This window comes from Streptomyces sp. NPDC050738 (genome assembly GCF_040654175.1).
Classification (GTDB): domain Bacteria; phylum Actinomycetota; class Actinomycetes; order Streptomycetales; family Streptomycetaceae; genus Streptomyces.
Genome location: NZ_JBFAHN010000005.1, coordinates 56,877 through 172,219, shown reverse-complemented (window position 1 = coordinate 172,219; position 115,343 = coordinate 56,877). Strand labels below are relative to the sequence as shown.

106 protein-coding genes and 1 riboswitch (2 of these 107 cut by a window edge) are annotated in these 115,343 nt (G+C 70.0%); of the genes, 80 read left to right on the top strand and 26 right to left on the bottom strand.

Features of this window, described 5'->3' with window-relative positions; all coding sequences use genetic code 11:
* Positions 1-1,788, bottom strand: partial view of an elongation factor G-like protein EF-G2 gene (locus AB0H78_RS15145; RefSeq protein ID WP_363234829.1) — the 5' portion only. 435 nt of this gene lie to the left of the window's left edge; only the first 1,788 of its 2,223 coding nucleotides appear in the window; it begins with the start codon at positions 1,786-1,788; the stop codon falls past the left edge of the window.
* A 247-nt stretch (positions 1,789-2,035) separates the two neighbouring features.
* Between AB0H78_RS15145 and pgsA the strand changes: the two genes are divergently transcribed.
* The 15 genes from pgsA (at position 2,036) to AB0H78_RS15070 (ending at position 17,039) form a co-directional block, all read left to right on the top strand.
* Positions 2,036-2,707 (top strand): phosphatidylinositol phosphate synthase, encoded by a 672-nt coding sequence (gene pgsA / locus AB0H78_RS15140; protein ID WP_363234828.1) that lies wholly within the window; start codon positions 2,036-2,038, stop codon positions 2,705-2,707.
* On the top strand, positions 2,704-3,606 hold the full coding sequence (locus AB0H78_RS15135) for a phosphatidylinositol mannoside acyltransferase (protein ID WP_363234827.1): 903 nt from the start codon (positions 2,704-2,706) through the stop codon (positions 3,604-3,606). Before pgsA ends, AB0H78_RS15135 begins: the two co-directional genes overlap by 4 nt.
* Entirely contained in the window at positions 3,603-4,763 is a 1,161-nt protein-coding gene (locus AB0H78_RS15130) for a glycosyltransferase family 4 protein (protein ID WP_363234826.1), read from the top strand. The genes AB0H78_RS15135 and AB0H78_RS15130 overlap by 4 nt, the downstream gene beginning before the upstream one ends.
* A gap of 68 nt (positions 4,764-4,831) precedes the next feature.
* Positions 4,832-5,377, top strand: coding sequence for a hypothetical protein (locus AB0H78_RS15125; protein WP_363234825.1), 546 nt, complete (start codon positions 4,832-4,834; stop codon positions 5,375-5,377).
* Between the two features lie 119 nt (positions 5,378-5,496).
* Positions 5,497-6,408, top strand: coding sequence for a pyridoxal 5'-phosphate synthase lyase subunit PdxS (gene pdxS, locus AB0H78_RS15120; protein WP_329114440.1), 912 nt, complete (start codon positions 5,497-5,499; stop codon positions 6,406-6,408).
* Positions 6,409-6,414: 6 nt separating this feature from the next.
* Positions 6,415-7,008, top strand: a complete 594-nt coding sequence (pdxT, locus tag AB0H78_RS15115; protein ID WP_363234824.1) for a pyridoxal 5'-phosphate synthase glutaminase subunit PdxT — start codon at positions 6,415-6,417, stop codon at positions 7,006-7,008.
* Between the two features lie 62 nt (positions 7,009-7,070).
* Positions 7,071-7,823, top strand: a complete 753-nt coding sequence (locus AB0H78_RS15110) for a YebC/PmpR family DNA-binding transcriptional regulator (RefSeq protein ID WP_363234823.1) — start codon at positions 7,071-7,073, stop codon at positions 7,821-7,823.
* Between the two features lie 128 nt (positions 7,824-7,951).
* Complete coding sequence (ruvC, locus tag AB0H78_RS15105) at positions 7,952-8,494, top strand: crossover junction endodeoxyribonuclease RuvC (RefSeq protein ID WP_363234822.1); 543 nt, start codon at positions 7,952-7,954, stop codon at positions 8,492-8,494.
* The gene (gene ruvA / locus AB0H78_RS15100) at positions 8,491-9,108 is read left to right on the top strand and encodes a Holliday junction branch migration protein RuvA (protein ID WP_363234821.1); all 618 of its coding nucleotides are present in this window, start codon (positions 8,491-8,493) and stop codon (positions 9,106-9,108) included. Before ruvC ends, ruvA begins: the two co-directional genes overlap by 4 nt.
* Positions 9,109-9,216: 108 nt before the next feature.
* On the top strand, positions 9,217-10,287 hold the full coding sequence (ruvB, locus tag AB0H78_RS15095) for a Holliday junction branch migration DNA helicase RuvB (RefSeq protein ID WP_363234820.1): 1,071 nt from the start codon (positions 9,217-9,219) through the stop codon (positions 10,285-10,287).
* A gap of 164 nt (positions 10,288-10,451) precedes the next feature.
* Positions 10,452-10,904: a preprotein translocase subunit YajC gene (gene yajC, locus AB0H78_RS15090; protein WP_363234819.1), complete on the top strand. Its 453-nt coding sequence runs from the start codon at positions 10,452-10,454 to the stop codon at positions 10,902-10,904.
* Between the two features lie 144 nt (positions 10,905-11,048).
* A complete protein-coding gene (secD, locus tag AB0H78_RS15085) occupies positions 11,049-12,758 on the top strand; it encodes a protein translocase subunit SecD (protein WP_363234818.1) in 1,710 nt (569 codons plus the stop codon).
* A gap of 1 nt (position 12,759) precedes the next feature.
* Entirely contained in the window at positions 12,760-13,866 is a 1,107-nt protein-coding gene (gene secF / locus AB0H78_RS15080) for a protein translocase subunit SecF (protein WP_363234817.1), read from the top strand.
* Positions 13,863-14,402, top strand: a complete 540-nt coding sequence (locus AB0H78_RS15075; RefSeq protein WP_363234816.1) for an adenine phosphoribosyltransferase — start codon at positions 13,863-13,865, stop codon at positions 14,400-14,402. Before secF ends, AB0H78_RS15075 begins: the two co-directional genes overlap by 4 nt.
* 159 nt (positions 14,403-14,561) lie before the next feature.
* Entirely contained in the window at positions 14,562-17,039 is a 2,478-nt protein-coding gene (locus tag AB0H78_RS15070; RefSeq protein WP_363234815.1) for a bifunctional (p)ppGpp synthetase/guanosine-3',5'-bis(diphosphate) 3'-pyrophosphohydrolase, read from the top strand.
* 69 nt (positions 17,040-17,108) lie between these two features.
* On the opposite strand, the gene AB0H78_RS15065 is transcribed toward AB0H78_RS15070, so the two are convergent.
* Both AB0H78_RS15065 and AB0H78_RS15060 read right to left on the bottom strand, forming a co-directional pair.
* Positions 17,109-18,338, bottom strand: coding sequence for a DUF349 domain-containing protein (locus AB0H78_RS15065; RefSeq protein WP_363234814.1), 1,230 nt, complete (start codon positions 18,336-18,338; stop codon positions 17,109-17,111).
* A gap of 151 nt (positions 18,339-18,489) precedes the next feature.
* Positions 18,490-19,260, bottom strand: coding sequence for a peptidylprolyl isomerase (locus AB0H78_RS15060; RefSeq protein WP_363234813.1), 771 nt, complete (start codon positions 19,258-19,260; stop codon positions 18,490-18,492).
* A 141-nt stretch (positions 19,261-19,401) separates the two neighbouring features.
* On the opposite strand from AB0H78_RS15060, the gene AB0H78_RS15055 reads away from it, so the two are divergent.
* Positions 19,402-20,088, top strand: coding sequence for an MBL fold metallo-hydrolase (locus AB0H78_RS15055; RefSeq protein ID WP_363234812.1), 687 nt, complete (start codon positions 19,402-19,404; stop codon positions 20,086-20,088).
* A gap of 10 nt (positions 20,089-20,098) precedes the next feature.
* Positions 20,099-21,361, top strand: coding sequence for a histidine--tRNA ligase (gene hisS, locus AB0H78_RS15050; protein ID WP_363234811.1), 1,263 nt, complete (start codon positions 20,099-20,101; stop codon positions 21,359-21,361).
* A 53-nt stretch (positions 21,362-21,414) separates the two neighbouring features.
* On the opposite strand, the gene AB0H78_RS15045 is transcribed toward hisS, so the two are convergent.
* Genes AB0H78_RS15045 through AB0H78_RS15030 form a run of 4 tightly spaced genes read right to left on the bottom strand, consistent with a single transcriptional unit; the run spans position 21,415 to position 24,927 of the window.
* Positions 21,415-22,035 carry a response regulator transcription factor gene (locus AB0H78_RS15045; protein ID WP_363234810.1) on the bottom strand — a complete coding sequence of 207 codons (621 nt, stop codon included), beginning with the start codon at positions 22,033-22,035 and terminating at the stop codon, positions 21,415-21,417.
* Positions 22,032-23,225, bottom strand: coding sequence for a sensor histidine kinase (locus AB0H78_RS15040; protein WP_363234809.1), 1,194 nt, complete (start codon positions 23,223-23,225; stop codon positions 22,032-22,034). Before AB0H78_RS15040 ends, AB0H78_RS15045 begins: the two co-directional genes overlap by 4 nt.
* On the bottom strand, positions 23,222-24,076 hold the full coding sequence (locus tag AB0H78_RS15035; protein WP_363234808.1) for an ABC transporter permease: 855 nt from the start codon (positions 24,074-24,076) through the stop codon (positions 23,222-23,224). Before AB0H78_RS15035 ends, AB0H78_RS15040 begins: the two co-directional genes overlap by 4 nt.
* Entirely contained in the window at positions 24,073-24,927 is an 855-nt protein-coding gene (locus AB0H78_RS15030) for an ABC transporter ATP-binding protein (protein WP_363234807.1), read from the bottom strand. The genes AB0H78_RS15035 and AB0H78_RS15030 overlap by 4 nt, the downstream gene beginning before the upstream one ends.
* A gap of 137 nt (positions 24,928-25,064) precedes the next feature.
* Here AB0H78_RS15030 and AB0H78_RS15025 point away from each other — a divergent pair, with 137 nt between their 5' ends.
* Genes AB0H78_RS15025 through AB0H78_RS15015 form a run of 3 tightly spaced genes read left to right on the top strand, consistent with a single transcriptional unit; the run spans position 25,065 to position 27,797 of the window.
* Positions 25,065-25,685, top strand: a complete 621-nt coding sequence (locus AB0H78_RS15025) for a vitamin K epoxide reductase family protein (protein ID WP_363234806.1) — start codon at positions 25,065-25,067, stop codon at positions 25,683-25,685.
* A 9-nt stretch (positions 25,686-25,694) separates the two neighbouring features.
* Positions 25,695-27,065: a replication-associated recombination protein A gene (locus AB0H78_RS15020; protein ID WP_363234804.1), complete on the top strand. Its 1,371-nt coding sequence runs from the start codon at positions 25,695-25,697 to the stop codon at positions 27,063-27,065.
* Between the two features lie 24 nt (positions 27,066-27,089).
* Positions 27,090-27,797, top strand: coding sequence for an HNH endonuclease family protein (locus tag AB0H78_RS15015; protein ID WP_363234803.1), 708 nt, complete (start codon positions 27,090-27,092; stop codon positions 27,795-27,797).
* 1 nt (position 27,798) lies between these two features.
* Here AB0H78_RS15015 and AB0H78_RS15010 read toward each other — a convergent pair whose 3' ends face one another.
* On the bottom strand, positions 27,799-28,476 hold the full coding sequence (locus AB0H78_RS15010) for a DUF2470 domain-containing protein (RefSeq protein WP_363234802.1): 678 nt from the start codon (positions 28,474-28,476) through the stop codon (positions 27,799-27,801).
* 189 nt (positions 28,477-28,665) lie between these two features.
* On the opposite strand from AB0H78_RS15010, the gene rpsD reads away from it, so the two are divergent.
* Positions 28,666-29,280, top strand: coding sequence for a 30S ribosomal protein S4 (rpsD, locus tag AB0H78_RS15005; RefSeq protein WP_329114394.1), 615 nt, complete (start codon positions 28,666-28,668; stop codon positions 29,278-29,280).
* Here rpsD and AB0H78_RS15000 read toward each other — a convergent pair.
* On the bottom strand, positions 29,268-31,415 hold the full coding sequence (locus AB0H78_RS15000) for an AAA family ATPase (protein WP_363234801.1): 2,148 nt from the start codon (positions 31,413-31,415) through the stop codon (positions 29,268-29,270). The genes rpsD and AB0H78_RS15000 overlap by 13 nt on opposite strands.
* 147 nt (positions 31,416-31,562) lie before the next feature.
* Between AB0H78_RS15000 and AB0H78_RS14995 the strand changes: the two genes are divergently transcribed.
* From AB0H78_RS14995 to AB0H78_RS14920, 16 genes are all read left to right on the top strand, one after another.
* Positions 31,563-31,991, top strand: a complete 429-nt coding sequence (locus tag AB0H78_RS14995; RefSeq protein WP_363234800.1) for a DUF948 domain-containing protein — start codon at positions 31,563-31,565, stop codon at positions 31,989-31,991.
* Positions 31,992-31,998: 7 nt separating this feature from the next.
* Complete coding sequence (locus tag AB0H78_RS14990) at positions 31,999-32,319, top strand: DUF6167 family protein (RefSeq protein WP_363234799.1); 321 nt, start codon at positions 31,999-32,001, stop codon at positions 32,317-32,319.
* Positions 32,319-34,988 (top strand): alanine--tRNA ligase, encoded by a 2,670-nt coding sequence (gene alaS, locus AB0H78_RS14985; protein WP_363234798.1) that lies wholly within the window; start codon positions 32,319-32,321, stop codon positions 34,986-34,988. Before AB0H78_RS14990 ends, alaS begins: the two co-directional genes overlap by 1 nt.
* Positions 34,988-35,452 (top strand): Holliday junction resolvase RuvX, encoded by a 465-nt coding sequence (gene ruvX, locus AB0H78_RS14980; RefSeq protein WP_363234797.1) that lies wholly within the window; start codon positions 34,988-34,990, stop codon positions 35,450-35,452. Before alaS ends, ruvX begins: the two co-directional genes overlap by 1 nt.
* Positions 35,453-35,553: 101 nt before the next feature.
* Complete coding sequence (mltG, locus tag AB0H78_RS14975) at positions 35,554-37,215, top strand: endolytic transglycosylase MltG (protein ID WP_363234796.1); 1,662 nt, start codon at positions 35,554-35,556, stop codon at positions 37,213-37,215.
* On the top strand, positions 37,208-38,038 hold the full coding sequence (locus tag AB0H78_RS14970) for a shikimate dehydrogenase (RefSeq protein ID WP_363234795.1): 831 nt from the start codon (positions 37,208-37,210) through the stop codon (positions 38,036-38,038). Before mltG ends, AB0H78_RS14970 begins: the two co-directional genes overlap by 8 nt.
* A gap of 128 nt (positions 38,039-38,166) precedes the next feature.
* Positions 38,167-39,351: a chorismate synthase gene (gene aroC / locus AB0H78_RS14965; protein ID WP_363234794.1), complete on the top strand. Its 1,185-nt coding sequence runs from the start codon at positions 38,167-38,169 to the stop codon at positions 39,349-39,351.
* Positions 39,352-39,380: 29 nt separating this feature from the next.
* Positions 39,381-39,863, top strand: a complete 483-nt coding sequence (locus AB0H78_RS14960) for a shikimate kinase (protein ID WP_363235150.1) — start codon at positions 39,381-39,383, stop codon at positions 39,861-39,863.
* The gene (gene aroB / locus AB0H78_RS14955; protein WP_363234793.1) at positions 39,860-40,951 is read left to right on the top strand and encodes a 3-dehydroquinate synthase; all 1,092 of its coding nucleotides are present in this window, start codon (positions 39,860-39,862) and stop codon (positions 40,949-40,951) included. The genes AB0H78_RS14960 and aroB overlap by 4 nt, the downstream gene beginning before the upstream one ends.
* Positions 40,948-41,388, top strand: a complete 441-nt coding sequence (gene aroQ / locus AB0H78_RS14950; protein ID WP_363234792.1) for a type II 3-dehydroquinate dehydratase — start codon at positions 40,948-40,950, stop codon at positions 41,386-41,388. Before aroB ends, aroQ begins: the two co-directional genes overlap by 4 nt.
* A 103-nt stretch (positions 41,389-41,491) precedes the next feature.
* A complete protein-coding gene (locus AB0H78_RS14945; protein ID WP_363234791.1) occupies positions 41,492-42,301 on the top strand; it encodes an AAA family ATPase in 810 nt (269 codons plus the stop codon).
* A gap of 63 nt (positions 42,302-42,364) precedes the next feature.
* Positions 42,365-43,477 carry an aminopeptidase P family protein gene (locus AB0H78_RS14940; protein WP_363234790.1) on the top strand — a complete coding sequence of 371 codons (1,113 nt, stop codon included), beginning with the start codon at positions 42,365-42,367 and terminating at the stop codon, positions 43,475-43,477.
* Positions 43,478-43,526: 49 nt separating this feature from the next.
* Positions 43,527-44,093, top strand: a complete 567-nt coding sequence (efp, locus tag AB0H78_RS14935) for an elongation factor P (protein WP_363234789.1) — start codon at positions 43,527-43,529, stop codon at positions 44,091-44,093.
* A gap of 2 nt (positions 44,094-44,095) precedes the next feature.
* Complete coding sequence (gene nusB / locus AB0H78_RS14930) at positions 44,096-44,527, top strand: transcription antitermination factor NusB (RefSeq protein WP_363234788.1); 432 nt, start codon at positions 44,096-44,098, stop codon at positions 44,525-44,527.
* 97 nt (positions 44,528-44,624) lie between these two features.
* On the top strand, positions 44,625-46,007 hold the full coding sequence (locus AB0H78_RS14925; RefSeq protein ID WP_363234787.1) for an MFS transporter: 1,383 nt from the start codon (positions 44,625-44,627) through the stop codon (positions 46,005-46,007).
* Positions 46,004-47,440 carry an aminotransferase class V-fold PLP-dependent enzyme gene (locus AB0H78_RS14920; RefSeq protein WP_363234786.1) on the top strand — a complete coding sequence of 479 codons (1,437 nt, stop codon included), beginning with the start codon at positions 46,004-46,006 and terminating at the stop codon, positions 47,438-47,440. The genes AB0H78_RS14925 and AB0H78_RS14920 overlap by 4 nt, the downstream gene beginning before the upstream one ends.
* A gap of 78 nt (positions 47,441-47,518) precedes the next feature.
* Here the strand turns inward: AB0H78_RS14920 and bldD are convergent, their stop codons facing one another.
* Positions 47,519-48,016 carry a transcriptional regulator BldD gene (gene bldD / locus AB0H78_RS14915; RefSeq protein ID WP_329114362.1) on the bottom strand — a complete coding sequence of 166 codons (498 nt, stop codon included), beginning with the start codon at positions 48,014-48,016 and terminating at the stop codon, positions 47,519-47,521.
* A gap of 220 nt (positions 48,017-48,236) precedes the next feature.
* Between bldD and pyrR the strand changes: the two genes are divergently transcribed.
* The 14 genes from pyrR to AB0H78_RS14845 all read left to right on the top strand — a co-directional run bounded on the left by pyrR (position 48,237) and on the right by AB0H78_RS14845 (position 64,706).
* The gene (gene pyrR / locus AB0H78_RS14910; RefSeq protein WP_363234785.1) at positions 48,237-48,812 is read left to right on the top strand and encodes a bifunctional pyr operon transcriptional regulator/uracil phosphoribosyltransferase PyrR; all 576 of its coding nucleotides are present in this window, start codon (positions 48,237-48,239) and stop codon (positions 48,810-48,812) included.
* Positions 48,813-48,892: 80 nt separating this feature from the next.
* A complete protein-coding gene (locus tag AB0H78_RS14905; protein ID WP_363234784.1) occupies positions 48,893-49,873 on the top strand; it encodes an aspartate carbamoyltransferase catalytic subunit in 981 nt (326 codons plus the stop codon).
* A complete protein-coding gene (locus AB0H78_RS14900) occupies positions 49,873-51,159 on the top strand; it encodes a dihydroorotase (protein ID WP_363234783.1) in 1,287 nt (428 codons plus the stop codon). Before AB0H78_RS14905 ends, AB0H78_RS14900 begins: the two co-directional genes overlap by 1 nt.
* Positions 51,156-51,734 carry a hypothetical protein gene (locus AB0H78_RS14895; RefSeq protein ID WP_363234782.1) on the top strand — a complete coding sequence of 193 codons (579 nt, stop codon included), beginning with the start codon at positions 51,156-51,158 and terminating at the stop codon, positions 51,732-51,734. The genes AB0H78_RS14900 and AB0H78_RS14895 overlap by 4 nt, the downstream gene beginning before the upstream one ends.
* On the top strand, positions 51,731-52,894 hold the full coding sequence (gene carA, locus AB0H78_RS14890) for a glutamine-hydrolyzing carbamoyl-phosphate synthase small subunit (RefSeq protein WP_363234781.1): 1,164 nt from the start codon (positions 51,731-51,733) through the stop codon (positions 52,892-52,894). The genes AB0H78_RS14895 and carA overlap by 4 nt, the downstream gene beginning before the upstream one ends.
* The gene (carB, locus tag AB0H78_RS14885) at positions 52,887-56,195 is read left to right on the top strand and encodes a carbamoyl-phosphate synthase large subunit (RefSeq protein ID WP_363234780.1); all 3,309 of its coding nucleotides are present in this window, start codon (positions 52,887-52,889) and stop codon (positions 56,193-56,195) included. The genes carA and carB overlap by 8 nt, the downstream gene beginning before the upstream one ends.
* Before the next feature lie 55 nt (positions 56,196-56,250).
* Positions 56,251-57,363 (top strand): quinone-dependent dihydroorotate dehydrogenase, encoded by a 1,113-nt coding sequence (locus AB0H78_RS14880; RefSeq protein ID WP_363234779.1) that lies wholly within the window; start codon positions 56,251-56,253, stop codon positions 57,361-57,363.
* Entirely contained in the window at positions 57,360-58,199 is an 840-nt protein-coding gene (pyrF, locus tag AB0H78_RS14875; protein WP_363234778.1) for an orotidine-5'-phosphate decarboxylase, read from the top strand. The genes AB0H78_RS14880 and pyrF overlap by 4 nt, the downstream gene beginning before the upstream one ends.
* Before the next feature lie 301 nt (positions 58,200-58,500).
* The gene (locus tag AB0H78_RS14870) at positions 58,501-58,824 is read left to right on the top strand and encodes an integration host factor (RefSeq protein WP_363234777.1); all 324 of its coding nucleotides are present in this window, start codon (positions 58,501-58,503) and stop codon (positions 58,822-58,824) included.
* 38 nt (positions 58,825-58,862) lie between these two features.
* Positions 58,863-59,420 (top strand): guanylate kinase, encoded by a 558-nt coding sequence (gene gmk / locus AB0H78_RS14865; protein WP_363234776.1) that lies wholly within the window; start codon positions 58,863-58,865, stop codon positions 59,418-59,420.
* 28 nt (positions 59,421-59,448) lie between these two features.
* Positions 59,449-59,721 (top strand): DNA-directed RNA polymerase subunit omega, encoded by a 273-nt coding sequence (rpoZ, locus tag AB0H78_RS14860; RefSeq protein WP_028814064.1) that lies wholly within the window; start codon positions 59,449-59,451, stop codon positions 59,719-59,721.
* Between the two features lie 84 nt (positions 59,722-59,805).
* Positions 59,806-61,029 (top strand): bifunctional phosphopantothenoylcysteine decarboxylase/phosphopantothenate--cysteine ligase CoaBC, encoded by a 1,224-nt coding sequence (gene coaBC, locus AB0H78_RS14855; protein ID WP_363234775.1) that lies wholly within the window; start codon positions 59,806-59,808, stop codon positions 61,027-61,029.
* 242 nt (positions 61,030-61,271) lie between these two features.
* A complete protein-coding gene (metK, locus tag AB0H78_RS14850; protein WP_363234774.1) occupies positions 61,272-62,480 on the top strand; it encodes a methionine adenosyltransferase in 1,209 nt (402 codons plus the stop codon).
* A 93-nt stretch (positions 62,481-62,573) separates the two neighbouring features.
* Positions 62,574-64,706, top strand: coding sequence for a primosomal protein N' (locus AB0H78_RS14845; protein ID WP_363234773.1), 2,133 nt, complete (start codon positions 62,574-62,576; stop codon positions 64,704-64,706).
* An 82-nt stretch (positions 64,707-64,788) separates the two neighbouring features.
* Here AB0H78_RS14845 and AB0H78_RS14840 read toward each other — a convergent pair whose 3' ends face one another.
* A complete protein-coding gene (locus AB0H78_RS14840) occupies positions 64,789-65,337 on the bottom strand; it encodes a hypothetical protein (RefSeq protein ID WP_363234772.1) in 549 nt (182 codons plus the stop codon).
* Positions 65,338-65,577: 240 nt separating this feature from the next.
* On the opposite strand from AB0H78_RS14840, the gene fmt reads away from it, so the two are divergent.
* Together fmt and AB0H78_RS14830 are read left to right on the top strand one after the other, a co-directional pair.
* Positions 65,578-66,522, top strand: a complete 945-nt coding sequence (gene fmt / locus AB0H78_RS14835) for a methionyl-tRNA formyltransferase (RefSeq protein WP_363234771.1) — start codon at positions 65,578-65,580, stop codon at positions 66,520-66,522.
* 40 nt (positions 66,523-66,562) lie between these two features.
* On the top strand, positions 66,563-68,008 hold the full coding sequence (locus AB0H78_RS14830; RefSeq protein ID WP_363234770.1) for a transcription antitermination factor NusB: 1,446 nt from the start codon (positions 66,563-66,565) through the stop codon (positions 68,006-68,008).
* Here AB0H78_RS14830 and AB0H78_RS14825 read toward each other — a convergent pair.
* Complete coding sequence (locus tag AB0H78_RS14825; protein WP_363234769.1) at positions 67,988-70,153, bottom strand: MMPL family transporter; 2,166 nt, start codon at positions 70,151-70,153, stop codon at positions 67,988-67,990. The two genes, AB0H78_RS14830 and AB0H78_RS14825, sit on opposite strands and share 21 nt — an antisense overlap.
* Positions 70,154-70,298: 145 nt before the next feature.
* Here AB0H78_RS14825 and rpe point away from each other — a divergent pair, with 145 nt between their 5' ends.
* Positions 70,299-70,985 carry a ribulose-phosphate 3-epimerase gene (gene rpe / locus AB0H78_RS14820; protein WP_363234768.1) on the top strand — a complete coding sequence of 229 codons (687 nt, stop codon included), beginning with the start codon at positions 70,299-70,301 and terminating at the stop codon, positions 70,983-70,985.
* Positions 70,986-71,093: 108 nt separating this feature from the next.
* On the top strand, positions 71,094-72,110 hold the full coding sequence (locus AB0H78_RS14815; protein ID WP_363235149.1) for a sugar-binding domain-containing protein: 1,017 nt from the start codon (positions 71,094-71,096) through the stop codon (positions 72,108-72,110).
* 27 nt (positions 72,111-72,137) lie between these two features.
* Here AB0H78_RS14815 and AB0H78_RS14810 read toward each other — a convergent pair whose 3' ends face one another.
* The gene (locus tag AB0H78_RS14810) at positions 72,138-73,196 is read right to left on the bottom strand and encodes a cellulase family glycosylhydrolase (protein WP_363234767.1); all 1,059 of its coding nucleotides are present in this window, start codon (positions 73,194-73,196) and stop codon (positions 72,138-72,140) included.
* A gap of 289 nt (positions 73,197-73,485) precedes the next feature.
* Here AB0H78_RS14810 and AB0H78_RS14805 point away from each other — a divergent pair, with 289 nt between their 5' ends.
* On the top strand, positions 73,486-76,353 hold the full coding sequence (locus AB0H78_RS14805) for a family 43 glycosylhydrolase (protein WP_363234766.1): 2,868 nt from the start codon (positions 73,486-73,488) through the stop codon (positions 76,351-76,353).
* On the opposite strand, the gene AB0H78_RS14800 is transcribed toward AB0H78_RS14805, so the two are convergent.
* From AB0H78_RS14800 to AB0H78_RS14780, 5 genes are all read right to left on the bottom strand, one after another.
* Positions 76,337-77,338: a LacI family DNA-binding transcriptional regulator gene (locus AB0H78_RS14800; protein ID WP_363234764.1), complete on the bottom strand. Its 1,002-nt coding sequence runs from the start codon at positions 77,336-77,338 to the stop codon at positions 76,337-76,339. The genes AB0H78_RS14805 and AB0H78_RS14800 overlap by 17 nt on opposite strands.
* 60 nt (positions 77,339-77,398) lie before the next feature.
* Positions 77,399-78,721, bottom strand: a complete 1,323-nt coding sequence (locus AB0H78_RS14795) for a GH1 family beta-glucosidase (protein ID WP_363234763.1) — start codon at positions 78,719-78,721, stop codon at positions 77,399-77,401.
* Positions 78,718-79,539, bottom strand: coding sequence for a carbohydrate ABC transporter permease (locus AB0H78_RS14790; RefSeq protein WP_363234762.1), 822 nt, complete (start codon positions 79,537-79,539; stop codon positions 78,718-78,720). The genes AB0H78_RS14795 and AB0H78_RS14790 overlap by 4 nt, the downstream gene beginning before the upstream one ends.
* A 2-nt stretch (positions 79,540-79,541) precedes the next feature.
* Positions 79,542-80,507, bottom strand: a complete 966-nt coding sequence (locus tag AB0H78_RS14785; RefSeq protein WP_363234761.1) for a sugar ABC transporter permease — start codon at positions 80,505-80,507, stop codon at positions 79,542-79,544.
* Between the two features lie 94 nt (positions 80,508-80,601).
* Positions 80,602-81,891: an extracellular solute-binding protein gene (locus tag AB0H78_RS14780; RefSeq protein ID WP_363234760.1), complete on the bottom strand. Its 1,290-nt coding sequence runs from the start codon at positions 81,889-81,891 to the stop codon at positions 80,602-80,604.
* A 317-nt stretch (positions 81,892-82,208) separates the two neighbouring features.
* Here AB0H78_RS14780 and AB0H78_RS14775 point away from each other — a divergent pair, with 317 nt between their 5' ends.
* From AB0H78_RS14775 to AB0H78_RS14760, 4 genes are all read left to right on the top strand, one after another.
* Complete coding sequence (locus AB0H78_RS14775) at positions 82,209-84,422, top strand: glycoside hydrolase family 9 protein (protein ID WP_363234759.1); 2,214 nt, start codon at positions 82,209-82,211, stop codon at positions 84,420-84,422.
* 17 nt (positions 84,423-84,439) lie between these two features.
* On the top strand, positions 84,440-85,405 hold the full coding sequence (locus AB0H78_RS14770) for a glycoside hydrolase family 6 protein (RefSeq protein ID WP_363234758.1): 966 nt from the start codon (positions 84,440-84,442) through the stop codon (positions 85,403-85,405).
* Positions 85,406-85,593: 188 nt separating this feature from the next.
* On the top strand, positions 85,594-87,057 hold the full coding sequence (locus tag AB0H78_RS14765; protein ID WP_363235148.1) for a GuaB1 family IMP dehydrogenase-related protein: 1,464 nt from the start codon (positions 85,594-85,596) through the stop codon (positions 87,055-87,057).
* A gap of 215 nt (positions 87,058-87,272) precedes the next feature.
* Positions 87,273-88,118 (top strand): SigB/SigF/SigG family RNA polymerase sigma factor, encoded by an 846-nt coding sequence (locus tag AB0H78_RS14760; RefSeq protein ID WP_363235147.1) that lies wholly within the window; start codon positions 87,273-87,275, stop codon positions 88,116-88,118.
* A 53-nt stretch (positions 88,119-88,171) separates the two neighbouring features.
* Here the strand turns inward: AB0H78_RS14760 and AB0H78_RS14755 are convergent, their stop codons facing one another.
* The gene (locus AB0H78_RS14755) at positions 88,172-88,543 is read right to left on the bottom strand and encodes an ATP-binding protein (protein WP_363234757.1); all 372 of its coding nucleotides are present in this window, start codon (positions 88,541-88,543) and stop codon (positions 88,172-88,174) included.
* 193 nt (positions 88,544-88,736) lie between these two features.
* Here AB0H78_RS14755 and AB0H78_RS14750 point away from each other — a divergent pair, with 193 nt between their 5' ends.
* From AB0H78_RS14750 to AB0H78_RS14735, 4 genes are all read left to right on the top strand, one after another.
* Positions 88,737-89,192 carry an Lrp/AsnC family transcriptional regulator gene (locus AB0H78_RS14750; RefSeq protein ID WP_363234756.1) on the top strand — a complete coding sequence of 152 codons (456 nt, stop codon included), beginning with the start codon at positions 88,737-88,739 and terminating at the stop codon, positions 89,190-89,192.
* A 14-nt stretch (positions 89,193-89,206) separates the two neighbouring features.
* Positions 89,207-89,761, top strand: coding sequence for a sugar O-acetyltransferase (locus AB0H78_RS14745; RefSeq protein WP_363234755.1), 555 nt, complete (start codon positions 89,207-89,209; stop codon positions 89,759-89,761).
* Positions 89,762-89,930: 169 nt separating this feature from the next.
* Positions 89,931-90,728 carry a carbon-nitrogen hydrolase family protein gene (locus AB0H78_RS14740; protein ID WP_363234754.1) on the top strand — a complete coding sequence of 266 codons (798 nt, stop codon included), beginning with the start codon at positions 89,931-89,933 and terminating at the stop codon, positions 90,726-90,728.
* A gap of 57 nt (positions 90,729-90,785) precedes the next feature.
* A complete protein-coding gene (locus AB0H78_RS14735; RefSeq protein ID WP_363234753.1) occupies positions 90,786-92,483 on the top strand; it encodes an NAD(P)/FAD-dependent oxidoreductase in 1,698 nt (565 codons plus the stop codon).
* A 23-nt stretch (positions 92,484-92,506) separates the two neighbouring features.
* On the opposite strand, the gene AB0H78_RS14730 is transcribed toward AB0H78_RS14735, so the two are convergent.
* Both AB0H78_RS14730 and AB0H78_RS14725 read right to left on the bottom strand, forming a co-directional pair.
* Positions 92,507-93,439 (bottom strand): TIGR03619 family F420-dependent LLM class oxidoreductase, encoded by a 933-nt coding sequence (locus tag AB0H78_RS14730; RefSeq protein ID WP_363234752.1) that lies wholly within the window; start codon positions 93,437-93,439, stop codon positions 92,507-92,509.
* 31 nt (positions 93,440-93,470) lie between these two features.
* Positions 93,471-94,178: a DUF5995 family protein gene (locus tag AB0H78_RS14725; RefSeq protein ID WP_363234751.1), complete on the bottom strand. Its 708-nt coding sequence runs from the start codon at positions 94,176-94,178 to the stop codon at positions 93,471-93,473.
* 96 nt (positions 94,179-94,274) lie between these two features.
* On the opposite strand from AB0H78_RS14725, the gene AB0H78_RS14720 reads away from it, so the two are divergent.
* Positions 94,275-95,444: a glycoside hydrolase family 6 protein gene (locus AB0H78_RS14720; RefSeq protein WP_363234750.1), complete on the top strand. Its 1,170-nt coding sequence runs from the start codon at positions 94,275-94,277 to the stop codon at positions 95,442-95,444.
* Here AB0H78_RS14720 and AB0H78_RS14715 read toward each other — a convergent pair.
* The gene (locus AB0H78_RS14715; protein ID WP_363234749.1) at positions 95,423-96,829 is read right to left on the bottom strand and encodes a solute carrier family 23 protein; all 1,407 of its coding nucleotides are present in this window, start codon (positions 96,827-96,829) and stop codon (positions 95,423-95,425) included. The two genes, AB0H78_RS14720 and AB0H78_RS14715, sit on opposite strands and share 22 nt — an antisense overlap.
* Positions 96,830-97,024: 195 nt before the next feature.
* On the opposite strand from AB0H78_RS14715, the gene AB0H78_RS14710 reads away from it, so the two are divergent.
* Positions 97,025-98,314, top strand: a complete 1,290-nt coding sequence (locus AB0H78_RS14710) for an alginate lyase family protein (protein ID WP_363234748.1) — start codon at positions 97,025-97,027, stop codon at positions 98,312-98,314.
* Between the two features lie 76 nt (positions 98,315-98,390).
* Positions 98,391-98,852: a thioesterase family protein gene (locus AB0H78_RS14705; RefSeq protein WP_363234747.1), complete on the top strand. Its 462-nt coding sequence runs from the start codon at positions 98,391-98,393 to the stop codon at positions 98,850-98,852.
* On the opposite strand, the gene AB0H78_RS14700 is transcribed toward AB0H78_RS14705, so the two are convergent.
* The gene (locus AB0H78_RS14700) at positions 98,806-100,035 is read right to left on the bottom strand and encodes an MFS transporter (protein ID WP_363234746.1); all 1,230 of its coding nucleotides are present in this window, start codon (positions 100,033-100,035) and stop codon (positions 98,806-98,808) included. The two genes, AB0H78_RS14705 and AB0H78_RS14700, sit on opposite strands and share 47 nt — an antisense overlap.
* Positions 100,036-100,133: 98 nt before the next feature.
* On the opposite strand from AB0H78_RS14700, the gene AB0H78_RS14695 reads away from it, so the two are divergent.
* The 11 genes from AB0H78_RS14695 to AB0H78_RS14645 all read left to right on the top strand — a co-directional run bounded on the left by AB0H78_RS14695 (position 100,134) and on the right by AB0H78_RS14645 (position 110,121).
* Positions 100,134-101,279 (top strand): ROK family transcriptional regulator, encoded by a 1,146-nt coding sequence (locus tag AB0H78_RS14695; protein ID WP_363234745.1) that lies wholly within the window; start codon positions 100,134-100,136, stop codon positions 101,277-101,279.
* 85 nt (positions 101,280-101,364) lie between these two features.
* Positions 101,365-101,495, top strand: a riboswitch (FMN riboswitch).
* A 173-nt stretch (positions 101,496-101,668) separates the two neighbouring features.
* Positions 101,669-102,757, top strand: a complete 1,089-nt coding sequence (gene ribD, locus AB0H78_RS14690; RefSeq protein WP_363234744.1) for a bifunctional diaminohydroxyphosphoribosylaminopyrimidine deaminase/5-amino-6-(5-phosphoribosylamino)uracil reductase RibD — start codon at positions 101,669-101,671, stop codon at positions 102,755-102,757.
* A gap of 5 nt (positions 102,758-102,762) precedes the next feature.
* Complete coding sequence (locus tag AB0H78_RS14685; protein WP_363234743.1) at positions 102,763-103,377, top strand: riboflavin synthase; 615 nt, start codon at positions 102,763-102,765, stop codon at positions 103,375-103,377.
* Positions 103,374-104,033 carry a nicotinamide mononucleotide transporter family protein gene (locus AB0H78_RS14680; protein WP_363234742.1) on the top strand — a complete coding sequence of 220 codons (660 nt, stop codon included), beginning with the start codon at positions 103,374-103,376 and terminating at the stop codon, positions 104,031-104,033. Before AB0H78_RS14685 ends, AB0H78_RS14680 begins: the two co-directional genes overlap by 4 nt.
* Positions 104,030-105,313, top strand: coding sequence for a bifunctional 3,4-dihydroxy-2-butanone-4-phosphate synthase/GTP cyclohydrolase II (locus tag AB0H78_RS14675; RefSeq protein ID WP_363234741.1), 1,284 nt, complete (start codon positions 104,030-104,032; stop codon positions 105,311-105,313). Before AB0H78_RS14680 ends, AB0H78_RS14675 begins: the two co-directional genes overlap by 4 nt.
* A gap of 28 nt (positions 105,314-105,341) precedes the next feature.
* Positions 105,342-105,827: a 6,7-dimethyl-8-ribityllumazine synthase gene (ribH, locus tag AB0H78_RS14670; RefSeq protein ID WP_363234740.1), complete on the top strand. Its 486-nt coding sequence runs from the start codon at positions 105,342-105,344 to the stop codon at positions 105,825-105,827.
* Between the two features lie 35 nt (positions 105,828-105,862).
* Positions 105,863-106,144: a phosphoribosyl-ATP diphosphatase gene (locus AB0H78_RS14665; protein ID WP_363234739.1), complete on the top strand. Its 282-nt coding sequence runs from the start codon at positions 105,863-105,865 to the stop codon at positions 106,142-106,144.
* Positions 106,145-106,197: 53 nt separating this feature from the next.
* Positions 106,198-107,046 (top strand): ATP phosphoribosyltransferase, encoded by an 849-nt coding sequence (hisG, locus tag AB0H78_RS14660; RefSeq protein WP_363234738.1) that lies wholly within the window; start codon positions 106,198-106,200, stop codon positions 107,044-107,046.
* Between the two features lie 14 nt (positions 107,047-107,060).
* Complete coding sequence (locus AB0H78_RS14655) at positions 107,061-107,513, top strand: PH domain-containing protein (protein ID WP_363234737.1); 453 nt, start codon at positions 107,061-107,063, stop codon at positions 107,511-107,513.
* Between the two features lie 185 nt (positions 107,514-107,698).
* The gene (locus AB0H78_RS14650) at positions 107,699-109,042 is read left to right on the top strand and encodes a hemolysin family protein (protein WP_363234736.1); all 1,344 of its coding nucleotides are present in this window, start codon (positions 107,699-107,701) and stop codon (positions 109,040-109,042) included.
* The gene (locus AB0H78_RS14645; RefSeq protein ID WP_363234735.1) at positions 109,039-110,121 is read left to right on the top strand and encodes a hemolysin family protein; all 1,083 of its coding nucleotides are present in this window, start codon (positions 109,039-109,041) and stop codon (positions 110,119-110,121) included. The genes AB0H78_RS14650 and AB0H78_RS14645 overlap by 4 nt, the downstream gene beginning before the upstream one ends.
* Positions 110,122-110,138: 17 nt before the next feature.
* Here the strand turns inward: AB0H78_RS14645 and AB0H78_RS14640 are convergent, their stop codons facing one another.
* Complete coding sequence (locus AB0H78_RS14640; RefSeq protein ID WP_363234734.1) at positions 110,139-112,025, bottom strand: AAA family ATPase; 1,887 nt, start codon at positions 112,023-112,025, stop codon at positions 110,139-110,141.
* A 391-nt stretch (positions 112,026-112,416) separates the two neighbouring features.
* A complete protein-coding gene (locus tag AB0H78_RS14635) occupies positions 112,417-112,998 on the bottom strand; it encodes a hypothetical protein (protein WP_363234733.1) in 582 nt (193 codons plus the stop codon).
* 174 nt (positions 112,999-113,172) lie between these two features.
* Between AB0H78_RS14635 and AB0H78_RS14630 the strand changes: the two genes are divergently transcribed.
* Positions 113,173-114,540, top strand: a complete 1,368-nt coding sequence (locus AB0H78_RS14630; protein ID WP_363234732.1) for a peptidase C39 family protein — start codon at positions 113,173-113,175, stop codon at positions 114,538-114,540.
* Positions 114,541-114,614: 74 nt separating this feature from the next.
* Positions 114,615-114,752, top strand: a complete 138-nt coding sequence (locus AB0H78_RS14625; RefSeq protein WP_363234731.1) for an SCO1431 family membrane protein — start codon at positions 114,615-114,617, stop codon at positions 114,750-114,752.
* On the opposite strand, the gene AB0H78_RS14620 is transcribed toward AB0H78_RS14625, so the two are convergent.
* Positions 114,730-115,343, bottom strand: partial view of a hypothetical protein gene (locus tag AB0H78_RS14620; RefSeq protein WP_363234730.1) — the 3' portion only. The gene runs 283 nt beyond the window's last position; 614 of the gene's 897 nt are visible here — the last part of the coding sequence; its start codon lies off the right edge, out of view — the gene reads right to left on this strand; it ends in the stop codon at positions 114,730-114,732. The genes AB0H78_RS14625 and AB0H78_RS14620 overlap by 23 nt on opposite strands.

Sequence of the window (115,343 nt, the reverse complement as noted above, 5' to 3'; positions counted from 1 at the left end):
GCGCGCGGCCTGGGCGCGTACCCCTTTCTCGACGGACGGAATGAACTGCCGGGGAACCGAACCGCCCACCACCTTGTCGACGAACTCGATGCCGGTGCCCGGGGGGAGCGGGGCCACCTCGATCTCGCAGATCGCGAACTGGCCGTGGCCGCCGGACTGTTTGACGTGCCGGCCGCGCCCGGTGGACCTGGCCCCGAAGGTCTCCCGCAGCGACACCTTGTGGGGCACGGCGTCGACCTGCACCCCGTAACGGCTGCGCAGCCGCTCCAGCGCCACGTCCTTGTGCGCCTCGCCGAGGCACCAGAGGACCAGTTGCCGGGTGTCCGGGTTCTGTTCGAGCCGCATCGTCGGATCCTCGGCGACCAGCCGGGAAAGGCCCTGCGAGAGCTTGTCCTCGTCCGCCTTGCTGTGCGCCTCGATGGCCAGCGGAAGCAGCGGGTCGGGCATCACCCAGGGCTCCATCAGCACGGGGTCGTCCCGGCCCGAGAGCGTGTCGCCCGTCTCCGCGCGAGTCAGTTTGGCGACGCAGGCGATGTCCCCCGCGATGACCTGCGACATCGTCCGCTGCTGCTTGCCGAAGGGGGAGGAGAGGGCGCCGATCCGCTCGTCGGCGTCGTGGCGGTCATGATTTTCCTGGGCCTGATCCCGGTCCCGCAGCCCGTGCCCGCAGACATGGACCGTCTCGTCCGGGCGCAGAGTGCCGGAGAATACCCGTACCAGCGAGATGCGTCCTACGTAAGGATCCGAAGCGGTCTTGATCACCTCGGCCACCAGCGGCCCGCCCGGATCGCACGTCACCTCGGGGCGTGAGCCGCCCTGGGGGGTGGTGACCCGGGGGGTCTCGCGCTCGGGGGGAGTGGGGAAGCCGCCGGTGATCAGTTCCAGGAGTTCGACCGTGCCGAGGCCCTGGGTGGCGCCTTCGGCTGCCGGGGCCGCGGTGAGGACGGGGTGGAAGGTGCCGCGTGCCACGGCCCGTTCCAGGTCGTCGACGAGCGTCTTGACGTCTATCTCGTCGCCGTCGAGATAGCGGTCCATGAGGGACTCGTCCTCGCTCTCCGCGATGATCCCCTCGATGAGCCGGTTGCGGGCCTCCTCGATCAGCGGTAACTGCTCGTCCCCGGGCGGGACTTCCTTGCGTACGCCCGAGCGGTAGTCGAAGAGCCGCTGGGTCAGCAGCCCGATCAGCCCGGTCACCGGGGCGTGCCCGTCGGGCGTCTGCGGTCCGTACAGCGGCAGATAGAGGGGGAGCACGGCGTCCGGGTCGTCGCCGCCGAAGATCCGGCCACAGAGCCGGGTCATCTCGTCGTAGCCGGTGCGCGCCGTGTCGAGATGGGTCACCACGATCGCCCGCGGCATCCCGACGGCCGCGCACTCGTCCCACACCATGCGGGTCGTCGCGGCGACGCTGTTGGCCTCCTGGGCGGCCGATACGACGAAGAGGGCCGCGTCCGCCGCCCGCAGACCGGCCCTCAGCTCACCGACGAAATCGGCATAGCCGGGTGTGTCCAGGAGATTGATCTTTATCCCGCCCCATTCGACCGGGACGAGCGAGAGCTGTACGGAACGCTGCTGGCGGTGCTCGATCTCGTCGTAGTCGGAGACGGTCTGCCCGTCCTCGACGCGGCCCGCTCTGTTGACCGCTCCGGCGGTCAGCGCGAGGGCCTCGATCAGCGTGGTCTTGCCCGAACCGCTGTGGCCGACCAGCACCACATTCCGTACGGATGCGGGACGGTCGGCCGTAGCTGCCCTGCCGGCGGCTCCGGGGTGTGCGTTTGCCTTGTCGCCCATGATTCTTGCCTCCCGGGTTGTTGCACGGTGAGGAGTCAGGGCGCGGACACAAGGGGGCCGCAGTGCGTGGCGGCACCGGTGACGCCCGCGGTTATCCGAGCTTTCCACTCCGGTCACGCTGCGTCCATACGTCGTACCGAGCCGCGCGGAGGAAGGGTGCCCGGCGGTGGACCCCGGCGGTCCTGGCTACGATGGGCCCGCCGGTGGCCAGCAGGGCCGCGCGGCCATCCGACCCCTCGGGAAGGCCATGCTGAACAAGTACGCGCGTGCATTCTTCACGCGTGTCCTCACGCCGTTCGCCGCATTTCTGCTCCGCCGTGGGGTCAGCCCCGACGCGGTCACGCTCATCGGCACGGCCGGAGTGATGGCAGGTGCGCTGGTCTTCTTCCCCCGTGGAGAGTTCTTCTGGGGCACGATCGTCATCACCCTCTTCGTCTTCTCCGACCTCGTCGACGGCAACATGGCACGCCAGGCCGGGATCTCCAGCCGGTGGGGCGCGTTCCTCGACTCGACCCTCGACCGGGTCGCGGACGGGGCGATCTTCGGCGGATTCGCGCTCTGGTACGCGGGCAACGGCGACAACAACGTGCTGTGCGCCGTCGCGATCTTCTGCCTGGCGAGCGGCCAGGTCGTCTCGTACACCAAGGCGCGCGGAGAATCGATCGGCCTGCCGGTCGCCGTCAACGGCCTGATCGAGCGGGCCGAGCGCCTCGTCATCTCGCTGGTCGCCGCCGGTCTCGCCGGACTGCACGCCTTCGGCGTCCCCGGCATCCAGATCCTGCTGCCGATCGCGCTGTGGATCGTGGCCGTGGGCAGCGCGATCACCCTGGCGCAGCGGGTGGTGACCGTACGCCGGGAGTCCGCCGAGGCCGACGCCGCAGCAGCAGCTGCCGCGGCGCAGGAGAGCGAGACGGCGTGAAGGAGAAGCTGACCGACGCGCTGTACGGACTGGGCTGGGCCGGCGTCAAGAAGCTGCCCGAGCCGGTGGCCGCGGGCCTCGGCCGGCGCATCGCCGATCTGGTCTGGAAGCGGCGCGGCAAGAGCGTGCTGCGGCTGGAGTCGAACCTGGCCCGGGTCGTGCCCGACGCCTCTCCCGCCCGGCTGGCTGAGCTGTCCCAGGCCGGCATGCGCTCGTACATGCGGTACTGGATGGAGTCCTTCCGGCTGCCCGCGTGGAGCGCCGAGCGCGTGAAGAACGGTTTCGCCGTCAAAGGCGCCCACCACCTGACCGACGGCCTCGCCGCCGGTCGCGGTGTGGTCCTCGCCCTGCCGCACATGGGCAACTACGACCTCGCGGGTGCCTGGGTCACCACCAAGCTCGAGGTCCCCTTCACCACGGTCGCCGAGCGGCTCAAGCCCGAGACGCTGTACGACCGCTTCGTCGCGTACCGCGAAGGCCTGGGCATGGAGGTTCTGCCGCACACCGGCGGCTCGGCCTTCGGGACCCTGGCGCGGCGGCTTCGCGCCGGCGGCCTGGTCTGCCTGGTGGCCGACCGCGACCTCTCCGCCTCCGGAGTCGAGGTGAAGTTCTTCGGCGAGGCGACACGGATGCCCGCGGGGCCCGCGATGCTGGCGCAGCAGACGGGGGCGCTGCTTCTTCCCGTAACGCTCTGGTACGACGGCTCGGCCATAATGCAGGGCCGGATCCATCCGCCCCTCGATGTGCCCGAGACAGGTACACGGGCCGAGAAGACGTCTTCGATGACGCAGGCGCTGGCCGATGCCTTCGCCACCGGAATCGCCGAGCACCCGGAGGACTGGCACATGCTGCAGCGCCTCTGGCTCGCCGACCTAGAGCCCCGCCAGGAGTCTCAGTGAAGATCGGCATCGTCTGCCCGTACTCCTGGGACGTCCCCGGTGGAGTCCAGTTCCACATCCGCGACCTCGCCGACCACCTGATCCGGCTCGGCCACCAGGTCTCGGTGCTGGCCCCCGCGGACGACGAGACGCCGCTTCCGCCGTACGTCGTTTCCGCGGGCCGTGCCGTCCCCGTGCCGTACAACGGCTCGGTCGCCCGGCTCAACTTCGGCTTCCTGTCGGCCGCCCGGGTGCGGCGCTGGCTGCACGACGGCACCTTCGACGTGATCCACATCCATGAGCCCGCGTCGCCCTCGCTGGGCCTGCTGACGTGCTGGGCCGCACAGGGCCCGATCGTCGCCACCTTCCACACCTCCAACCCGCGCTCCCGGGCGATGATCGCCGCGTACCCGATCCTGCAGCCCGCGCTGGAGAAGATCAGCGCGCGCATCGCGGTCAGCGAGTACGCGCGCCGCACCCTCGTCGAGCACCTGGGCGGCGACGCGGTGGTCATCCCCAACGGTGTCGACGTCGGCTTTTTTGACAAGGCGGAGCCCAAGTCCGAGTGGCAGGGCGGCACGATCGGTTTCATCGGCCGGATCGACGAGCCCCGCAAGGGACTTCCCGTCCTGATGGCGGCTCTCCCCAAGATCCTCGCCGAATGCCCAGACACCCGTCTCCTCGTCGCCGGCCGCGGTGACGAGGAGGAGGCGGTCGCCTCGCTGCCCAAGGAGATGCGCGAGCGCGTCGAGTTCCTCGGCATGGTGAGCGACGAGGACAAGGCGCGGCTGCTGCGCAGCGTCGACCTCTACGTCGCCCCCAACACCGGCGGCGAGAGCTTCGGGATCATCCTGGTCGAAGCGATGTCCGCGGGCGCCCCGGTGCTCGCCAGCGATCTGGACGCCTTCGCGCAGGTCCTGGACCAAGGAGCCGCGGGCGAGCTCTTCGCCAACGAGGACGCCGACGCGCTGGCGAAGGCGGCGGTACGGCTTCTCGGCGACGAGGAGCGGCGGGCGGAGCTGAGCGAGCGGGGGAGCGCGCATGTACGCCGCTTCGACTGGGCGACCGTCGGCGCGGACATCCTTTCGGTCTACGAGACGGTGACGGACGGCGCGGCATCGGTGGCCACCGACGAACGGGTCAGCCTGCGCGCCCGGTTCGGGCTCGCCAGGGACTGAGGTGCGGGCCGTGCGGTGAGCGCGGTCGCTGCCTGATCGGGGCACGGTGACGGGTAGCCTTGCCGCCCGTGACCGTAACCCTCATCTGGATCGCCGTCGGCCTCGTCGCGATCGCCCTGTACCTGAGCTGGACAGCGGGTCGGCTCGACCGGCTGCACACCCGGATCGACGCCGCCCGCGCCGCACTCGACGCCCAACTCCTGCGCCGCGCCTCGGTCACCCAGGAGCTGGCCACCTCCGGCGTCCTCGACCCCGCCGCGTCGATCGTCCTCTACCAGGCCGCGCACGCCGCCCGGCAGGCCGAGGAGGACCACCGGGAGGTCACCGAGAGCGAGCTCAGCCAGGCGCTGCGGGCCGTCTTCGGCGAGCAGGCGCAGGTCGACGTCGTACGTGAGGCGCCTGGCGGCGAGGAGGCCGCGGACGAACTGGCAGCGGCCGTACGGCGCGTGCCGATGGCCCGCCGCTTCCACAACGACGCGGTACGGGCCGCGCGCGCCCTGCGCGGCCACCGCAAGGTCCGCTGGTTCCGCCTCGCCGGACACGCGCCGTTCCCCCTCGCCTTCGAGATGGACGACGAGCCGCCGGTGGCGCTGGCCGACCGCCCGGGAACGTAACCGAGGACGGAGAGGGACCAAAACGATCCACCGGCTGTCCATTGGCCCTTGCTGTGGACTGGTCGCAGGGCGTTTCCTCGGTGATGCAAGAACCCTCTTCACCGAGTGAGGTCATTTCCGTGAGCACGCTTCCCACCACCCCCCAAACCCCCGCGACCGGCACCGCACGCGTCAAGCGCGGCATGGCCGAGCAGCTCAAGGGCGGCGTGATCATGGACGTGGTCAACGCCGAGCAGGCGAAGATCGCCGAGGACGCGGGCGCCGTGGCCGTCATGGCCCTGGAGCGGGTCCCCGCCGACATCCGCAAGGACGGCGGAGTGGCCCGGATGTCCGACCCGAACATGATCGAAGAGATCATCGAGGCCGTCTCCATCCCCGTCATGGCCAAGTCCCGCATCGGCCACTTCGTCGAGGCCCAGGTCCTGCAGTCGCTCGGCGTGGACTACATCGACGAGTCCGAGGTCCTCACCCCGGCCGACGAGGTCAACCACAGCGACAAGTTCGCCTTCACCACCCCCTTCGTCTGCGGCGCCACCAACCTGGGCGAGGCCCTGCGCCGCATCGCCGAGGGCGCGGCCATGATCCGCTCCAAGGGCGAGGCCGGTACGGGCAACGTCGTCGAGGCCGTCCGGCACCTGCGCCAGATCAAGAACGAGATCGCCCGTCTGCGCGGCTACGACAACAACGAGCTGTACGCGGCCGCCAAGGACCTGCGCGCCCCCTACGAGCTGGTCAAGGAGGTCGCCGAGCTCGGAAAGCTTCCGGTCGTCCTCTTCTCCGCGGGCGGCGTCGCCACCCCCGCCGACGCCGCGCTGATGCGCCAGCTCGGCGCCGAGGGCGTCTTCGTCGGCTCCGGCATCTTCAAGTCGGGCGACCCGGCCAAGCGCGCCGCCGCCATCGTGAAGGCGACCACCTTCTACGACGACCCCAAGATCATCGCGGACGCTTCCCGCAACCTGGGCGAGGCCATGGTCGGCATCAACTGCGACACCCTCCCCGAGGCCGAGCGCTACGCCAACCGCGGCTGGTAGTCCCTCATGACGAACACCCCCGTGATCGGCGTCCTGGCTCTCCAGGGCGACGTACGGGAGCACCTGATCGCCCTGGCCGCGGCGGACACCGTGGCCAGGCCGGTCCGGCGCCCCGAGGAGCTCGCCGAGGTCGACGGTCTGGTCATCCCCGGCGGCGAGTCCACCACGATGTCCAAGCTGGCCGTGCTTTTCGGCATGCTCGGACCGCTGCGTGAGCGGGTACGTGCGGGAATGCCGGTCTACGGCACCTGCGCCGGACTGATCCTGCTCGCCGACAAGATCCTCGACCCGCGCTCGGGCCAGGAGACCATCGGCGGCATCGACATGATCGTCCGCCGCAACGCCTTCGGCCGGCAGAACGAGTCGTTCGAGGCGGCCGTGGCCATCGAGGCGATCGACGGGGGCCCCGTGGAAGGCGTCTTCATCCGCGCCCCGTGGGTCGAGTCGGTCGGCGCCGAAGTGTCCGTGCTCGCCGAGCACGGCGGTCATATCGTGGCAGTACGGCAGAAGAACGCCCTCGCAACGTCGTTCCACCCCGAACTGACCGGCGACCACCGGCTGCACCAGTACTTCGCGGACATGGTGCGCGCCGCCCTGTGACGGAGTCCCGGTAGGATCTCAGGCGTTCGTACAGAAGACGGTTACGCGAAGGAGACAGGCAGATGTCCGGCCACTCTAAATGGGCTACGACGAAGCACAAGAAGGCCGTGGTCGACGCCAAGCGCGGCAAGCTCTTCGCGAAGCTGATCAAGAACATCGAGGTCGCGGCGCGCTCGGGCGGTATCGACCTCGACGGGAACCCGACGCTCGTCGACGCCATCCAGAAGGCGAAGAAGAGCTCGGTCCCGAACAAGAACATCGACTCCGCGGTCAAGCGCGGTGGCGGTCTCGAGGCCGGCGGCGCCGACTACGAGACGATCATGTACGAGGGCTACGGTCCGAACGGTGTCGCGGTGCTCATCGAGTGCCTCACCGACAACCGCAACCGCGCCGCGTCCGACGTCCGGGTCGCGATGACCCGCAACGGCGGCTCGATGGCCGACCCCGGTTCGGTCTCCTACCTCTTCAACCGCAAGGGCGTCGTCATCGTCCCCAAGGGCGAGCTCTCCGAGGACGACGTCCTGGGTGCGGTCCTGGACGCGGGCGCCGAGGAGGTCAACGACCACGGTGAGTCCTTCGAGGTCATCAGCGAGGCCACGGACATGGTCGCGGTCCGCACCGCGCTCCAGGACGCCGGTATCGACTACGACTCGGCCGACGCCAACTTCGTCCCGACCATGCAGGTCGAGCTCGACGAAGAGGGCGCACGCAAGATCTTCAAGCTGATCGACGCGCTCGAGGACAGCGACGACGTACAGAACGTCTTCGCCAACTTCGACGTCTCCGACGAGGTCATGGAGAAGGTCGACGCCTGACGGGCGTTCACGCATCTCACGCTGCGGGCCGACGGGACACACCCTGTCGGCCCGCAGCTTTGTCGTTTTGTCAGAGGTCCCCGATACCCTGCACAAACAGACGATCGAGTGAGGGGCGGGCAAGGCGGATGCGGGTGCTGGGCGTGGACCCGGGACTGACCCGGTGCGGTGTCGGAGTGGTCGAAGGTGTCGCGGGGCGGCCCCTGACGATGCTCGGTGTCGGTGTCGTACGGACCCCGGCGGACGCCGAGTTGGGCCAGCGCCTCGTCGCCATCGAGCGCGGCATCGAGGAGTGGCTGGACACCTACCGGCCCGAAGTCGTGGCTGTGGAGCGGGTGTTCAGCCAGCACAACGTCAGTACGGTGATGGGGACCGCCCAGGCGAGCGCCGTGGCCATGCTCTGCGCGGCCCGCCGAGGGCTCCCTGTCGCCCTGCACACGCCCAGCGAGGTCAAGGCCGCGGTCTCGGGCAGCGGCCGCGCCGACAAGGCGCAGGTGGGCGCGATGGTGACCCGGCTGCTGCGGCTCGACGCCCCGCCGAAACCGGCCGACGCCGCCGACGCGCTCGCGCTCGCCATCTGCCACATCTGGCGCGCTCCCGCCCAGAACCGACTCCAGCAGGCCGTCGCCGCCCACCGCACGGCGCAGGCAACGAAAGGCCGTACCGCATGATCGCCTTCGTCACAGGCCCGGTGGCCGCCCTGGCCCCGACCACCGCCGTCCTGGAGGTGGGCGGAGTCGGGATGGCCGTCCAGTGCACCCCGAACACGCTCTCCACCCTGCGCCTCGGCCAGGAGGCCAAGCTCGCGACCTCCCTGGTCGTACGGGAGGACTCGCTCACCCTGTACGGCTTCGTCGACGACGACGAGCGCCAGACCTTCGAGCTCCTCCAGACCGCCAGCGGCGTCGGCCCGCGCCTCGCCCAGGCGATGCTCGCCGTGCACTCCCCGGACGCGCTGCGCCTGGCGGTCTCCACCGCAGACGAGAAGTCGCTGACCGCGGTCCCCGGCATCGGCAAGAAAGGTGCGCAGAAGCTCCTCCTGGAGCTCAAGGACCGCCTGGGCGCCCCCCTCGGCACGGGCGCCCACCTCGCCGCCCAGCGCACGGCATCGGGACCGGCCCCCTGGAGCGAGCAGTTGCACTCCGCGCTGGTCGGCCTCGGTTACGCACCCCGTGACGCGGAAGAGGCCGTCACCGCCGTCACCCCGCAGGCCGAGGCCACGGCCGAGCCGAACGTGGGCGCGCTCCTCAAGGCAGCCCTGCAGACCCTCAACCGCGCCCGCTGATCGAGAGACCCGCCACATGCTGCATTCCCCCGGGGACGACCCCCGGATCCCCGTCCGGACCAGCAGGTCACGCCAGGCGACGGGATCGCACGCGCGAGGAGGATCTCAGTGAACTGGGACGAGACGACCGGTGCCGAGCCCGACGAACGACTGGTGGATTCCTCGGCCGACGGTGAGGACCAGGCGGTCGAGGCCGCGCTGCGTCCCAAGGACCTCGACGAGTTCGTCGGCCAGGAGAAGGTCAGGCAGCAGCTCGACCTCGTTCTGCGCGCCGCCAGGCAGCGCGGTGCGACCGCCGACCATGTCCTGCTCTCCGGCGCTCCGGGCCTCGGCAAGACCACCCTCTCGATGATCATCGCCGCCGAGATGGGAGCGCCGATCCGCATCACCTCGGGCCCCGCCATCCAGCACGCCGGCGACCTGGCGGCGATCCTCTCCTCCCTCCAGGAGGGCGAGGTCCTCTTCCTGGACGAGATCCACCGGATGTCGCGCCCCGCCGAGGAGATGCTCTACATGGCGATGGAGGACTTCCGGGTCGACGTCATCGTCGGCAAGGGCCCCGGCGCCACCGCCATCCCCCTGGAGCTGCCGCCTTTCACCCTGGTCGGCGCGACCACCAGGGCCGGACTCCTGCCGCCCCCGCTGCGCGACCGCTTCGGCTTCACCGGCCACATGGAGTTCTACGAACCGGCCGAGCTGGAGCGCGTCATCCACCGCTCCGCCCGCCTGCTCGACGTGGAGATCGACACCGAGGGCGCGGCCGAGATCGCGGGCCGCTCCCGCGGCACGCCCCGCATCGCCAACCGCCTGCTGCGCCGCGTCCGCGACTACGCCCAGGTCAAGGGCGACGGCAGCATCACCCGCGAGGTCGCAGGCTCGGCCCTTGCGGTCTACGAGGTCGATGCCCGCGGCCTCGACCGCCTGGACCGGGCCGTCCTGCAGGCCCTGCTCAAGCTCTTCGGCGGAGGCCCGGTGGGCCTTTCCACCCTGGCGGTGGCGGTGGGGGAGGAGCGCGAGACGGTCGAGGAGGTCGCCGAGCCCTTCCTGGTACGGGAGGGGCTGCTGGCGCGCACTCCGCGGGGACGGGTGGCGACGCCCGCTGCCTGGGCCCATCTCGGCCTCGTACCGCCGCAGCAGACCGGGGCAAATAACGGACAAAGCGGTCTGTTCCAGGCGTAACGGCGCGGAGGGTCGCGGGGTCAGGAACGGCAGTGCCATGCTGGGCGTTGTTCCAATGATGCGGACTCGCTTAGACTCCGCCGACGTCGCCCTTCCAGGCCGACGTGCCCACCCCCGTAGATCAGGCCGCTCACCAGCGCGGTCGTGCGAAGGAAGTCCGTCCCGTGAGTCCCATCACTCTCCTCCCCTTCATTGTGCTCATCGGGGCGATGTTCCTGATGACCCGCTCCGCCAAGAAGAAGCAGCAGGCGGCCGCGTCGATGCGCAATGAGATGCAGCCCGGCACCGGCGTCCGCACGATCGGGGGCATGTACGCCACCGTCAAGGAGATCCACGACGAGACGGTGACCCTCGAGGTCGCTCCCGGCGTCCACGCCATCTACGCCAAGAACGCCATCGGCGCCGTCCTCGTGGACGAGGAGTACAACCGCATCGTCCACGGGGAAGAGGAAGCCGCCATCGTGCCGGACGACGCCTCCTCGCTGACCGGGTCCGACGACGCGGCGGACGACGCCAAGATCGACCTGGGCAAGAAGGACGCCGCGGACGACACGGCGGACGAGGCCGAGGCCGCGCCGAAGGACGACAAGACCGACGGCGAGAGCGACGCGAAGTAGTCACGTACGGGGACCGGACCGCGCTCATCGGCGCACCCGGTCCCCGGCTCGTACGACTTCTGCGGGGGCAGGACCCCTCTACACTTCGTGGCCGCTCACAGCGCACACCCGGCGCAGGGCGGTAGGACAGGGAGAATCGACAAGGTGGCAGCACCGAACAAGGGCCGAAGGCCGGCGGGGGCTCAGAGCAAGCCGGGACGTTCCCTGCTCCTGATCCTGATCGCCATGGTCGCGCTGGGCGGAGGGATGTTCCTCGGCGGGCACACCACGCCCCGTCTGGGCATCGACCTGGCCGGTGGCACGAGCATCACGCTCAAGGCCAAGAGCGAGCCGGGCAAGCCGAACGCGGTCAACAAGACCAACATGGACACCGCGGTCAACATCATTGACCGCCGCGTCAACGGCATGGGCGTTTCCGAGGCCGAGGTCCAGACCCAGGGGTCGGACAACATCATCGTGAACATCCCCAAGGGGACGAACTCGGAAGAGGCCAAGGAGCAGGTCGGCACCACCGCCCAGCTCTACTTCCGCCAGGTGCTGACCACGGGTGCCGGATCCCCGACGGCCAACCCGTCCGCAACGCCCTCGCCGAGCGCCACACCGAGCGGCAAGTCCACCGCCAAGACCACGGCTTCGCCGACCCCGACGGGCTCCTCGACGCCTCAGGGCCGTGCGGTCACCGACGGTCTGAAGGCGGACGCCTCTCCCACGCCGACCCCTTCGGCCAGCTCCAGCGCCTCGGCGGCCGAAGCCGCCACGGCTGCCAAGCTGCAGAAGGAGTTCACGGCGCTCGACTGCACCACCAAGGCCGGGCGTACCAACGCCAGTCTCGGTGCCAAGCCCACCGACCCGGTCGTGGCGTGCAGTGAGGACGGTTCCGAGAAGTACATCCTCGGCCCGGCCGAGCTCTCGGGCACCGACGTCAAGAGCGCCCAGGCCGCCATCTCGCAGCAGAACGGTGCATGGGTCGTCAACATGGACTTCACGGGCAAGGGCTCGAAGAAGTTCCAGACGACCACCACCAAGCTCTCCAAGGCGACGGACCCGCAGAACCGGTTCGCGATCGTCCTCGACAACCAGGTCCAGTCCGCCCCGAGTGTCTCCACGACCCTCAGCGGCAGCGCCGAGATCTCCGGCAGCTTCGACCAGAAGTCGGCGCAGAGCCTCGCGAACGTCCTGTCCTACGGTTCGCTTCCGCTCTCCTTCGACATCCAGAGCACCAGCACGGTCTCGGCCGCTCTCGGTGGCGAACAGCTGCAGGCGGGCCTGATCGCCGGTGCGATCGGTCTTGCGCTGGTCATCGTCTACCTGGTCGCGTACTACCGCGGTCTCGCGGCCATCGCGATCCTCAGCCTCGCGGTCTCCGGAATCCTCACGTACGAGATCATGACGCTGCTCGGCCCGGGTATCGGCTTCGCGCTGAACCTGCCCGCGGTCTGCGGTGCGATCGTCGCCATCGGTATCACCGCCGACTCGTTCATCGTCTACTTCGAACGAGTCCGTGACGAGATCCGCCACGGCCGCACGCTCCGCCCGGCCGTCGAGCGTGCCTGGCCCCGTGCCCGGCGCACCATCCTGGTCTCCGACTTCGTGTCGTTCCTCGCCGCCGCGGTGCTCTACATCGTGACGGTCGGCAAGGTGCAGGGCTTCGCGTTCACGCTCGGCCTCACCACCCTGCTCGACGTGGTGGTCGTCTTCCTCTTCACCAAGCCCGTCATGACGCTGATCGCGCGCAAGAAGTTCTTCGCGGACGGTCACCCGTGGTCCGGCCTCGACCCCAAGCGTCTCGGTGCCAAGCCCCCGCTGCGTCGCTCGCGCAACGTCTCCGCTTCCACCGACCCGAAGGAGGCGTGAGATGTCGCGACTCGGCACCATCGGCGCCAAGCTGTACCGCGGCGAGATCGGCTACGACTTCGTCGGCAAGCGGAAGCTCTGGTACGGCATCTCCATCCTGATCACCATCACGGCCATCGTCGGCCTCGCGGTGCGTGGTCTCACCATGGGCATCGAGTTCGAGGGTGGAGCGGTCTTCACCACCGACACGAGGGTCAGCGCCTCCGTCTCGGAGGTGAGGGAGGACGCGGAGAAGGCTTCGGGCCACGACGCGATCGTCCAGCAGCTCGACGGCGGCAAGATGCGCATCCAGGTCGCCGGCATCGACGTCAAGGAGTCGGGCAAGGTCCAGAAGCAGCTGGCCCAGGACCTCGACATCCCGGTAAGCAAGATCAACGCCGATCTCGTCGGCCCCAGCTGGGGCGAGACGGTCGCCAACAAGGCATGGACCGGTCTCGCCGTCTTCATGGTCCTCGTGGTGATCTATCTGGCGATCGCCTTCGAGTGGCGCATGGCCATCGCCGCGCTGATCGCCCTGGTCCACGACCTCACCATCACCGTCGGTGTGTACGCACTGGTCGGTTTCGAGGTCACCCCGGGCACCGTGATCGGTCTGCTGACCATCCTCGGTTACTCCCTCTACGACACTGTCGTCGTCTTCGACAGTCTCAAGGAGGGCGGCAAGGACCTCACCAAGCAGACCCGCTGGACCTACAGCGAGATGGCCAACCGCTCGCTCAACGGCACCCTGGTGCGCTCCATCAACACCACGGTCGTCGCGCTGCTCCCGGTGGCAGGTCTGCTCTTCATCGGTGGCGGTGTCCTCGGCGCCGGCATGATCAACGACATCTCCCTGTCGCTCTTCGTCGGCCTCGCGGCCGGTGCGTACTCCTCGATCTTCATCGCCACTCCGCTGGTCGCCGACCTCAAGGAGCAGGAGCCGGCGATGAAGGCCCTCAAGAAGCGGGTGCTCGCCAAGCGGGCGGCCGCTGCCGCCAAGGGTGAGTCCGTCGAGGACGACAGCGCGCAGGACGTCGGCGACGAGTCGGCCGACGCCGCTCCGGCCGGTGCGGTCGTCGGCGGTCAGCGCCGTCAGCAGCCCGTCCGGGGACGTGGGAAGCGCCGATGACCAGCACCCAGGAGCTCCTGCTCAGCCGCATCCGGGATGTGCAGGACTATCCGAAGCCCGGCGTCGTCTTCAAGGACATCACGCCGCTGCTCGCGGACCCGGAGGCCTTCACGGCCCTCACCGACGCCCTCGCCGACCTGTGCGTCAAGCACGGTGCGACGAAGATCGTCGGGCTCGAGGCGCGCGGGTTCATCCTGGCCGCACCGGTCTCGGTCCGTGCGGGCATCGGTTTCATCCCCGTGCGCAAGGCGGGCAAGCTCCCCGGAGCGACGCTCTCGCAGGCGTACGACCTGGAGTACGGCAGCGCCGAGATCGAGGTGCACGCCGAGGACCTCGGCGCCGACGACCGCGTCATGGTCATCGACGACGTCCTCGCCACCGGCGGCACCGCGGAGGCCTCGCTGGAGCTCATCCGGCGGGCCGGTGCCCAGGTCGCGGGCGTGGCCGTGCTCATGGAGCTCAGCTTCCTCGACGGGCGTGCCCGTCTGGAGCAGGCTCTGCGGGGCGCCCCGCTGGAGGCCCTGATCACGGTCTGATCCGTAGGCGTACGTACGGAGGGCGGGCACCCGGGATCACCTCGGGAGCCCGCCCTCCGTACGTCCGGGTACCGGCCCAGGGCGAGCACACGGCCAGGGGTCGATACCATGGGCTCTTCGGACCTGACCGGGGGACCCGGACCCGCACGAGGAGCGCTCTTGCCAGACGAGGCCCAGCCCGCAGCCGCCGCGCAGCCCGAACCGCCGGAGAAGAAGGCCGCGGCAGCCCCCGCCACGCCCCCCAAGCCGCCCGCGGAGAAGCCCAAGCCCGCGGACGCACCGGTGCGTGCGGGCGGCGCGGCCCCGCTCTCCACCCCGAAGCCCGCCGTCCAGGGTTCGACCGCGCGCTCCGGCGGCTCCTCGAACCGGGTCCGCGCACGCCTCGCCCGGCTCGGCGTCCAGCGCTCCTCCCCGTACAACCCGGTCCTCGAGCCTCTCCTGCGGGCCGTCCGCGGCAATGACCCGAAGATCGAGACGACCACGCTGCGCCAGATCGAGCGCGCGTACCAGGTCGCCGAGCGCTGGCACCGCGGCCAGAAGCGCAAGAGCGGCGACCCCTACATCACCCACCCTCTCGCGGTCACCACGATCCTCGCCGAGCTCGGCATGGACCCGGCGACCCTGATGGCAGGTCTGCTGCACGACACCGTCGAGGACACCGAGTACGGCCTGGACACCCTGCGCCGGGACTTCGGCGACCAGGTCGCGCTGCTCGTCGACGGCGTCACCAAGCTCGACAAGGTCAAGTTCGGCGAGGCCGCGCAGGCCGAGACCGTACGCAAGATGGTCGTCGCGATGGCCAAGGACCCGCGCGTCCTGGTCATCAAGCTCGCCGACCGCCTGCACAACATGCGCACCATGCGGTATCTCAAGCGGGAGAAGCAGGAGAAGAAGGCCCGCGAGACCCTCGAGATCTACGCGCCGCTGGCCCACCGCCTCGGCATGAACACCATCAAGTGGGAGCTGGAGGACCTCGCCTTCGCGATCCTCTACCCCAAGATGTACGACGAGATCGTGCGCCTCGTCGCCGAGCGCGCCCCCAAGCGCGACGAGTACCTCGCCATAGTGACCGACGAGGTGCAGAGCGACCTGCGCGCGGCCCGTATCAAGGCGACCGTCACAGGACGCCCGAAGCACTACTACAGCGTCTACCAGAAGATGATCGTCCGAGGCCGCGACTTCGCCGAGATCTACGACCTGGTGGGCATCCGCGTCCTCGTCGACACCGTCCGCGACTGCTACGCGGCGCTCGGCACCGTCCACGCGCGATGGAATCCGGTTCCCGGCCGGTTCAAGGACTACATCGCGATGCCGAAGTTCAACATGTACCAGTCGCTGCACACGACGGTCATCGGCCCCAACGGCAAGCCCGTCGAGCTGCAGATCCGCACCTTCGACATGCACCGCCGCGCCGAGTACGGCATCGCCGCTCACTGGAAGTACAAGCAGGAAGCCGTCGCCGGCACCTCCAAGGTCCGCACCGACGTCCCCCGGCACAAGGACGACGCGGTCAACGACATGGCGTGGCTGCGCCAGTTGCTGGACTGGCAGAAGGAGACCGAGGACCCCTCGGAGTTCCTGGAGTCGCTCCGCTTCGACCTCTCGCGCAACGAGGTCTTCGTCTTCACGCCCAAGGGCGACGTCATAGCGCTACCGGCCGGATCCACACCGGTCGACTTCGCGTACGCCGTCCACACCGAGGTCGGCCACCGGACCATAGGAGCACGGGTCAACGGTCGGCTCGTACCGCTCGAATCGACCCTGGACAACGGCGACTTGGTGGAGGTCTTCACCTCCAAGGCCGCCGGCGCCGCGCCTTCCCGCGACTGGCTCGGCTTCGTCAAGTCGCCGCGGGCACGGAACAAGATCCGCGCCTGGTTCTCCAAGGAGCGCCGCGACGAGGCGATCGAGCAGGGCAAGGACGCCATCGCGCGCGCCATGCGCAAGCAGAATCTGCCGATCCAGCGGATCCTCACCGGGGACTCGCTCGTCACGCTCGCGCACGAGATGCGCTACCCGGACATCTCCTCGCTGTACGCGGCGATCGGCGAAGGCCATGTCGCCGCCCAGGGCGTCGTACAGAAGCTGGTCCAGGCGCTCGGCGGCGAGGAGGCCGCCAACGAGGACCTCGCCGAGAGCGCGCCGCCCTCGACAGGCCGCTCGCGCCGCTCCAGCGCCGACCCCGGTGTCGTCGTCAAGGGTGTCGACGACGTCTGGGTGAAGCTCGCCCGCTGCTGCACCCCGGTGCCGGGCGACCCCATCATCGGCTTCGTCACCCGCGGCAGCGGTGTCTCGGTGCACCGCGCGGACTGCGTCAATGTGGACTCGCTGTCCCAGCAGCCCGAGCGGATCCTCGAAGTGGAGTGGGCGCCGACCCAGTCCTCGGTCTTCCTGGTCGCCATCCAGGTCGAGGCCCTCGACCGCTCGCGGCTGCTCTCCGACGTGACCCGGATCCTCTCCGACCAGCACGTCAACATCCTGTCCGCGGCCGTCCAGACCTCCCGCGACCGGGTGGCCACCTCGCGCTTCACCTTCGAGATGGGCGACCCCAAGCACCTCGGTCACGTCCTGAAGGCGGTACGGGGCGTGGAGGGTGTCTACGACGTCTACCGGGTGACCTCGGCCAGGCGCCCGTAAGAGCGCAAAAGGCGGCCCCGGTACGGAAGTTGATCCGTACCGGGGCCGCCTCACGCAGTGCCCGGCTGCTCAGCCGCCGAACTCCTCCAGGCCCTTCAGCGCCTGGTCGAGCAGCGCCTGCCGGCCTTCGAGTTCGCGCCCGAGCTTGTCCGCCTTGGCGTTGTTGCCCGCCGTACGCGCCGTGTCGATCTGCGTCCGCAGCTTGTCGACCGCGTCCTGCAGCTGACCCGTCAGACCCGCGGCACGCGCACGCGCCTCCGGGTTCGTACGGCGCCACTCCGACTCCTCGGCCTCCTGCAGCGCACGCTCCACCGTGTGCATCCGCCCCTCGACCTTGGGACGGGCGTCACGCGGTACGTGACCGATGGCCTCCCAGCGCTCGTTGAGCGACCGGAACGCGGCACGGGCCGCCTTGAGATCCGTCACCGGGAGCAGCTTCTCGGCTTCGAGGGTGAGCTCCTCCTTCAGCTTCAGGTTCTCGCCCTGCTCGGCGTCGCGCTCCGAGAAGACCTCGCTGCGCGCGGCGAAGAAGACGTCCTGGGCACCGCGGAAGCGATTCCACAGGTCGTCCTCGGACTCGCGCTGCGCGCGGCCCGCGGCCTTCCACTCCGTCATCAGGTCGCGGTAACGGGCGGCCGTCGTGCCCCAGTCGGTCGAGCCCGAGAGCGACTCGGCCTCGGTGACCAGCTTCTCCTTGGCCTTGCGGGCATCCTCGCGCTGCGCGTCCAGCGACGCGAAGTGCGCCTTGCGGCGCTTGGAGAACGCCGAGCGGGCGTGCGAGAAGCGGTGCCACAGCTCGTCGTCGGACTTCCGGTCGAGCCTCGGGAGGCCCTTCCAGGTGTCCACCAGCGCACGCAGCCGCTCGCCCGCCGACCGCCACTGGTCGCTCTGCGCCAGCTCCTCGGCCTCGACGACCAGCGCCTCCTTGGCGTGCTTCGCCTCGTCGGTCTGCTTGGCCTTCTCGACCTTGCGCTCCTCGCGGCGCGTCTCGACCGTCGCGACCAGCGCATCGAGCCGCACCCGCAGCGCGTCGAGATCGCCGACGGCGTGATGCTCCTCGACCTGCCCGCGCAGATGATCGATGGCGGTCTGGGCGTCCTTCGCCGACAGGTCGGTGGTCTTCACCCGCCGTTCGAGGAGGCCGATCTCGACCTTCAGGCCCTCGTACTTGCGCTCGAAGTAGGCCAGAGCCTCCTCGGGAGAGCCTGCCTGCCACGAGCCGACGACCTTCTCGCCATCGGCAGTTCGCACGTACACGGTGCCTGTCTCGTCGACTCGGCCCCACGGGTCGCTGGTCACAGCGCCTCCATCCACATGATGCCTGCGAGGGCTGTTCGGCCCCCGGGCATCGTCCACAGTTTCTTCGCCGGGCCACATGCGCCCTGCACACCGCCAACATAGGCGAACGGCAGGGCGGCTGTCCGCATCCAGCCCATCCGGATATCCCGAATCAGGACTTGGTGACAGTGGCCTTCGAGATGGTGACCGCTTTCTTCGGCGCACCGTCGGCCGCTCCGCCGGCGACTCCGGCCGCTCCGACCACCTTGACGACCTTCTGGCCGGCTGCGTCGATCGTCGCGAACGGGGTGTACGTCGGGGGCAGCTTGCTGTCCTTGTAGACCAGGAAGAACTGGCTGCCGCCGGTGTGCGCGGCGCTGGTGTTGGCCATCGCCACCGTGCCCGCCGGGTAGGTGACGGTGCCGTCGGCGCCCGCCTTGCCGTACGCGGTCAGGTTCTCGTCGGGGATGGTGTAGCCGGGGCCGCCGCTGCCGGTGCCCGTGGGGTCACCGCACTGCAGTACGTAGATACCGCTCGTGGTCAGACGGTGGCACTTCGTGTTGGTGAAGTAGCCCTTGTCCGCCAGCGACTTGAAGGAGTTGACCGTGTGCGGCGTCTTCTTCGCGTCCATGGTCAGGGCGATGTCGCCCTGGCTCGTCTTGAGCGTGAAGGTGTACTTCGCCGTCTTGTCGATCGCCATCGCGGGCTCTGGCGTAGCGGAGGGCTTCGGCGAAGCCGCGGCGTCCGAGCCCTTCTTCTTGCCGTCGCTGTCGAACGCGCCCGTCGCGAACGCCGTGGCGCCCGCCGCGATCACCACGGCGACGACCGCGGCGATCACCGCGGTGAGCTGACGGGTCTTGCGCTGGGCCGCGGCGCGGCGCTGCTGCTGCCGCTCGAACTTCTCTCGGGCGAGCTGGCGCCGCCGCTGATCGCTGCTGACCACCGGGTGTTCTCCTCGTGCGTCTCGTGAACCGGTCCGGGCTTAAGTTAGCCCGTACCGTATATGGGTTCGCTGTGTGATGAGCAGCGCCGGTAGGCTCTGATCTGCCGCAATCTCCCACCGCGCCGACATTTAAGGACGATCGTGCTCATTGCCGGGTTCCCCGCCGGGGCCTGGGGGACCAATTGTTATCTGGTCGCCCCCGCCGCCGGTGAGGAGTGCGTGATCATCGACCCGGGCCACCAGGCCGCCCAGGGTGTCGAGGACGCGCTGAAGAAGCATCGGCTCAAGCCCGTGGCGGTCGTCCTCACCCATGGCCACATCGACCACGTGGCCTCTGTCGTCCCGGTGTGCGGAGCGCACGACGTACCGGCGTGGATCCACCCTGCCGACCGCTTCATGATGAGCGACCCGGAGAAGGCCCTCGGCCGCTCCATCGGTATGCCGCTGATGGGCGAGCTGACCGTGGGGGAGCCGGACGACGTCAGGGAACTGGCCGACGGTACGGAGCTGCGGCTCGCCGGAATGGAATTCTCCGTCGCGCACGCGCCCGGGCATACCAAGGGGTCGGTGACGTTCAGAATGCCCGAGGCCGCGGACATCCCGCAGATCCTCTTCTCGGGCGACCTGCTCTTCGCCGGCTCCATCGGACGCACCGACTTCCCGGGCGGCTCCCACACCGAGATGCTCGAGTCGCTGGCCCGTGTGTGCCTGCCGCTCGACGACTCGACCGTGGTGCTGCCCGGTCACAACCAGCAGACGACCATCGGCCGAGAGCGCGCCACCAACCCCTACCTGCAGGGACTGGCCGCTCCCCGACGAGGAATGTGACGTTTCTTCCGTGAGTACTTTCCAGGCCCCCAAGGGCACGTACGACCTGCTCCCTCCGGACTCCGCGAAGTTCCTGGCGGTGCGCGAGGCGATTGCCGCACCGCTGAAGAACTCCGGCTACGGCTACATCGAGACCCCCGGCTTCGAGAACGTCGAGCTCTTCGCGCGCGGTGTCGGCGAGTCCACCGACATCGTGTCGAAGGAGATGTACTCCTTCACGACCAAGGGCGGCGACGAGCTGGCCCTTCGCCCCGAGGGCACCGCTTCCGTGCTGCGCGCGGCGCTGGAGGCCAATCTGCACAAGGCAGGGAACCTCCCCGTCAAGCTCTGGTACTCCGGCTCGTACTACCGCTACGAGCGCCCGCAGAAGGGCCGCTACCGTCACTTCTCGCAGGTCGGCGCCGAGGCGATCGGTGCCGAGGACCCGGCGCTGGACGCCGAGCTGATCATCCTGGCCGACCAGGCGTACCGCACGCTCGGGCTGCGCAACTTCCGGATCCTGCTCAACTCGCTGGGCGACAAGGAGTGCCGCCCCGTCTACCGCGAGGCGCTCCAGGGCTTCCTGCGCGACCTCGACCTCGACGAGGAGACCCGTCGCAGGATCGAGATCAACCCGCTGCGGGTGCTCGACGACAAGCGGGCCGACGTACAGAAGCAGCTGGTCGGCGCCCCGGTGCTGCGCGACTATCTGTGCGACGCGTGCAAGGCGTACCACGAGGAGGTGCGCGCGCTGATCACCGCCGCGGGCGTGGCCTTCGAGGACGACGAGAAGCTGGTGCGCGGCCTCGACTACTACACCCGTACGACCTTCGAGTTCGTCCACGACGGGCTCGGCTCGCAGTCCGCGGTGGGCGGCGGCGGCCGCTACGACGGCCTGTCCGAGATGATCGGCGGCCCGGCGCTCCCGTCGGTGGGCTGGGCGCTCGGCGTGGACCGTACGGTCCTGGCGCTGGAGGCTGAGGGCGTGGAGCTCGAACTGCCCTCCCTCACCAGTGTGTTCGCGGTCCCGCTCGGCGAGGAGGCACGCCGGATCCTGTTCGGCGTGGTCACCGAGCTGCGCAAGGCAGGCATCGCCACCGACTTCGCCTTCGGCGGCCGCGGCCTCAAGGGTGCGATGAAGAGCGCCAACCGCTCCGGCGCGCGCTACACCATCGTCGCGGGCGAGCGCGATCTCGCCGAAGGCGTCGTGCAGTTCAAGGACATGGAGTCCGGCGACCAGACCGCCCTCCCGCTGGAGGGCATCGTCGAGGCCGTGCGTACGCGCCTCGGCTGACATGCAGTCCCGGAGTGCCCCTGACGAGTCCGCTCGGCAGGGGCACTTCTGCGTCAGAGCAGACCCTGCCGCATCGCGCTCGTCACCGCCGCCGTCCGGTCGTCGACCCCCAACTTGCCGAAGGCGCGCAGCAGATGGGTCTTCACCGTCGACTCGCCGATGAACAGGCGGCGGCCGATCTCCGCGTTGGTGCACCCCTCCGCGACCAGCTTGAGCACGGCCGTCTCGCGCTCCGACAGACGTACGCGCTCCGGCTTCGTACGCAGCTGGTCGACCAGGCGGGTGGCCACCGAAGGGGCCAGTACGGTCTCGCCGCGGGCCGCAGCCCGTACCGCGTCGGCCAGTTCACCGCGGGCGAGGTCCTTGAGGAGATAGCCCGCCGCGCCGGCCTCCACCGCCCGCAGGATGTCGGTGTCCGTCTCGTACGTGGTCAGGACGATCACCCGGCAGGGGAGTCCGGCCGTGGTCATCCGTCCGATCGACTCGACCCCGCCGCCACCGGGCATGCTCAGATCCATCAGCACGATGTCGGGCAGCAGTTCGGCGGAGAGCGCCTCGGCCTGAGGCCCGCTGGACGCCTCGCCGACGACCTCCAGGTCCGGCTCGGCGGTCAGCATTCCGCGCAGGCCCTCGCGTACGACGGGATGGTCGTCGGCGAGCAGGATGCGGATCAACTGGGGCTCCTCAGGGACACGGTGACGGTGGTGCCCTCGCCCGGACCGCTCCGCACCTGCGCGGTGCCGCCGACCTCGACGGCGCGGGCCCGGAGCCCGCTGAGGCCGTAGCCCTGGTTCGGGACGCGCGGGTCGAAGCCGCGCCCGGTGTCCTTGACCGAGACGGTGAGGGCGAGGTCAGCGTAGGTGAGCGTGATCGCGACGGGGGTGTCGGGGCCCGCGTGCTTGCGGGCGTTGGCGAGGGACTCCTGGCAGGTGCGCAGGGCCACGACCTCCAGTCCTGGCGGCAGCGGCTGTACGGTCCCGGCCACCGTCACCTCGGCGGCCGCGCCCGTCTGCTCCGCATGGCGTGCGGCCAGGCGCCGTACGGCATCGGGCAGCGAGCTGCCGTCCAGGTCCGCGGGGGCGCCACCGGCCACCAGGGCGCGGGCCTCGGCGAGGTTCTGCCGGGTCGTGTCGGCCATCAGCTGCAGGTGGCGGCGGGCGGCAGGCAGATCGTGCTCGACCTCCGCCTCCACCACCTGGATGAGCATGAGGAGGCTGGTGAAGCCCTGGGCGAGGGTGTCGTGGATCTCGCGGGACATCCGTTCGCGCTCGGCGAGCGCGCCGTGCGCACTGGAGAGACGGGCGATCTCCTCGCGTTTGGTGTCCAACTCGGCGATGAGCACGGCCCGTTCCTTGCTCTGCTCGATGACCTTGTTGATCCAGGTGCCGAAGAAGAAGGAGAACGCGAGCGAGGCCACGGCGAAGACGGTGTTGAAGAAGACGACCTGACGGGCCGGATGCCAGACCAGGGCCCAGCCGATCACCGGTGCGAGAACGATCACGGACATGGCGATCAGAGCCCGCCGTACCCGCAGCAGCATGAAGCACTGCGGGGCGAGGGCGAATGTCGCCAGCCGGGTCTCCCCGACGAGCCAGGAGGCGGAGAGGAAGAGCAGGACCGCGCCCGCGAGGTACACGGACCCCCGGTGCTCGTCGTCTCCCTCGGCGCTGATCACGGGCCGGCCGACCATCACGTACCAGGGGATCAACAGCGCCAGCAGCGCCGCGGCCGTGATGCGTACGGGCAGCCCCGGGGTGTCGGTGCCGAGCACGAAGACCACGGTGGCCGCCCAGACCACGGCGAAGTACGCGTCCCACGGCAGGAACGACCGCTCCCACACATGGGACGCGCGGGCCCCGCTCAAGCGTCGCGCCGGTTCTTCCAGCGGAAGGTCAGAAGACACAGCACCAATCCTCCGGCACACCACGCCCCCAGCACCAGGGCGATCTTGCCGTACTCCCAACTCCCCGTCTGCTCAAGGACGGAGGCGGACTGCGGGAGGAAGACCCCGCGGAAGCCCTGGCACATCCACTTCAGCGGGAACAGGGCGCTGATGTCGAGCAGCCAGTCGGGCACCGTGCCGACGGGGATGTAGACACCGGAGATGAACTGCAGGATCAGGAAGGGCAGTACGACGACCGAGCTGGCGCTCTTCCCGGACTTGGGCAGCGAGCTGATCGCGATGCCGAGCAGTGCGCAGGAGGCCAGCCCCAGGGCGAAGATCCAGGCGAAGGTCAGCCAGCTGACGGCGTCCGTCGGAAGATCGAGACCGAACAGCCCCGAGCCGGCGCCCAGCAGGATGAGCGTCTCCACGGTCCCCGTGGCGAGGACCATCCAGACCTTGCCGAGGAAGTACGCGGCCGGAGGCATCGGTGTCCCGCGCAGCCGCCGCAGGACCTTCTCGTCGCGCTCGATGGCGATGGAGATGCCCAGCGACTGGAAACTGGTGGACATGATGCCGGCCGCGAGCATCCCGGCCGCGTACAGCTGCGAGGCGGTGATCCCCGCGCCCTCCACGTCGTCGCTGAAGATCGAGGCGAAGAGCGCCAGGAAGACGACCGGAAAGGCGAAGGTGAAGATCACCTGGTCGCGGAGGCGGAAGAACTGCTTGAGTTCGAGCGCTCCGCGGCTGAGCCCGAGCGACCAGGCTCCGGGAAGAGCGGCGGACGCCTTGCGCGCGGCGGCCGGTGCGGTGGTGGCTGTGGTGGAAGTCATCGGGCGTTCTCCTGTCCGGTGAGGCGCAGATAGACGTCTTCGAGGGTGGGGCGGCTGATCTTCAGGCCGGGAATCTCGCCGTCGTAGCGATGCATGAGCTCGGCGACGGTACGGGTGGGGGTCGCGGTCTGGTCGGAGCGCGGGGTGCCGTCGGGCTCGGTCCACTCCACGGTGGCGCCGTCGCCGTACCGCCCGCGCAGCTCGGCCGGTTCGCCCTCGGCGACGACCTTGCCGGCGGCGATGACCGCGAGCCGGTCGGAGAGTTCCTCGGCTTCCTCGAGGTAGTGCGTGGTGAGGACGATGGTGGTGCCCTCGTCCGCCAACTTCCTGATCAGGTCCCAGAACTGGCGCCGGGCGGCAGGGTCGAAGCCGGTCGTGGGTTCGTCGAGCAGCAGCAGATCGGGTGCGCCGATCACCCCGAGCGCGACATCGAGCCTGCGCCGCTGGCCGCCGGAGAGACCCTTGATCCGCGTCTCCGCCTTGGCATCGAGACCGACCAGGGAGATCACCTCCTCCGCATCACGCGGATTCGGGTAGTACCGGGCGAAATGGGTCACGGTCTCGCGCACCGTCAACTCGGCCGGTGCGGATTCGTCCTGCCATACGATCCCGACACGGGAGCGCCAGGCGCGGTTCGCGGTGGCCGGATCGGCGCCGAGAACGGACACTTCGCCCCCGTCGCGGGAGCGGTGACCCTGCAGAATTTCCACGGTGGTGCTCTTGCCCGCCCCGTTGGGGCCGAGGATCCCGAACACCTCGCCCTGGCGAATGCCCAGGTCCAGTCCGTCCACAGCGGCCACGTCGCCGTACATCTTGCGAAGTCCGCGTACTTCCACCGCGAGTGATGTCATGCCGATGAGTCTTCTGCGGAGCCGGACACGACGGTACGACCGTGCGTACATGCTTATGTCCACCGAACGGTGGACACGGCGCCCGGTACGGCAGAATGACGGTGCCCAGCAGGTCACAGGAGCGACGGATCGGCACTATGACGACGACAGTGGTGGATGAGGTGTCCGGGGACCAGGGACGCAGGACCGGCGGCAGCCGCGCCTTCGCCTGGCTGCTGGTGATCACGGGAGCGGCCGGACTGCTCGCCGCGTGGGTCATCACCCTCGACAAGTTCAAGCTGCTCGAGGACCCGAACTTCACCCCGGGCTGCAGCCTCAACCCGGTGGTCTCCTGCGGCAACATCATGAAGAGCGACCAGGCGTCGGCCTTCGGCTTCCCGAACCCGATGCTGGGTCTCGTCGCGTACGGGATGGTCATCTGCGTCGGGATGAGCCTGCTGGCCGGCGGCCGCTTCGGCCGCTGGTACTGGCTGACCTTCAACGCCGGCTGCCTCTTCGGCGTCGGCTTCGTCACCTGGCTCCAGTACCAGTCGCTCTACAACATCAACTCGCTCTGCCTCTGGTGCTGCCTGGCATGGGTCGCCACGATCACCATGTTCTGGTACGTCACCTCGTACAACGTCCGCAAGGGCCACCTGCCCGCCCCGTCCTGGCTGAAGAGCTTCTTCTCCGAGTTCACCTGGGTCGTGCCGGTGGTGCACGTCGGCATCATCGGGATGCTCATCCTGACCCGCTGGTGGGACTTCTGGACGAGCTAGGGTTCCTGGGTGGAACCCGATCTCTTCACCGCCGCAGCCGAAGAACGCCAGGAGAAGGACCCGTCCAGCAGCCCGCTGGCTGTACGGATGCGCCCGCGCACCCTCGACGAGGTCGTCGGCCAGCAGCATCTGCTGAAGCCGGGCTCACCGCTGCGGCGCCTGGTGGGGGAGGGGAACGGCGGTCCGGCCGGCCCCTCGTCGGTGATCCTCTGGGGGCCGCCCGGCATCGGGAAGACCACCCTCGCCTATGTCGTCAGCCAGGCCACCAAGAAGCGCTTCGTCGAGCTCTCGGCGATCACCGCGGGTGTCAAGGAGGTCAGGGCGGTCATCGACGGCGCCCGCCGGGCCTCGGGCGGTTACGGCAAGGAGACCGTCCTCTTCCTGGACGAGATCCACCGCTTCTCCAAGGCCCAGCAGGACTCGCTGCTTCCCGCGGTCGAGAACCGCTGGGTCACGCTCATCGCGGCGACCACCGAGAACCCGTACTTCTCGATCATCTCCCCGCTCCTCTCGCGCTCCCTGCTGCTCACCCTGGAATCGCTCACCGACGACGACCTGCGCGCCCTGATGCGGCGCGCGCTCACCGAGGAGCGCGGTCTGGGCGGCGCGGTCACGCTGCCCGAGGACGCCGAGGCGCATCTTCTGCGGATCTCGGGCGGAGACGCCCGGCGCGCGCTGACCGCCCTGGAAGCCGCTGCGGGAGCCGCGATCTCCAAGGGCGAGCCCGAGATCACCCTGCAGACGCTGGAGGAGACGGTCGACCGCGCGGCGGTGAAGTACGACCGTGACGGCGACCAGCACTACGACGTGGCGAGCGCCCTCATCAAGTCGATCCGCGGTTCCGACGTCGACGCGGCCCTGCACTATCTGGCGCGGATGATCGAGGCGGGCGAGGACCCCCGCTTCATCGCCAGGCGCCTCATGATCTCCGCCAGCGAGGACATCGGCCTCGCCGACCCGACGGCCCTGCCCCTCGCGGTCGCCGCCGCCCAGGCCGTCGCGATGATCGGCTTCCCCGAGGCCGCGCTCACCCTCTCGCACGCCACCATCGCCCTCGCGCTGGCGCCCAAGTCGAACGCCGCGACGCTGGCGATCTCCGCGGCCCAGGAGGACGTGCGCAAGGGACTGGCCGGCGCCGTCCCGCCGCATCTGCGCGACGGCCACTACAAGGGCGCCGCCAAGCTCGGCCACGCCCAGGGCTACGTCTACCCGCACGACGTCCCCGGCGGGATCGCCGCCCAGCAGTACGCCCCCGACGAGGTCAAGGGCAAGCGCTACTACACGCCCACCCGCTACGGCGCCGAGGCCCGCTACGCCGACGTCGTGGAAAAGGTGCGCGAGCGCCTCGGCGGTGAGAGCTCCGCCGACGGGCGCCACTGATCCACCGGGCCTACGCTCCGGAACATGGCCCCTCGCGCCCTGCTCCCGTACCTGTGCGTGCTCGTCGGCGCCCTGACCGCGACCGGCTGCCAGGCGTCCGGCGACGACCAGCCGGACGCGGCCCTGGTCTCCGCGGTCCCGCTGGTCAGCCCCGGCTTCCCGCCCTCCGCGGCGCAGGCGAAGGCGGGCCTGGGCCGCCTCACGGTCGGCTGGGGCCAGCACTGGGAGACGTACAAGCGCGAGGAGTTCGGCAAGACCTGGTCGGACGAGACGGACGCACCCGGCGGGCGCAACGGCTGCGACACCCGCGACGACGTACTGCGGCGGGATCTGACGGACATGCGGCAGGGCGACCGCAATCCGTGTGTGGTGCTCTCCGGGGTCCTGAACGATCCGTACACGGGCAAGAAGCACCCGTACTCCTACCGCCGCGCCTCGCAGATCCAGACCGACCATGTCGTCGCCCTGGGTGCGGCCTGGCGGGGAGGTGCCTGGTCCTGGACCCCGCAGAAGCGTCTTGAGTACGCCAACGACCTGGACGTCCTTCTCGCGGTCGACAAGCAGGCGAACTACGAGAAGAGCAGCAAGACCGCGGACAAGTGGAAGCCGCGCAAGGAGTACTGGTGCACCTACGCGGAGCGCTATACCGGCATCAAGACCAAGTACAAGCTGACCGTGACGCCGCCGGAGAAGACCGCGCTCCAGGAGATGCTGGCCACCTGCCCCAAGTGACCTACCGGGCCGCCTCGAAGAGCGTGTGCATGGCACGGCGCAGTTCGGTCACGTCCCGTACCGGCTCGGGAAAGTCGAAGCGCGCGTCGAAGCACTCGGCCCCCGTGCAGCGCACCCGCAGCCCGAACCGGTCCAGCGCCAGCGGCACCACGTCCCGCTGCTCGCCCGCCCGCTCCCCGAGCAGCGTGGACAGCGTCCGCAGCTGGTCGCCGTGGGCCGCGTGGAGATGCTGCAGCAGCTCCGTCTCGTGCACGGCCAGCGGATCGGCCGCGGCGTCCTTGAGCTCCTCCGGTTCGACGCCGCCCGCTCCCCAGAGGTCGTCGACGTACGCCTCGGCGGTCTCCAGCCGCAGCATCATCCGGCCGGGCCGGGTCATGCCGGGTACGGAGGTGAGCCAGCCGGAGACCCGTGCGCGGCCGCGGATACGATGGGGGACCGAGACCGGGGCGACGTCCGTGATCTCCAGCACAGCGGTCAGCTCGTCGTCCTGGGCGTGGGTCGCGGCCCGTACGACCGGGGCATCCGCGAGGAATTCGAGGAACAGATCCCCCTCGGGTCCCACCGTCCGGGCCTCCGGAACGGACTGCCAGGGATGGGCCCCTTCGAGGCCTGGTACGAGCAGTACCGCCGAGCAGGTACTCTGTACGAGAGTTCGTGTGCGCTCAGCTGCTGACGGCATCTGAGTGTTTTCAAGCCCGCTGGGACGCGGCTGACCACGATCTGATCGGTCCTCCGTCATATCGACCCCTTCTGAGTGGGTCGATTCTGTCGTGTTGTCCGTGACGTGTGTGGTGTTCCCAGGGCGAGACATGCGATCTCCTTGAGTAAGGTGAGCCTAACCTAACCCAACCATGGAGGTCTGGAGAACGTGCCTAACCAGTCGCGTCCCAAGGTCAAGAAGTCTCGTGCGCTCGGCATCGCCCTGACGCCGAAGGCTGTCAAGTACTTCGAGTCCCGCCCCTACCCGCCGGGCGAGCACGGCCGTGGCCGCAAGCAGAACTCGGACTACAAGGTCCGTCTGCTCGAGAAGCAGCGTCTGCGCGCCCAGTACGACATCAGCGAGCGCCAGATGGCCCGCGCCTACGACCGCGCCAAGAAGGCCGAAGGCAAGACGGGCGAGGCGCTGGTCGTCGAGCTCGAGCGCCGCCTCGACGCGCTGGTCCTGCGTTCGGGCATCGCCCGCACCATCTACCAGGCCCGCCAGATGGTCGTCCACGGCCACATCCAGGTCAACGGTGGCAAGGTCGACAAGCCGTCGTTCCGCGTCCGTCCCGACGACGTCGTGATGGTCCGCGAGCGCAGCCGCGAGAAGGTCCCGTTCCAGGTCGCCCGTGAGGGTGGCTACGACACGGACGGCGAGACCCCGCGCTACCTCCAGGTGAACCTGAAGGCCCTGGCCTTCCGCCTGGACCGCGACCCGAACCGCAAGGAAATCCCGGTCATCTGCGACGAGCAGCTGGTCGTCGAGTACTACGCCCGCTGATCCGGACGTACCTCGCGGTTTTCTGAGGATTGCAGTACCACGTCGGCCCGTCGGCCCCTCGCTCCTTGCGGAGCGGGGACCGGCGGGTCTTCGCGTAGCACGGGACGGTGTACGGCCCGCGAGACCGCCTCGTCGATCTCCAGCAGCGCGCCCTCGCGCCGGACCCTCTCGTACGGACCGTCGCCCAGCTCCTTGCGGGACCGCTCCTCGCACAGCGCGTGCGGCCCGCTGTAGTGCGCCGAACCGAACAGCGGCAGCCCCACCGAGGGCCAGATCCGCTCGGCGGCACCCTGCAGCAGCGCGGCCTCGGCGGGATCGCCCTCCTCCAGGGTCACCAGCGCCAGCATCTCCAGGGCCAGTACCGATCCGAGCAGATCGTGGAAGGCGTGGTTGACGACGAGGCACTCGGTCAGCAGTTTCCTGGCCTGTTCCGTCCGGCCACGCGTCCACTGCGCGTAACCCAGCACGTACAGCGCATAGGCCATCGCCCAGCGCTCCCCGTGGTCCTCGCAGACGGCCACCACGTCCTCGCAGATCAGAGCGGCCTCGGCCAGATCGCCGCGGAAGGCCACCGCCATCGCCAATTCGACCTGCGCCATCAGCACATTGCTGTTGAGCTCGCCGATCTCCGCGTAACTCTCGATCGCCTGCCGCAGCAACTGCTCGGCGCGTTCCACGTCGTCGGTGACCAGGGCCAGGCATCCGGTCCGGTGCAGTGCGTACGCGGCCGCCGTCGCGTCCCCGGACAGCTCGGCCTCCTCGCGGCACTCCTGCAGGGCGGCGACCGCCGCGGCCGCGTCCCCCTGCAGAACGGCCACGTATCCCAGCACCCACAGCGCCTTGAGCCGCGACGTGTCGCGCTCGGCATCCGCCTCCAGCACATGGGCGAGCCAGTGCCGGCCTTCGGAGAGACGGCCGCAGCCGACCCAGTAGAACCAGAGCGTGCCGGCGAGATACTGCGCCAGGTGTGCGTCGCCGGGAAACTCCAGCGAACACTCCATCGCGGTCCGCAGATTGGGAAGTTCGCAGTCGATACGAGCGGCCACCTCGGCCTGGCGCGGACTGAACCAGTCCAGCTCGCACCAGGTGGCGAGCCCCAGATACCAGTCGCGGTGGCGGCGCCGCAGCCGGTCGGTGTCGCCTGTCGCCGTGAGCCACTCCGCCCCGTACTCCCTGACCGTGTCCAGCATCCGGTAGCGGCGTCCCGCCGGACCGTCCTCGGGCACCACCACGGACTGGGCGAGCAGCTCGCCGAGCACGTCGAGGATCTGCTCGGACGGCAGGCCGGAACCGCCGCAGATGTACTCGACCGCCTCCAGGTCGAACTGCCCGCTGAAGACGGAGAGCCGTGCCCACAGCAGCCGTTGCTCGGACGTGCACAGCTCATGGCTCCAGCCGATCGCCGTGCGCAGCGTCTGGTGGCGCGGCAGCGCGCCCCTGCTGCCCCCGGTCAGCAGCCGGAACCGGTCGTCGAGCCGCTGCAGCAGCTGCTCGACGGAGAGTGTCCTGGCCCGCCCTGCGGCCAGTTCCAGCGCGAGCGGAATCCCGTCGAGGCGCCGGCACAGTTCCGTCACGTGACGGAGGTTGCCGCCCGTCAGGCGGAAGGTGGGCTGCCCGACTGCGGCACGGTCGGCGAAGAGGCGTACGGCATCCGAGTCCGCCATCGGCGCCAGCGGGAACGTGCTCTCGCCGTCGACCTGCAGCGGCCGGCGGCCCACGGCGAGCACGTGCAGTCCCGGGGCGCGGCGCAGCAGTTCGCGTACCAACTCGGCGCAGGAGTCCACGAGCTGCTCGAAGCCGTCCAGTACGAGCAGCAGCCGGCGCTCCTCGAGGTGGGCGATCAGCGCGGCCCGCGGTGTCCTGCTGGTGTGGTCGGTCAGGCCCAGCGCCTGGGCCAGGGCGTGTTCGAGGAGATCGGGGTCACGTACGGAGGACAGCTCCGCCAGCCAGACGCCGTCGCAGTACCGTTCCTGCAGGAGAGCCGCGGCGTGCGAGGCGAAGCGGGTCTTGCCGACCCCGCCGACTCCCACCACGGTGACCAGCCGGGCGTCCTGCAACAGGCGCCCCAGCTCGGCCAGTTCGCTGGTCCGCCCCACGAATCGGTTGAGTTCCGCCGGAAGATTGCCATGTCGCATGAGACACGGAGAGTACTGGGAGGTAAGCATTCCGTACAATCGGATGCCGCAAACCGGTCCCCACGCAGGGCGAATCCGGTAGGGGACCCGAGCCCCGGCGCGATAGGCTCGGGAAACCGAAAATCAACGACCAGAGAGCGGTGCGACGTGTCCGGTGGAGAGGTGGCCGGCCTTCTGGTGGCTGTCTTCTGGGCGATCCTGGTCTCCTTCCTCGCCGTGGTGCTGGTGAGGCTGGCCCAGACGCTCAGGGCGACCACCAAACTGGTGGCGGACGTGACCGACCAGGCCGTACCCCTGCTCGCCGACGCATCGGCGGCCGTGCGCTCCGCGCAGACCCAGCTGGACAAGGTCGACGCCATCGCGTCGGACGTCCAGGAGGTCACCTCGAATGCCTCGGCGCTCTCGACCACGGTCGCCTCCACCTTCGGGGGCCCGCTGGTCAAGGTCGCGGCGTTCGGGTACGGAGTACGCCGGGCGCTGGGACGCAGGGATGCCGCGGAGCCGCAGCGTCCGGGTCGCAGCGTGATCGTCGGCCGCACGGTCCCGGCCGCGCGGCGCAAGAAGCGGAAGGGCTGACCTGCTGATGTTCCGCCGTACGTTCTGGTTCGCCACGGGCGCCGCCGCCGGTGTGTGGGCCACCACCAAGGTCAACCGCAAGATCCGGCAGCTGACCCCCGAGAGCCTCGCCGCGCAGGCGGCCAACAAGGCGCTCGACGCGGGCCACCGGCTCAAGGACTTCGCCCTCGACGTCCGCGCGGGGATGGCCCAGCGCGAGGCCGAACTCGGCGAGGCACTGGGCCTGGACGCCCCGCCGGACCCCGAACTCCCCGCGCAGCGGCGACTCGCTGCCATCGAATACACCAAGCACACGCTCAACTCGTACAACCGGAATGAGGACCACTGATGGAGTCGGCTGAAATTCGCCGCCGCTGGCTGAGCTTCTACGAGGAGCGCGGGCACACCGTCGTGCCTTCGGCGTCGCTCATCGCGGACGACCCGACTCTGCTGCTGGTCCCCGCGGGAATGGTCCCCTTCAAGCCGTACTTCCTCGGCGAGGTCAAGCCGCCCGCGCCGCGCGTCACCAGCGTCCAGAAGTGCGTCCGTACGCCGGACATCGAAGAGGTCGGCAAGACCACCCGCCACGGCACGTTCTTCCAGATGTGCGGCAACTTCTCGTTCGGCGACTACTTCAAGGAAGGCGCCATCGAGTACGCCTGGGAGCTGCTGACCAGCTCCGTGGCGGACGGCGGCTTCGGCCTGGAGCCCGAGAAGCTCTGGATCACCGTCTACCTCGACGACGACGAGGCCGAGCAGATCTGGCGCGACAAGATCGGCGTCCCCGCCGAGCGCATCCAGCGCCTGGGCAAGAAGGACAACTTCTGGTCCATGGGCGTCCCCGGACCCTGCGGACCGTGCTCGGAGATCAACTACGACCGCGGCCCCGAGTTCGGTGTCGAGGGCGGCCCGGCCGTCAACGACGAGCGCTACGTGGAGATCTGGAACCTGGTCTTCATGCAGTACGAGCGCGGCGCCGGTGACGGGAAGGAAGACTTCCCGATCCTCGGCGACCTGCCGTCGAAGAACATCGACACGGGTCTGGGCCTCGAGCGTCTCGCCATGATCCTGCAGGGCGTACAGAACATGTACGAGACCGACACCCTGCGCGTCGTCATGGACAAGGCCACCGAGCTGACGGGCATCCAGTACGGCGCCGAGAAGGGCTCCGACGTCTCGCTGCGCGTCGTCGCCGACCACATCCGCACCTCCGCGATGCTCATCGGCGACGGTGTCACCCCGGGCAACGAGGGCCGCGGTTACGTCCTGCGCCGCATCATGCGCCGCGCGATCCGCAACATGCGCCTCATGGGCGCCACGGGTCCCGTCGTCCAGGACCTCGTCGACGTCGTGATCAACACGATGGGACTGCAGTACCCCGAGCTGATCACCGACCGCAAGCGCATCGAGACCGTCGCGCTCGCCGAAGAGGCCGCCTTCCTCAAGGCGCTCAAGGGCGGCACCAACATCCTCGACACCACAGTCACCGAGACCAAGGCCGCGGGCGGCACGGTCCTCGCCGGCGACAAGGCGTTCCTGCTCCATGACACGTGGGGCTTCCCGATCGACCTCACCCTTGAAATGGCCGCCGAGCAGGGCCTGTCCGTGGACCAGGACGGCTTCCGCCGCCTGATGACCGAGCAGCGCGACCGCGCCAAGGCCGACGCCAAGGCCAAGAAGACCGGCCACGCCGACATGTCCGGCTACCGCGAGATCGCGGACGCCGCGGGCGAGACCGACTTCATCGGATACACCAGCACCCAGGGCGAGTCGACGGTCGTCGGCATCCTGGTCGACGGTGTGCCTTCGCCTGCCGCCACCGAGGGCGACGAGGTCGAAATCGTCCTGGATCGCACCCCGTTCTACGCCGAGGGCGGCGGCCAGGTCGGCGACACCGGCCGCATCCGCCTCGACTCGGGCGCGGTCATCGAGGTACGCGACTGCCAGAAGCCCGTCCCGGGCGTCTACGTCCACCGGGGTGTTGTCCAGGTCGGCGAGGTCACGGTCGGCGCTTCCGCCCAGGCCACCATCGACCTCGTACGCCGCCGGGCCATCGCCCGCGCCCACTCCGCCACGCACCTCACCCACCAGGCGCTGCGCGACGCGCTGGGCCCGACGGCCGCCCAGGCCGGTTCGGAGAACCAGCCCGGCCGCTTCCGCTTCGACTTCGGCTCCCCGGCCGCCGTTCCCGGCACGGTCCTCACGGACGTCGAGCAGAAGATCAACGAGGTCCTCAGCCACGAACTCGACGTGCACGCCGAGGTCATGTCGATCGACGAGGCCAAGAAGCAGGGCGCCATCGCGGAGTTCGGCGAGAAGTACGGCGAGCGCGTGCGCGTCGTGACCATCGGCGACTTCTCCAAGGAGCTGTGCGGCGGTACGCACGTGCACAACACCGCCCAGCTGGGCCTGGTGAAGCTGCTCGGCGAGTCGTCGATCGGCAGCGGAGTGCGCCGCATCGAGGCGCTGGTCGGCGTGGACGCGTACAACTTCCTCGCCCGTGAGCACACGGTCGTCGCCCAGCTCCAGGAGCTGGTCAAGGGTCGCCCCGAGGAGCTTCCGGAGAAGATCTCCTCCATGCTCGGCAAGCTCAAGGACGCCGAGAAGGAGATCGAGAAGTTCCGCGCGGAGAAGGTCCTGCAGGCCGCAGCCGGCCTCGCCGCCGGCGCCCAGGACGTACGGGGCGTCGCCCTCGTCACCGGTCAGGTCCCGGACGGCACGGGCGCCGACGACCTGCGCAGGCTGGTCCTCGACGTACGCGGCCGCATCCCGGGCGACCGCCCTGCCGTGGTCGCGCTCTTCACCACCGCCAACGGCCGGCCGCTCACGGTCATCGCCACCAACGAGGCCGCCCGTGAGCGCGGGCTCAAGGCGGGCGACCTGGTCCGTACGGCCGCCAAGAGCCTCGGCGGCGGCGGTGGCGGCAAGCCGGACGTCGCCCAGGGCGGCGGCCAGAACCCCGAGGCCATCGGCGACGCCGTGGCCGCGGTCGAACGCCTGGTCGGAGAGACCGCCTGATGCGACGAGGCCGCCGCCTTGCGATCGACGTCGGGGACGCCCGGATCGGGGTCGCTTCATGCGACCCCGACGGGGTCCTCGCGACGCCGGTGGAGACCGTGCCGGGACGTGATGTCCCGGCGGCCCACCGGCGGTTGAAGGTCCTGGTCGAGGAGTACGAACCGATCGAGATCGTCGTCGGCCTGCCCCGTTCCCTCAACGGAGGAGAGGGTCCGGCCGCGGCCAAGGTCAGGGCTTTCGCCCAGGTCTTCGCCGCAGCGGTCGCGCCGATCCCGGTCAGGCTGGTCGACGAGAGGATGACCACAGTGACGGCCACTCAAGGGCTGCGCGCCTCGGGCGTAAAGTCCAAAAAGGGTCGTTCTGTCATCGACCAGGCGGCGGCAATCGTCATTCTTCAGAACGCTCTTGAGTCCGAACGGGCGTCAGGTAAAGCTCCGGGCGAGGGCGTCGAAGTGGTTGTCTGATCGCGATACGGTAACGTTCCGCGCCATGCGACAGTGTTCGAACAGCTGCCGCACAGTAAACGAGGCGGACGATCCGGCGGCCTCGCGGCTCTAGGGGACCGATGACTGAGTATGGCCGGGGCGCAGGCTCCGAACCGTGGCATCCCGAAGACCCGTTGTACGGGGACCAGGGATGGGGAGGCCAGCAGGCTGCATCCGGTCAGCAGGATCCGTATGGCGGCGGCCAGCAGCAGCACCCGCAGCAGCAGCCGCAGCAGTACGGGAACCAGCAGAACCAGCAGAGTTACGGAAACCAGCAGTACGGCCAGGACCCGTACCAGCAGGACCCGTATGCCCAGCAGCCGCAACACCCCCAGCAGCCCCAGTACAACGGCGGTTGGGACACCGGCCAGCAAGCGGCGATGCCGTACGGCGCCAACCCTGCCGACCCGTACGGCGCCCAGCAGCCTCACTACGGCGGCGAGAACCCGGACTACTACCGGACCCCCGACGCCTACCCGCCGCCGCAGCCCCCCGGCCGCCGCGAGCCGGAGTGGCAGCCGGAGCCGCCCCCCGCCGAGGAGACCCACCCCTTCTTCACCGGCGCGGACAGCGATGCCCGCGACGACAGGGACGACTACGACGAACCGGACGACGGCGGCCGGGGCGGCAGAGGTGACCGCAGGAGCAAGTCCAAGCCCAAGAAGCGCCGCAGCGGCTGTGCCTGCCTGGTCGTCACCGCCGTCCTGGTGGGCGGTGTCGGTGGCGTCGGCTATTTCGGCTACAACTACTGGCAGAGCCACTTCTCCACCGCGCCGGACTATGAGGGCGTGGGCGCCAACCCCGTACAGGTCGAGGTCCCCAAGGGCACGAGCATCGGCGGGATCGGCCGACTGCTCAAGGAGAAGGGCGTCGTCAAGAGCGTCGACGCCTTCGTCTCCGCGGCCAACAAGGACCCCAAGGGCAAGTTCCTCCAGGCCGGCGTCTACTCGCTGAACCAGCAGATGTCCGCGGCGAACGCGGTCAAGGTGATGGTGGACCCGAACAGCCTCAACTACGTCATGGTCTACCCGGGCGAGCGGTCCAAGAAGATCTACTCCCAGATCGACAGCCACCTCGGGCTGAAGGCGGGCACCACCGCGGGCGTGGCCAAGTCCAAGGTCAAGACCCTCGGACTGCCGGACTGGGCCGACGACAACAAGGACATCAAGGACCCGCTGGAAGGATTCCTCTACCCGGCCAGCTATTCGGTGGCCAAGGGGATGAAGCCGGAGGACGTCCTCAAGAACATGGTCTCCCAGGCCAACGAGGCGTACGGGAACGTGGACCTCAAGGCAGCCGCGAACAAGCTCGGTCTGAAGTCCCCCTTGCAGGTCATCACGGTGGCGAGCCTCGCCCAGGCCGAAGGCATCTCGAATGAGGACTTCAAGAAGATGGCGGCCGTCGTCTACAACCGTCTGAAGCCGACGAACATCAAGACCATGCAGAAGCTCCAGTTCGACTCGTCCTTCAATTACCTGAAGAACGAGAGCAACATCGACATCAGCGACAAGGAGATCAACACCAACCCGGACCCGTACAACACGTACGTGCACAAGGGTCTGCCGCCCGGTCCGATCGGGAACCCCGGCAAGGACGCGCTGGCGGCGACGATCAGCCCGGACAGCGGTGCTTGGCTGTACTTCATCTCCATCGACGGCAAGACGACACAGTTCACCAAGACGTACCCGGACTTCCTGAAGCTCAAGGCCCAGTTCGACGCCAGCCGGAAGAACGGTGGCTGACCCCCGTCGGGCGGCGGTGCTCGGATCGCCCATCGTGCATTCGCTCTCGCCGGTGCTGCACCGGGCCGCGTACGCCGATCTGGGGCTCGGCCACTGGTCGTACGACCGCTTCGAGGTGGACGAGGCCGCGCTCCCCGGCTTCATCGAGGGGCTCGACGCGTCCTGGGCAGGACTCTCCCTGACCATGCCGCTCAAGCGCGCGGTCATCCCGCTGTTGGACGAGATCAGCGAGACGGCGTCCTCCGTGGAGGCGGTCAACACGGTGGTCCTCACCGAGGACGGCCGCCGCCTCGGCGACAACACCGACATCCCCGGCATGATCGCCGCCCTGCGCGAGCGCGGGGTGGAGAAGACGGAGTCGGCCGCGATCCTCGGGGCGGGCGCGACCGCGTCGTCCGCGCTGGCCGCGCTTTCCCGTATCTGCACAGGTCCCGTCACCGCGTACGTACGCAGCACCGCCCGGGCCGCCGAGATGCGCGGCTGGGGCGAGCGTCTGGGTGTCGACATCCGTACGGCCGACTGGTCGGAGGCGGCGCAGGCGTTCGCCGAGCCGCTGGTGATCGCGACCACGCCGGCCGGGACCACCGACGCCCTGGCCGATGCGGTGCCGGACACTCCGGGAACACTCTTCGACGTGCTGTACGACCCCTGGCCCACCGCCCTGGCCGCCCGCTGGTCGGCGCGCGGCGGAGCAGTCGTCGGCGGGCTCGATCTGCTGGTGCACCAGGCGGTGCTCCAGGTCGAGCAGATGACCGGAAAGACCCCGGCGCCCCTCGTGGCCATGCGTACGGCGGGCGAGCGCGCACTGCACGCCGCACCCTGATCTGTCCGGGCAGTGGACACCGGACGGAGCCGCCCTCCGCGGCGTGGGAGGATCGGGGGTGGCGAGTCCGGGTCGCGCACCTGGTCGCGCCGTTGCAGTTCGAGGCGTGAGCAACAAGAGGAGCACCGTTGAGCAGGTTGCGCTGGCTGACCGCGGGGGAGTCGCACGGCCCCGCACTGGTGGCGACGCTGGAGGGTCTTCCCGCCGGCATCCCGATCACCACGGACATGGTGGCGGACGCACTTGCCCGGCGGAGGCTCGGTTATGGCCGCGGCGCCCGGATGAAGTTCGAGAAGGACGAGGTCACCTTCCTCGGCGGTGTCCGGCACGGTCTGACCATGGGCGGTCCGGTGGCCGTGATGGTGGGCAACACCGAGTGGCCCAAGTGGGAGAAGGTCATGTCGGCCGACCCGGTCGACCCCGACGAGCTGGCCAAGCTCGCCCGCAACGCCCCGCTGACCCGGCCGCGCCCCGGCCACGCCGACCTGGCGGGCATGCAGAAGTACGACCTCGAAGAGGCCCGGCCGATCCTGGAGCGCGCCAGCGCCCGGGAGACGGCGGCCCGCGTGGCGCTGGGCACGGTGGCGCGCTCGTACCTCAAGGCGACGACCGGGATCGAGATCGTCAGCCACGTCGTCGAGCTGGCCGCGGCCAAGGCTCCCTACGGAGTCCTGCCCGTCCCCGCCGACGAGGCGAAGCTCGACGAGGACCCGGTGCGCTGCCTGGACGCCGACGCGTCGAAGGCGATGATCGCGGAGATCGACCAGGCGCACAAGGACGGCGACACCCTGGGCGGGGTCGTCGAGGTCCTCGCGTACAACGTGCCGGTGGGCCTCGGCTCGCACGTGCACTGGGACCGGCGACTGGATGCCCGTCTTGCCGGTGCCCTCATGGGGATCCAGGCCATCAAGGGCGTCGAGGTCGGCGACGGCTTCGACCTGGCCCGGGTGCCGGGATCGCAGGCGCACGACGAGATCGTGCCGACCGCGGACGGCGTACGCCGCACGACCGGGCGCTCCGGCGGCACGGAAGGCGGCATGTCCACGGGCGAACTGCTGCGCGTACGGGCCGCGATGAAGCCCATCGCGACCGTGCCCCGCGCGCTCGCCACCATCGACACCGCCACCGGCGAGGTCGCGGCCGCCCACCACCAGCGCTCCGACGTGTGCGCGGTGCCGGCCGCCGGGATCGTGGCCGAGGCCATGGTCGCGCTGGTGCTCGCGGACGCGGTCGCGGAGAAGTTCGGCGGCGACAGCGTCGGGGAGACCCGCCGCAATGTCGAGTCGTACCTGAAGAACCTGCGCATCCGGTGAGCGGCCCGCTGGTGGTCCTCGTCGGGCCGATGGGTGTGGGCAAGTCCACCGTCGGCGCACTGCTCGCAGAGCGGCTCGGTGCGGTCTACCGCGACACTGACGCCGACATCGTGGCCGCCCAGGGACGCGAGATCGCCGAGATCTTCGTCGACGAGGGCGAGCCGCGCTTCCGTGAGCTGGAACGCCTCGCGGTGCACGACGCACTCGCCGGGCACGACGGTGTGCTGGCCCTGGGCGGTGGCGCGATCCTCGACGAGAGCACGCGCGCGCTGCTCGCGGGCCACGCGGTCGTCTATCTCTCGATGGACGTCGACGAGGCGGTCAAGCGCACGGGGCTCAACACCGCGCGCCCGCTGCTCGCCGTCAATCCGCGCCGCCAGTGGCGTGAACTGATGGACGCCCGCCGTTCGTTGTACGCCGAAGTCGCCCGCGCTCAGGTCGCCACCGACGACCGCACCCCCGAAGAGGTCGCACAAGCGGTCCTCGACGCCTTGGAGTTGAAGAACGCATGACGCAGGACGCCCCCACCCGGATCCAGGTCGGCGGCTCGGACGGCGACCCGTACGAGGTGCTGGTCGGCAGGCAGCTCCTGGGCGAGCTGCCCGCGCTCATCGGCGAGCAGGTCCAGCGTGTCGCCGTGCTGCACCCCGAGGCGCTCGCCGAGACCGGTGAGGCGCTGCGCCAGGACCTGGCCGACCAGGGGTACGAGGCCATCGCCATCCAGCTGCCCAACGCGGAGGAGGCCAAGACCGTCGAGGTCGCCGCCTACTGCTGGAAGGCGCTGGGGCAGACCGGCTTCACCCGCAGCGACGTCATCGTCGGCGTCGGCGGCGGAGCCACCACCGACGTGGCCGGGTTCGTCGCGGCGACCTGGCTGCGCGGGGTGCGGTGGATCGCCGTACCGACGACCGTGCTCGGCATGGTGGACGCGGCGGTCGGCGGCAAGACCGGCATCAACACCGCCGAGGGCAAGAACCTCGTCGGCGCCTTCCACCCGCCGGCCGGGGTCATCTGCGACCTGGCCGCCCTGGACTCGCTGCCGGTCAACGACTACGTGTCGGGCCTCGCCGAGATCATCAAGGCCGGCTTCATCGCCGACCCGGCGATCCTGGACCTGATCGAGGAGGACCCGGAGGCGGCCCGTACGCCCGCGGGACCGCACACCGCCGAGCTCATCGAGCGGGCGATCCGGGTCAAGGCCGAGGTCGTCTCCAACGACCTCCGCGAGTCCGGGCTGCGCGAGATCCTCAACTACGGTCACACGCTCGCCCACGCGATCGAGAAGAACGAGCGCTACAAGTGGCGGCACGGCGCGGCCGTCTCGATCGGCATGGTCTTCGCCGCCGAACTCGGCCGCCTCGCGGGCCGTCTCGACGACGCGACCGCGGACCGGCACAGCGCCGTACTGAAGTCGGTCGGTCTGCCGCTGACCTACCGCGGCGACCAGTGGGCCAAGCTCCTGGAGAACATGAAGGTCGACAAGAAGTCGCGCGGCAATCTGCTGCGCTTCATCGTCCTGGACGGCCTCGCCAAGCCCACCGTCCTTGAGGGCCCCGACCCGGCGGTCCTGCTCGCGGCGTACGGCGAGGTCTCCGTATGAGCCGCCAGGTCCTCGTGCTCAACGGGCCGAACCTGGGCCGGCTCGGTTCCCGCGAGCCCGATGTGTACGGGGCGACCTCGTACGCCGGACTCGTCGAGGCGTGCCAGTCGCTGGGCAAGGAGCTCGGCCTCGACGTCGAGGTCCGGGAGACCAACGACGAGGGCGAGTTGATCCGCTGGCTCCACGAGGCGGCGGACGGCGCGATTCCGGTCGTCATCAACCCCGGGGCCTTCACGCACTATTCGTACGGAATGAGGGACGCGGCAGCCCAGCGCACCGCCCCTCTCATCGAGGTGCACATCTCCAACCCGTACACCCGCGAGGAATTCCGCCACAACTCGGTGATCGCAGCCGTCGCCAGCGGCACGGTCGCGGGTTTCGGCATCGGTTCCTACCGGCTCGCCCTGCGTGCCATCGCGGACGAACTCGCAAGCTGAAGCGGCACTTTGAGCCCTCCTCGGCCGTTCACAGGATGACGCCCGGGGAGGGTACCGTTCGGTAGCGACGACCAGTCGCAGTGACGAGACGGAGTGGCACCGGATGCAGCACGCATGGGCGCACGGCACCCGTCCCCAAGCTCTCAACTCCGTTCGAGCAGGGGAGGCCCCATTCCCGGGTCCGCCGCCCCCGCAGGGCCCGCCGCCCGCTCCCGGCTGGGCCGGACCGCCGCCACAGCCCGTGCCGCCCGCGGGCCCGCCCACCCTGGACACCACGGGGCACATCCAGCTCCCGCCGGGCGGCCCCGTGCCGCTGCCCGCACCGCCGCCGGCCACCACGCAGGCGGGCACCGGCGCGATCACCCTCGCCGTGCTGCTCATCGGCCCGGCCGGCGCCGGCAAAACCACCGTCGCCCGCCACTGGGCACAGAGCCGGCGCGTCCCCACCGCCCACATCAGCCTCGACGACGTCCGTGAATGGGTCTGCTCCGGCTTCGCCGACCCCCAGTCCGGCTGGAACGACCACTCCGAGGCCCAGTACCGCCTCGCCCGCCGCACCTGCGGCTTCGCCGCCCGCAACTTCCTCGCCAACGGCATCTCCTGCATCCTCGACGACGCCGTCTTCCCCGACCGCCCGGTGGTCGGTCTCGGCGGCTGGAAGCGCCACGTGGGCCCCGGACTGCTGCCCGTGGTGCTGCTGCCCGGCCTGGAGGTCGTACTGGAGCGCAATGCCGCGCGCAGCGGCAACCGCCGTCTCAGCGACGAGGAAGTCGCCCGCATCCACGGCCGGATGGCCGGGTGGTACGGATCGGGACTGCCCATCATCGACAACTCCGGTTACGACGTGGCGACCACCGCCCAGGTCCTGGACGACGTCCTGGCCCGATCCATCGCGAGCCCGCCCAGCTGGTAGCCGGGACCCCCGGTCGGACGCGCTGAACCGGCCGGGTCAGGCCCCCGCTCATACGCTCGGACCATGTCAGAGGTCTTTGGGGTCCGGCGAAATCATCTGCGCGACCGGTGTGCTGCCGCGGGCAGTGAGGCCGCGCTCGTCTCGCGCCCGGCGAATGTGCGTTACCTCGCGGGCGGAGCGCCCCCCGGCGCCGTACTGCTGCTCGGCAGCAACAGCGGCGGCGATGTGCTGCTCTGCCCCGGCACCCCGGCCGGTGACCCGGCTGACGGCCGCCCCGACGAGTCGCTGCGGCTGACCGTCCTGCCCGCCCCCGGGGGCGATCCCGCCGTAGCGGCGGCGGATCTCCTCGCCTCCACCGGGGCAGGCTCCCTCGCCGTGGAAGAGAACCATCTGACGGTGGCCAGACACCGGGCCATGGGTTCGGTGGCGCCCCGGCTGCGCCTCGACGGCCTGGGCGGGGCCGTGGAACAGCAGCGGATCATCAAGGACGAGGACGAGATCGCCTGTCTGCGGATCGCGGCCGAGATCGCCGACCAGGCGCTCGGAGAGCTGCTCGAATCGATTCTGGTCGGCCGGACCGAGCGCCATCTCGCCCTGGAACTGGAGCGCCGGCTGGTCGACCACGGAGCGGACGGGCCCGCCTTCGCGACCTCCGTGGGCACCGGCCCGAATTCCGGCCGCGGCAAGCACCGCCCCTCCGACCGCAGGGTCGAGGAAGGGGATTTCCTTTCCGTGTGCCTCGGTGCGAACTACCGTGGATACCGGTGCGAGGTCGGCCGTACGTTCGTGATCGGCACGACTCCCGCGGACTGGCAGATCGAGCTCTACGACCTGGTTTTCGCCGCTCAGAGGGCCGGCCGGGAGACCCTGGCCCCCGGCGTGGAGTACCGCGAAGTGGACCGCGCCGCCCGTCAGGTGGTGGACGCGGCGGGCCACGCGGAGGCCCTCGCGGAGACCACCGGACACGGTGTCGGGCTCGAAATCGACGAGGACCCGCAGCTGGCACCTGCGGCCATGGGTAAACTGGACGCTTGCGTGCCGGTCACCGTCGAACCGGGGGTCCACCTCCCGGGCCGGGGCGGAGTCCGGATCGATGACACGCTAGTCGTACGCCCCGAGGCGGACGGCGGACCCGAGCTACTCACCATTACGACCAAGGAACTGCTCGCTCTCTAGCGTGCGGACCCTCGGTCCCACACACGCGCAGTCCAGGAGAACCTCAACCGTGGCTTCCACGAACGACCTCAAGAACGGCATGGTGCTCAAGCTCGATGGCGGCCAGCTCTGGTCCGTCGTCGAGTTCCAGCACGTCAAGCCCGGCAAGGGCCCGGCCTTCGTGCGCACCAAGCTCAAGAGCGTGATGTCCGGCAAGGTCGTCGACAAGACGTTCAACGCCGGAACGAAGGTCGAGACGGCCACCATCGACCGCCGCGACATGCAGTTCTCGTACATGGACGGCGAGTACTTCGTCTTCATGGACATGAGCACGTACGACCAGCTCATGGTCGACCGCAAGTCCGTCGGCAGCACCGCCAACTTCCTGATCGAGGGCTTCACCGCCTCCGTCGCCCAGCACGAGGGAGAGGTGCTCTACGTCGAGCTGCCGGCCGCCGTCGAGCTGACGATCCAGCACACCGACCCGGGCGTCCAGGGCGACCGCTCCACCGGTGGCACCAAGCCGGCGACGCTGGAGACCGGCTACGAGATCGGTGTCCCGCTGTTCATCTCGACCGGCGAGAAGATCAAGGTCGACACCCGCACGGGCGATTACCTCGGCCGGGTGAACAGCTAACCGTGGCTGCCCGGAACACGGCGCGCAAGCGCGCCTTCCAGATCCTCTTCGAGGCCGATCAGCGCGGGACGTCCGTGCAGACGGTCCTCGCGGACTGGATCCGTCATTCCCGCAGCGGCGACGACCGTCAGCCGCCGGTCAGCGAGTACACGATGGAGCTCGTCGAGGGGTACGCGCAGTACGCGGACCGCATCGACGACCTCATCTCCACCTACGCGGTGGGCTGGACGCTCGACCGGATGCCGGTCGTCGACCGCAACATCGTGCGCCTCGGTGCGTACGAACTGGTGTGGGTCGACGGGACACCGGACGCCGTGGTGATCGATGAGGCGGTGCAACTCGCCAAGGAGTTCTCCACCGACGAGTCGCCGTCCTTCATCAACGGCCTGCTGGCCCGCTTCAAGGACCTCAAGCCGAGCCTTCGCCGCGACTAGCAGCACGCACAGCACCTTCCGGGCCCGGAGCAGAAGATGAACAATCTTCAGCTCCGGGCCTGGTGCATGTCCGCACAGGTGATCTAGGTTTCGGGCCATGCCCGAACCCGCGCTGGGGGCCAGGGTCCGGATCGGCTACGGGCTGGGCTCGTTCGCCACCGGCACCTTCGGCACCGTCCCCGGCCTCCTGCTGCTGTACTACCTGACCGACATCCTGGGCGTCGCCGCCGGGGTGGCGGGGCTCCTGGTCTTCCTTCCCAAGGCGTGGGACGTCCTGCTCAACCCGTGGATCGGCAGCCTCTCCGACCGCACCGAGCACCGCTGGGGCCCGCGCCGCCCCTGGATGCTGCTGGGCGCGCTCACCATGCCGCTGTGCTTCGCCGCGATGTTCGCCGCCCCGGACGTGGGCACGGGCTGGGCCGCCGCCTATGTGGCGCTGCTCTTCCTGCTGACCGCCACGGCGTACGCCTGCTTCCAGGTGCCCTACCTCGCCCTGCCGGCCGAACTCACCGCCGACCCCGACGAGCGCGCACGCGTCATGTCCTGGCGGGTCGCCTTCCTCGGTACGGCGATCCTCCTGTCCGGGGCCGTCGCACCTCTGCTCGCGGGGGCCACCGACGACGAACTCGGAACGCCCGGCGGATACCGGCTGATGGGCGTGGCGGTCGGGGTCCTGCTCTGCGCGGGGATGCTCGCGGCCTTCGCCGCCACCTCCGGGGCACGCGGCGTGCTCCGTACGACCAGCGAGGGCGGCCTTCTCGCCCAACTGCGGGCCGCCAGGACCAACCGGCCCTTCCTCTGGCTGCTGGCCGCCTTCGTCGTGCAGGCGGCGGCCACCGGGCTGATGCTGGCGGGCACCCAGTACTTCGCCACGTACATCCTGGGCAGGCCGAGTGCGACGACCCTGCTCTTCGCCTGTCTGATCGTGCCCTCGCTGCTCGCGATGCCGGTCTGGCTGGCCGCCGGTCGGCGCACCGGGAAACGTACCGCCGCGATCATCGCCTCCTGCTGCTTCCTGGCGGGCGCGCTGGTCGCGGCGCTGGCCCGGCAGGTGCCGAGTGGTGCGGTGTACGCAGGGGTCGCGCTCGCCGGGATCGGCTACGCCGGCATGCAGATGCTGCCGATGGCCATGCTCGGCGATGCCGTCGCGGCCGATGCCTTCCGCAGCGGGCGGCGCAGGGCCGGGCTCTTCACCGGGCTGTGGACGGCGGGGGAGACGCTCGGACTCGCCGTGGGCCCCGGCCTGTACGGGCTCGTCCTGACCCTCGGCGGATTCGTCTCCTCGGACGCCGCACACCGCGTCGACCAGCCCGACTCGGCGCTCACCGCGATCGTCGTGGGTTTCGGCGCCCTCCCCGCCGCCCTGCTGCTCATCAGCCTGCCCCTGCTCGGCCGCTACCGGCTCAGCGAGAGCGAACTCGTCCGGCTGCGCGACGCCGCCGTACACGAACCTTCCGTACCGACCGTGGAGCAACCGTGAGCACTGACCAGGACATCCTCGAGCGGCTCGGCGCCCTGCGCGCGGCCGACCTGCCCGTCAAGGGCGGGCGCACCATGGCGTACGTCTACGACTCGGGGCTGGAAGGCATCGAGGAGCTCGCGGCGGAGGCGGCAGCCCGGTTCGCGGGCGTCAACGGGCTGGACATGACCGCCTTTCCCAGCGTCGTGGCCCTGGAGAACGACATCGTCGCGAAGGCCTCCCAGCTGCTCGGCGGGACCGAGGACACGGCGGGGACCTTCACCAGTGGAGGCACCGAGAGCTGCCTGCTCGCCGTGTACACGGCCCGCGAACACGCCCGCCGGACACGGGGCGTGCTCGCCCCCGAGATCGTCCTGCCGGACACGGCGCACGCCGCCTTCCACAAGGCGGCCGCGCTCTTCGGACTGAAACCGGTCGTTGTACCCGTCGACCCGGAGACCTACGTGGTGCACGCCGAGGACATCGCGGCTGCCCTCACCGAGAACACCGCACTGGTCGTCGTCTCGGCACCCTCGTACGCCCATGGGGTCATCGATCCGGTGGCCGCGGTGGCCGGGGAGGCGGCCCGGCGCGGGATCCTCTGCCATGTCGACGCATGCATCGGCGGCTGGTACTTGGGCCATCTGCGCCTCTCGGAGGAGGCGCCGCCGCTGCCGGCGTTCGACCTGTCCGTGGCGGGAGTCACCTCGCTCTCCGTGGACCTGCACAAGTACGGGTACGCGGCCAAGGGCGCCTCGGTGCTGCTCTTCAGGGACGCCGAACTGCGCCGCCACGGCTGGTTCGCCCATGCCTCGTGGCCCGGATACCCGGTGGTCAACGCGACCTTGCAGGGCACCAAGTCGGCCGCGCCGCTGGCCGCGGCATGGGCCGTTCTGGAGCGCATCGGCACCGAGGGGTATATCGATCTGTCGATACGGGTCCACCGGGCGGCCGCCGATCTGGCGGAGGGCATCCGGTCCATCGAGGGGCTGCGGATACTCGGCAGGCCCGATTCCTCGCTGATCGCCGTCGCCTCGGACGAGCCAGGCGTCGACCCCTTCGTGGTGGCCGACGAGATGCGCGGGCACGGCTGGTACCTCCAGCCACAGCCGTCCTTCGGCGGGTCCCCGGCGAATCTGCATCTGACCGTGACCGCGGCGGTGGCGGGGGAGGAGACCGTACGGCAGCTGCTCGCTGACCTCGCCACCGCGGTGGCGGCTGCCAGGGCACTCGGCCCGGTCGAAGTCGATCCCGAACTGGTCGCGGCGGCCGGGCTGCTGGATCCGGACACCCTCACCTCGGCGGAGGCGGCCTTCGCGCTGAGCCTCGCGGGGGTCGGAGAGGGCGGCGAGCTGCCTGAGCGGATGGCCCCTGTCCTTGCCGTACTCCAGGTGCTGCCGCCGAAACTGACCGAGCGTCTGCTGCCGGAGCTCATCGGCCGCATCTACACCTGACAACGACCGAGGGCGGACCCGCGACAAGCGGGTCCGCCCTTCGGACGTGACGTTTCTTCCGGAAGATCCGGGGAGGGGTCAGACCTCGTCGTGGACCGCACGACGGGCATCCGCGTCCAGCACGCCCCAGCTGATGAGCTGCTCGGTCAGGACCGAGGGGGACTGGTCGTAGATGACGGCGAGCGTGCGCAGGTCGTCCTGACGGATCGACAGCACCTTGCCGTTGTAGTCGCCGCGCTGGCTCTGGATCGTGGCGGCGTAACGCTGCAGCGGCCCGGCCTTCTCCGGCGGGACGTGCGCGAGGCGCTCAAGATCCAGGACGAGCTTGGGCGGCGGCTCGGCGGCTCCGCCCGGCGTCGTACCCGGAAGCAGTTCCTGCACCGGGACGCCGTAGAAGTCCGCCAGCTCGGCGAGGCGCTGTACGGTCACGGCGCGGTCGCCGCGCTCGTACGAACCGACCACCACGGCCTTCCAGCGACCCTGGGACTTCTCTTCGACACCATGGAGGGAGAGGCCCTGCTGGGTGCGGATGGCGCGGAGCTTGGCCCCGAGCTGTTTTGCGTATTCGCTGGACATAAGGCTCCCCGGACACTGAGTCAATGTGCGGCTCCGCCGCGCGGCTGGTAACTCACTGTGAGGTTACGCAGCGTTACTTGGATGCGTCAAGCCGAATGGTCCGGACCGCCCCCTGCCGGGGCCCGTGAGAAGGGCCGCGCACCCCCTGGTACCGTGGAATACGTAATTTCGACGTCCTTTAAGGTCCGTCCCGTGAGGCGGAGAAGGAGGTCCGTTTCATATGGACGCAAGCACAGCAGGCAACACCGATGCCCGCCCCGTTCTCGAGGGCCCGGACATCGCGCGGGTTCTGACCCGCATCGCGCACGAAATCGTCGAGCGCGCCAAGGGCGCCGAAGACGTCGTGCTCCTCGGCATTCCGACCCGTGGCGTCTTTCTCGCCCGTCGACTGGCCGAAAAGCTCGAAGAGATCACCGGCCGCAAGATCCCGGTCGGCTCCCTCGACATCACCATGTACCGCGACGACCTGCGCATGAAGCCCGCGCGGGCCCTCGGCCGCACCGAGATCCCCGCCGACGGGCTCGAAGGCAGGCTCGTCGTCCTCGTCGACGACGTGCTCTTCTCCGGCCGCACGATCCGCGCCGCTCTGGACGCCCTCGGCGACCTCGGCCGTCCGCGCGCCGTGCAGCTCGCGGTTCTGGTCGACCGGGGCCACCGCGAACTGCCGATCCGCGCCGACTACGTCGGCAAGAACCTCCCCACGTCGCTGCGGGAGACGGTCAAGGTCCAGCTTGCCGAGGAGGACGGTCGCGACACCGTGCTGCTCGGCTCCAAGCAGCAGACCACCGGCGCGTAGCACTTCAGGGACCGCCTTCCCGTGGTCCTTTCGCGCGCTCCCATGCCCGAAATCTCCGCTTTCCCTGGAGCTGCAACAAGATGAAGCGTCACCTCATCTCGGCCGCCGACCTCACCCGCGACGACGCCGTACTCGTCCTCGACACCGCCGAGGAGATGGCCCGGGTCGCCGACCGGCCCATCAAGAAGCTGCCGACACTGCGCGGCCGCACGATCGTCAATCTCTTCTTCGAGGACTCGACCCGCACCCGGATCTCCTTCGAGGCCGCGGCCAAGCGCCTGTCCGCGGACGTCATCAACTTCTCCGCCAAGGGGTCGTCGGTCTCCAAGGGCGAGTCCCTCAAGGACACCGCGCTGACCCTGGAGGCCATGGGCGCCGACGCGGTCGTCATCCGCCACCCCGCCTCCGGAGCGCCCTACCGCCTGGCCAACTCCGGCTGGATCGACTCCACGGTCGTCAACGCCGGCGACGGCACCCACGAGCACCCCACCCAGGCCCTGCTCGACGCCTTCACCCTGCGCCGCCGGCTCGTCGGCCGGGACGCGGGCATGGGCAAGGGTCTGGACGGCCGCCGGGTCACGATCGTCGGCGACGTACTGCACAGCCGCGTCGCCCGCTCCAACGTCCTGCTCCTGCACACCCTGGGCGCCCAGGTCACCCTGGTCGCCCCGCCGACCCTGGTCCCCGTCGGCGTCGAGAGCTGGCCGTGCGAGGTCAGCTACGACCTCGACGCCGTACTGCCGAAGTCCGACGCCGTGATGATGCTGCGCGTCCAGCGCGAGCGGATGAACGCCGCCTTCTTCCCCACCGAGCGCGAGTACTCGCGGCGCTACGGCCTCGACGGCCTGCGGATGGCCAAGATGCCCGCCGACGCGATCGTCATGCACCCGGGGCCGATGGTCCGCGGCATGGAGATCACCGCCGAGGTCGCCGACTCCGACCGCTGCACGGCCATCGAGCAGGTCGCCAACGGCGTCTCGGCCCGCATGGCCGTCCTCTATCTGCTTCTGGGCGGCTCCGAGCCCGCCATCAGCACGACCCGCACCGAGGAGAACAACTGATGAGCAAGATCCTGATCCGTGGCGCGAAGGTCCTCGGCGGCGAGCCGCAGGACGTGCTGATCGACGGCGAGACGATCGAAGCGGTCGGCACCGGGCTCTCGGCGGATGGTGCCCAGGTCGTCGAGGCCGAAGGCAAGGTGCTCCTCCCCGGCCTCGTCGACCTCCACACCCACCTCCGCGAGCCCGGCCGCGAGGACTCCGAGACCGTCCTCACCGGTACGCAGGCGGCCGCGAGCGGCGGCTTCACGGCCGTCTTCGCCATGGCCAACACCTTCCCCGTCGCCGACACCGCCGGCGTCGTCGAGCAGGTCTGGCGTCTCGGCAAGGAGTCCGGCTACTGCGACGTGCAGCCCATCGGCGCCGTCACCGTCGGCCTGGAGGGCAAGAAGCTCTCCGAGCTGGGCGCCATGCACGACTCCGCCGCCCAGGTCACCGTCTTCTCGGACGACGGCAAGTGCGTCGACGACGCGGTGATCATGCGCCGTGCGCTGGAGTACGTGAAGGCCTTCGGCGGCGTCGTCGCCCAGCACGCCCAGGAGCCCCGCCTCACCGAGGGCGCCCAGATGAACGAGGGCGTCGTCTCCGCCGAGCTCGGCCTCGGCGGCTGGCCTGCCGTGGCCGAGGAGTCGGTCATCGCCCGCGACGTCCTGCTCGCCGAGCACGTCGGCTCCCGCGTCCACATCTGCCACCTCTCCACCGCCGGCTCGGTCGAGATCGTCCGCTGGGCCAAGTCGCGTGGCATCGACGTCACCGCCGAGGTCACCCCGCACCACCTGCTGCTGACCGACGAGCTGGTCCGCTCGTACAACCCGGTCTACAAGGTGAACCCGCCGCTGCGCACCGAGACCGACGTCATGGCGCTGCGCGAGGCCCTCGCCGACGGCACGATCGACATCGTCGCCACCGACCACGCCCCGCACCCGCACGAGGACAAGGACTGCGAGTGGGCCGCTGCCGCCATGGGCATGGTGGGGCTGGAGACCGCGCTGTCCGTCGTCCAGCAGACGATGGTGGAGACCGGGCTGCTCGACTGGGCCGGCGTCGCCGAGCGCATGTCGCACAAGCCGGCCCGCATCGGCTCGCTCAGCGGCCATGGACGCCCCGTCTCGGCAGGTGAGCCCGCGAACCTCACCCTCGTCGACACCGCTTACCGTGGAGAGGTGGACCCCGCGGGCTTCGCCTCGCGCAGCCGCAACACCCCCTACGAGGGTCGTGAGCTGCCGGGACGTGTCACACACACCTGGCTCCGGGGCCGCGCGACGGTCGTGGACGGGAAGCTGGCGTGACACCTCTCATCAATCTTGCAGCCGAGCAGAAATCGGCGGACGTGACGGACTGGGCCGGACGTATCGGCTGGGTCGTCGGGCTGCTCCTGTTCGTCGCGCTCGTCTACTGGCTGATGCGCGAAGGCTGGAAGTGGCGCGGCACGCTCCAGGGCGACCTGCCCGAGCTCCCCACCGCGCCGTCCGAGCCCGGTGAGCCGAAACTGGTGATGAGCGGCCGCTACCACGGCTCGACCACCGCCGGTCAGTGGCTCGACCGGATCGTTGCGCGCGGCCTCGGCACGCGCAGCAAGGCCGAGCTGACGCTCACCGACGAAGGCCTGGACGTCGTACGCCCCGGGGCGGCCGACTTCTTCGTCCCCACCGACGCTCTGCGCGAGGCCCGCCTCGACAAGGGCATCGCGGGCAAGGTCCTCGCCGAAGGCGGTCTCCTGATCGTCACCTGGGCCCACGGCGACAAGCTGATCGACTCCGGCTTCCGCTCCGACCGGGCGGCCGAGCACGCCGCCTGGGTCGAGGCCATCAACTCCATGCGCACCACATCCCTGACGACCACGACGGAAGGCATCGCACGATGACGACCTCCACCCGGGGAGCCGCCAAGGCTCCCGCCGTACTCGTCCTGGAGGACGGCCGCAGCTTCCGCGGCCGTGCCTACGGGGCCGTGGGGGAGACCTTCGGCGAAGCGGTCTTCAACACCGGCATGAGCGGTTACCAGGAGACCCTGACCGACCCCTCGTACCACCGCCAGGTCGTCGTGATGACCGCCCCGCACGTCGGCAACACCGGCGTGAACGACGACGACCCCGAGTCGGGCCAGATCTGGGTCGCGGGCTATGTCGTACGGGACCCCGCGCGCGTCGCGTCGAACTGGCGCTCGCAGCGCTCGCTCGACGAGGAGCTCGTCAAGCAGGGCGTCGTCGGGATCTCCGGCATCGACACCCGCGCCCTCACCCGCCACCTGCGTGAGCGCGGCGCCATGCGCGTCGGCATCTTCTCCGGCGAGGCACTGGCCGACGAGGCCACGCTGCTCGCCCGTGTGAAGGAGGCGCCCGAGATGGTCGGCGCCGACCTCTCCACCCAGGTCGCCACCAAGGAGACGTACGTCGTCCCCGCGATCGGGCCCGGCGGCGAAGCCCTGCCCATCGGGAGCGCGCGCTTCACCGTCGCCGCCCTGGACCTGGGCATCAAGGGCATGACCCCGCACCGCATGGCCGAGCGCGGCATCGAGGTGCACGTGCTGCCCGCGACCGCCACGGTCGAGGACGTCTACGCGGTGAACCCCGACGGCTTCTTCCTCTCCAACGGCCCGGGCGACCCGTCCACCGTCGACCTGACCGTCGTCAAGGCCGTGCTGGCGAAGAAGACCCCGCTCTTCGGGATCTGCTTCGGCAACCAGATCCTGGGCCGGGCGCTCGGCTTCGGTACGTACAAGCTCAAGTACGGTCACCGCGGCATCAACCAGCCCGTCCAGGACCGCACCACCGGCAAGGTCGAGATCACCGCGCACAACCACGGCTTCGCCGTCGACGCGCCCCTCGACAAGGTGAGCGAGACCCCCTTCGGCCGCGCCGAGGTCTCCCACGTCTGCCTCAACGACAACGTGGTGGAAGGCCTCCAGCTGCTCGACCAGCCGGCCTTCTCCGTCCAGTACCACCCCGAAGCAGCCGCGGGCCCGCACGACGCCGCGTACCTGTTCGACCGCTTCGTAGAGCTCATGGAGGGCCAGCGTGCCTAAGCGCACCGATATCCAGTCCGTCCTGGTCATCGGATCGGGCCCGATCGTCATCGGCCAGGCCGCGGAGTTCGACTACTCCGGCACCCAGGCCTGCCGCATCCTCAAGGCCGAGGGCCTGCGGGTCATCCTGGTCAACTCCAACCCGGCCACGATCATGACCGACCCGGAGATCGCCGACGCCACGTACGTCGAGCCGATCACCCCCGAGTTCGTCGAGAAGATCATCGCCAAGGAGCGCCCCGACGCGCTCCTGCCCACCCTCGGCGGCCAGACCGCGCTCAACACCGCGATCTCCATGCACGAGCAGGGTGTGCTGGAGAAGTACGGTGTCGAGCTCATCGGCGCCAACGTCGAGGCCATCAACAAGGGCGAGGACCGCGAGCTCTTCAAGGGCGTCGTCGAGGCCGTCAAGGCCAAGATCGGCTACGGCGAGTCCGCCCGCTCGGTCATCTGCCACTCCATGGACGACGTCATCGGCGGCGTGGACACCCTCGGCGGCTACCCCGTCGTCGTCCGCCCCTCCTTCACCATGGGCGGCGCCGGCTCCGGCTTCGCGCACAACGAAGAGGAACTGCGCCGCATCGCCGGACAGGGACTCACGCTCTCGCCGACCACCGAGGTGCTCCTGGAGGAGTCCATCCTCGGCTGGAAGGAGTACGAGCTGGAGCTGATGCGGGACAAGAACGACAACGTGGTTGTCGTCTGCTCCATCGAGAACTTCGACCCCATGGGCGTCCACACCGGCGACTCGATCACCGTCGCCCCGGCGATGACGCTGACCGACCGCGAGTACCAGCGCCTGCGCGACATCGGCATCGCGATCATCCGCGAGGTCGGCGTCGACACCGGCGGCTGCAACATCCAGTTCGCGATCGACCCGACCGACGGCCGGATCATCGTCATCGAGATGAACCCGCGCGTCTCCCGCTCCTCGGCGCTCGCGTCGAAGGCCACGGGCTTCCCGATCGCGAAGATCGCCGCCCGTCTCGCCGTCGGCTACACCCTCGACGAGATCCCCAACGACATCACCGAGAAGACCCCGGCCTCCTTCGAGCCGAGCCTCGACTACGTCGTCGTCAAGGTCCCGCGCTTCGCATTCGAGAAGTTCCCGGCCGCCGACGCGACCCTCACCACCACGATGAAGTCGGTGGGCGAGGCCATGGCGATCGGCCGCAACTTCACCGAGGCGCTGCAGAAGGCGCTGCGCTCGCTGGAGAAGAAGGGCAGCCAGTTCACCTTCGTCGGCGAGCCCGGCGACAAGGCCGCCCTCCTGGAGACCGCGAAGGTCCCCACCGACGGCCGGATCAACACCGTCATGCAGGCCATGCGCGCCGGCGCCACGCCCGAGGAGATCTTCGACGCGACGAAGATCGACCCCTGGTTCGTCGACCAGCTGTTCCTGATCCTGGAGCACGCGGACGAGCTCGCAGCCGCCGAGAAGCTCGACCCCGAGCTCCTTGCCGACGCCAAGCGCCACGGCTTCTCGGACACCCAGATCGCCGAGATCCGCGGGCTGCGCGAGGACGTCGTACGCGAGGTGCGCCACGCCCTCGGTGTGCGCCCGGTCTACAAGACGGTCGACACCTGCGCCGCCGAATTCGCCGCCAAGACCCCGTACTTCTACTCGTCCTACGACGAGGAGAGCGAGGTCGCGCCGCGCGAGAAGCCCGCCGTGATCATCCTGGGCTCCGGTCCCAACCGCATCGGCCAGGGCATCGAGTTCGACTACTCCTGCGTCCACGCCTCCTTCGCGCTCAGCGACGCCGGCTACGAGACCGTGATGGTCAACTGCAACCCGGAGACGGTCTCCACGGACTACGACACCTCCGACCGCCTCTACTTCGAGCCGCTCACCCTCGAAGACGTCCTGGAGATCGTCCACGCCGAGTCCCTCGCGGGCCCGATCGCCGGCGTCATCGTCCAGCTCGGCGGCCAGACCCCCCTCGGTCTCGCCCAGGCGCTCAAGGACAACGGCGTCCCCGTCGTCGGCACCCCGCCGGAGGCCATCCACGCCGCCGAGGACCGAGGAGCGTTCGGCCGGGTCCTCGCCGAGGCCAACCTGCCCGCCCCCAAGCACGGCACCGCGACGACGTTCGCACAGGCGAAGGAGATCGCCGACGAGATCGGCTACCCGGTCCTGGTCCGCCCGTCGTACGTACTCGGCGGCCGCGGCATGGAGATCGTGTACGACGAGACCCGCCTCTCCTCGTACATCGAGGAGTCCACCGAGATCAGCCCGACCCGCCCTGTCCTGGTCGACCGCTTCCTCGACGACGCCATCGAGATCGACGTCGACGCGCTCTACGACGGCACCGAGCTCTACCTCGGCGGCGTCATGGAGCACATCGAGGAAGCCGGCATCCACTCCGGCGACTCCGCCTGCGCCCTGCCCCCGATCACCCTCGGCGGCCACGACATCAAGCGGCTGCGCGCCTCCACCGAGGCCATCGCCAAGGGCGTCGGCGTCCGCGGACTGATCAACATCCAGTTCGCCATGGCCGGGGACATCCTCTACGTCCTCGAGGCCAACCCCCGCGCCTCGCGCACCGTCCCCTTCACCTCGAAGGCCACCGCGGTCCCGCTCGCCAAGGCCGCCGCCCGCATCTCGCTGGGTGCGACCGTCGCCGAGCTGCGCGCCGAGGGCATGCTCCCGGCCAAGGGCGACGGCGGCACGCTGCCGCTGGACGCGCCGATCTCCGTCAAGGAGGCCGTGATGCCCTGGAGCCGCTTCCGCGACATCCACGGGCGCGGCGTCGACACGGTGCTCGGCCCGGAGATGCGCTCGACGGGTGAAGTCATGGGCATCGACTCGGTGTTCGGCACCGCGTACGCCAAGTCGCAGGCCGGCGCGTACGGTCCGCTGCCCACCAAGGGCCGCGCCTTCATCTCGGTCGCCAACCGCGACAAGCGCACGATGATCTTTCCCGCGCGTGAACTCGTCGCCCACGGCTTCGAGTTGCTCGCGACCTCGGGCACGGCGGAGGTGCTGCGCCGCAACGGCATCAACGCCACCGTGGTGCGCAAGCTCAGCGAGGGTGAGGGTCCGAACGGCGAGAAGACCATCGTCCAGCTGATCCACGACGGCGATGTCGACCTGATCGTCAACACCCCCTACGGCACCGGCGGCCGCCTCGACGGCTACGAGATCCGTACGGCAGCCGTCGCCCGCTCCGTCCCCTGCCTCACCACGGTCCAGGCCCTCGCGGCCGCCGTGCAGGGCATCGACGCGCTCAACGGCGGGGACGTCGGCGTGCGTTCCCTGCAAGAACACGCGGAACACCTGATCGCGGCCCGCGACTAGCAGCCCACGAGGGGGACACCGAACCGGTGTCCCCCTCTTTCATGAGGACATCACCATGTACAAGCTGTTCTTCAACCTGGTCTTCAAGAAGATGGACCCCGAGAAGGCCCACTACCTGGCCTTCCGCTGGATCCGCCTCGCGGCCCGCGTCCCCGTCCTGCGTACGTTCGTCGCGGCCGCGCTCGCGCCCCGCCACAAGGAGCTCCGCACGGAGGCCTTCGGCTTGCGCATGCACGGCCCCTTCGGGCTCGCCGCCGGCTTCGACAAGAACGCGGTCGCGATCGATGGCATGACCATGCTCGGCTTCGACCACGTCGAGATCGGCACGGTCACCGCCCAGCCCCAGCCCGGCAACCCCAAGAAGCGCCTGTTCCGCCTCGTGCAGGACCGCGCGCTCATCAACCGCATGGGCTTCAACAACGAGGGCTCCGAGGCCGTGGCGGCCCGTCTGGAGGCCCGCAACCCCGTCTTCCGTACGACGGTCGGCGTCAACATCGGCAAGACCAAGGTCGTACCGGAAGAGGAGGCGGTGGGCGACTACGTCACCTCCACCGAGCGCCTCGCCGCCCACGCCGACTACCTGGTCGTCAACGTCTCCTCGCCGAACACGCCGGGACTGCGCAACCTCCAGGCCACCGAGTCGCTGCGCCCGCTGCTGACGGCCGTACGGGAAGCGGCCGACCGCACCGTCACCTCGCGGCGCGTCCCGCTCCTGGTGAAGATCGCCCCCGATCTCGCCGACGAGGACGTCGACGCGGTGGCCGACCTGGCTGTCGAGCTCGGCCTGGACGGCATCATCGCCACCAACACCACGATCGCCCGCGAGGGCCTCGGCCTGAAGTCCGACCCGGCGATCATCAAGGAGACGGGCGGCCTCTCCGGAGCGCCGCTCAAGGAGCGCTCCCTGGAGGTCCTGCGCCGTCTGCACGTCCGTGTGGGCGACGAGATCACCCTCGTCGGGGTCGGCGGCATCGAGACCGCCGAGGACGCCTGGCAGCGGATCCTGGCTGGTGCCACGCTCGTCCAGGGCTACAGCGCCTTCATCTACGAGGGTCCGTTCTGGGGCCGTGCGATCCACAAGGGTCTCGCGGCCCGCCTCAAGGCAAGTCCGTACGCCACGCTCGCCGAGGCCGTCGGCGCAGCCAACCGGAAGGTGACCCAGTCATGACCCTCGAACCGTTCGGCGCCCGCCTGCGCCACGCCATGGACACCCGTGGACCGCTCTGCGTCGGCATCGACCCGCATGCCTCGCTGCTGTCCGCCTGGGGCCTGAACGACGACATCGCCGGCCTGGAGCGCTTCTCCCGCACGGTCGTCGAGGCGCTGGCCGACCGGGTCGCCGTGCTCAAGCCGCAGTCGGCGTTCTTCGAGCGGTTCGGCTCGCGCGGTGTCGCGGTGCTCGAGAAGACGGTCGAGGAGGCCCGCGCGGCCGGTGCGCTGGTCGTGATGGACGCCAAGCGCGGTGACATCGGCTCCACGATGGGCGCGTACGCGGCGACGTACCTCGACAAGGAGTCCCCGCTCTTCTCGGACGCGGTGACCCTCTCGCCGTACCTCGGCTTCGGTTCGCTGCGTCCGGCTCTGGACGCGGCCAGGATCAGCGGCGCGGGCGTCTTCGTCCTCGCCCTGACCTCCAACCCGGAGGGCGCAGAGGTCCAGCGCGCCACGGCCGCGGACGGCAGGACACTCGCCCAGCTGATGCTGGACCACATGGCCGCGGAGAACGAGGGTGCGACGCCGCTCGGCTCGGTGGGCGCGGTGGTCGGAGCGACGCTCGGCGACGCGGGCGTGGACCTCGCCATGAACGGCCCGCTGCTCGCGCCCGGCATCGGCGCCCAGGGGGCGACCCCGGCGGACCTCCCCGGCGTATTCGGCGCGGCGGTCGGCAATGTCGTCCCGAGCGTCAGCCGGGGTGTGCTGCGACACGGTCCGGACGTGACGGGTCTGCGCGACTCCGCGGCGCGGTTCGCGGACGAGGTGCGTGTGGCGGTCGCCGGGGCGTAAGTGCGGGCCGGGAGCGGATTTCCGGGCCCGGGAGCAGGACTTCGCAGGGGTGCACACGCCGCCTTGACGAATCTTTTTCGTTCCGGAGGCCGAAAACCGGGGTGTTATGCCCGAAATATCCCGTCCCGCCAAGGCTGACCAGGACTTTTCGTCTGTTCTCGCTGACTGGAGCGGCCCAGGCCGCTAGTCTCCGTCGAGAGCGAACGGGCGAGTGCGTTGCTCGTAGCTCACCCCTGGTGTGGGGCGACTAGGTTCCTCACCGGTCCGTATCCGACAGATCGACATCCGAGGTGACGTAGGCGTGGCTCTTCCGCCCCTTACCCCTGAACAGCGCGCAGCCGCGCTCGAAAAGGCCGCCGCGGCTCGCCGGGAGCGGGCCGAGGTCAAGAATCGACTCAAGCACTCCGGCGCTTCCCTCCACGAGGTCATCAAGCAGGGCCAGGAGAACGACGTCATCGGCAAGATGAAGGTCTCCGCCCTCCTTGAGTCCCTGCCCGGCGTGGGCAAGGTCCGCGCCAAGCAGCTCATGGAGCGGCTCGGGATCTCCGAGAGCCGCCGTGTGCGCGGTCTCGGCTCCAATCAGATCGCTTCTTTGGAGCGCGAGTTCGGCGGTGCCGGAGCCTGACGTCCTGGGCACCCCCGGGAAGCTGGAATAATCGCCGCATGAACGAACGTCCGCGGTTGACCGTGCTCTCCGGCCCCTCCGGGGTCGGCAAGAGCACGGTCGTCGCCCATATGCGCAAGGTCCACCCCGAGGTTTGGCTCTCGGTGTCGGCGACGACCCGCAAGCCACGCCCCGGCGAGCGCCACGGCGTCCAGTACTTTTTTGTGGACGACGAGGAGTTCGACAAGCTCGTCGCCAACGGCGAACTGCTGGAGTGGGCCGAGTTCGCGGGCAACCGTTACGGCACCCCGCGTCAGGCAGTCCTCGACCGCCTCGGCGCGGGGGAGCCCGTACTCCTGGAGATCGACCTCCAGGGTGCTCGGCTGGTCCGGGAATCGATGCCCGAGGCTCAGCTGATCTTCCTCGCCCCGCCGAGCTGGGACGAACTGGTCCGCAGGCTCACCGGCCGCGGAACCGAAGCACCCGAGGTCATCGAGCGCCGCCTCGCGGCCGCGAAGGTCGAGCTGGCCGCCGAGGCAGAGTTCGACAAAACCCTGGTCAACACCTCCGTCGAGGACGTGGCTCGCGAGCTGCTAGCCTTGATGAAGGTTCTTTAGACCCTTTAACTCCATCGGAAGGCAGAGAGTGTCCTCTTCCATCTCCACGCCCGAGGGCATCATCAACCCGCCGATTGATGAGCTCCTCGAGGCAACCGACTCCAAGTACAGCCTCGTGATCTACGCCGCCAAGCGCGCGCGTCAGATCAACGCGTACTACTCGCAGCTCGGCGAAGGCCTGCTCGAGTACGTCGGTCCCCTGGTGGACACTCACGTCCACGAGAAGCCCCTCTCGATCGCGCTCCGCGAGATCAACGCGGGTCTGCTGACCTCCGAGGCCATCGAGGGCCCCGCCCAGTAGGCAGTAAGCACCACAGCAGTGTCACCACAGGCCCGGCAGCGCGACTGCCGGGCCTGTGGTGTGTGATGGGTCGTACGGAACCGAGTGCGGGGAGACATCGACGTGGCGGACAAGCCGAAGGTCGTTCTGGGGGTCAGCGGCGGCATCGCCGCCTACAAGGCGTGCGAGGTGCTGCGGCGGCTCACCGAATCCGGTCACGACGTACGGGTCGTGCCGACCGACTCCGCGCTGCACTTCGTCGGCGCCGCGACCTGGTCCGCGCTCTCCGGCCACCCCGTCTCGACCGAGGTGTGGACCGACGTCCACGAGGTCCCGCACGTACGGATCGGCCAGGGCGCCGACCTGGTCCTGGTCGCACCGGCCACCGCCGACATGCTGGCCAAGGCGGCCCACGGGCTCGCCGACGACCTCCTGACCAACACTCTGCTCACCGCGCGCTGTCCGGTGGTGTTCGCACCTGCGATGCACACGGAGATGTGGGAGCACCCCGCGACCCAGGAGAACGTCGCCACGCTGCGCCGCCGCGGCGCCGTCGTCATCGAGCCCGCAGTCGGCCGGCTGACCGGGGTCGACACGGGCAAGGGCCGGCTGCCCGACCCCGGCGAGATCTTCGAGGTGTGCCGACGGGTCCTGGCCCGGGGCGTGGGCGAGAGCGATCTGGCCGGGAAGCACGTCGTGGTCAGCGCGGGCGGCACCCGCGAGCCGCTCGACCCGGTCCGCTACCTGGGGAACCGGTCCTCCGGGAAGCAGGGTTATGCCCTCGCCCGTACGGCTGTCGCCCGCGGCGCCAGGGTGACGCTGATCGAGGCGAACACCGGCCTCACGGATCCGGCGGGCGCCGATGTCGTCCGTGTCGGGACCGCCGTGCAGCTGCGGGAGGCCGTGCTGAAGGCCGCGGCGGACGCCGACGCCGTGGTCATGGCGGCCGCGGTGGCCGACTTCAGGCCGGAGTCGTACGCCACCGGGAAGATCAAGAAGAAGGACGGCCAGGAGGCGCCCACGGTCGCCCTCGTCCGTAATCCGGACATTCTCGCCGAGATTTCGGCCGATCGTGCGCGGCCCGGACAGGTCGTGGTGGGCTTCGCCGCGGAGACCGACGACGTGCTCGCCAACGGGCGCGAGAAGCTGCGGCGCAAGGGCTGCGACCTGCTCGTGGTCAACGAGGTCGGGGAGCGCAAGACCTTCGGGTCCGAGGAGAACGAGGCCGTTGTCCTCGCGGCGGACGGCGCGGAGACCCCGGTTCCGTACGGTCCGAAGGAAGCCCTTGCCGATACCGTCTGGGATCTGGTCGTACCCAGGCTCGAATGAAATCTATGTTTCGCCCCATCGGGCGGGAAAAGTCCGGCAAATCAGGCCTTTAACCCCCTGGTGTCCGGCGATCGTCATACTGCACAATGCAGTGCCGCAGATCACACGACTCCCACGGAGCGAGACGCGTGGTCCAGCGACCGGAAGTGACCGATAAACTGGTCTCGGAATGATGTCGGGCGCAGCCCCCGAACCGTTCCGCCAATGATCAGCCAGCAGCCGCTGCAACCCCAGGGAGCGTTGTGTCCCGTCGCCTGTTCACCTCGGAGTCCGTCACCGAGGGCCACCCCGACAAGATCGCTGACCAGATCAGCGACACCATCCTCGACGCGCTCCTGCGCGAGGACCCCACCTCCCGGGTCGCCGTGGAGACGCTCATCACCACGGGCCAGGTGCACGTGGCCGGTGAGGTCACCACCAAGGCGTACGCGCCGATCGCGCAGCTCGTGCGCGACAAGATCCTCGAGATCGGCTACGACTCTTCGAAGAAGGGCTTCGACGGCGCCTCCTGCGGCGTCTCGGTGTCCATCGGCGCGCAGTCCCCGGACATCGCGCAGGGCGTCGACACGGCGTACGAGAAGCGTGTCGAGGGCGACGAGGACGAGCTCGACAAGCAGGGCGCCGGCGACCAGGGCCTGATGTTCGGCTACGCCTGCGACGAGACCCCCGAGCTGATGCCGCTGCCGATCCACCTGGCGCACAAGCTCTCGCGCCGTCTCTCCGAGGTCCGCAAGAACGGGACGATCCCCTACCTGCGCCCCGACGGCAAGACCCAGGTCACCATCGAGTACGACGGCGACAAGGCCGTCCGCCTCGACACGGTCGTCGTCTCCTCGCAGCACGCTAGCGACATCGACCTGGAGTCGCTGCTCGCCCCCGACATCCGCGAGTTCGTCGTGGAGCACGTCCTCAAGCAGCTCCTCGAGGACGGCATCAAGCTGGAGACCGAGGGCTACCGCCTCCTGGTCAACCCGACCGGCCGCTTCGAGATCGGCGGCCCGATGGGCGACGCCGGCCTCACCGGCCGCAAGATCATCATCGACACGTACGGCGGCATGGCCCGCCACGGCGGCGGTGCCTTCTCGGGCAAGGACCCGTCGAAGGTCGACCGTTCGGCCGCGTACGCGATGCGCTGGGTCGCCAAGAACGTCGTGGCCGCGGGTCTCGCCGCGCGCTGCGAGGTCCAGGTCGCGTACGCGATCGGCAAGGCAGAGCCGGTCGGTCTCTTCATCGAGACCTTCGGCACGGCCACGATCGACACGGACAAGATCGAGCACGCGATCGCCGAGGTCTTCGACCTGCGCCCCGCCGCGATCATCCGTGACCTCGACCTGCTCCGCCCGATCTACGCCCAGACCGCGGCGTACGGCCACTTCGGCCGCGAGCTCCCCGAGTTCACCTGGGAGCGCAAGGACCGCGTGGACGCGCTGCGCAAGGCCGCCGGCCTGTAAGCGTCATCGGTCGTACGCGACGGCCCCGGACCTCATCGGTCCGGGGCCGTCGCGCTGTCCCCGTTGTCGGTGCGGGCTGGTAGGAATGTGGTTGTGAGCAGCGAGAACGAGGAGTCCGGGGGCGGGGCGCCGGAGCAGCTTGCGCTGATTCGGGAGACCGTGCGGAAGGCGAAGGTGCCCAAGGCCAAGCCGCGGACCTGGCGGGGGGCCGCGCTGGCCAAGGAGCTGCCCGTCGCGCGCGTCGTCGTCAACAAGGGTGTGCTGCATCTCGATCAGTTCTTCGACTACGCGGTTCCTGAGGAGCTCGACGAGATCGCCCAGCCGGGTGTGCGCGTGCGGGTGCGGTTCGGGGCGGGGAATCGCAATGTGCGGGAAGGGCGCCGTGAGGGCGGGGGGCTGATCGACGGGTTCATCGTCGAGCGGCGGGCCGAGTCCGACTATGAGGGGGCGCTGGCCGCGCTGGCCGGGGTGGTGTCCGACGAGCCGGTGCTCGGGCCCGAACTGCTGGGGCTGGCGCGGGCCGTTGCGGACCGGTATGCGGGGAGTCTGGCCGATGTGCTGCAGCTGGCCGTGCCGCCGCGCAATGCCCGGGCCGAGGCGAAGCCGTCTCCCGAGCCGTTGCCACCGCCGCAGGCTCCGGGGGCCGGGACGTGGGAGCGGTACGGGAAGGGGCCGGGGTTTCTGGACGCGCTGGCGGGCGGTGGGGCCCCGCGAGCCGTATGGACCGCGCTGCCGGGGCCGCACTGGCCCGAGGAGCTGGCGCGGGCCGTGGCGGCGACGCTGGCTTCCGGGCGCGGGGCGCTGGTCGTGGTGCCCGACGGGCGGAGTGCCGCGCGGGTGGATGCCGCGCTGACCGGGGTGCTGGGGGAGGGGCGGCACGCGGTGCTGACCGCCGAGGCCGGTCCGGAGAAGCGGTACCGGCAGTGGCTCGCCGTGCGGCGGGGGGCCGTTCGGGCCGTGGTGGGGACGCGGGCCGCGATGTTCGCGCCCGTACGCGACCTCGGGCTGGTCGTCATCTGGGAGGACGGGGACTCCAGTCACAGCGAACTGCATGCTCCGTTGCCGCATGCGCGCGAGGTGCTGCTGCTGCGGGCCGCCCACGACAAGTGCGGGTTCCTGCTGGGGAGTACGAGCTGCACGGTGGAGGCCGCGCAGCTGGTGGAGAGCGGGTGGGCCGCGCCGCTCGTCGCCGATCGGGAGCATGTACGGGTCGCGGCGCCCCTGGTGAGGACCGTCGGGGATCTCGAGGTGGCGCGGGACGAGGCCGCACGCGCCGCCCGGCTGCCCAGCCTCGCCTGGGAGACCGTACGGAACGGGCTGAGGACCGGACCCGTGCTGGTGCAGGTGCCGCGGCGGGGGTACGTACCGCGCCTCGCCTGCGAGCGGTGCCGTACCCCGGCGCGCTGTGTGCACTGTGCCGGGCCGCTGGAGGCGCCCGACGAACGGGCGCTGCACTGCGCCTGGTGCGGGCTCGGAGAGGCCGGCTGGCACTGCATCGAGTGCGGGAGCACGCGGCTGCGGGCGCAGATCGTGGGGGCGCGGCGGACCGCCGAGGAGCTGGGGCGGGCCTTTCCCGCAGTACCGGTGCGCACTTCGGGGCGTGACCATGTGCTGGACACCGTGCCGGGGCAGCCCGCGCTGGTCATTTCCACGCCCGGCGCCGAACCGGTCGCCGAAGGCGGGTACGCGGCGGCGCTGCTGCTCGACGGCTGGGCGATGCTCGGGCGGCCCGATCTGCGGGCCGGCGAGGAGGCGCTGCGGCGGTGGATCGACGCCGCTTCGCTCGTACGCGGGCAGGGCGAGGGCGGCACGGTCGTGGTGGTCGCGGAGCCCACACTCAGGCCCGTACAGGCCCTGGTGCGGTGGGATCCCGTCGGGCATGCGGTGCGTGAGCTGGCCGAGCGGGCCGAGCTGAGATTTCCGCCCGTGTCGCGGATGGCGGCGGTCTCGGGGAAGCCGGAAGCGCTGAGCGAGTTTCTCGGTACGGCCGAACTGCCGGGTGACGCCGAGGTGTTGGGGCCCGTTCCGCTGCCGGTCGCCGATCCCGGCAGGCCGCGCAGGCCTGGGGACGCCCCGCTCGGCGAGAGCTGGGAGCGGGTGCTGCTGCGGGTACCGCCCGGCAGCGGGGCGGCGCTGGCCGCTGCGCTCAAGCGTGCGCAGGCGGCCCGGATGACGCGCGGCGTCGATCCGGTACGGATCAGGGTCGACCCTCCGGACATCGGCTGAACGGGGGCAAGGGGCGGGGGCGCGGGCGGACGCACCGCTGCCCCTGACCGTGCGCACACGGCAGGGGCAGCTGGTGGAAAGGTCAGCCGTTGCGCGGACCGGGGAAAGCGCTGGGGCGGACTTCCTCGTGCAGGGACTGGATGCTCGCCGAGGGCTGGGGCGGCATGGAGCGGGCGGCGGGGACGGCGGGCAGTCCCGTACCGAGGGGCGGCATCGTGCGGGTCGGCGCGGAAGGGGTCTCCGCGGTGGCGTGCTCCGGCTCCGGAGCGCCCGGCTGGACACCGGCCCGGCGTGCGCCGTAACGGCGGTGCACCGCCTGCTTGGTGACCCCGAGCGCGGAGCCGACCGCGTCCCACGAGAAGCCCAGCGAGCGGTCGAAGTCCACCGCCGCGGTCACCAGGGTCTCGACGCTGTCCCGCAGTTCCTGGGCGAGACGGACGGTCGGGGCCGGTGCCCGGCCGTAGACGACGAAGCCCGTGGAAGGGCCGGAGCGGCGCGGGCGGTAGACGTTGCCCAGCTGGGCGGTGAGGGTGCGCAGCGCGTCCACCTGCCGGCGGACCCGCTCGATGTCCCGCACCAACAGGTGCAGGCTGGCCCGCGCTTGGGCGTCGTGGGTTGCGTGGTCGGCCATGAACAAGCCTCTCGAACCGGCGTGGAAAGAAGTGGACAAGGAATCGGGCCCCGTCTGCGGCCCGGTTCGGTCAATCTCTTTTGACCAACGCGCTACCGGCTGTTGTGGTCACGCTGCGGGGGCGTATGGGCATATGCGAGGGGCGCGCGGCCGTGCGTACGCCCCCTGCGCCCGGGCCCCATAGACTGGTGCGCTGCTCGCCGTCGTACGCACCGGGCTGACCGGTCTGAGAGGTACTCAGTGAAACTCGTCTTCGCAGGCACCCCCGAGGTCGCCGTTCCCGCCCTGGACGCCCTGATCTCCTCCGGCCGTCATGAGGTGGCCGCCGTCATCACCCGCCCCGACGCCCCCGCGGGGCGCGGCCGCAAGCTGGTGGCCAGCCCCATCGCGCAGCGCGCCGAGGAGGCCGGGATCGAAGTGCTCAAGCCGGCCAGGCCCCGCGACGAGGAGTTCCTGGCGCGGCTGCGCGAGATCGGCCCCGACTGCTGCCCGGTCGTCGCGTACGGCGCCCTGCTGCCCAAGGTCGCCCTGGATATCCCGGCCCGCGGCTGGGTCAATCTGCACTTCTCGCTGCTGCCCGCATGGCGCGGCGCGGCCCCCGTACAGCACGCGATCATCGGCGGGGACGAAGTCACCGGCGCCTCCACCTTCCTGATCGAGGAGGGCCTCGACTCCGGTCCGGTGTACGGCGTGCTCACCGAGGAGGTCCGCCCCACCGACACCAGCGGTGACCTGCTCACCCGTCTCGCCTTCGCGGGCTCGGGCCTGCTCGCCGCCACCATGGACGGCATCGAGGACGGCACGCTGCACGCCGTACCGCAGCCCCACGAAGGCATCTCGCTCGCCCCGAAGCTCACCGTCGAGGACGCCAGGATCGACTGGGCGGCCCCCGCGCTGCGCGTCGACCGGCTGGTGCGCGGTTGCACCCCCGCGCCCGGCGCCTGGACCGTCTTCCGCGGCGAGAGGCTCAAGCTGGTCGCGGCAGCGCCCGCGGCCGACCGCACCGACCTGGCGCCCGGCGAGCTGTCCGCGGCCAAGAACAACGTGTACGTCGGCACCGGCTCGCACGCCGTCGAGCTGCTCTGGGTCCAGCCCCAGGGCAAGAAGCCGATGCGCGCAGCGGACTGGGCGCGCGGGGTGCGGATCGCCCCGGGTGAGCGTGTGGGGCAGTCGGACGTAACCTGAGAGGGTTCGCCCCCGACACCATCAGCGGAGCACCTTTCTCGTGAACGACCAGCCGTCCCGCCGTCCCGCCCAGCAGCCGAAGGGGCACCGCCGTCCCAAGAAGGACCCGGTGCGCATCCTCGCCTTCGAGGCGCTGCGGGCGGTCGACGAGCGTGATGCGTACGCCAACCTCGTCCTGCCCCCGCTGCTGAAGAAGGCGCGCGACAAGGGCGATTTCGATGCGCGGGACGCGGCGCTCGCGACCGAGCTGGTGTACGGGACGCTGCGCCGCCAGGGCACGTACGACGCGATCATCGCGGCCTGCATCGACCGGCCGCTGCGCGAGGTCGACCCGCCGGTGCTCGACGTCCTCACCATGGGCGCCCACCAGCTCCTCGGCACCCGTATCCCCACCCACGCCGCGGTCTCCGCGAGCGTGGAGCTGGCGAGGGTGGTGCTCGGCGACGGGCGCGCCAAGTTCGTCAACGCGGTGCTGCGCAAGGTCTCGGCGGACGACCTCGACGGCTGGCTGGAGCGGGTCGCACCGCCCTACGACGAAGACGCCGAGGGGCATCTCGCGGTCTTCCACTCCCACCCCCGCTGGATCGTCTCCGCCCTCTGGGACTCCCTCGGCGGAGGCCGCGCAGGCATCGAGGACCTCCTGGAGGCCGACAACGAACGTCCCGAGGTGACGCTGGTCGCGCGCCCCGGGCGCTCCACCACGGACGAGCTGCTCGACGTGCTCGGCGAGGAGTCCGGGCTGCCCGGCCGCTGGTCGCCCTATGCCGTACGGATGGCCGAGGGCGGCGAGCCCGGTGCGATCGAGGCGGTGCGCAACGGACACGCCGGTGTCCAGGACGAGGGCAGCCAGCTGGTCGCGATCGCCCTGGCCAACGCGGAGATCGAAGGCCGCGACGAGCGCTGGCTGGACGGCTGCGCCGGCCCCGGCGGCAAGGCCGCGATGCTCGCCGCGCTCGCCGCACAGCGCGGGGCTTCGCTGCTGGCCTCGGAGAAGCAGCCGCACCGGGCGCGCCTAGTCGAGCGTGCCCTGGCGGGCAACCCGGGTCCGTACCAGGTGATCGCGGCCGACGGGACCCGGCCGCCGTGGCTTCCCGGCTCCTTCGACCGGGTGCTGATGGACGTGCCCTGTACGGGACTCGGCGCCCTGCGCCGCCGCCCCGAGGCGCGCTGGCGCCGTCGCCCCGACGACCTGGAGGGCTTCGCACCGCTCCAACGAGGGCTGCTGCGCGAGGCGTTGAGCGCAGTACGCATCGGGGGAGTCGTCGGTTACGCGACCTGCTCGCCGCATCTCGCCGAGACCCGGGTGGTCGTGGAGGACGTGCTCAAGGGGCGCGGCGGCCAGCAGTCGGTCGAGGCCGAGTGGATCGACGTACGGCCGCTGATGCCCGGCGTTCCGGCGCTGGGAGACGGCCCCGACGTACAGATGTGGCCGCATCTGCACGGCACGGACGCGATGTACATGGCGCTACTGCGGCGTACTGCCTGAGCTCGCTTCGACACGGGGCCGCTCCGGTGCCGCGTCCAGTACGGCGGACTCGCGGGCGAGGCGGTGCGGCCACCACACGCGCGGGCCGACGTCCAGGAAGAGCGACGTGACCAGCACGGACCGTACGACGAAGGTGTCGAGCAGCACGCCGAGCCCGACCGCGAAGCCCAGTTCGGCGAAGGCGACCATCGGCAGCGTGCCGAGCACGGCGAAGGTGCCCGCGAGGACCAGACCGGCCGAGGTGATGACCGCGCCGGTCGCCGCGAGGCCGGTCGTCACGCCCCGCCTGGCGCCCTGTCGGCCCGCCTCCTCACGGATACGGGTCGACAGGAAGATGTTGTAGTCGATGCCGAGCGCGACGAGGAAGACGAAGACGAACAGGGGCAGGTCGGTGCCCTCGCCCGCGTAGTCGAAGAGATAGCGGAAGGCCAGCGCGCTGATCCCCAGTGCGGTGGCGAAGGACAGCACCACCGTGGCGATGAGCAGCAGCGGGGCCACCAAGGCGCGCAGCAGTACGCCGAGGATCACCAGCACCACCAGCAGCACCAGCGGGATGATCAGTACGTTGTCGTGACGCGTCGCGGAGTTCATGTCGATCACCGAGGCGGTGGTTCCGCCGACCTCCGCGTCCGCGCCCGGGATCTTGTGCACGGTGGTCCTGAGCCGCTTCACGGTCTGCTGGGCCGCATCGCTGTCGCTCGCCGCGACCGTGGTGGCCTCGAACAGGGCACGCCCGCCCGCCACTTGCTTCGATCCGGGCGGTACGCCGATGGATCCGGGCACCACGCCCGGGTCCGCGGCCACCGCCTTGCGGACCGCGTCGGCCTGGTCCGCGGCCGCGATCACGACGACCGGGTCGCCGCTGCCGGCCGGGAAGTAGCGGGCCTGGACCTGCTGCCCCACGATCGAGTCCGGTGTGCCGGTGAAGGCGTCGGCGTTGCCGATTCCGTCCGCCCGCAGCTGCACCAATCCCACGGAGAGCCCGCCGAGCACCAGGGCCGTCACCACCCACACGGCGCGGGGACGCCGCGCGATGCGGTCTCCCGTACGCGCCCAGAAGCCGCTCACCGTGGGCTCGGGGGAGCCGAAATGCGGCGCCACGGGCCAGAAGATCCACCGGCCGAAGATCACCAGCAGGGCCGGGAACAGCGTCAGCATCGTGAGCAGGGCGACGGCGACACCGATCGCGGCGACCGGGCCGAGGCCACGGGTGGAGTTCATCTCCGCCACCATCAGGACGAGCATGCTCAGTACGACGGTGGCGCCGCTCGCCAGCACGGCGGGACCGGCGCGGTGCAGCGCGAGTGCCATCGCCTCGTGCCGGTCCTCGTGCTTGCGCAGCTCCTCGCGGTAGCGGGCGACGAGCAGCAGCGCGTAGTCCGTGCCCGCGCCGAAGACCAGCACGGTGAGAATGCCCGCGCTCTGGCCGTTCACGGTCAGGCCCGCGTGCCGGGCCAGCAGATAGATCACCGCCTGTGCGACGGAGAGCGCGCCGACCACCGAGAGCACCGGGACGAGCAGCAGCGACGGGCTGCGATAGGTGATCAGCAGCGTGACCACGACCACGCCGAGCGCGGAGAAGAGCAGCGTCGAGTCGATGCCCTCGAAGGCGTCGGAGAAGTCGGCCGAGATCCCGCCGGGGCCGGTGATGTGCACCTGGCGTCCGTCGGCGTCCGATCCGGTGATCTTCCGCATCGAGTCGACGGCCGGGGCGATCCGCTCCCAGCCCTTGTCGCCCATGGAGACCGGGACGAAGATCTGTGCGGCGGTGCCCTTGGAATTGAAGGCGGGCCCCTGCACGTCGCCGCCCAGGATGCCGTGGTCCGTCAGCTTCCTCAGGGCGGCAGCGTCCTCCCCGATGCGGCTGCGGTCGGCCGCGGTCAGCCCGTCGGCGCGTGCGTAGACGACGATCGCGGGGATCGACTGAGGCCTGAACTCCTCGGATGCCGTGAGGACCTGCGTGGACTCCGCACTCCCCGGCAGCCAGGTGCTGGCGTCGTTGTTCTGCGCGCCGGTCAGTTTGGAGGCGAGCGGGAAGGCCGCGAAAATCACCACCAGCCACACCCCGAGCACCAGCCACTTGGTGCGCCTGCCGCACACGAGCCGGGCCACACCGCGTCGTCCGCCGTGCTCCGCGTCGGTCATGACGCCCCCCAAGTGCCTCCGCCGCGGGCTCTCCCGCCCCCGAGGTGCCGGTGAATCGCCAGGATTGCACGGCATGTACTGATCCCGGGAGGGTTTGGTCCGTACCGTGGCAGGCAAGTGGCGCGGGACATGGCAGGCTTGGGGCATGGCCGTGCAGATCAACCCCAGCATCCTGTCCGCCGACTTCTCCCGGCTCGCCGAGGAGGCCAAGGCCGTCGAGGGCGCCGACTGGCTCCACGTCGACGTGATGGACAACCACTTCGTGCCCAATCTGACCCTGGGCGTACCGATCGTGGAATCGCTCAGCCGGGCGACGGACATCCCGCTGGACTGCCATCTGATGATCGAGGACGCCGATCGCTGGGCACCGCAGTACGTCGAAGCGGGTGCGGGTTCCGTCACCTTCCACGCGGAGGCGGCGGCCGCTCCCGTACGGACGGCACGCGAAATCCGTGCCAAGGGTGCCCGCGCCTCCATGGCGCTCAAGCCGGCGACACCCATCGAGCCGTACGAGGACCTGCTCCCCGAGCTCGACATGCTGCTGATCATGACGGTCGAGCCCGGCTTCGGAGGCCAGTCCTTCCTCGACATCATGCTGCCCAAGATCCGCCGCACCCGTGAGCTCATCTCCAAGCACGGTCTGGAGCTGTGGCTGCAGGTCGACGGCGGCGTCTCGGCGTCCACGATCGAACGGTGCGCCGAGGCGGGCGCGGACGTGTTCGTGGCGGGCTCCGCGGTGTACGGGGCGGACGACCCGGCGGCGGCGGTGCGCATGCTCCGCCACCAGGCGCAGGAGACCACCGCAACGGCCGCATGGGCATGCGGCCACTGAACCACCAGCAGGTGAACGAAGCCCTTCCGGGCTGATCAAGATCTGCCGGATCTGACAGGATGACGGATCCGGGACGTGTACAGCAGTGAGGAGAACGCGGTGTCTGCGATGTCGGCGGGACGGTCTGCCCTGCGGATGGGACCCGCGGAGCTGGTTCAGGCGGCGGCCATGGCCCGCCGCTTCTACCTGGAGGGCAAGTCGAAGATCCAGATCGCCGAGGAGTTCGGCGTCAGCCGCTTCAAGGTGGCCCGGGTCCTGGAGACGGCCCTGGAGCGCGATCTCGTACGGATCGAGATCCGCGTCCCCGCCGAACTGGACGCGGAGCGCTCGGACGCCCTGCGCGCCCGCTTCGGACTGCGGCACGCGGTCGTCGTGGAGTCCCCGGCCGACGCCTCGGACGACGCACCCGACCCGGAGAACCTGGGCGAGGTCGCGGCCGACCTTCTCGGCGAGCTGGTGAACGAGGGCGACGTCCTCGGTCTGGCCTGGGGCCGCTCCACCATCCATATGGCGGCAGCCCTCGACCGGCTCGCGCCGTGCACCGTCGTCCAGCTCACCGGGGTGTACGACGCCGGGACCGCCGAGCGCGGCTCGGTCGAGGCCGTGCGGCGTGCCGCCCAGGTCTCCGGCGGCGAGGCCCACCCCATCTACGCCCCGATGCTGCTGCCCGACCCGGCGACCGCCGCGGCCCTGCGCAACCAGACCGGCATCGCCCGCGCCTTCGAGTACTTCGACAAGGTGACCGTCGCGGCCGTCTCCATCGGCTCCTGGGAGCCCGGCATCTCCACCGTCCACGACATGCTCAGCGACGCCGAGCGCGAGCACTACGCCTCGCTGGGTGTCGCCGCCGAGATGTCCGCGCACCTCTTCGACACCGAGGGACGCCGCGTCGGCAGGGACCTCGGAGAGCGCTGCATCACCGTCGAGGCGGACCGGCTGCGCCGGATCCCCGAGGTCGTGGCGATCGCGGGCGGGCTGCGCAAGGCGGCCGCGATCGGTGCCGTACTGAAGTCCGGTCTGGTCACCAGCCTGGTCACGGACACGGCCGCGGCCGACTTCCTGCTCACGGAGACGAGTCCGGGGCCGCGCCCGGCGCTGGACCGGGCCGACCCCGACGGGGAGTGAGCGCCGGCTGACCGGCCCAGGGGCCGGTCAGCGCGTGACGGGCCTGCCGCGTCCCCACGCCCAGGCGAGCCGGTCGGCGCCGGACTGGTTGGTGGTGGCCAGCCAGGGCCGGTCGGGGTCGCCGGTCAGGGTCTGAAGCGAGTAGGTGTCGTCGGTACGCAGGCCGGGCCAGTAGACCGACCCCATCTTCAGTTCGCGGAAGGTGTCCGTGGCGGCCTGGATGTAGTTGACGAAGTTGTCCGAGGCATCCGGCTTGTTGTAGTCCAGGCCCGTGGTCATCGGAGCGCCGAACTCGTCGGCGACGGTGCGGCTCGCGCAGTCGCCGATGCGCCCCTTGATGTCGGCCACCCACTCGTCGTAGGTGGCGTAGTCCTTCCAGAACCCGTAGTCGTGCAGCGAGAGATAGGTGCCCTTCAGGCGCGGGTCGGCGCAGACCGAGGTGACGTGGTCGTTGTATCCGGCGCCGCTGACGAAGACCCGGTCGCGGGGGACCGAGGGGTAGGCGGCCAGCCACTTCGCGGCGGTGTCGGCCCACTCGGTTTCGGTGTAGCCGTGCGGTTCGTTCATCGGCTCGAAGTAGACGCGCTTGTTGTGCTGGTAGGCCTTGATCACGGTGTCCCACATGGGCCAGTAGGTGGCCTCGTCGTCGATGAGGCCGTCCTTGTTCGCGCCCGTGCCCTCCCAGTAGGAGACGATCACCTTGAAGCCCTGGGCCGATGCCGCGTCGATGACTCCGCGGTACGACTTCCAGTAGGCGCCGTTGACCGTGTACGGATTGATCGGCAGCCGCACGGTGTTGGCGCCGAGATTCGCGCGGAACGCGGCGATGACGCGGCTCGCCTTGGCGTAGGTCCGGGCGTAGCTGTCGGACGTCGACAGGCCTGACAGTACGACGGGGTCGTCGGCGTAATTGTCGCGCGGGTCGGCCCAGTTGACGCCCTGGAACGGGGTGGTGTCCTGACGGGGCGCGGCGTGGGCCGGGGCGGCGGCAGCGACGGTGGTGCCGGCGGTCGCGGCCAGTGCCAGTGCCAGGAGGGTGGCGCGCAGGCGGGGGGTGGGACGGGATATGGCAGGGGTGTTGCGCATCGACATGCCCTTTCGGGGATGGGTGGCGGGCGCCGAGGAGTGGAATGTTTACGTAAACATCACGGAGCCGGAATCGTGGCATCCGTTGCACCGGCCGTCAAGGTGTCCCGCACGTAACGCAGTTGACGGTGCGCAGGCCGCCATCTCGGGTCCTGTGTTCGTGGTGTCGAACAGCGTCCGGTTTTTCGGACCTTTTTCTGTCCGGAGTCTTGACCTCACGCTTCCCGGCTTCTTCACTGGCCACCGCCGCCCCCCGAATGTCACCGAGAGAACGTGAGGACCAGAACGTATGCCTCGTGCCACGAGTCCACGCCTGCCGGTTTCTTTGCTGTCGCGACGGAGTCTTCTCGTCGCCGGCGCCCTCGCTCTTGCGGCTCCTGCCGTCTCCGCTCACGCGGCTCCGGCGAAGCCCCGCAAGGGTTCCTACGCGGGCTACTTGTTCGTGTACTTCACCGGTGAGAGTGCCGCGGACGGCGAGCAGATCCATATGGCGCTGAGCCATGGCGACGACCCGCTCCACTTCCGTGAACTCGGCGGCGGAGAGCCGGTCCTGACCTCCGTGCTGGGGGACAAGGGGGTGCGGGACCCCTTCATCATCCGCTCGCCCGAAGGCGACAGGTTCTTTCTGATCGCCACCGATCTCAAGATCTACGGCGGTGCGAGCTGGGACACCGTGCAGCGGCACGGAAGCAGGTCGATCATGGTCTGGGACTCCACGGACCTGGTGAACTGGTCCGCTCAGCGCTCGGTGCGGGTGTCGCCCGAAACCGCCGGCAACACCTGGGCCCCGGAGGCCTATTGGGATCCCGACCTCGGGGCGTACGTGGTGTTCTGGGCATCCAAGCTGTACGACGAGGCCGACACCGATCACGCCGGCGACACGTACAACCGGATGCTGTACGCCACCACCCAGGACTTCGTGACGTTCACGGAGGCGAAGGTGTGGAACGACCCCGGATACTCGGTGATCGACTCCACGGTGATCGACCACGACGGCGTCTACTACCGCTTTACCAAGGACGAGCGCTCGGCGGCCTCCTCGGCCTGCGGCAAGTTCATCCTGCAGGAGAAGTCGGCCGATCTGCTGAACACGTCCTGGGACCAGGTGGCCGAGTGCATCGGCAGCGGAAGCATCTCGGCCGGTGAGGGGCCGCTGGTCTTCAAGTCGAACTCCGAGGACAAGTGGTACCTCTTCGTCGACGAGTACGGCGGGCGTGGCTATCTCCCCTTCGAGTGCACCGACTTGAACGCAGGCGACTGGGCCATGTCCACGGCGTACCGGCTGCCCTCGGCGCCCCGGCACGGCACGGTGCTTCCGGTCACCTCAAGGGAGTACGACCGGATCTTCGCGCAGTGGGGGATACCCCCGGTGCGGTCCGGCAAGGACGGCCTGGTGGCCCGGTGGCCGCTCGACGGCACCGCGGACGACGTGTCGGGCAACGGCCATCACGGCACGGCCGTGGGCGACGCCACGTGGGCGGACGGCGCGCTGGTACTCGGCGGTGCCACCGGTCATGTCTCTCTCCCCGACGACCTGTTGGCCGGGGTGGACCGGGTGACCGTGACCGCCGATGTGTGGGTGGACTCCGATCAGCAGGCGCCGTACTTCCTGTTCGGCTTCGGGAACGTCTCGGGCTCCACCGGCCTCGGCTATCTGTTCGCCACCGGCGGCAGCGAGTCCGGCGGCTTCCGGGCAGCGATCTCCGACGGGAACTGGACCAAGGAGCAGGCGGCCGGGCCCACCGGCGGGCTGCCGCGCGGCCGGTGGAAGAACGTCACGTACACCATCGACGGGGACACCGCGGTGCTCTACCTCGACGGTGCGGAGGTGGCGCGCAACGAGAGTGTGACCCTGATGCCCGGGGACATCAACGGCGGCCGCACCACGGCGAATTACCTCGGGCGTTCGCAGTACGCGGCGGACCACCGCCTCAAGGGGCGGCTGCGAGACGTACGCCTCTACAACAGGGCGCTCACGGAGGCCGAGATCGCCGCGCTGCCGCACAACGCCACCCGTGTCCGCGACGTCCGGCTCGGTGAGCTCAAGGTCCCGGCAGTCGTGTACGCGGACGGCGACACGATCACCCTGCCGGTCCGGCCCGGTACGCAACTGCGCAGGCTGCGACCGGAGTTCGAGCTCGCGCCCGGTTCGACGATCCGGCCACGCAGTGGCACCAAAGTCGATCTGCGGAAGGCGGTGACCTACACCGTCACGTCGGCCGAAGGAGCGACCCGTGCGTGGAAGGTTTCCGCCGCCGAGATGCGCAGTCCGGTCCTCCCCGGCTATCACGCCGACCCCAACATCGTGATGTTCGGCGACACTTACTACATCTATCCGACCACCGACGGCTACGCGGGCTGGGGCGGAACCTCCTTCAGTGTCTGGTCCTCGAAGAATCTCACCGACTGGACCGACCACGGTGTGGTGCTCGACCTGGGCAAGGACGTGAGCTGGACCGACTCCCGGGCCTGGGCGCCCACCATCGCGGAGAAGAACGGCACGTACTACTTCTACTTCTGCGCCGACGCCAAGATCGGGGTGGCCACCGCCCCCTCGCCCACCGGTCCGTTCACCGATTCGGGAGCGGCGCTGATCCCGAAGAACCCCGACGGCACCGGGCAGCCCATCGATCCGGCCGCGTTCACCGACGACGACGGACAGACGTACCTCTACTGGGGCAACGGCTCGGCCTGGGTCGTGCCGCTGGGCGACGACATGGTCTCCTTCGACTCCGGCGCGGTCGAGCGGATCACCGGTCTGACGGACTTCCGTGAAGGCATGTTCATGGTCAAGCGGCAGGGCATCTACCACCTGACGTACTCGATCGACGACACCGGCAGCGAGAACTACCGGGTCGGCTACGCCACCGCGACCAGCCCCCAGGGCCCCTTCACCTACCGAGGCGTGATCCTGGAGAAGGACCCGTCCCAGGGCATCCTCGGCACCGGCCACAACTCGGTCCTGCAGATCCCCGGTACCGACGACTGGTACATCTGCTACCACCGGTTCGCCACGCCGGGCGGCGACGGGACCCACCGCGAGACCACCATCGACAGGCTCGGCTTCGGCGTGGACGGCCTGATCGAGCGGGTCGTCCCGACGCTCGGGAGCGTGGATCCGCGACCGGTCCCGGCCTCCGTTACGCGGACTCCCTGATCACCAGCTCGGTGGGGAGGATGAGCGGCGTCGGCTGCTCGCCGTTGATCAGGCGCACCAGCATGCGGGTCATCTCGCGGCCCAGTGCCTCGATCGGCTGGCGGACGGTGGTGAGGGCCGGCTGGGTGTGCTGGGCGGTGACGATGTCGTTGAAGCCCACCACCGCGATGTCGCCGGGTACCGTACGGCCGCGGTCGCGCAGGACCCGCAGCGCTCCGGCCGCCATGGCGTCGGAGGCGACGAACACCGCGTCCAGGTCCGGGTGTTCGTCCAGCAGCTGCGTCATGGCGGCCGCCCCGCCCGCCTCGGTGAAGTCGCCGTGCGCCACGCGGCGGTCGCTCAGCCCGGCGAGCGCGACGGCCTCGCGGAAACCCAGGTAGCGGGAGACGCCGACGTGCATGTCGAGCGATCCGGTGACGGTGGCGATGCTGCGGCGGCCCGTGGCCAGGAGGTGTTCCACCGCCTGGCGCGCGCCGCCGCGGTTGTCGGCGTCGACGTACCACTGCGGTACACGGTTGAGCGGGCGGCCGCCGTGCACGACGGGGACGCCGCCGTTCTCGGCCACCTTCGACAGGGGGTCGTTCTCGCGCAGCGCGAGCAGCATGACGCCGTCCGCGCCGCGTGACTGCAGGATGCGGGTGAGCCGGGCGCGGCCGCGCTCCGAGGCGGCGAGGACCAGGAGCAGCTCCAGGTCGGTCTCCTCGATGACGGCGTTGACCCCGGAGATCACCTCGGCGAAGAAGAGGTTGGCGAACAGGGCGGGGTCGTCGCTGGAGATGGCGAGGACCACCGCGCCCCGGCGCTGGGAGGCGAGGGAGCGGGCCGCCATGCTCGGTACGTAACCCAGTTCCTCGATCGCGCTCTTGACCGCCTGCCGCGCTTTCTTGCTGACGTGCTCACGGTCGTTGATCACACGCGAGACGGTGCCTCTGGAGACCCCGGCGCGCAGCGCCACCTCGTCGAGTGTGGGCTGCCGGTTGTTCATGGGGGAGCTGCTCCTGTTGATCGTCCGGGGTGGGGGACATCAGAACTCTAGGCCGGTGGTTCACAGACCGCCACGCTCGATGACGGCGGCGTACCAGCGGGCGCTGTCCTTGGGGGTGCGGCGCTGGGTGGGGTAGTCGATGTGCACGATGCCGAAGCGCTGGGAGTATCCGTAGGACCACTCGAAGTTGTCGAGGAGCGACCAGACGAAGTAGCCCTTGAGCGGGACGTCCTGGACGATGGCCCGGGCGCAGGCGCGCAGATGGCCGTCGAGGTAGGCGATACGGGCCGTGTCGTGGACCTCTTCGTCGAAGGCGGCGCCGTTCTCGGTGACGTACAGCGGGACCGCGGGGTAGTCGGCCTTGAGGCGCAACAGCAGGTCGTGCAGGCCGTGTTCGTCGATCTCCCAGCCGATGGCGGTCCTCGGGCGGCCGCCGTCGGCGATGTGGACCGACGGGGAGCCGACGTAGGCCGATGCGGTGGGCTCGGTGCCGCCGGCGACCAGCATCGGCGCGTAGTAGTTGATGCCGAGGAAGTCCAGCGGGGCCGCGATCGTCTTCAGGTCGCCGTCCTGGATGTGGCCGGTGCCGGTGACGTCGCGCAGGTCGTGCAGGACGTCCTTCGGGTACGCGGCGCGCAGGAGCGGGTCGAGGAAGAGACGGTTCTGCATGCCGTCGATGCGACGGGCCGCGTCGAGGTCGGCGGGAGCCTCGGTGCGCGGGGTCACGTGTGTGAGGTTGAGGGTGATGCCCACGCGGGCGTCCGGCATCGCCTCGGCCGCGAGGCCGTGGCCCAGGAGGAGGTGGTGGGCGGCGCGTACGGCGGCTGCGGGCTCGCGGCGGCCGGGGGCGTGACGGCCGGTGGCGTATCCGAGGAAGGCCGAGCACCAGGGCTCGTTGAGGGTGGTCCAGTCCGTGATGCGGTCGCCGAGGGCTTCGTACGCGAGTGAGGCGTACTCGGCGAACCGCTCGGCGGTGTCCCGCTCCGGCCAGCCGCCCTTGTCCTCCAGCGGCTGGGGCAGGTCCCAGTGGTAGAGCGTCGGCCAGGGCTGGATGCCCTGTTCCAGGAGGGTGTCGGTCAGGCGGCGGTAGAAGTCGAGGCCCTTGGGGTTGGCGGGGCCGCGGCCGTCCGGCTGGATGCGGGGCCAGGCGAGCGAGAAGCGGTAGGCACGCAGGCCGAGTCGGGACATCAGCGCGATGTCCTCGGGGTAGCGGTGGTAGTGGTCGGCGGCCACGGCGCCCGTGTCGCCGTTGAGGATCCTGTCCGGCGTTGCCGAGAAGGTGTCCCAGATGGAGGGACCGCGCCCGTCCTCGGTGACCGCGCCCTCGATCTGATAGCTGGAAGTGGCCGCGCCCCAGAGGAAGTCGGGATCGAACGTGGTCATGACTTGACGGCCCCTTCCATGATGCCGCCGATGATCTGCTTCCCGGAGACGAGGAAGACCAGGAGCAGGGGGAGCGTGGCGACGAGGGCTCCGGAGAACATCAGGGTGTAGTCGGTGTAGTACGAGGTGGAGAGCTGGTTGAGGGAGAACTGGACCGTGGGGTTGTCCGACTCGAGCACGGCCAGCGGCCAGAGGAACTCGTTCCAGGTGCCCATGAAGGTGAACAGGCCGAGCACCGCCGCACCCGGCCGCAGGGCCGGCATGACGATCGTCCAGAAGATCCGGAAGGTGTGGCAGCCGTCCACCCGGGCGGCCTCGATGAGCTCGTCGGGGACCGCGCGCTCGGCGTACTGGCGCATCAGGAAGACCCCGAACGCCGAGACGAGGAACGGCACGATGACGGCCTGGAGGCGGTTCTCCCAGCCGAAGTCCACCATGATCATGTAGAGCGGGATGATGCCCATCTGGACCGGGATCATCATGGTGCCGAGGATCGTCATCAGCAGGAAGTTCTTGCCGCGGAAGCGGAGTTTGGCGAAGGCGAAGCCGGCCAGCGAGCTGAAGAAGACCACGGACACGGTGACGGCGAGCGAGGCGATCGCCGAGTTCAGCATGCCCTTGAGGAAGTGGGCGTCCTCGGCGTCGAAGAGCCGCGAGATGTTGTCGAGGAGGTGGCTGCCGGGGAGCAGGGGCGGCGGCCAGTCGCCGACGATGTCGTTGGAGCGGGAGGCGACGACGAAGAGCCAGTACAGGGGGAATGCGGAGAGGGCTATCGCGACGATCAGGGTGAGGTGGACGAGGGGGCTGGTTCTGCGCACGGCTACTTCGCCCTTCGTACGACGAGGAAGTTGATCAGGGTGAGGAGCATGATGACGAGGAAGATCATCCAGGCGACGGCGGATCCGTATCCGTAGTCGAAGTCCCTGAAGGCCTTCTCGAACATGTACATCGACAGCGTCTGGAACTGGCGCAGGGTGCCGCCGGAGATCGCGTAGTTGCCCTGTCCGAAGATGAGCGGCTCGGTGAAGAGCTGCATGCCGGCGATGGTCGACGAGATCACGGTGAAGATCACGGCGGGGCGGATCATGGGAACGGTGATGCTCCACAGTTGGCGCATCCGGCCGGCCCCGTCGATGGCCGCGGCCTCGTACAGCTCCCGTGGGATCGACTGCATCGCGGCCAGGTAGATCAGGGCGTTGTAGCCGGTCCAGCGCCAGTTGACCATGGTCGAAATGGCGAGCCAGGACGACCACTTGTCGGCGCGCCAGTCGATCGGGTGGACGCCCACCAGGCCGAGGAGACCGTTGGCCATGCCGGCGTCACGGTCGTATATCTGGCTGAAGACGATGCCCACGGCGGCGACCGAGGTGACGATCGGCAGGAGCACGCCCATGCGCAGGAAGGTCGTGGCGCGCAGCTTCTGGTTCAGCAGTCCGGCCAGGACGAGGGCGATGAACAGCTGGGGGACGGTGGCGAGCACCAGCATGCCGAGGGTGTTGACGAGGGCGTTCCAGAAATCGGGGTCGCCGAACAGCTCGGTGTAGTTGTCGAAGCCGATGAAGTCGCCCTTGCCGGTCATCGACCAGGAGTGCATCGACACCCAGGCGGTGTAGCCGAGCGGGAAGAGCCCGAAGACGGCGAAGACGACGTAGAACGGCGCGAGGAAGAGGTACGGGGAGCCCTTGGTGTCCAGCCGGGACAGCAGGCGGGCGCGCGGGGCGTCCGGGGAGGGGCCCGCGTCGTGGGCGGCGGCCCCAACAGGGCGTTGCCGCAGGTGAGTTGCCAAGACGAGTCCTTGAGTCCTTCGGAGTGCGGTGTGGTGCGGGCGGCCGTGGGGGCGCGGTGCGTCCCGCTTCCGCGCCCCCGGCCGTCGACGGGGTTTACCTGGCTGCGCGCTTCGCCTCTGCGACGGCCGTGTCCCAGGCGGCGTCGGGCTTGAGCTTCCCCTGCTCGATCGCGGCCAGGGCGTTGGTGACGCGGTCGCCTATCTGGATGTTGTCGGGGCCCAGGTAGACCGGCTGCAGTGCCTTCACGCTCGCGCCGAAGATCTGCCCGACCGGTGCGTTGTTGAAGTACGCGCTGGTGTAGCCCTGTACGGCGGGATCGTCGATCGCCTGGAGCGCGGAGGGGAAGTTGCCCTTGGACTTGAAGGCGGCCGTCTGGCCCTTCGCACTGGTCAGGAAGGCCGCGAGCTCGGCGGCCTCCTTCTGGTGCTTGCTCTGCTTGGGCACGGCGAGGAAGGAGCCGCCGCGTACCGCACCGTTGCCGGGGACCTTGGCGACGTCCCACTTGCCGGCGTTCTCCGGGCCCGCCTGCTTCTCGATGGTGCCGAGCATCCAGGAGGGGCAGGGGATCGTGGCGAACGTTCCCTTCTTGAAGCCGGCGTTCCACTGCGGGCTCCACTGGGCGATGTCGGCGGAGAGCTTGGCGTCGACCATCTCCACGGTCTTGTCCCAGGCCGCCTTGACGCCCGGATTGCTGTCGATCACCAGCTTGTTGTCGGTGTCGTAGTACGTGTGGTCGCCCTGCTGCATCAGGATGTTCTGGTAGATGGATCCTGCGGAGTCGAAGAAGTGGGCGCCGCCGGTGTCGGCGGCGGTGAACTTCTTCCCCGTGGCCAGATAGTCGTCCCAGGTCGGCCAGAGCGCGCCGACCTGTTCGCGGTCGGTGGGCAGTCCGGCCTTCTTGAACAGATCGGTGCGGTAGCACATGCCCTGGGCGCCCACGTCGGTGCCGAGTCCGACGAGCGTCTTGCCGTCACGGGTCAGGGCCTGCTTCCACTTCCAGTCGAGGAAGTCGCCCTTGAGCTTTCCTGCGCCGTGGTCGAGCAGATTGACGAACTGGTCGGGCTTGTCCATGAACTGGGTGAGGATGCCCTCCTCCAGGGCGACCACGTCGCCGGCGCCCCTCCCGGTGGCCATCCACTGCTGGAGCTTGGGGGAGTAGTCGCCGAGTTTGGCGATGTTCTCCTCCTTGATCGTGATGCCGGGGTGGCTCGCCTCGTATTCCTTGTAGAGGTCCTCGTAGCCGAACTGGGCGAACGTCTTGACGACCAGGGTGGTCTTCCCCGAGTCGGAGGCGCTGTCGCCTCCTGAGCCGCAGGCGGCTGTGGCCATGAGTGTGCCGGTGACCGCAGTCGCGAGCAGCACTCGTCCAAGTCGAGCGATCATGCGGGTGCCTCCAGTCTCGCCGGAGAGTTTCCGGGAGCGGTAACAATCGGAATGGCCTCGTCCAAGGCCGTTTTCACACCATTTACCTGGGTTGACGCCACAGTCGTAGCCGGTGAGTGTGTCCGCTCCCTGTAAAAACTGGGAGCGGTAACAGCCCGGAGATTAGAAGGAGTTCGCCGCTCATGGGAAGAGCTGGGGCGGAGAAAGTTTTCATGAGTTGAACGCGTCGAAAGCGTTGACACCTCTGGCGGCCGACGCGAACATCTGGCACTGACGCCGCACCGAGCCGGGATCCCTGCCATCGAGAAGGGCCCGGTATGTCCCTCAGATTCAGACTGGCCGCAGTCTGTCTGCCCCCTGCGCTGATCGTCGCCATGACGGCGACGCCCGCGCATGCCGCGAGCTATGAACGGGTGCTCAACGGCACGTTCGACAGCGTGAAGACTCCCTGGTGGAGCAGCGGGAACACGCCTTCCCGTGTGGAGCTGGGGCGGCTGTGTGCCGACATCCCGGCAGGTACGGCCAACGTCTGGGACTCCATGGTCGCGGAGAACGACATCCCGCTCGAGGCCGGTCAGCCGTACACGCTGCGGTTCACCGCCTCCGCCAGCAGGAGCGTCTCCGTCCACTCCGTCCTGCAGCTGGCCGCAGCGCCGTACACCACCACGCTCAACAAGACGGTCGCCCTCACCGCCACGCCCAAGTCCTTTGAATTCACCGGCACTTCCACGGTGGCCGGCCTGCACGGCCAGCTCTCCTTCCAACAGGGCGGCGCCACCGAAGCGTTCACCTTGTGTATCGACGACGTCTCGCTGACCGGTGGCGCGGTGCCGCCCGGCGGGGGCCGGGACTTCGGCTCTCCGGTACGCGTCAACCAGTACGGCTACCCGGCCTCGGGCCCCAAGAAGGCATCCATCGTCGACGCCTCGACCACCCCCGTCCCCTGGCGGCTGCTCAACGCCTCGGGTGCGGCCGTCGCCGACGGACTCACCCGCGTCCAGGGCCAGGACGCCGAGTCGGGCGACCATGTGCACATCGCGGACTTCAGCCGGATCCGTACCGTCGCCGCCGGCTACACGCTCGTCGTGGGAGACGCGGCCAGCGCGCCCTTCGCCATCGCGGACAACCCCTACCGGGCGCTCGCCAAGGACGCCCTCGGCTTCTTCTACGCCTCGCGCAGCGGCACGCCGATCGAGGCGCAGTACGCCGGTGCCGCCTACGCCAGACCCGCCGGACACCTCGGCATCGCACCGAACAAGGGCGACACCGACGTGCCGTGTCTGCCCGGCACCTGCGACTACTCGCTGGACGTCCGCGGCGGCTGGTACGACGCCGGGGACCAGGGCAAGTACGTCGTCAACGGCGCCCTCGCCGACTGGCAGTTGATGGATTCCTACGAGCGCTCACTGCACCAGGGCGACCGCGAGGAAACCCGGGACGGTCTGCTGAGCATCCCGGAGAACTCCAACAGCGTCCCGGACGTCCTCGACGAGTCCCGCTGGGAGACGGAGTTCCTGCTCGGCATGCAGGTGCCCGCGGGCAAGCCGCTGGCCGGCATGGTCCACCACAAGATCCACGACCTGGCCTGGACCGCGCTCCCCACCCGGCCCGACCGCGACACCCAGCCCCGCTATCTCCACCCGCCGTCGACCGCCGCCACCCTCAACCTGGCGGCCGCCGGAGCCCAGTGCGCACGGGTCTGGGCCCGCTACGACAAGGCGTTCGCCCAGCGGTGTCTGACAGCGGCCCGGACGGCCTGGCAGGCCGCGCTCGCCCACCCCGACATCTACGCACCGAAGAGCGACAGCGTGGGCGGCGGCGCCTACGACGACACCCAGGTCGACGACGAATTCTCCTGGGCGGCCGCGGAGTTGTACGCCACCACGGGCGACCGCGGCTATCTGCGTCACATCGACACGCAGATCACCTCTGCCGGATTCTCCTGGCGCGACACCGGCGCGCTGGCCGACCTCACCGTCGTACGGCTGCCGCACCGCTTCCCTGCCCGCATGGTCGCCGCCGCCCGCAAACGCGTCCTCGCCGTCGCGGACGGCTTCGTCACCGACCAGCACGCCCAGGGCTACCCCAACCCCTACCTGCCCGCAGACGGCGCCTATGTCTGGGGCTCCAACAGCGCCACCGCCAACAACGCCCTGGTCATCGCGACGGCGTACGACCTCAGCCACCGCGGCCGCTACCGCGACGCCGTCCTGGAATCGATGGACTACCTGCTCGGCCGCAACGCCCTCAACCAGTCCTTCGTCACCGGTTACGGGACACGGGCCAGCCACAACCAGCACCACCGCATCTGGGCCCACCAACTGGACGCCACGCTGCCGTCCCCGCCGGCCGGATCCCTCGCGGGCGGCCCCAACTCCGCTCTGCAGGACCCGGTGGCCCAGCAGAACCTCCCCGGCTGCGCCCCCGCCACCTGCTACATCGACGACATTTTCTCGTACTCCACCAACGAGGTCGCCATCAACTGGAACTCGGCGCTCGCCTGGACGGCTGCCTTCGCCGCATCCCGCTGAAGCAAAGGAGAACCATCGTGCGTGGGAAAGCCCTGCTCGGAACTGTCCTGATCTGTCTGGCCGTTACGCTGACGGCCCCTCGGGCCACCGCGAACACCACACAGGCCGCAGCCAGCCCCATCAGCCTGACCAGCGGTTTCTACGTCAACCCCAACTCCAGCCCGGCCGTCTGGGCCAGAAACAACCCCTCCGACGCCCGGGCGTCACGCATCCAGTCGTCCATCGCCTCCCGGCCGATCGCCCGCTGGTTCGCCAATGAGAGCGGCGGCATCGGACCCGCCGTGTCGTCGTACGTCGGTGCGGCGGCAAGCCATGGCCAGCTGCCCGTCCTGGTCGCGTACAACATCCCGGGCCGCGACGCGTGTGGCGGCGAGTCGTCGGGAGGGGCGGGCAGCGTCGCCGCGTACCGCACCTGGATCTCCACCTTCGCCGCGGCTGTCGCCGACCGCCCGGCGCTCGTCGTGATCGAGCCCGACTCCCTGGCGGACTTCAGCTGTATGAGCGCCACGGCGGTCGCCGACCGGCTCGCGATGATCGACTACGCCGCCCAGATGTTCCAGCAGAAGGCCCCCGACACCTGGGCCTATCTCGACGCCGGGAACGCCGGCTGGGTGGACGCGACCACCATGGCGAGCCGCCTCGACTCGGCCGGGGTGCACCGGGTCCGGGGATTCGCGGTGAACGTGTCGAACTTCTACACCACGGCCGCCTCGGTCTCGTACGGGAACTCGGTCACCGCGAAGCTGGGCTCCGCCCCGAAATTCGTCGTCGACACCAGCCGCAACGGCAATGGCTCCAACGGTGTGTGGTGCAACCCCTCGGGGCGCAGGCTCGGCACGTCACCGCAGGTCGGAGGCGGTGCGGATCTGCTGCTCTGGATCAAGACACCCGGTAATTCGGACGGGAAGTGCGGCACCGCACCCACCGTCCCCGCGGGGCAGTTCAGCCCCGATCTCGCTGTCCGTCTGATCGACGGCACCTGACCCGCGGCGCGGGGCGGGAGGCTCCTGACAGCCCCCGCCCCGCGCCCGGCCACGGAAAGCGCTTGGAGGATGCGACCAGCACGTACCCCGCAGCCCTGGAGGAATCTCCCGGGCTGCGCAATCGTCCGGGCATGGGAGAATGAACTACGTGCTTTTTCCCCTGGCTGAAATGCCTAGGGGCCACTCCGATCGACTGGGATGTTCAGCACGTGCGTTTCCTCAATGATCTGAAGCCGCCGTACGACCTGACGTACGACGATGTGTTCATGGTGCCGAGCCGCTCCGCGGTCGGCTCCCGCCAGGGCGTCGACCTCTCCGCCCCCGACGGCACCGGCACCACCATCCCGCTGGTCGTCGCGAACATGACCGCGATCGCCGGCCGCCGGATGGCCGAGACCGTCGCCCGCCGCGGCGGCATCGTCGTCATCCCCCAGGACATCCCGATCGACGTCGTCACCGACGTCATCTCCTGGGTGAAGACGCGCCACCTCGTGCTCGACACCCCGATCGTGCTGGCCCCCACCCAGACCGTCGCCGAGGCGCTGTCGCTGCTGCCCAAGCGCGCGCACAACGCCGGCGTGGTCGTCGACGCCGACCACAAGCCGATCGGTGTCGTCACCGACCAGGACCTGGCCGGAGTGGACCGCTTCACCCAGCTCTCCGACGTCATGTCCAGGGACCTGGTGCTGCTCGACGCGGACATCGACCCGCGCGACGCCTTCAACAAGCTGGACGGCGCCAACCGGCGCTACGCCCCGGCCGTGGACGGCGGCGGCAGGCTCGTCGGCATCCTCACCCGTACGGGCGCCCTGCGCGCCACCCTCTACAGCCCCGCCGTCGACGCCCAGGGCAGGCTGCGCATCGCCGCCGCCGTCGGCATCAACGGCGACGTGGCGGGCAAGGCCAAGCAGCTCCTCGACGCGGGCGTGGACACGCTCGTCGTGGACACCGCGCACGGCCACCAGGAGTCGATGATCGCCGCGGTCAAGGCCGTACGCGCGCTCGACCCGAACGTCCCGATCGTCGCGGGCAACATCGTCGCGGCCGAGGGCGTACGCGACCTCATCGAGGCCGGCGCGGACATCATCAAGGTCGGTGTGGGCCCCGGCGCCATGTGCACCACCCGCATGATGACCGGCGTGGGCCGCCCGCAGTTCTCCGCCGTCCTGGAGTGCGCCGCCGAGGCGAAGAAGCACGGCAAGCACGTCTGGGCCGACGGCGGCGTCCGTCACCCGCGCGATGTGGCCATGGCGCTCGCCGCCGGTGCGTCGAACGTCATGATCGGCTCCTGGTTCGCGGGGACGTACGAATCCCCGGGCGACCTGCAGCAGTCGGCCGACGGCCGCTGGTACAAGGAGTCGTTCGGCATGGCCTCGGCCCGCGCCGTCCGCAACCGCACCAGCGAGGAGTCGGCGTACGACCGCGCCCGCAAGGCGCTCTTCGAGGAGGGCATCTCCACCTCGCGGATGTTCCTGGACCCGGCCCGCCCCGGCGTCGAGGACCTGATCGACTCGATCATCGCGGGCGTCCGCTCCTCCTGCACCTACGCAGGCGCCAACTCCCTGGAGGAGTTCGCCGACCAGGCGATCGTCGGCGTCCAGAGCGCCGCCGGATACGCCGAGGGCAAGCCGCTGCACGCCAGCTGGAACTGACCCGCATCTGCCCAACCACACAGCCGGTCCCCGCACTTCGCGGGGGCCGGCTGCGGCATTCCGGCACCCTTTCCTCACAGCCTCCGCCACTTCCTTGGCCTGATTTCCGTGAATGGACGACGGCATACCGGGTAGTCGGCTTCTGCGAACGCATCTGAGCAGAAGGGGAGGACACCGTGTCCATGGCGAGCCGAGTCCCAGTCCCGACCGGACTCATGTCGCACGATGCCGGTCCGGACAGTGAGCGGACGGACGAGCAACTGCCGTACGTGGAAAGCCCCGCAGCGGTCGCTCCGCGCGACGCCCGGGAGCTCTCACGGCTCTTCTTCGCGCGGCTGTCGACGCTCGAAGAGGGGACGCACGAGTACCAGTACGCCCGTAACACCCTGATCGAACTGAACCTCTCCCTGGTCAAGTTCGCGGCCGCGCGCTTCCGCAGCCGCGCCGACCAGATGGAGGACATCGTCCAGGTCGGCACCATCGGTCTGATCAAGGCCATCGACCGCTTCGAACTCAGCCGCGAGGTGGAGTTCGCGACCTTCGCGATGCCGTGCATCGTCGGCGAGATCAAGCGGTTCTTCCGCGACACCAGCTGGTCGGTGCATGTTCCGCGCAGGCTCCAGGAGTTGCGGATCGCGCTCGCCCGCGCCAACGACGAGCTGTTCCAGCTGCTCGACCGCACGCCGACGACCGCGGAACTCGCCGCGCACCTCGACCTCTCGGAGAACGAGATCATCGAGGGCATGGTGGCGGCCAACGGCTACACCGCGGGCTCCATCGACATCCCGCTGGACGACGCCTCCGAGAGCGGATCGGACGCGCTCGCGGACCGCCTCGGCGAGGACGATCCCGAGCTGGAGGCCATCGAGAACCTGACCGCGCTGAAGCCGCTCGTCGAGGAGCTCGACGAGCGCGACCGCCAGATCCTGAAGATGCGGTACGGGCTGGAGATGACCCAGTCGCAGATCGGCGCCGAACTCGGTGTGTCCCAGATGCATGTGTCGCGGCTGCTGACCCGCATCACCGCGCAGCTGCGCAAGGGGCTCCTCACGCAGGAGTAGGAAACGGTCCACAGGAACCCTCGCCGAGCCGACTCGGCGAGGGTTTCGGCCATTCAGCAGGCGGTCGCCGGCCGGGTCCATGTCGTACGTACGGTCTTGCCGAGCGGCAGCGGACAGATCTCCACCCGGCCCGCGAGCCGCAGCACCAGCGGCCAGCCGAAGCCGCCACCGCCGCCGAAGTCGGGTGTACGGGCGACCGGGTGGTGCGGGCTGGAGTCGTCCAGCTCCACCACCAGCTGCTCCGGGCCGGCGCTCAGGCGCAGCCGCCACCAGCCGGCCGTGTGGCGGGCGGCGTTGGCCACCAGCTCACTGACGACCAGCAGAACGGCGTCGAGGTCGGCCCAGGGGCAGTGCTCGACGAGAAAACGGGCGGCAGTGTCGCGAGCGGTGGCACTGTCCGCCAAGGGCGAGTCCACGACAACCACGGGCGGCTCCTCAGGTATCTCCCGCTCGCATACCCCGACTGAGCGGATCCACCACCACGGATCCTGGGGTTCGCTGCGGGCGGACAGGGCGCGGGCATCTCCGGAGTCCGGACGGCGCCCGGCCCCGTGATCTACTGCGCATACGGGACGCCACGCTCCCGCCCCGATCCCGCAGAGAAGTGACCTCCCCGCAGTGCGACTGAACGACCTCGACGAACGCATCGTCCACGCCCTCGCCGAAGACGCCCGCCGCTCCTTCGCGGACATCGGCGCCCTCGTCGGCCTCTCCGCGCCCGCGGTGAAGCGCCGGGTGGACCGGCTGCGCGCCGAGGGCGCCATCACGGGCTTCACCGTCCGGGTGGATCCCGCCACGCTCGGCTGGGAGACCGAAGGCTTCATCGAGATCTACTGCCGCAGCAACACCTCTCCCGAAGCCATCCAGCGCGGCCTCGAGCGCTACCCGGAGATCGTCTCCGCCTCCACCGTCACCGGCGAGGCCGATGCGATCGTCCAGGTCTTCGCCTCCGACATGCGCCACTTCGAGCGCGTACTGGAGCGCATCGCGGGGGAGCACTTCGTGGAGCGCACGAAATCGGTCCTGGTGCTCTCGCCGCTGCTGAGGCGCTTCTCCTCGGGCGCACCCGCCTGACAGGATCTCCCCCCATGGGCGAGAACAAGCAGCGGATGATGGCGGGCGACTGGTTCCTGCCGCAGGACGACGAACTGGGCGCCGACACCGTACGACGTATCGGCCTGCTCGACGCGTACAACGCCGCGGGAGCGACCGGACCCGAACGCACCAAGATCCTCGGGGAGTTGCTCGGCTCGGTGGGCGAGGACGTCCGCATCAGGCCGCCCTTCCACTGCGACTTCGGCCACCGGATCAGCATCGGACCGCGCACCTTCGTGAACTTCAACGCCGTCTTCCTGGACACCGGGGCCGTGACCATCGGTGCGGACTGCCAGATCGGCCCCAACGTGCAGCTGCTGACCCCTCAGCACCCACTCGACGCCGAACGGCGCCGGGCCGGCTGGGAGAGGAGCGAGAGCGTCACCCTCGGGGACAACGTCTGGCTCGGCGGTGGAGTCATCGTCTGTCCCGGCGTGAGCATCGGGGACAACACGGTCGTCGGCGCGGGCTCGGTCGTCACCAAGGATCTGCCCGCGGGCGTGCTGGCCGTGGGCAACCCGGCCCGGGTGATCCGCACCCTGGAGTGACCCGCAAGGGGTGACCGGGGTCACGTATGCAATGAATCGCCGTCTCGGACGCTGATTGCGCAACGAACCGACGGTCGGTGCGCAACGGTCGCGTCTTGTCGGGGCTCGGCGCCGAAACGTACCGTCATCACGTCCCCCGAATGCCCGTACGCACCTCCCGAGGTCTGCCATGCCGCCGCTGCGCACCGCCCTGCTCCAGAGCTCCGGCCGCCCCGGCTCGGTCGAGGAAAACCTCCGGGTGCTGGACGACGCGGCGGGCCGGGCGGCGGCCGCGGGCGCGGGGCTGCTCGTCTGCCCCGAGATGTATCTGACCGGATACGCGATCGGCGGCGACGTCCACCGGCTGGCCGAGCCCGCCGACGGTGCATCCGCGCAGGCCGTCGCCGAGATCGCCGTACGCCACGGTCTCGCGGTGCTCTACGGCTACCCCGAGCGCGCGGGCGAAGCGGTCCACAACGCGGCCCAGCTGATCGGCCCCGACGGGACCGTCCTGCTCGGCTACCGCAAGACGCATCTCTTCGGCGGCTTCGAGCGCAAGTGGTTCACACCAGGTGAACAGGCAGTCGTACAGGCCGAGTTGGGCGGCCTGCGGATCGGGATCATGATCTGCTACGACGTGGAGTTCCCGGAGAACGTCAGGGCACACGCCCTCGCGGGCACGGATCTGCTCCTGGTGCCCACCGCGCAGATGCACCCCTTCCAGTTCGTCGCCGAGTCCCTCGTCCCGGTGCGGGCCTTCGAGAACCAGATGTACATCGCGTACGTGAACAGGACCGGCCAGGAAGGCGAGTTCGAGTTCGTCGGGCTCAGCTGCCTGGCGGGCCCCGACGGGGCGGCCCGCGCCCGCGCCGGCCGCGGCGAGGAACTGGTCTTCGGTGACGCGGACCCCGCCTTCCTCCAGGAGTCGCGGGAGAACAACCCGTATCTGCGCGACCGGCGCCCCGGCCTGTACTCCTCCCTGACCTGAGCCCCGCCCTCCCCCCCGCTCTCTCTTTTACGTTTTCGCGCAAGGAGTCCGTACCTCATGACGTCCACGGTGCCCACCACTGCCGTCCAGCACGACGACGCGCAGCCGCCGATCACCATGTTCGGCCCGGACTTCCCCTACGCGTACGACGACTTCCTCGCCCACCCGGCCGGGCTCGGCCAGATACCCGCCACCGCGCACGGCACCGAGGTCGCGGTCATCGGCGGCGGTCTGTCGGGCATCATCACGGCGTACGAACTGATGAAGATGGGCCTCAAGCCCGTCGTCTACGAGGCCGACCGGATCGGCGGACGCCTGCGGACCGTCGGTTTCGACGGCTGCGACCCCACCCTCACCGCCGAGATGGGTGCGATGCGTTTCCCGCCGTCCTCCACGGCGCTGCAGCACTACATCGACCTGGTCGGCCTTGAGACGAAGCCCTTCCCGAACCCGCTCTCGCCCGTGACCCCCTCGACGGTCGTCGACCTCAAGGGCGAGTCCCACTACGCGACCTCGGTCGACGATCTGCCGCAGGTCTACCGCGATGTGATGCACGCCTGGAACGCCTGCCTGGAAGAGGGCGCCGACTTCGCCGACATGAACCGGGCGCTGCGCGAGCGCGACGTGCCGCGCATCCGCGAGATCTGGTCGCACCTGGTGGAGAAGCTCGACAATCAGACCTTCTACGGCTTCCTGTGCGACTCGGAGTCCTTCAAGTCCTTCCGCCACCGCGAGATATTCGGGCAGGTCGGCTTCGGCACGGGCGGCTGGGACACCGACTTCCCCAACTCCATCCTGGAGATCCTGCGCGTCGTCTACACCGAGGCGGACGACCACCACCGCGGCATCGTGGGCGGCTCGCAGCAGCTGCCGCTGCGCTTGTGGGAGCGCGAGCCGGAGAAGATCGTGCACTGGGCGCAGGGCACCTCGCTCGCCTCGCTGCATGCGGGGCGCGAGCCGAAGCCGGCCGTGACGCGGCTGCACCGTACGGCGGGGAACCGGATCACCGTCACCGATGCGACGGGCGACATCCGCACCTACCAGGCAGCGGTCTTCACCGCACAGTCGTGGATGCTGCTCTCGAAGATCGCCTGCGACGACTCGCTCTTCCCGATCGACCACTGGACGGCGATGGAGCGGACCCACTACATGGAGTCCTCGAAGCTCTTCGTGCCGGTCGACCGGCCGTTCTGGCTGGACAAGGACGAGGTCACCGGGCGCGACGTCATGTCGATGACGCTCACCGACCGTATGACGCGCGGCACTTACCTGCTGGACGACGGTCCGGACAAGCCGGCCACGATCTGCCTCTCCTACACCTGGTGCGACGACAGCCTGAAGTGGCTGCCGCTGTCCGCGAACGAGCGGATGGAGGTCATGCTCAAGTCGCTCGGGGAGATCTATCCCAAGGTCGACATCCGGAAGCACATCATCGGCAACCCGGTGACGGTCTCGTGGGAGAACGAGCCGTACTTCATGGGCGCGTTCAAGGCGAACCTGCCGGGGCACTACCGCTACCAGCGGCGGCTGTTCACGCACTTTATGCAGGACCGGCTGGAGCAGGACAAGCGGGGGATCTTCCTCGCGGGCGACGACATCTCGTGGACGGCGGGCTGGGCGGAGGGTGCGGTGCAGACCGCGCTCAACGCGGTGTGGGGGGTCATGCACCACTTCTCCGGTACGACGGATCCCTCGAACCCGGGGCCGGGCGACCTGTACGACGAGATCGCACCGGTGGAACTCCCGGAGGACTGAGAGCGCAAGCCCCCTCCAAGGGCCTACACCCCGGCCGCGCGCGCAGCCTCGTACACCTCCGCCGCCACGTCCACCAGCTCCTTCGCGTCCCGCATCGTCCCCTGCAGGTCCAGCAGGAACTCGTCCGCGATCCCGGTCGCCGCATGTTCCGCCAGGTCCTGGACGATCTGTGCCACGCTGCCCTGGAAAGGGCGGCGGTCGTCGCCCTCGTACGGCTGCGCGCTGTACGAGGCGTTGACCCTGACCGTCACCGCCACCGGACGCTCCCTGCCCCGCTCCGCCGCCAGTTCCTGGATCTTCTGCCAGCCCGCGGTCAGCGGTCCCGGTCCCATCGCGGCGGGCATCCAGCCGTCCGCCCGGTCCACCAGGCGCCTGGATGCCTTCGGGCTGTTCGCCGGGAGGTAGACGGGGATCGGGCGCTGCGGCTTGGGGCCGACCTCGGAGGGGGCGATGGTGGTGAGCTCGCCTTCGTACGCGACCGGGTCCGGGCCCCAGACCGCCGCGCACACATCCAGCAGCTCGTCGAGGACCGCACCGCGCCGTGCGAAGGGCGCCACCGCTGCCGCCGCGTACTCGTCCAGGGACCAGCCGGTGCCGAGCCCCGCCACGACCCGGCCGCCGCTCGCCGCGTCGAGCGTCGCCAGGGATCTGGCCAGCTGGAAGGGCAGGTGCAGCGGGGCGACCAGGACGCTCGTGCCCAGCCTGGCCCGCTCGCTCGCCGCGGCGGCCAGCGTCAGGGTGACCAGCGGGTCGGCGACCGAGCGGTACCGGTCCGGCCAGGGCAGGCCCGGGATTCCGTACAGGCCCTGGGCCGGGGGCTCCGGGAACAGGATGCGCTCGAAGACCCAGAGCGACGCGTAGCCGGTCTCCTCCGCGGTGCGTGCGACGAGGGGGACGTCGCGTCCGATGGCGTACTGCTTCATCTGGGGGAGTCCGAGACCAAGTGCGATCGTCATGTGTCCGACCCATCTCCTTGAGGCGTCAACGTCAGCGCAGCGGCGTCAGCAGGCACCGCCCCACCAGGCCGACGCCCGCGTCCATCCGCTCTCTGAACTCCCCGGCCAGTCCCGGGAGTTCCCGCAGACCCCACAGGACGCGTGCGGCCGACCAGGCGGCGTCGCGTGCCCGGTCCAGACTCCAGGAGCCGAACAGATGGGTGAGCGGGTCGGCGATCTCCAGAAGGTCGGGCCCCGGCATCAGGTCCTCGCGGATGCGTTCCTCCAGGGTGACGAGGATGTCGCCGACGCGGTCGAACTCGTCCTCCAGGTCTGCCGGTTCGCACTCCAGCATCTGGCAGCTGTCGACGACCGCGAGCGCGAGGTCATGCCCGATGTGGGCGTTGATCCCGGCAAGGGCGAACTGCAGCGGGCGGACGCCCGGATGGCGCCGGTACTGGAAGAGCGGCTGCCAGCAGGCGGGAGGCCGCCCGCCCTCGGCCACCGCGTCGACGGCTGCCAGATAGCGGCCGGCGAAGAGCGCGTCGAGCGCGCAGGCGGCGCGCGCGTCGGTGAACCCGCGGCCGTCGTCGATGCGGCGGTCGATCTCCTCGGTGACGGTCAGATACACCTCGTTGAAGACGGCGACCCCGTCGGCCTGAGGCCACTGGGACCGCAGCGCGCGCATCCGCGCCACCACCATGTCGACCGAAGGGCCGAGAGGACCCGTCCGAACTGCGAAATGTTCCGTCTGCGCCATAGCGGCACCTTTGCAGCCCTAGGCTCCCCGTGTGTGCTGTCAGGGCCGAGCTTCCCCAGAACGGGGGAACGGGGTCCGGGTGAGGGGGAGTTCGAGGTGTCGGGCTTACGCGCGGAGCGCCGCGCGGACAGGATCGAGCGCCGCCGTGCCGTGCGCCGCAATGCCCTGGCTGTCGCCGCCTGCACGGTGGTGATGGCAGGAGCGGCCGCCGGAGTGCTGGCCGCGCAGCACGGCGGCGGGAGTACGCATGAGGCGCGGCCCGAGGTGAGCAGTTCCGCGCAGCCGCTGCCTCTGCCCGCCCGCCCCAGCCCCACGACGTCGTCCGCCGCTCCGAGCCCCTCGGCAACGCCCTCCCGTACGAAGGGAAGCGCCGATCGCCCCACCCGGTACGCAGCGGGGGCGATCAGCGGCCCGCTCTACCGCCACTCCGACTCGCAGGTGCTCGACTGGGTGGAATCCCACCCTGACGACCCGCGCCGCGCGCTCATAGCGTCGCGCATCGCCGGTCGGCCGGCCGCGGTGTGGTTCCCGGAGCACGACCCCGACCAGGTGCGCTCCCGTGTCCGCGCGGTGACGTCGCGGGCTGCCGCCGAGGGCAGGGTGCCGGTGCTCGTCGCGTACGACATCCCGCTGCGGGACTGCGACGGCGCCTCGGCGGGAGGGGCTCCGGACCTGGCGGCGTACGACCGCTGGATGCGCGAGTTCGCCGCCGGTCTCGGCAGCGGCCCCTCGATCGTGATTCTCGAACCCGACTCCATCGCCCAGACCGACTGCCTCTCGGCAGGTCAACGGGCCGCCCGCTTCGCCTCCTTGGCCCGCGCGGGCCGGGCCGTCCACGCCGCCGCACCGAAGGCGAAGGTGTACTTCGACGGCGGCCACTCCGTCTGGAACCCGGCCGCCCGGCAGGCGGCGTCCCTGCGGGCCGCCGGTGCCGCGAGCAGCAGCGACGGCATCTTCACCAACGTCTCCAACTTCAACCGCACCGCCGACGAGGCCGCCTACGCCCGCAGGGTGCTGGCCGCGCTCGGTGGCCCCGCGCGTCTGGGCGCGGTCATCGACACCAGCCGCAACGGCAACGGCGCCCCGGCCGACGACGCATGGTGCGACCCGGCGGGCCGGGCGATCGGGCAGGCGCCCACGACGCACACCGGGCAGGCCCGTATCGACGCCTATCTCTGGGTGAAGCTGCCGGGGGAGTCCGACGGCTGCAAAGGGGAGGCCGGCACCTTCGTACCGGAGTACGCCTATGAGCTGGCGGGCGGCTGATCCGCGTCCCCGTCGCCCTTCTCGTACGAGGAGGTGCCCGAGTCGAGCAGCGGCTCCTGCTCCTTGAGGTGGGCCGGGGCGAAGGCGCGCAGCACGTGATAGCCGGTGATCACGACGATCGTGCCGAGCGCGATGCCGCCCAGCTGGAAGTTGTCGCTGATGTTCAGCGAGACGCCGCCGACGCCGATGATGATGCCCGCCGCGGCCGGCACCAGATTCAGCGGGTTGCGCATGTCCACCCGGGAGTTGATCCAGATCTGGGCGCCGAGCAGGCCGATCATTCCGTACAGGATGACGGTGATGCCGCCGAGCACGCCGCCCGGGATCGCGGCCACGATCGCGCCGAACTTGGGGCAGAGACCGAAGAGCAGGGCGAAGCAGGCGGCGGCCCAGTACGCGGCCGTGGAATAGACACGGGTCGCCGCCATCACGCCGATGTTCTCGGAGTACGTGGTGTTGGGCGGGCCGCCGACTCCGGTGGAGAGCATCGAGGCGACGCCGTCGGCCGCGATCGCGGTGCCCAGCTTGTCGTCCAGGCTGTCGCCGGTCATCTCGCCCACGGCCTTCACATGGCCGGCGTTCTCGGCGATCAGCGCGATCACGACGGGGAGGGCGACCAGGATCGCCGACCATTCGAAGCTCGGGCCGTGGAAGGTCGGCAGGCCGATCCAGTCGGCATGGCCGACCGCCGAGAGGTCAAGGCGCCAGTGGTCGGTGACCTCGCCCGAAGCCGACATCGAGTGGATCTTGCCGAAGACCCGGTCGAAGAGCCAGGAGATGCCGTAGCCGAAGAGCAGCCCGAGGAAGATCGCGATGCGCGAGAAGAATCCGCGCAGACAGACCACGGCCAGGCCGGTGCCCAGCATCACCAGGAGCGCTGTCCACTGGTCCTGCGGCCAGTACGTCGCCGCCGTCACCGGGGCCAGGTTGAAGCCGATCAGCATGACGACCGCGCCGGTCACCACCGGCGGCATCGCCGCGTGGATGATCCGGGCGCCGAAGTGGTGGACCGCGAGGCCCGCGAGGAACAGCACCGCGCCGACGACGAAGATCGCGCCGGTGACGGTCGCGCTGGAACCGCCCGAGGCGCGGATCGCGGCCGCCACCCCCACGAAGGAGAGCGAGCAGCCGAGGTAGCTGGGCACCCTGCCGCGGGTGGCGAGCAGGAAGATCATGGTCGCGACGCCGGACATCATGATCGCGAGGTTGGGGTCGAGACCCATCAGTACGGGCGCGACGAACGACGCCCCGAACATGGCCACCACGTGCTGGGCGCCGAGTCCGGCGGTGCGCGGCCAGGAGAGCCGCTCGTCGGGTCGTACGACTGCTCCGGGAGCGGGGTTCTTCCCGTCGCCGTGCAAGGTCCAGCGCACGCCGAGGCCCATGGTCGCTCCCGTTCGTTCTGTGTGTTCTTCAGGCGGTAAAGATCAGCGCAATGTTAATGCGGAATAAGCAGGTCCACTCATCTCCGTGAACCGGGTGCCCAGGTTTGTCAGGGGCATTGTCAGGTCGACCGGGCGGCTCTACGCTCGCACGGTCTCGTTCATGAACCGCGTTCACATATCTGATGGGAGCGTTCTGTGAGAGGTCGACCTCGCCGGCGTCTGCACGCCCTGATCGCCGCTGTGGCAGCCATCGCCGCCGTACTTGTACCGACCGCGTCCTCCGCCGCCGCGGCCCCGCACCACAGGGGCTCCCCGGCACCCCGTACCCCCGTGATGGACGGACACCGGCTCCAGCAGGCCCGTGCCCGCCTCGCGCACGGCGACCCCGCGCTGAGCAAGGCGGTCAAGTCCCTGACCGCGCAGGCGGATTCATGGCTCGGGCAGGGGCCCTGGACCGTCACCGACAAGCCGAAGCCGGCACCGGGCGGCGACGTCCACGACTACCTCAGCCAGGCCCCCTACTGGTGGCCCTCGCAGCCGAAGACGGCCGACAACCCCTGGGGCTGCCCGTACGTCCAGCGGGACGGCGTGCGCAATCCGGAGGTCGACACCGGCACGGACCGCCCCGACATCGGCAAGGTCTTCAACTCGACGACCACGCTCAGCCTCGCCTGGTACTACACGGGCAAGAAGGTCTACGCCGAACAGGCGGCGAAGATCCTGCGGACCTGGTTCGTCGACCCGGCGACCCGGATGAACCCCAACCTGAATCACGGGCAGTTCATCCCCTGCAAGTACGACGGCCGGGCGATCGGGATCATCGACTTCAGCCAGCAGTACACGAGCGTCCTCGACGCCCTCGCGATCCTCGACACCGGGGCGCCCGGCTGGTCCAAGAACGACCGCGCCGGCATGAGCAGCTGGAACATGAGCTTCCTGGACTGGCTCGTCGACTCCGACTTCGGCAAGCAGGAGTCGGCCGCCGCGAACAACCACGGCACCTTCGCCGACATGCAGATCGCCGGTCTCGCGCTCGCCACCGGCAACAAGGACCTCGCGCGTACGAAGGTCCTCGACGCCCGCGCCAAGCTCATCGACCCGCAGATAGCCGCCGACGGCAGCCAGCCCCAGGAGCTCGCCCGCACCCGAAGCTGGCACTACTCGACATTCGACCTGGTCGCCTACACCCGGCTCGCGGCGATCGGCAAGCAGGTCGGCGTGAACCTCTGGGCCTATCAAGGGCCGCAGGGCCAGAGCCTGTTCAAGGCGGTCGACTATCTGCTGCCCGCCGCGACGGGCGAGGCGGCCTGGCCGCATCCGGAGCTGGAGTTCTACCGGTACGCGGCGAGCGACATCGTGCACGCGGCCGCCGACGCGGGTGACGCGAAGGCGAAAGCCGCCGTACCGAAACTGCAGGCACCGCCCGCCGGGGACATGTGGGCCCTGCGTCCGGCGGCGGAACAGCTGGACTCGATCGCGGGCTGAGCCCTGGCCCCAGGGGCTCCTGAGCAGCCGCTTAGGATGAGGCGATTCTCATCACCGCAGCTCAGGAGCCCCACCCGTGACCACCGTCGAAGCCCCGCCCGTCCTCCAGTACGGCGCCCTCGTCCCCGTATCCGTCCACTTCGACGACCTCGACGCGCTCGGTCTGCTGCACAACGCCCGCTACCCGCTCATGGTCGAGCGCGCCTGGACCGCCTACTGGGAGGAGCGCGGCCTGCGCTTCGAGGGCGACTGGGACGCGGCCGGGGACTTCTGCAACGCCGTCAAGGAACTGCGGATCAGTTACGAGGCTCCGGTCAACCGCACCGGCGCGTACGCCGTCCACCTCTGGCTGGAGCGCCTCGGCAACACCGGGCTGACGTACGGCTTCCGCTTCTGCTCCCCGGACGGGGTGCTGACGTACGCCCACGGCACCCGCGTCCTGGTCCGCCTGGACGCGTCCACCCTGCGCCCCACCCCCTGGAGCGACCTGCTCAGGACCTTGGGCCGGGAACTGCTGCGTCCGCAGGACCAGGGCTGACCTTCTCCGGCGTACGGTCCCCGCCGCCCGCGTTCCGCAGCACGTTCGCCCCGGCCACCAGGCCGAAGGCCAGCACCGTCACCAGGCCGAAGGACACCACCAGCGAGGTCGCGTTCGCGATCCCGCCGATCGCCGACGGGGCGATGAGTCCCGAGGTGTACGTGATGGTGGCGACGCCCGCGATGGCCTGGCTCGGATTGCCGGCGGTACGCCCGGCCGCCGCGAAGGCCAGCGGCACGACGACCGCGACACCCAGGCCGACCAGGGCGAACCCGCCCATCGCCACCACAGGGCCGGGCGCCACGACGACCAGCACCCCGCCGAGCGTCGCGAGCAGTCCGCCCGCGCGCACGGTCCGTACCGCACCGAAGCGGTCCACCACCCGGTCCCCGGCGAGCCGTGCCACGGCCATGGTCAGGGTGAACGCGGTCGTCGACGCGGCGGCGGCGCCCGCCGACGTGTCCAGGACGTCACGCAGATAGACCGCGGACCAGTCCAGGCTGGCACCCTCCGCGAAGACGGCGCAGAACCCGATGGCGCCGATGACCAGCGCGGACTTGGGCGGCAGCGCGAAGCGCGGCGGCGCCTCCTCCTCGGGCGTGCTGTGCAGGTCGAGCACGCCCTGACAGGCGATCAGTCCGAGGGCGGTCAGGACGATGGCAGCTATGCAGTGGTGCAGCCGTGCGTCACCGCCCAGATGGGCCGCGAGGGTGCCGCCCGCCGAGCCGATCAGGGCGCCCGCGCTCCACATGCCGTGCAGGCTCGACATGATGGAGCGGCCCAGCCGGTTCTCGGTCTCCACGCCCAGCGCGTTCATCGCGACGTCCGACATCCCCGCCGTGGCTCCGTAGACGAAGAGCGCCACGCAGAGGGTGACCAGGTTCGGGGCGAAGGCGGGCAGGGCGAGCGCGAGCGTCCACATGGCTATGAGCAGGCGCAGTGCGTTGCGCGCGCCGAGCCGGTGGGTGATCGCACCGGAGACCGGCATCAGAAGGCAGGAGCCGATCGCCGGGAGCGCGAGGGCGAGGCCGAGCTGCCCCGCGCTGAGGCCCGCATGGTCCTGGATCCAGGGGACGCGGGTGGCGAAGCTGCCGGTGACGGCGCCATGGACGCAGAAGACGGCGGCCACGGCGTACCGCGATCGCTTCAACTGCCTCTGATCGAAGACCACTTCACCGGCCATGTGCCCTCCCCGAGCATCCGTCTCCCGCTGTGCGCCCGCTAAGCTATCAGAACTATCAGGAACCCTGCCTGATAAATAGTTCTGGAAGGATCCCGGCCATGCCCGCATCTCCGCGTACCGCCCGGGCCATCAACGACCGGGTCGCCCTGGATCTCCTCCAGCAGCAAGGTCCTCTGACGGCAGGGCAGCTGAAGACACTGACCGGCCTCTCCCGCCCGACCGTCGCCGACCTGGTGGACCGGCTGCAGGGATCCGGGCTGATCGAGGTCGTCGGGGAGAGCGGCGCGGACCGGCGCGGACCCAATGCGCGCCTGTACGGAATCGTGGCCGGCCTCGCCCATCTGGCGGCCCTGGACGTACGGACCCAGAGCGTCGCCGTGGTCGTCACCGACCTCCTCGGCGCCACCCTCGCCGAGGCCTCCCTGCCCATCGGCCGCGACACCGGCACCGAACCCGCCGTCGAGCGGGCGGCAGCCCTCCTGGAGCGCACCGCCCGCGAGGCCGGTGCTGCCCGGCTGCACAGCGTCGGCATCGGCGCCCCCGGGCTGATCGACCCGGCCACCGGCGAACTCCGGGACTCCACGGGCCTGCCCGCCTGGCACCGCAGGCTGGTCGGCGCCCTCAACGAACGCCTGTCGGCCACCGTCCTCGTCGAGAACGAGACCAACCTCGCCGCCGTGGCCGAACAGCGCCTCGGCGCGGCCCGCGACCACGACACCTTCGCCTTCCTCTGGCTGGGCCAGGGCGTCGGCGCGGCCGTCGTCCTGGACGGGAAGCTGCGCCGCGGGGCATCCGGCGGCGCGGGCGAGATCGGCTTCCTGCCCGTCCCCGGCACGGACGGACTGCCCTCCGCGACCGGATGCGAAGGCGGTTTCGACGCCCTCGTCGGAGGGGCCGCCGTCGCGGGGCTCGCCGCGGAACACGGCATCGCGGGCACCGCCGAGGAAGCCGTACGCACGGCGCGGGGGGAGCGCGGCGAGGCGTTCCTGGACGCCCTGGCCTCCCGTATCGCGCTCGGAGTCGCCGCCGTCGCCGCCGTGCTCGACCCCGGTTTCGTGGTGCTCGGCGGCGAGATCGGCCACGCGGGCGGCGAGGGGCTCGCCGCGCGGGTCGAGAAGCACACGGCCGCGCTCAGTCCGCTCCGTACGCAGGTACGCGCAGGAGCGCTCGGCGGCGGCGCCGTGCTCGGCGGAGCCCTGCTCACCGCACGTGACGCGGCCCAGGACGACCTCTTCGGCGGATGAACCTCGAACCCGCTGTGAGTCAGCCCACAACCGCCCGTCTGTATGGCCACCGATCAGGCGTGGCACACTGGCCCTGTACCAGCAGCAGCGCACTCCGGGGTCGGTGTAATTCCGAACCGGCGGTTATAGTCCGCGACCCGTCCGCATCCAGCGGCCGGTTGACCAGGTGAAATTCCTGGACCGACGGTGAAAGTCCGGATGGGAGGCAGTGCGCGGCGGGCCGTATTTCGGTACGCCGGTGTTGATGCGTGACCGTCCATATCCGAGGACCCAGTTCTCAGGATCCCGGGCGATCCGTCTCTTCGTCCTCGGCGTTCCCCTGTGCGATCCCGCTCTCTGTCGTCATCGACAGGCCCCGGAGTCCGTGCCCTATGAGGCAGGAGGACCCGGTGGCCACCGCAGCCGACACAGACGCCATGTGGCGGGCGATCGAGCTCGCCGCACGCGGACTCGGCTCCACCAGCCCCAACCCGGTCGTCGGGTGCGTCATCACCGACGCCTCGGGCGAGATCGTCGGCGAGGGCTGGCACCAGCGCGCCGGCGGCCCGCACGCCGAGATCCACGCACTGGCCGCCGCAGGCGACCGGGCACGCGGCGGGACGGCGTACGTCACCCTGGAGCCCTGCAACCACACCGGCCGCACAGGCCCCTGCGCCCAGGCGCTCATCGACGCCGGCATCTCCCGCGTCGTCTACGCGGTCGGCGACCCGAACCCGCAGGCCACCGGCGGCGCCGACACCCTGCGCGCGGCCGGGATCAAGGCCGAGACCGGGGTCCTCACCGCCGAGGCGGCCGAAGGCAACACCGTCTGGCTCACCTCCCTGCGCCTCGGCCGCCCGTACGTCACCTGGAAGTACGCCGCGACCCTCGACGGCCGGATCGCCGCCGCCGACGGAACCAGCCGCTGGATCAGCTCCGCCGAGTCCCGCGCCGACGTCCACCGGCTGCGCGCCGAGGCGGACGCGGTCGTCGTCGGCTCCGGCACGGCCCGCACCGACGACCCGCACCTCGCCGTACGCGGCATCGAGGGCGCCACCCAGCCGCTGCGCGTCGTCGTCGACACCCACGCCACCGCGGTGCAGCCCGGCGCCCGGATCCTCGACGCGGCCGCGCCCACCCTGATCGCGGTCGCCGAGGACGCGGAGACTCAACTCCCCGACGTCGTACGGCTCCCGCGCAGCAGCAGCGGCGCCGGACTCGACATCCCCGCGCTGCTCGCCGCCCTCCAGGAGCGCGGTGTGCGCCACGTGCTTCTCGAAGGCGGCCCGACACTCGCCGGAGCCTTCGTCGCCGCCGGCGCCGTCGACCGGGTCGTCGCCTACCTCGCGCCCGTCCTCCTCGGCGCGGGCCCCGCCGTCCTCGCCGACGCAGGAATCACCACCATCACCGAAGCGTTGCGTCTCGACGTCACCGAGACCGTCCGCATCGGCCCCGACCTTCGTATCACCGCCACACCGATCGCCAAGAAGGAGCGCTGAGCGCCGTGTTCACCGGAATCGTCGAAGAACTGGGTGAGGTCACCGCCGTCGAGAACCTCGGCGACGCCTCCCGCTTCAGCCTCCGCGGCCCCGTCGTCACCGAGGACGCCAAGCACGGTGACTCCATCGCCGTCAACGGCGTCTGTCTCACCGTCGTCGACTTCGGGAACGGCCAGTTCACCGCCGACGTCATGGACGAGACCCTCAAGCGCTCCAGCCTCGGCGCGCTCGAAGTCGGCTCCCGCGTCAACCTGGAGCGCCCGATGGCGCTCGGCGGCCGCCTCGGCGGACACCTCGTCCAGGGACACGTCGACGGCACCGGCACGATCGTCGAGCGCAAGCCCTCCGAGAACTGGGAGATCGTCAAGATCTCGCTCCCCGCGGACCTCTCGCGCTACGTCGTCGAGAAGGGCTCGATCACCGTCGACGGCGTGAGCCTCACCGTCGTCGAAGCGGGCATCGACTACTTCACCATCAGCCTCATCCCGACCACCCTCGCGCTGACCACGCTCGGCATCAAGCAGGCCGGCGACCCCGTCAACCTCGAGGTGGACGTACTCGCCAAGTACGTCGAGCGACTGCTCGGCGCGGACAGCAGCACCAGGGGGAATGCACAGTGAGCGCCGTCAGCTGGCTCAACACCGAAGCCTTCACCGTCCTCGACCAGCACATCATCTGGTCGGACATGATCGGCAACACCATCGGCCTGATCGCACTCGCGCTCGGCTGGCGGCGTTCCATATGGACCTGGCCCGCCCAGTTCCTGTCCGGTCTGATCCTCGTCGCCGCCAACCTCTCGGTGCACCAGGCGGGGGGCGTCGGCAAGCAGATCGTCGTCATCGCCGTGGCCGTCTGGGGCTGGCAGCGCTGGAGCGGCGGCAAGCAGCAGGCGCAGGACGGCTCCATCGCCGTACGGTTCGCCGGCTGGGGCGAGCGCGGACTGCTCGTGCTCGGCGCGGCTGTCGGCACCCTCGCCGTCGGCGGCCTGTTCACCGCCTTCCCCTCGCTCTCCTGGAGCCCGTGGGCGGACGCGTACATCTTCGTCGGCACGGTCGTCGCGATGGTCGCCCAGGCCCGCGGCCTGGTCGAGTTCTGGTTCGCCTGGCTGCTCGTCGACCTGGTCGGCGTCCCGCTCAACTTCCACAGCGGCCTCGCCTTCTCCGGCCTCATCTACGTCGTCTACGGCGCGCTCGTCCTGTGGGGCATGCGCGACTGGTGGCTCCGCTCCCGTACGAACGCCACGAGCGAGCCCGCCCTGGAAGGAGCAGCAGCATGAGCGCCCAGCCCACCTGGTACACCACCGACAACGCCGAGGACCTCTCCCTCGATCCGGTCGAGCAGGCCATCCGTGACATCGCGGCCGGCCGCCCCGTCGTGGTCGTCGACGACGAGGACCGTGAGAACGAGGGCGACCTCGTCATCGCCGCCGAGAAGGCGACGCCCGAGATCATCGCCTTCATGATGAGCGAGTGCCGCGGCCTGATCTGCGCCCCGATGGAGGGCGAGGAGCTGGAGCGCCTCGAACTGCCGCAGATGGTCGCGCACAACACCGAGTCGATGCGCACCGCCTTCACCGTCTCCGTGGACGCGGGCGCCGCGCACGGCGTCACCACCGGCATCTCCGCGGCCGACCGGGCCACCACCCTGCGCCTCCTGGCGGGCGGCACGGCCGAGGCCGGCGACTTCGTACGCCCCGGCCACATCTTCCCGCTGCGCGCCAAGCCGGGCGGTGTCCTCGTACGCAACGGACACACCGAGGCCGCCGTCGACCTGGCCCGCCTCGCGGGGCTGCGCCCGGCCGGCGCCATCGTCGAGATCGCGGGCGAGGACGGCGTGATGCTCCGGCTGCCCGAGCTCGTCCCGTTCGCCCGCAAGCACGGGCTGACGATCATCTCCATCGAGGACCTGATCGCGTACCGCACCTCCGCCGAACCGACCGTACGCCGCGAGGCCACGGTCCATCTCCCCACCGCCTTCGGCGAGTTCACGGCGTACGGCTTCCGCTCCACCGTGGACGGCGTCGAGCACGTCGCGCTCGTCCACGGCGAGATCGGCGACGGCGAGGACGTCCTGGTCCGGGTCCACTCCGAGTGCCTGACCGGGGACATCTTCCAGTCGCAGCGCTGCGACTGCGGCCCCCAGCTGGAGGCCTCCATGGCCCGTATCACCGAGACCGGACGCGGAGTGGTCGTCTACCTCCGCGGTCACGAGGGCCGCGGCATCGGACTGCTCTCCAAGCTGCGCGCCTACGAACTCCAGGAGCGCGGCCGCGACACCCTGGACGCCAACCTCGAGCTCGGCCTGCCCGCCGACGCCCGCGACTACGCGGCAGGCGCGCAGATCCTCGAGGACCTCGGCGTACGCAGCCTGCGGCTGATGACCAACAACCCCGACAAGACCGACGCCCTCGTCCGCCACGGCCTCAAGGTCAACGGCCGCGAGCCGATGCCCATCAAGGCGGGCGAACACAACCTCCGCTACCTGCAGACCAAGCGGGACCGGATGGGGCACGACCTGCCCTGGCTGGACAACGCGTCCGCCTGCGGCAACCAGTAATTCACACAGCACAGGGAGAGACAGAGACATGAGTGGCAAGGGCGCACCCGAACTCACCGTGAAGAACTGCGGCGACCTGCGCGTGGCCGTCATCGCGGCCCAGTGGCACGAGAAGATCATGGACGGCCTCGTCGACGGCGCCCTGCGCGCGCTGAGCGAGCTGGGCATCGACGAGCCGACGCTCCTGCGCGTCCCCGGCAGCTTCGAACTGCCCGTGGTCGCCAAGGTCCTCGCGGGCCGGGGCTACGACGCGATCGTCGCCCTCGGAGTCGTCATCCGCGGCGGCACCCCGCACTTCGAGTACGTGTGCCAGGGCGTCACCCTCGGCCTCACCCAGGTCACCGTGGAGACCGGCGTCCCGGTCGGCTTCGGCGTACTCACCTGCGACAACGAGGAGCAGGCCCTGGACCGCGCGGGCCTGCCCGGCTCGAACGAGGACAAGGGCCACGAAGCGGTCACCGCCGCCGTCGCCACCGCCACCACACTGCGCACGGTCAGCGAACCCTGGCGCTGAGTGGCAGGCCCGCACCCCGTACTCTTAGGACCATCATGGCGAACACATCCTCCAAGACCTTCGAAGAGCTCTTCACCGAGCTCCAGCTCAAGGCCGAGAACGGCGACCCGGCCACCTCCCGCACCGCGGAACTGGTCGGCAAGGGCGTCCATGCGATTGGCAAGAAGGTCGTCGAGGAGGCCGCCGAAGTCTGGATGGCCGCCGAGTACGAGGGCAAGGAGGCCGCCGCCGAGGAGATCTCGCAGCTGCTGTACCACGTCCAGGTGATGATGGTCGCCCGCGGGATCTCGCTCGACGACGTCTACGCCCACCTCTGAGCACCACCCTCTCCGCACTCCACAACTCCCTCCGCACACAAGGAAGTCGACCCATGCTGCGCATCGCCGTTCCCAACAAGGGCTCCCTCTCCGGACCTGCGATGGCGATGCTCCATGAGGCCGGATACCAGCAGCGCAAGGAGTCCAAGGAGCTCGTCCTGGTCGACCCGGCCAACGAGGTCGAGTTCTTCTACCTGCGCCCCAAGGACATCGCGATCTACGTGTCCTCGGGCAAGCTCGACATCGGCGTCACCGGCGAGGATCTCCTGGTCGACTCCGGCGTCGGCGCAGAGGTCATCCTGCCGCTCGGCTTCGCCCGCTCCACCTTCCGCTTCGCCGCCAAGCCGGGCACCGTCTCCGGCGTAGCGGATCTGGCGGGCAAGACGATCGCCACCTCCTACGAGGGCATCGTCGCCAAGCACCTTGCCGAGCACGGAGTCGACGCCTCCGTCGTGCACCTCGACGGCGCCGTCGAGACGGCGATCGAGCTGGGAGTCGCGGAGGTCATCGCGGACGTCGTCGAGACCGGTACGTCGCTGCGGAACGCCGGCCTCGAAGTCTTCGGCGACCCGATCATGAAGTCCGAGGCCGCGGTCATCCGCCGCACCGGCGCACCCACGGACGACCCCAAGGTGCAGCAGTTCCTGCGCCGCCTCCAGGGCGTCCTGGTGGCACGGTCGTACGTGATGATGGACTACGACTGCCGGGTCGAGCACCTGGAGCAGGCCGTCGCCCTCACCCCCGGCCTGGAGTCCCCGACGATCTCCCCCCTCCACCACGAGGGCTGGGTCGCCGTCCGCTCGATGGTCGCCGCCAAGGAAGCGCAGCGGATCATGGACGACCTGTACGAGATCGGCGCACGCGCCATCCTCACCACCGCCATCCACGCCTGCCGCCTCTGAGGGACCGAGCATCCATGTCTGCCGCTGAACTCCCCGCCCTCCCGGTCACGTTCAGGCCGACCCGCACCAGGGTCGTCCTGCTGAGCGTGGGCGCGGTCATGTTCGCCGTCATCACGGTGATCTCGCTGATGCTGGAGACCCTGACCCCGGGGTCCAAGGTCAGCTTCATCTTCACCGCGCTGGTCTTCTTCGGCGTACTGGCACTGCTCAGCCGACCCAAGGTCGTCGCGGACGAATCGGGCGTCACCGTCGTCAACCTCACCTCCCGGCGGCAACTCGCCTGGGCGCAGATCCTCCGGGTCAATCTGCGCCCCGGCGACGCCTGGGTCTTCCTCGATCTGAGCGACGGCACCAGCCTGCCCGCACTCGGGATCCAGCCGGGCATCGGCAAGGCCCAGGCGATCAGGGACGCCCGTACGCTGCGTGCCCTGGCGGAATCCCACGGCACACACGCAGAGAACGTCTGAGCCCCTGCCCGACCCCGCCTTTTGTTGATTACTCTGGTGTCGGCGGCGCCCCGTGCGCCCCGCCCCGCACCAGAGTGACCCCCGTGGTCCGCGGGGTCGCCCCTGCGACTTGAGGAGTGAATCCCTCCAGCAATGGACGGATCGTCCGGTAGTACCTGCGCCGCCCCTTCCCCGGAGGCGGCGGCATGACCATCCCCCTCCTGCTCCTCGGAGCAGCCTTCCTCCTGATCCTCGCCAACGGATTCTTCGTCGCGGCCGAATTCGGCCTCGTCACCGTGGAGCGGCCGGACGCCGAGCGCGCCGCCGCCGACGGCGACCGACGGGCCCGCACGGTCGTCAAGGCCCTGCGGGAGCTCTCCTTCCAGCTCTCCGGCACCCAGCTCGGCATCACCATCACCTCCCTGGTGGTCGGCATGCTCGCCGAGCCGGCGCTCGCCCAGCTGCTCACCGGACCGATCACGGCCACCGGGCTGGCGAAGGGCGCAGTTCCCGGCGTCTCCGTCGTCCTCGGAATGCTGCTGGCCTCAGCGGTGCAGATGGTCGTCGGCGAACTCGTACCGAAGAACTGGGCGGTCTCCAAGCCGCTCCAGGTCGCCCGTTTCGTGGCCGGACCCCAGCACGCCTTCTCCTCCGCCTTCCGGCCGGTGATCGCGCTGCTCAACACCGTCGCGAACCGTCTCGTACGGGCCCTGGGCGTCGAGCCCGCCGACGAGCTGGCCTCGGCCCGCACCCCCGGCGAGCTCGTCTCCCTGGCCCGCCACTCGGCGCAGGCCGGCGCCCTGGAACAGGACACCGCCGACCTCTTCGTACGGACGCTGTCGCTCGCCGGGCTCACCGCCCAGCATGTGATGACTCCCCGTGTGAAGGTCAGCGCCCTGCAGACCTCGGCGACCGCGGCCGATGTCCTCAACCTCACCCGGGCCACCGGACTCTCGCGCTTCCCCGTCTACCGGGAGCGCATCGACGAGGTCGTCGGCATGGTCCACCTCAAGGACGCCCTCGCCGTCGCCCCGCAGGACCGGCAGCGGACCCCGGCCGCTCTGATCGCCGTCTCCCCGCTCCTGGTGCCCGAGACGCTTCCCGTGCAGCAGCTCCTGGAGCGGCTGCGCAGTGAGCAGCCGATCGCTGTCGTCGTCGACGAATACGGCGGCACCGCAGGGGTCGTCACCCTGGAGGACATCATCGAGGAGCTCGTCGGAGAGGTACGCGACGAGCACGACGACGAGGGCGCCGAGCGGCCCGAACTGGCCCCGGTCGCCCCCGCCGAGGACGGCTTCCCCGCCTGGGACGCCGACGGCAGCTGCCGGGTGCTGACCCTGCGCCGCATAGGGCTCGAGGTGCCCGAGGGCCCGTACGAGACCGTCGCGGGACTCGTCGCCGACCTCCTGGGCCGGATCCCCGCCCCCGGCGACCGGGCCGAACTCCCCGGCTGGAAGCTCCTGGTGCGCCAGGTCGACCGCTACCGCGCCGAACGGGTCCGTCTGGTCCGTACGGCCGAAGTGCCCGCCCTCACGGAGGCTGTGCGATGAGTCTGCTCCAACTCCTCTTCGCCGTGCTGCTGGTGCTCGCCAACGGCTTCTTCGTCGGTGCGGAGTTCGCCCTCGTCTCCGTACGCCGCAGCCAGGTGGAACCCCTCGCGGCCGAAGGGTCGGCACGCGCCCGCCAGGTGCTGCACGGCCTGGAGAACCTGCCGCAGATGATGGCGGCCGCACAGTTCGGCATCACGATGTGCTCCCTGACGCTTGGCGCGGTCGCCGAGCCGACGGTGGCCCACCTCCTGGAGCCCGTGTTCGTGGCGGCGCACCTGCCCGAAGGGCTGGTCCACCCCCTCGGATACGTCATCGCCCTCGCGGTGGTCGTCTCCCTGCACCTGGTCATCGGCGAGATGGTCCCCAAGAACCTCGCCATGGCCGCCCCCGAGAAGACCGCGCTGTGGCTCAGCCCCGGCCTGGTCGGCTTCGCCCGGATCTGCCGCCCGGTGACGGTCGCGCTGGGCGCCTGCGCCCGGCTGATCCTCAAGCTCTTCCGCGTCGAGCCCAGGGACGAGGTCGAAGCCGTCTTCACCAGCGAGCAGCTCAACCGGCTCGTGGAGGACTCCGGACAGGCAGGCCTGCTGGACTCCGAGGCACAGGAGCGGCTGGAGGACGCACTGGAACTGGGCAGCCGCCCGGTCACCGACGTCCTGATCGCCCGCGCCGACCTGATCACGGTCGATCCGTCGATCACGCCCCGCCGGCTGGAGGAGCTGACGGTACGGACCGGCTACTCGCGCTTCCCGGTCTGCGCGGACAGCGGCGCCTTCATGGGCTATCTGCACGTCAAGGACGTCCTGGACCTGGAGGAGCGGGAGCGTGCCGTCCCGCAGCAGGTCTGGCGCCCGATGGCGACGCTGAGGGCCGAACTCCCCCTGGACGACGCCCTGACCGTGATGCGCCGCGCGGCGACGCACCTGGCGCAGGTCGCGGACGGCGGGGGCAAGGTGCTGGGTCTGGTGGCGATGGAGGACGTACTGGAGATGCTGGTCGGCGAGGTACGCGACCCGTCACACCGCGGCGTCGACGCACCCCCCGGCCGGCGCCGCTTCCCGGAACAGGCCTTGGCGGGCTAGCCCCCGAAAGCAGGGGCCTACAGGGGCGGAGGCTCCTGCTGGCCCCTGCCGACCGGTCCGCGCCCGGACAGAACCTCCCCGTACGCCTGCATCAGATCCGGCAGCCGCAACGTCGACAGATCGTCCCGGGTAGGAATCCCCGCATACCCCGACAGCCTCAAGTCCCGGTAGGCGCAGCTCTTCTCGTACAGCGTCCGCAGAAACCGGCCGTTCCCCAACTCGTCGATCCACCCCTGATCGACCACATGCCCACTGACCGAGCGCAGCTCGTCCAGAGCCTCCTCGTCCCACACGTCGCCGTTCTCGCCGGCGAGCACCTCCCCGATGGAGGTGAGCTCCAGCGGCCGGTACGAGGGGAAGTCGACCCGGGTCGTGAAGCGCGAGGACAGCCCGGGGTTCGTGGTGAGCAGCCGGTCCATCCCCTCCGGATATCCGGCCAGGATGACCACCAGATGATCCCGGTTGTCCTCGGCGCGCTTCAGCAGCACCTGCAGGGCCTCGTCGCCGTACGCATCGCCCTTGCTGTAACCGGAGTTGGAGAGGGAGTACGCCTCGTCCACGAAGAGCACCCCACCCAGCGCCGAGTCGATGAGCTCGTTCGCCTTGACGGCGGTCTGGCCGAGGAACTCGCCCACCAGATCAGCCCGTTGGGCCTCGACCAGATGGTCGCCGCCGAGCAGCCCCAGCGCGTAGAAGACCCGCCCCAGGATCCGCGCCACCGTCGTCTTGCCCGTACCCGAGGGGCCGGAGAAGACAAAGTGACGCTTCGGCGGCTGGACCGGGAGGCCCTGCCCGGCGCGCAGCCGGGCCATGTTGAGCTGTGCGGAGAGCGCCTTGACCTGGCGTTTCACCGGCTCCAGGCCGACCATCCGCTCCAGTTCGTCGATCGCTTCGGCGAGCAGCACCGGATCGGTGGGTCCTGCCGGCAGATCGGGCTCGTCCGGCTGCGCGGGGACGGACACCTTGCGGCGTACGGAATCGGGGGGAGGCCCGGCGGTGGTGGCGAGCGGGTCGGCGCCCAGCCGCAGCTCCCTGCCGTCGCCCGGGTCGGTCTCGTAGAGGGCGTCGCCGTCGCGTACGTCCTGGCCGAGCCCGGTGAGCGACACGGCGAAGTCCGCGGAGTCCTCGTAGCCGTCGGCCCCGTCGGACTCGGTGATGGCCGCCAGCCGTGCCGAGGTGTCCATGAAGGCGGGGTCCACCCGGTGCACGGCGCGGTAGAGGGGGAGGGCGGCGGCGCTGCGGCCGGTGCCCTCGTGCGCGCGGGCGAGCCAGTAGCGCAGTTCCTTGCGCTGCGGCTGTTCGCTGCGGCAGCGCATCAGGGAGGCGGCCAGGAGCGGCTCGGCCTGTCCGTACATCTCCAGGCGCACCCGGGCCATCCCGCCGAACAGCCCCGCCTCGATGCCGAGCAGCGGGTCGTCGACCAGCGACTCGGTGTGCCGTACGAGGCGCTCCCAGTCCTTGGCGAGATAGGCGCGGCAGGCGTGCAGGAAGCGCACCTGCGGATCCGTGTCGACCGGTGGCAGTCCCGCCAACGCCCGGTCGAGCTCGGGGACATGACGCCCGTCCAGCCAGTGCGAGGCGTGCGCGAGTAAGAGATCGCGCGGGCTCTCCAGGACCGGCTGCACCCACCAGCCCAGCCAGTACCAGGAGTTGAGCGTGCGCCGATGGCGGGTGCGCTGTTCGCCGAAGCGTTCCCGGTGGCGGTGCATCCGCAGCAGCGCGGTGGTGGTGTCCACCCGCAGCGCGTGCAGCCCGAGCCAGCCGTCCGCCATCCCCGGATCGAGCCGCACAGCGGCCCTGAACTCCTCCTCGGCCTGCGGATATGCGCCCATCGTGTAGGCATCCACGCCGCGCAGCCAGGCGAGATCGGCCGGGGCCCCCGTGCCCTGCATGCCGAAGTCCATCACGTCCCCCACAGACCGTGCCCCCGTACTGTGCGGACCGGCCCGATGGCCGGTGCCGCCCGAAGGGCATCGTACCTGCGCAGGGTGCAAGTACCGAAGAGCGGCGGGGGAGTTATCGACGCGCGTCCACGTCGGCGGACAGTGACCGAGGGTGAGCGTTTGGCGGCGTGCGGCAGCCGGAAAACGGGGGTGGGGGCAGAACGAAGCCCCCGATCACGGGGGAACAACCGGGGGCTTCGCGTCTGCGGGCGGCTTCGAAAAGCCGCACATTGAGAACGTAAGACCTGTACGGGCCCCCGGTCAAGCGGAGTTGGGGCACTGTGAGCGGCGGTCTTCGGCCAGGTCGCACGCCTCCGAGGGGGTTGTCACCCTCTGTGATGGAGTGGTGCGTTCAGGCTGTCACGGAGGGCCGCTGGAGCCACTCGTATCCCGTACGCCGCTGCCGCACCAGAAGGTCGGCGAAGCGTTTCGAGGGATCCTCCGAGAAATGTCGTACCTCCGCCGCGGTCCATCCGTCCCAGAACTCCGCCTGCGCCGGGCCGTCGCGGCGCCGCCCGCGCGCCCAGGACTCCTCGGCGACCAGATCCATCCACAGCAGCGCCGCCAGGAACGGCCGCACCGCCCGGCGCCCCGCCCCCACGCCCTCGATCAGCACGACCGGCGCAGGCCGCAGCTCGCGCTCGGGCCCGAAGCCGCGGAGTGTCCAGTCGTACGGCGCATAGCGTGCGGCCGCGCCCCGGGCGAGCGGACCGATCACCGTCTCGAGCAGCCGGTCCGTCCAGGCGAACAGGTCCTGGTGGGTGGCCACATCGTCGAGGTGCAGCACAGGTGCGCCACCGAGCGCTTCGCCGAGGTTCTCGGCGAAGGTGCTCTTGCCCGAGCCCGCGTGGCCGTCGATGCCGATGAGCCGCACGGGTCCGCAGGAGGCGGGCAGGGCGCTGAGCGAACCGGCCAGGCGAGCGAGGTCTTCCATGGTGATCACCCTAGTGAGGCTGCCGATCCATCGCAGGTCACGCCAGTGGTCCACACCAATATTGGTTCCAGGACGCGGCCCGAATCACTGGCAGAAGTCGGCCGGAACCCGCGATAGTTGGCCCACTGTTCAGCACCTGCTTCCCCATCCGTATCCGACTGGGGGTCCACCACCGTGACCAGCTCCACTTCCCGTAGAACCGTCATCGCCGCCGCGCTCGCGGCCGCCGCGGCCACCGCCGCCGGGTCCGCCGCACCTGCCTCGGCCGCCACCCCCGCCCCCCGCCCCGGCAAGCCCGGGAGCGGGCAGCCCACGCTGGTCGACAACCACGCCTGGACCTCGTACACGGACTGGCGCTGCGGCACCGGCTCGGGCACCCACGCCGTCGCAGGCCGCCGTCCCGGCCTGGTCATCGGCGCACCCGCGGGGCGCACCGACTACACCGACCCGCACACCAAGAAGACCTCCACCTGGGATTACGCGACCTGGACCTCGCCGGTCCACCGCTCGCACGTCCCGGCCACCGAGGTCATCGCCTCCTGGAACGCGCATGCCCCGGCCGGCACCTGGATCCAGATCGAGCTGCAGGGCACGTACTCCGACGTCACCGCGACCCCCTGGTACGTGATGGGCCGCTGGGCGGCGGGCGACGGCGACATCAAGCGCACCTCGCTGGACGACCAGAGCGACGGCAAGAGCTCCATCTGGACCGACACCTTCGCCATCGACGACGCGTCGACCGGGCTGCGCCTCGACTCGTACCGCCTGCGCCTCACGCTGTACCGCACCCCCGGCACCCGGCTCACGCCCACCGTGTGGCGCCTGGGCGCGATGGCCTCCGACATCCCCGACCGCTTCACCGTGCCGGCCTCGACGCCGGGCCTGGCCAGGGAGTTGACCGTTCCGCGCTTCTCGCAGAACGTCCACGCCGGCCAGTACCCGGAGTACGACAACGGCGGCGAGGCCTGGTGCAGCCCCACCTCGTCCTCGATGATCATCAAGTACTGGGGGCGCGGCCCCACCGCCGCCGACCTGGCCTGGGTGGACCCCTCGTACGCCGACCCCGAGGTCGACCACGCGGCCCGCTTCACCTACGACTACCAGTACGAGGGCTGCGGCAACTGGCCCTTCAACGCCGCCTACGCGGCGACGTACAAGGACATGAGCGCGGTCGTCACCAGGCTCTCCTCGCTGAACGACCTGGAGACGCTGATCCGGGCGGGCATCCCGGCCATAACGTCCCAGTCCTTCCTCAAGACGGAGCTGACCGGCGCCGGATACGGGACCTCGGGCCACCTGATGACCGTCATCGGCTTCACCGCCGACGGCGACGTCATCGCCAACGACCCGGCCTCCCCGAACGACGACGCGGTGCGCCACGTCTACAAGCGCGCGGAGTGGGAGAACATCTGGCTGCGTACCAAGCGGTACAACGCCTCGGGCGGTGTGTCCTCCGGCACAGGAGGCGTCTGCTACCTCTACTGGCCCGCCCACCCGACGCCCGCCCAGAAGCGGGCTCTCGCGGCGGTCGGCATCCACTGACCTGCGATTCGGCCCCCGAGGGCGTGACCAACGTCTCTACCTCGGGGGCCCCATCGGCTGGCACTGTGGACACCATGACTGCCACCACGATCAAGACCGCCCGCGCCCGCACCGGCGGCCCCAGGAACACCAACAAGATCGTCGAGCACATCGCGGGCTGGACCTTCGTCGTGGTCCTGGCGATGCTCGTCACCCAGACCGGCCTGATGTGAGCACGGGGTCCTCCAGGTCGGCCTTCCAGTGCCGTACGGGGATCCCCACCAGGCCGTAGAGCCAGCGCACCGGACTGCGCCGCGCGAGCAGCGTGAAGCCGGCCGCCACGGCGAACAGCGCCAGTCCCAGGACGCCGCCCAGCAGACGCATCAGCACGCTCGCGGCCAGTGCGCCCAGGAACGGCAGGCCGTGCACGCCCGCCCCGGCGATCGCGACCGCGACGACCCGCGGCACCTTGCGGTCCTCGTCCGCGCCGGGCAGCTTCCACCCCTCGACCAGCCAGCCGATCTCGGTCAGCAGCATCGTGCCGATCACTGCCGCGCCCAGGACCAGCAGCGCCAGGAAAGTCCCTGAGGTCAGGAAGTCCAGCACGTGGTTGACCACGCTGTCCTTGGGCCAGTCGCGGTACGCAGCCGAGCTCGTGGTCAGCATCCGCCGGTATCCGGTGCCGTCCCAGCCGTGGATCAGCGTGCCGAAGAGCAGGAAGTACCCGCCCACGCACTGGAGATACGCCCAGTACCCGGCGCCCACCAGCACGAGTGCCTGCGCCGCCAGGAAGCCGAGCAGCGCGCCCACCACGATCCCGCCCG

Coding starts and splice junctions, on each gene's coding strand:
- AB0H78_RS14740 (WP_363234754.1), top strand. CDS start 89,931: ATGCCGCCGCTGCGCACCGCCCTGCTCCAGAGCTCCGGCCGCCCCGGC.
- secF (WP_363234817.1), top strand. CDS start 12,760: ATGTCGCGACTCGGCACCATCGGCGCCAAGCTGTACCGCGGCGAGATC.
- AB0H78_RS15015 (WP_363234803.1), top strand. CDS start 27,090: ATGGCCCCTCGCGCCCTGCTCCCGTACCTGTGCGTGCTCGTCGGCGCC.
- AB0H78_RS15035 (WP_363234808.1), bottom strand. CDS start 24,076: ATGACTTCCACCACAGCCACCACCGCACCGGCCGCCGCGCGCAAGGCG.
- AB0H78_RS14695 (WP_363234745.1), top strand. CDS start 100,134: ATGCCCGCATCTCCGCGTACCGCCCGGGCCATCAACGACCGGGTCGCC.
- AB0H78_RS14840 (WP_363234772.1), bottom strand. CDS start 65,337: ATGGCCGACCACGCAACCCACGACGCCCAAGCGCGGGCCAGCCTGCAC.
- AB0H78_RS14825 (WP_363234769.1), bottom strand. CDS start 70,153: ATGACCGACGCGGAGCACGGCGGACGACGCGGTGTGGCCCGGCTCGTG.
- AB0H78_RS14795 (WP_363234763.1), bottom strand. CDS start 78,721: ATGACCACGTTCGATCCCGACTTCCTCTGGGGCGCGGCCACTTCCAGC.
- pdxT (WP_363234824.1), top strand. CDS start 6,415: ATGACGAACACCCCCGTGATCGGCGTCCTGGCTCTCCAGGGCGACGTA.
- AB0H78_RS14650 (WP_363234736.1), top strand. CDS start 107,699: ATGACCATCCCCCTCCTGCTCCTCGGAGCAGCCTTCCTCCTGATCCTC.
- AB0H78_RS14925 (WP_363234787.1), top strand. CDS start 44,625: ATGCCCGAACCCGCGCTGGGGGCCAGGGTCCGGATCGGCTACGGGCTG.
- AB0H78_RS14905 (WP_363234784.1), top strand. CDS start 48,893: ATGAAGCGTCACCTCATCTCGGCCGCCGACCTCACCCGCGACGACGCC.
- AB0H78_RS15000 (WP_363234801.1), bottom strand. CDS start 31,415: ATGCGACATGGCAATCTTCCGGCGGAACTCAACCGATTCGTGGGGCGG.
- AB0H78_RS14800 (WP_363234764.1), bottom strand. CDS start 77,338: ATGAACAACCGGCAGCCCACACTCGACGAGGTGGCGCTGCGCGCCGGG.
- hisG (WP_363234738.1), top strand. CDS start 106,198: ATGCTGCGCATCGCCGTTCCCAACAAGGGCTCCCTCTCCGGACCTGCG.
- AB0H78_RS14715 (WP_363234749.1), bottom strand. CDS start 96,829: ATGGGCCTCGGCGTGCGCTGGACCTTGCACGGCGACGGGAAGAACCCC.
- AB0H78_RS14805 (WP_363234766.1), top strand. CDS start 73,486: ATGCCTCGTGCCACGAGTCCACGCCTGCCGGTTTCTTTGCTGTCGCGA.
- AB0H78_RS15030 (WP_363234807.1), bottom strand. CDS start 24,927: ATGACATCACTCGCGGTGGAAGTACGCGGACTTCGCAAGATGTACGGC.
- AB0H78_RS14760 (WP_363235147.1), top strand. CDS start 87,273: ATGTCGCACGATGCCGGTCCGGACAGTGAGCGGACGGACGAGCAACTG.
- AB0H78_RS14675 (WP_363234741.1), top strand. CDS start 104,030: ATGAGCGCCCAGCCCACCTGGTACACCACCGACAACGCCGAGGACCTC.
- mltG (WP_363234796.1), top strand. CDS start 35,554: ATGACTGAGTATGGCCGGGGCGCAGGCTCCGAACCGTGGCATCCCGAA.
- AB0H78_RS14655 (WP_363234737.1), top strand. CDS start 107,061: ATGTCTGCCGCTGAACTCCCCGCCCTCCCGGTCACGTTCAGGCCGACC.
- pyrR (WP_363234785.1), top strand. CDS start 48,237: ATGGACGCAAGCACAGCAGGCAACACCGATGCCCGCCCCGTTCTCGAG.
- AB0H78_RS14945 (WP_363234791.1), top strand. CDS start 41,492: ATGCAGCACGCATGGGCGCACGGCACCCGTCCCCAAGCTCTCAACTCC.
- AB0H78_RS14625 (WP_363234731.1), top strand. CDS start 114,615: ATGACTGCCACCACGATCAAGACCGCCCGCGCCCGCACCGGCGGCCCC.
- gmk (WP_363234776.1), top strand. CDS start 58,863: ATGAACGAACGTCCGCGGTTGACCGTGCTCTCCGGCCCCTCCGGGGTC.
- AB0H78_RS14990 (WP_363234799.1), top strand. CDS start 31,999: ATGTTCCGCCGTACGTTCTGGTTCGCCACGGGCGCCGCCGCCGGTGTG.
- AB0H78_RS14730 (WP_363234752.1), bottom strand. CDS start 93,439: ATGACGATCGCACTTGGTCTCGGACTCCCCCAGATGAAGCAGTACGCC.
- AB0H78_RS14700 (WP_363234746.1), bottom strand. CDS start 100,035: ATGGCCGGTGAAGTGGTCTTCGATCAGAGGCAGTTGAAGCGATCGCGG.
- ruvA (WP_363234821.1), top strand. CDS start 8,491: ATGATCGCCTTCGTCACAGGCCCGGTGGCCGCCCTGGCCCCGACCACC.
- AB0H78_RS15110 (WP_363234823.1), top strand. CDS start 7,071: ATGTCCGGCCACTCTAAATGGGCTACGACGAAGCACAAGAAGGCCGTG.
- AB0H78_RS14960 (WP_363235150.1), top strand. CDS start 39,381: ATGGGTGTGGGCAAGTCCACCGTCGGCGCACTGCTCGCAGAGCGGCTC.
- ruvC (WP_363234822.1), top strand. CDS start 7,952: ATGCGGGTGCTGGGCGTGGACCCGGGACTGACCCGGTGCGGTGTCGGA.
- carA (WP_363234781.1), top strand. CDS start 51,731: ATGACGACCTCCACCCGGGGAGCCGCCAAGGCTCCCGCCGTACTCGTC.
- AB0H78_RS14775 (WP_363234759.1), top strand. CDS start 82,209: ATGTCCCTCAGATTCAGACTGGCCGCAGTCTGTCTGCCCCCTGCGCTG.
- bldD (WP_329114362.1), bottom strand. CDS start 48,016: ATGTCCAGCGAATACGCAAAACAGCTCGGGGCCAAGCTCCGCGCCATC.
- AB0H78_RS14665 (WP_363234739.1), top strand. CDS start 105,863: ATGGCGAACACATCCTCCAAGACCTTCGAAGAGCTCTTCACCGAGCTC.
- AB0H78_RS15010 (WP_363234802.1), bottom strand. CDS start 28,476: ATGCCGTCAGCAGCTGAGCGCACACGAACTCTCGTACAGAGTACCTGC.
- AB0H78_RS14815 (WP_363235149.1), top strand. CDS start 71,094: ATGTCGGCGGGACGGTCTGCCCTGCGGATGGGACCCGCGGAGCTGGTT.
- AB0H78_RS14780 (WP_363234760.1), bottom strand. CDS start 81,891: ATGATCGCTCGACTTGGACGAGTGCTGCTCGCGACTGCGGTCACCGGC.
- AB0H78_RS15075 (WP_363234816.1), top strand. CDS start 13,863: ATGACCAGCACCCAGGAGCTCCTGCTCAGCCGCATCCGGGATGTGCAG.
- pgsA (WP_363234828.1), top strand. CDS start 2,036: ATGCTGAACAAGTACGCGCGTGCATTCTTCACGCGTGTCCTCACGCCG.
- AB0H78_RS14745 (WP_363234755.1), top strand. CDS start 89,207: ATGGGCGAGAACAAGCAGCGGATGATGGCGGGCGACTGGTTCCTGCCG.
- alaS (WP_363234798.1), top strand. CDS start 32,319: ATGGAGTCGGCTGAAATTCGCCGCCGCTGGCTGAGCTTCTACGAGGAG.
- AB0H78_RS14940 (WP_363234790.1), top strand. CDS start 42,365: ATGTCAGAGGTCTTTGGGGTCCGGCGAAATCATCTGCGCGACCGGTGT.
- AB0H78_RS14880 (WP_363234779.1), top strand. CDS start 56,251: ATGTACAAGCTGTTCTTCAACCTGGTCTTCAAGAAGATGGACCCCGAG.
- pyrF (WP_363234778.1), top strand. CDS start 57,360: ATGACCCTCGAACCGTTCGGCGCCCGCCTGCGCCACGCCATGGACACC.
- AB0H78_RS14640 (WP_363234734.1), bottom strand. CDS start 112,025: ATGGACTTCGGCATGCAGGGCACGGGGGCCCCGGCCGATCTCGCCTGG.
- AB0H78_RS14810 (WP_363234767.1), bottom strand. CDS start 73,196: ATGCGCAACACCCCTGCCATATCCCGTCCCACCCCCCGCCTGCGCGCC.
- AB0H78_RS14735 (WP_363234753.1), top strand. CDS start 90,786: ATGACGTCCACGGTGCCCACCACTGCCGTCCAGCACGACGACGCGCAG.
- AB0H78_RS14725 (WP_363234751.1), bottom strand. CDS start 94,178: ATGGCGCAGACGGAACATTTCGCAGTTCGGACGGGTCCTCTCGGCCCT.
- aroQ (WP_363234792.1), top strand. CDS start 40,948: ATGAGCCGCCAGGTCCTCGTGCTCAACGGGCCGAACCTGGGCCGGCTC.
- ribH (WP_363234740.1), top strand. CDS start 105,342: ATGAGTGGCAAGGGCGCACCCGAACTCACCGTGAAGAACTGCGGCGAC.
- ruvX (WP_363234797.1), top strand. CDS start 34,988: ATGCGACGAGGCCGCCGCCTTGCGATCGACGTCGGGGACGCCCGGATC.
- AB0H78_RS14645 (WP_363234735.1), top strand. CDS start 109,039: ATGAGTCTGCTCCAACTCCTCTTCGCCGTGCTGCTGGTGCTCGCCAAC.
- AB0H78_RS14635 (WP_363234733.1), bottom strand. CDS start 112,998: ATGGAAGACCTCGCTCGCCTGGCCGGTTCGCTCAGCGCCCTGCCCGCC.
- AB0H78_RS14900 (WP_363234783.1), top strand. CDS start 49,873: ATGAGCAAGATCCTGATCCGTGGCGCGAAGGTCCTCGGCGGCGAGCCG.
- rpe (WP_363234768.1), top strand. CDS start 70,299: ATGGCCGTGCAGATCAACCCCAGCATCCTGTCCGCCGACTTCTCCCGG.
- aroB (WP_363234793.1), top strand. CDS start 39,860: ATGACGCAGGACGCCCCCACCCGGATCCAGGTCGGCGGCTCGGACGGC.
- AB0H78_RS15025 (WP_363234806.1), top strand. CDS start 25,065: ATGACGACGACAGTGGTGGATGAGGTGTCCGGGGACCAGGGACGCAGG.